Source organism: Stenotrophomonas sp. YJH_SMC_17 (assembly GCF_059371655.1).
In genome coordinates, this window is the sequence record NZ_JCAFUU010000001.1 from 1 (window position 1) to 115,343 (window position 115,343).

The 115,343-nt window shown below is 66.5% G+C and carries 94 protein-coding genes, 1 tRNA gene and 1 pseudogene (1 of these 96 running past the window's edge); 30 read left to right on the forward strand and 66 right to left on the reverse strand.

Annotated features, from left to right (window positions below; translation table 11 throughout):
• The 4 genes from AC5P8Z_RS00005 to mtnC form a co-directional block, all read left to right on the forward strand.
• Window positions 1–191: IS3 family transposase (locus AC5P8Z_RS00005; protein WP_495227652.1), on the forward strand; the 191-nt coding region annotated here is incomplete at its 5' end.
• Window positions 192–628: 437 nt separating this feature from the next.
• Entirely contained in the window at window positions 629–1,270 is a 642-nt protein-coding gene (locus tag AC5P8Z_RS00010; RefSeq protein WP_286071832.1) for a methylthioribulose 1-phosphate dehydratase, read from the forward strand.
• A 92-nt stretch (window positions 1,271–1,362) separates the two neighbouring features.
• On the forward strand, window positions 1,363–1,920 hold the full coding sequence (locus tag AC5P8Z_RS00015) for a 1,2-dihydroxy-3-keto-5-methylthiopentene dioxygenase (protein ID WP_286071831.1): 558 nt from the start codon (window positions 1,363–1,365) through the stop codon (window positions 1,918–1,920).
• 3 nt (window positions 1,921–1,923) lie between these two features.
• Window positions 1,924–2,619: an acireductone synthase gene (gene mtnC, locus AC5P8Z_RS00020; protein ID WP_286071830.1), complete on the forward strand. Its 696-nt coding sequence runs from the start codon at window positions 1,924–1,926 to the stop codon at window positions 2,617–2,619.
• 52 nt (window positions 2,620–2,671) lie between these two features.
• Here the strand turns inward: mtnC and AC5P8Z_RS00025 are convergent, their stop codons facing one another.
• The 6 genes from AC5P8Z_RS00025 to AC5P8Z_RS00050 all read right to left on the reverse strand — a co-directional run bounded on the left by AC5P8Z_RS00025 (window position 2,672) and on the right by AC5P8Z_RS00050 (window position 12,592).
• On the reverse strand, window positions 2,672–5,290 hold the full coding sequence (locus AC5P8Z_RS00025; protein ID WP_495227655.1) for a beta-mannosidase: 2,619 nt from the start codon (window positions 5,288–5,290) through the stop codon (window positions 2,672–2,674).
• 90 nt (window positions 5,291–5,380) lie between these two features.
• Window positions 5,381–6,607, reverse strand: a complete 1,227-nt coding sequence (locus tag AC5P8Z_RS00030) for an AGE family epimerase/isomerase (RefSeq protein ID WP_495227656.1) — start codon at window positions 6,605–6,607, stop codon at window positions 5,381–5,383.
• The gene (locus AC5P8Z_RS00035; RefSeq protein ID WP_295568081.1) at window positions 6,604–7,599 is read right to left on the reverse strand and encodes a carbohydrate kinase family protein; all 996 of its coding nucleotides are present in this window, start codon (window positions 7,597–7,599) and stop codon (window positions 6,604–6,606) included. The genes AC5P8Z_RS00030 and AC5P8Z_RS00035 overlap by 4 nt, the downstream gene beginning before the upstream one ends.
• A gap of 7 nt (window positions 7,600–7,606) precedes the next feature.
• Window positions 7,607–8,920 (reverse strand): L-fucose:H+ symporter permease, encoded by a 1,314-nt coding sequence (gene fucP / locus AC5P8Z_RS00040; protein WP_295568079.1) that lies wholly within the window; start codon window positions 8,918–8,920, stop codon window positions 7,607–7,609.
• A gap of 60 nt (window positions 8,921–8,980) precedes the next feature.
• Window positions 8,981–10,030: a LacI family DNA-binding transcriptional regulator gene (locus tag AC5P8Z_RS00045; RefSeq protein WP_106551310.1), complete on the reverse strand. Its 1,050-nt coding sequence runs from the start codon at window positions 10,028–10,030 to the stop codon at window positions 8,981–8,983.
• A gap of 96 nt (window positions 10,031–10,126) precedes the next feature.
• Complete coding sequence (locus AC5P8Z_RS00050) at window positions 10,127–12,592, reverse strand: GH92 family glycosyl hydrolase (RefSeq protein ID WP_495227658.1); 2,466 nt, start codon at window positions 12,590–12,592, stop codon at window positions 10,127–10,129.
• A 1,130-nt stretch (window positions 12,593–13,722) separates the two neighbouring features.
• Between AC5P8Z_RS00050 and AC5P8Z_RS00055 the strand changes: the two genes are divergently transcribed.
• Window positions 13,723–16,800, forward strand: a complete 3,078-nt coding sequence (locus AC5P8Z_RS00055) for a TonB-dependent receptor (protein ID WP_495227660.1) — start codon at window positions 13,723–13,725, stop codon at window positions 16,798–16,800.
• Window positions 16,801–17,023: 223 nt separating this feature from the next.
• Window positions 17,024–17,218 carry a heavy-metal-associated domain-containing protein gene (locus AC5P8Z_RS00060; RefSeq protein WP_049436233.1) on the forward strand — a complete coding sequence of 65 codons (195 nt, stop codon included), beginning with the start codon at window positions 17,024–17,026 and terminating at the stop codon, window positions 17,216–17,218.
• 78 nt (window positions 17,219–17,296) lie between these two features.
• Here the strand turns inward: AC5P8Z_RS00060 and cueR are convergent, their stop codons facing one another.
• The 19 genes from cueR to hisS all read right to left on the reverse strand — a co-directional run bounded on the left by cueR (window position 17,297) and on the right by hisS (window position 38,224).
• A complete protein-coding gene (cueR, locus tag AC5P8Z_RS00065; protein WP_286071824.1) occupies window positions 17,297–17,752 on the reverse strand; it encodes a Cu(I)-responsive transcriptional regulator in 456 nt (151 codons plus the stop codon).
• Window positions 17,753–17,763: 11 nt separating this feature from the next.
• Window positions 17,764–20,265: a heavy metal translocating P-type ATPase gene (locus AC5P8Z_RS00070; RefSeq protein ID WP_495227662.1), complete on the reverse strand. Its 2,502-nt coding sequence runs from the start codon at window positions 20,263–20,265 to the stop codon at window positions 17,764–17,766.
• A 130-nt stretch (window positions 20,266–20,395) separates the two neighbouring features.
• Window positions 20,396–23,353: a TonB-dependent receptor plug domain-containing protein gene (locus AC5P8Z_RS00075; protein ID WP_495227663.1), complete on the reverse strand. Its 2,958-nt coding sequence runs from the start codon at window positions 23,351–23,353 to the stop codon at window positions 20,396–20,398.
• Window positions 23,354–23,757: 404 nt separating this feature from the next.
• Window positions 23,758–24,495 (reverse strand): copper homeostasis protein CutC, encoded by a 738-nt coding sequence (locus tag AC5P8Z_RS00080; RefSeq protein WP_495227665.1) that lies wholly within the window; start codon window positions 24,493–24,495, stop codon window positions 23,758–23,760.
• Entirely contained in the window at window positions 24,492–25,490 is a 999-nt protein-coding gene (locus tag AC5P8Z_RS00085) for a glycosylasparaginase (protein ID WP_495227666.1), read from the reverse strand. Before AC5P8Z_RS00085 ends, AC5P8Z_RS00080 begins: the two co-directional genes overlap by 4 nt.
• A 51-nt stretch (window positions 25,491–25,541) precedes the next feature.
• Window positions 25,542–26,564: a glucokinase gene (locus tag AC5P8Z_RS00090; RefSeq protein WP_295568066.1), complete on the reverse strand. Its 1,023-nt coding sequence runs from the start codon at window positions 26,562–26,564 to the stop codon at window positions 25,542–25,544.
• Between the two features lie 84 nt (window positions 26,565–26,648).
• The gene (locus tag AC5P8Z_RS00095; protein WP_006436871.1) at window positions 26,649–26,933 is read right to left on the reverse strand and encodes a hypothetical protein; all 285 of its coding nucleotides are present in this window, start codon (window positions 26,931–26,933) and stop codon (window positions 26,649–26,651) included.
• Between the two features lie 35 nt (window positions 26,934–26,968).
• A complete protein-coding gene (locus AC5P8Z_RS00100; protein ID WP_286071818.1) occupies window positions 26,969–28,558 on the reverse strand; it encodes a calcineurin-like phosphoesterase C-terminal domain-containing protein in 1,590 nt (529 codons plus the stop codon).
• 150 nt (window positions 28,559–28,708) lie between these two features.
• Entirely contained in the window at window positions 28,709–29,329 is a 621-nt protein-coding gene (gene hisIE / locus AC5P8Z_RS00105) for a bifunctional phosphoribosyl-AMP cyclohydrolase/phosphoribosyl-ATP diphosphatase HisIE (RefSeq protein WP_495227668.1), read from the reverse strand.
• Window positions 29,319–30,095 carry an imidazole glycerol phosphate synthase subunit HisF gene (gene hisF, locus AC5P8Z_RS00110; protein ID WP_495227669.1) on the reverse strand — a complete coding sequence of 259 codons (777 nt, stop codon included), beginning with the start codon at window positions 30,093–30,095 and terminating at the stop codon, window positions 29,319–29,321. The genes hisIE and hisF overlap by 11 nt, the downstream gene beginning before the upstream one ends.
• Window positions 30,089–30,823 carry a 1-(5-phosphoribosyl)-5-[(5-phosphoribosylamino)methylideneamino]imidazole-4-carboxamide isomerase gene (gene hisA, locus AC5P8Z_RS00115; protein WP_495227671.1) on the reverse strand — a complete coding sequence of 245 codons (735 nt, stop codon included), beginning with the start codon at window positions 30,821–30,823 and terminating at the stop codon, window positions 30,089–30,091. Before hisA ends, hisF begins: the two co-directional genes overlap by 7 nt.
• Window positions 30,820–31,422, reverse strand: a complete 603-nt coding sequence (hisH, locus tag AC5P8Z_RS00120; protein ID WP_295573992.1) for an imidazole glycerol phosphate synthase subunit HisH — start codon at window positions 31,420–31,422, stop codon at window positions 30,820–30,822. Before hisH ends, hisA begins: the two co-directional genes overlap by 4 nt.
• A complete protein-coding gene (gene hisB / locus AC5P8Z_RS00125) occupies window positions 31,419–32,492 on the reverse strand; it encodes a bifunctional histidinol-phosphatase/imidazoleglycerol-phosphate dehydratase HisB (protein WP_286071813.1) in 1,074 nt (357 codons plus the stop codon). Before hisB ends, hisH begins: the two co-directional genes overlap by 4 nt.
• Window positions 32,489–33,583 carry a histidinol-phosphate transaminase gene (gene hisC, locus AC5P8Z_RS00130; protein WP_495227673.1) on the reverse strand — a complete coding sequence of 365 codons (1,095 nt, stop codon included), beginning with the start codon at window positions 33,581–33,583 and terminating at the stop codon, window positions 32,489–32,491. The genes hisB and hisC overlap by 4 nt, the downstream gene beginning before the upstream one ends.
• Window positions 33,580–34,875 carry a histidinol dehydrogenase gene (gene hisD / locus AC5P8Z_RS00135; protein ID WP_495227674.1) on the reverse strand — a complete coding sequence of 432 codons (1,296 nt, stop codon included), beginning with the start codon at window positions 34,873–34,875 and terminating at the stop codon, window positions 33,580–33,582. The genes hisC and hisD overlap by 4 nt, the downstream gene beginning before the upstream one ends.
• On the reverse strand, window positions 34,872–35,783 hold the full coding sequence (gene hisG, locus AC5P8Z_RS00140; protein WP_495227676.1) for an ATP phosphoribosyltransferase: 912 nt from the start codon (window positions 35,781–35,783) through the stop codon (window positions 34,872–34,874). Before hisG ends, hisD begins: the two co-directional genes overlap by 4 nt.
• Before the next feature lie 34 nt (window positions 35,784–35,817).
• Window positions 35,818–36,126: a YerC/YecD family TrpR-related protein gene (locus tag AC5P8Z_RS00145; protein WP_495227677.1), complete on the reverse strand. Its 309-nt coding sequence runs from the start codon at window positions 36,124–36,126 to the stop codon at window positions 35,818–35,820.
• Window positions 36,127–36,533: 407 nt separating this feature from the next.
• Window positions 36,534–36,800 (reverse strand): hypothetical protein, encoded by a 267-nt coding sequence (locus tag AC5P8Z_RS00150; protein WP_495228300.1) that lies wholly within the window; start codon window positions 36,798–36,800, stop codon window positions 36,534–36,536.
• Between the two features lie 26 nt (window positions 36,801–36,826).
• Window positions 36,827–38,224: a histidine--tRNA ligase gene (hisS, locus tag AC5P8Z_RS00155; RefSeq protein WP_495227678.1), complete on the reverse strand. Its 1,398-nt coding sequence runs from the start codon at window positions 38,222–38,224 to the stop codon at window positions 36,827–36,829.
• Window positions 38,225–38,350: 126 nt separating this feature from the next.
• On the opposite strand from hisS, the gene AC5P8Z_RS00160 reads away from it, so the two are divergent.
• A complete protein-coding gene (locus tag AC5P8Z_RS00160) occupies window positions 38,351–39,103 on the forward strand; it encodes a Crp/Fnr family transcriptional regulator (protein WP_106549679.1) in 753 nt (250 codons plus the stop codon).
• 86 nt (window positions 39,104–39,189) lie between these two features.
• Here the strand turns inward: AC5P8Z_RS00160 and thrC are convergent, their stop codons facing one another.
• The 5 genes from thrC to AC5P8Z_RS00185 all read right to left on the reverse strand — a co-directional run bounded on the left by thrC (window position 39,190) and on the right by AC5P8Z_RS00185 (window position 46,099).
• A complete protein-coding gene (thrC, locus tag AC5P8Z_RS00165; protein ID WP_495227679.1) occupies window positions 39,190–40,476 on the reverse strand; it encodes a threonine synthase in 1,287 nt (428 codons plus the stop codon).
• 29 nt (window positions 40,477–40,505) lie between these two features.
• The gene (locus AC5P8Z_RS00170; protein ID WP_286071805.1) at window positions 40,506–41,420 is read right to left on the reverse strand and encodes a homoserine kinase; all 915 of its coding nucleotides are present in this window, start codon (window positions 41,418–41,420) and stop codon (window positions 40,506–40,508) included.
• The gene (gene thrA / locus AC5P8Z_RS00175) at window positions 41,417–43,921 is read right to left on the reverse strand and encodes a bifunctional aspartate kinase/homoserine dehydrogenase I (RefSeq protein ID WP_495227680.1); all 2,505 of its coding nucleotides are present in this window, start codon (window positions 43,919–43,921) and stop codon (window positions 41,417–41,419) included. Before thrA ends, AC5P8Z_RS00170 begins: the two co-directional genes overlap by 4 nt.
• A 357-nt stretch (window positions 43,922–44,278) precedes the next feature.
• On the reverse strand, window positions 44,279–45,229 hold the full coding sequence (locus AC5P8Z_RS00180; protein ID WP_495227681.1) for a DMT family transporter: 951 nt from the start codon (window positions 45,227–45,229) through the stop codon (window positions 44,279–44,281).
• 174 nt (window positions 45,230–45,403) lie between these two features.
• A complete protein-coding gene (locus tag AC5P8Z_RS00185; protein WP_286071802.1) occupies window positions 45,404–46,099 on the reverse strand; it encodes a helix-turn-helix domain-containing protein in 696 nt (231 codons plus the stop codon).
• Window positions 46,100–46,180: 81 nt separating this feature from the next.
• On the opposite strand from AC5P8Z_RS00185, the gene AC5P8Z_RS00190 reads away from it, so the two are divergent.
• Complete coding sequence (locus AC5P8Z_RS00190; protein ID WP_495227682.1) at window positions 46,181–46,957, forward strand: DUF6491 family protein; 777 nt, start codon at window positions 46,181–46,183, stop codon at window positions 46,955–46,957.
• Here AC5P8Z_RS00190 and AC5P8Z_RS00195 read toward each other — a convergent pair.
• The 3 genes from AC5P8Z_RS00195 to AC5P8Z_RS00205 all read right to left on the reverse strand — a co-directional run bounded on the left by AC5P8Z_RS00195 (window position 46,954) and on the right by AC5P8Z_RS00205 (window position 48,921).
• The gene (locus AC5P8Z_RS00195) at window positions 46,954–48,006 is read right to left on the reverse strand and encodes a linear amide C-N hydrolase (RefSeq protein ID WP_495227683.1); all 1,053 of its coding nucleotides are present in this window, start codon (window positions 48,004–48,006) and stop codon (window positions 46,954–46,956) included. The genes AC5P8Z_RS00190 and AC5P8Z_RS00195 overlap by 4 nt on opposite strands.
• Window positions 48,007–48,073: 67 nt before the next feature.
• The gene (locus AC5P8Z_RS00200) at window positions 48,074–48,487 is read right to left on the reverse strand and encodes a DUF6691 family protein (protein WP_495227684.1); all 414 of its coding nucleotides are present in this window, start codon (window positions 48,485–48,487) and stop codon (window positions 48,074–48,076) included.
• On the reverse strand, window positions 48,484–48,921 hold the full coding sequence (locus AC5P8Z_RS00205) for a YeeE/YedE family protein (RefSeq protein WP_286071798.1): 438 nt from the start codon (window positions 48,919–48,921) through the stop codon (window positions 48,484–48,486). Before AC5P8Z_RS00205 ends, AC5P8Z_RS00200 begins: the two co-directional genes overlap by 4 nt.
• An 86-nt stretch (window positions 48,922–49,007) precedes the next feature.
• On the opposite strand from AC5P8Z_RS00205, the gene AC5P8Z_RS00210 reads away from it, so the two are divergent.
• On the forward strand, window positions 49,008–49,328 hold the full coding sequence (locus AC5P8Z_RS00210; protein WP_286071797.1) for an ArsR/SmtB family transcription factor: 321 nt from the start codon (window positions 49,008–49,010) through the stop codon (window positions 49,326–49,328).
• Window positions 49,329–49,343: 15 nt separating this feature from the next.
• On the opposite strand, the gene AC5P8Z_RS00215 is transcribed toward AC5P8Z_RS00210, so the two are convergent.
• The 5 genes from AC5P8Z_RS00215 to AC5P8Z_RS00235 form a co-directional block, all read right to left on the reverse strand.
• On the reverse strand, window positions 49,344–49,772 hold the full coding sequence (locus tag AC5P8Z_RS00215) for a BLUF domain-containing protein (RefSeq protein ID WP_495227685.1): 429 nt from the start codon (window positions 49,770–49,772) through the stop codon (window positions 49,344–49,346).
• 83 nt (window positions 49,773–49,855) lie between these two features.
• Window positions 49,856–50,989: a hybrid sensor histidine kinase/response regulator gene (locus AC5P8Z_RS00220; RefSeq protein WP_495227686.1), complete on the reverse strand. Its 1,134-nt coding sequence runs from the start codon at window positions 50,987–50,989 to the stop codon at window positions 49,856–49,858.
• A complete protein-coding gene (locus AC5P8Z_RS00225) occupies window positions 50,986–51,561 on the reverse strand; it encodes a chemotaxis protein CheB (protein ID WP_286071794.1) in 576 nt (191 codons plus the stop codon). The genes AC5P8Z_RS00220 and AC5P8Z_RS00225 overlap by 4 nt, the downstream gene beginning before the upstream one ends.
• Window positions 51,561–52,385 carry a CheR family methyltransferase gene (locus AC5P8Z_RS00230; RefSeq protein WP_286071793.1) on the reverse strand — a complete coding sequence of 275 codons (825 nt, stop codon included), beginning with the start codon at window positions 52,383–52,385 and terminating at the stop codon, window positions 51,561–51,563. Before AC5P8Z_RS00230 ends, AC5P8Z_RS00225 begins: the two co-directional genes overlap by 1 nt.
• The gene (locus tag AC5P8Z_RS00235) at window positions 52,382–55,495 is read right to left on the reverse strand and encodes a response regulator (protein WP_286071792.1); all 3,114 of its coding nucleotides are present in this window, start codon (window positions 55,493–55,495) and stop codon (window positions 52,382–52,384) included. The genes AC5P8Z_RS00230 and AC5P8Z_RS00235 overlap by 4 nt, the downstream gene beginning before the upstream one ends.
• Before the next feature lie 151 nt (window positions 55,496–55,646).
• On the opposite strand from AC5P8Z_RS00235, the gene AC5P8Z_RS00240 reads away from it, so the two are divergent.
• Together AC5P8Z_RS00240 and AC5P8Z_RS00245 are read left to right on the forward strand one after the other, a co-directional pair.
• The gene (locus AC5P8Z_RS00240) at window positions 55,647–56,810 is read left to right on the forward strand and encodes a two-component system sensor histidine kinase NtrB (protein ID WP_495227687.1); all 1,164 of its coding nucleotides are present in this window, start codon (window positions 55,647–55,649) and stop codon (window positions 56,808–56,810) included.
• Complete coding sequence (locus AC5P8Z_RS00245; RefSeq protein ID WP_495227689.1) at window positions 56,800–57,159, forward strand: response regulator; 360 nt, start codon at window positions 56,800–56,802, stop codon at window positions 57,157–57,159. Before AC5P8Z_RS00240 ends, AC5P8Z_RS00245 begins: the two co-directional genes overlap by 11 nt.
• A 65-nt stretch (window positions 57,160–57,224) precedes the next feature.
• Here the strand turns inward: AC5P8Z_RS00245 and AC5P8Z_RS00250 are convergent, their stop codons facing one another.
• From AC5P8Z_RS00250 to AC5P8Z_RS00265, 4 genes and pseudogenes are all read right to left on the reverse strand, one after another.
• Window positions 57,225–60,914 (reverse strand): TonB-dependent receptor, encoded by a 3,690-nt coding sequence (locus tag AC5P8Z_RS00250; protein ID WP_495227690.1) that lies wholly within the window; start codon window positions 60,912–60,914, stop codon window positions 57,225–57,227.
• Complete coding sequence (locus AC5P8Z_RS00255) at window positions 60,911–66,994, reverse strand: CshA/CshB family fibrillar adhesin-related protein (RefSeq protein WP_495227691.1); 6,084 nt, start codon at window positions 66,992–66,994, stop codon at window positions 60,911–60,913. The genes AC5P8Z_RS00250 and AC5P8Z_RS00255 overlap by 4 nt, the downstream gene beginning before the upstream one ends.
• A 466-nt stretch (window positions 66,995–67,460) precedes the next feature.
• Window positions 67,461–68,131 (reverse strand): annotated as a pseudogene (locus AC5P8Z_RS00260) (helix-turn-helix transcriptional regulator).
• Between the two features lie 8 nt (window positions 68,132–68,139).
• Window positions 68,140–68,604, reverse strand: coding sequence for a GNAT family N-acetyltransferase (locus AC5P8Z_RS00265; protein WP_495228302.1), 465 nt, complete (start codon window positions 68,602–68,604; stop codon window positions 68,140–68,142).
• Between the two features lie 139 nt (window positions 68,605–68,743).
• Between AC5P8Z_RS00265 and AC5P8Z_RS00270 the strand changes: the two genes are divergently transcribed.
• Window positions 68,744–69,646, forward strand: coding sequence for a dihydrodipicolinate synthase family protein (locus AC5P8Z_RS00270; RefSeq protein WP_495227695.1), 903 nt, complete (start codon window positions 68,744–68,746; stop codon window positions 69,644–69,646).
• 56 nt (window positions 69,647–69,702) lie between these two features.
• Here AC5P8Z_RS00270 and AC5P8Z_RS00275 read toward each other — a convergent pair whose 3' ends face one another.
• A complete protein-coding gene (locus AC5P8Z_RS00275) occupies window positions 69,703–70,173 on the reverse strand; it encodes a hypothetical protein (RefSeq protein WP_495227698.1) in 471 nt (156 codons plus the stop codon).
• A gap of 437 nt (window positions 70,174–70,610) precedes the next feature.
• Here AC5P8Z_RS00275 and AC5P8Z_RS00280 point away from each other — a divergent pair, with 437 nt between their 5' ends.
• Complete coding sequence (locus AC5P8Z_RS00280; protein WP_495227699.1) at window positions 70,611–70,832, forward strand: hypothetical protein; 222 nt, start codon at window positions 70,611–70,613, stop codon at window positions 70,830–70,832.
• Window positions 70,833–71,079: 247 nt separating this feature from the next.
• Here the strand turns inward: AC5P8Z_RS00280 and AC5P8Z_RS00285 are convergent, their stop codons facing one another.
• Both AC5P8Z_RS00285 and AC5P8Z_RS00290 read right to left on the reverse strand, forming a co-directional pair.
• Complete coding sequence (locus AC5P8Z_RS00285) at window positions 71,080–71,331, reverse strand: hypothetical protein (protein WP_495227700.1); 252 nt, start codon at window positions 71,329–71,331, stop codon at window positions 71,080–71,082.
• A gap of 431 nt (window positions 71,332–71,762) precedes the next feature.
• Window positions 71,763–71,839, reverse strand: a tRNA-Arg gene (locus tag AC5P8Z_RS00290).
• A 109-nt stretch (window positions 71,840–71,948) separates the two neighbouring features.
• Here AC5P8Z_RS00290 and AC5P8Z_RS00295 point away from each other — a divergent pair.
• From AC5P8Z_RS00295 to AC5P8Z_RS00320, 6 genes are all read left to right on the forward strand, one after another.
• A complete protein-coding gene (locus tag AC5P8Z_RS00295) occupies window positions 71,949–72,539 on the forward strand; it encodes a phosphatase PAP2 family protein (protein ID WP_495227701.1) in 591 nt (196 codons plus the stop codon).
• Window positions 72,540–72,649: 110 nt separating this feature from the next.
• Window positions 72,650–72,982, forward strand: a complete 333-nt coding sequence (locus AC5P8Z_RS00300; protein ID WP_495227702.1) for a hypothetical protein — start codon at window positions 72,650–72,652, stop codon at window positions 72,980–72,982.
• Window positions 72,983–73,059: 77 nt separating this feature from the next.
• The gene (locus AC5P8Z_RS00305) at window positions 73,060–74,166 is read left to right on the forward strand and encodes a polysaccharide biosynthesis/export family protein (protein ID WP_495227703.1); all 1,107 of its coding nucleotides are present in this window, start codon (window positions 73,060–73,062) and stop codon (window positions 74,164–74,166) included.
• Between the two features lies 1 nt (window position 74,167).
• Complete coding sequence (locus tag AC5P8Z_RS00310; protein ID WP_495227704.1) at window positions 74,168–74,866, forward strand: YjbF family lipoprotein; 699 nt, start codon at window positions 74,168–74,170, stop codon at window positions 74,864–74,866.
• Window positions 74,867–74,869: 3 nt separating this feature from the next.
• Window positions 74,870–75,631: a capsule biosynthesis GfcC family protein gene (locus tag AC5P8Z_RS00315; RefSeq protein WP_495227705.1), complete on the forward strand. Its 762-nt coding sequence runs from the start codon at window positions 74,870–74,872 to the stop codon at window positions 75,629–75,631.
• 32 nt (window positions 75,632–75,663) lie between these two features.
• Window positions 75,664–77,805 (forward strand): YjbH domain-containing protein, encoded by a 2,142-nt coding sequence (locus AC5P8Z_RS00320; protein WP_495227706.1) that lies wholly within the window; start codon window positions 75,664–75,666, stop codon window positions 77,803–77,805.
• A 46-nt stretch (window positions 77,806–77,851) separates the two neighbouring features.
• On the opposite strand, the gene AC5P8Z_RS00325 is transcribed toward AC5P8Z_RS00320, so the two are convergent.
• The 9 genes from AC5P8Z_RS00325 to AC5P8Z_RS00365 form a co-directional block, all read right to left on the reverse strand.
• The gene (locus tag AC5P8Z_RS00325; RefSeq protein ID WP_495227707.1) at window positions 77,852–78,538 is read right to left on the reverse strand and encodes an acyltransferase; all 687 of its coding nucleotides are present in this window, start codon (window positions 78,536–78,538) and stop codon (window positions 77,852–77,854) included.
• Window positions 78,539–78,564: 26 nt separating this feature from the next.
• The gene (locus AC5P8Z_RS00330) at window positions 78,565–79,398 is read right to left on the reverse strand and encodes a glycosyltransferase family protein (protein ID WP_495227708.1); all 834 of its coding nucleotides are present in this window, start codon (window positions 79,396–79,398) and stop codon (window positions 78,565–78,567) included.
• Window positions 79,395–80,543, reverse strand: a complete 1,149-nt coding sequence (locus tag AC5P8Z_RS00335) for a DUF1972 domain-containing protein (RefSeq protein ID WP_495227709.1) — start codon at window positions 80,541–80,543, stop codon at window positions 79,395–79,397. The genes AC5P8Z_RS00330 and AC5P8Z_RS00335 overlap by 4 nt, the downstream gene beginning before the upstream one ends.
• Window positions 80,540–81,949 carry an O-antigen ligase family protein gene (locus AC5P8Z_RS00340; RefSeq protein ID WP_495227710.1) on the reverse strand — a complete coding sequence of 470 codons (1,410 nt, stop codon included), beginning with the start codon at window positions 81,947–81,949 and terminating at the stop codon, window positions 80,540–80,542. The genes AC5P8Z_RS00335 and AC5P8Z_RS00340 overlap by 4 nt, the downstream gene beginning before the upstream one ends.
• 91 nt (window positions 81,950–82,040) lie before the next feature.
• Window positions 82,041–83,147: a glycosyltransferase family 4 protein gene (locus AC5P8Z_RS00345; protein WP_495227711.1), complete on the reverse strand. Its 1,107-nt coding sequence runs from the start codon at window positions 83,145–83,147 to the stop codon at window positions 82,041–82,043.
• Window positions 83,148–83,205: 58 nt separating this feature from the next.
• A complete protein-coding gene (locus AC5P8Z_RS00350; RefSeq protein ID WP_495227713.1) occupies window positions 83,206–84,645 on the reverse strand; it encodes a lipopolysaccharide biosynthesis protein in 1,440 nt (479 codons plus the stop codon).
• Window positions 84,646–84,737: 92 nt separating this feature from the next.
• Entirely contained in the window at window positions 84,738–86,948 is a 2,211-nt protein-coding gene (locus AC5P8Z_RS00355) for a polysaccharide biosynthesis tyrosine autokinase (protein WP_495227715.1), read from the reverse strand.
• 58 nt (window positions 86,949–87,006) lie between these two features.
• Window positions 87,007–87,441: a low molecular weight protein-tyrosine-phosphatase gene (locus AC5P8Z_RS00360; RefSeq protein WP_107232367.1), complete on the reverse strand. Its 435-nt coding sequence runs from the start codon at window positions 87,439–87,441 to the stop codon at window positions 87,007–87,009.
• Between the two features lie 152 nt (window positions 87,442–87,593).
• Window positions 87,594–89,051 (reverse strand): undecaprenyl-phosphate glucose phosphotransferase, encoded by a 1,458-nt coding sequence (locus AC5P8Z_RS00365; protein WP_495227717.1) that lies wholly within the window; start codon window positions 89,049–89,051, stop codon window positions 87,594–87,596.
• Window positions 89,052–89,481: 430 nt separating this feature from the next.
• Here AC5P8Z_RS00365 and amaB point away from each other — a divergent pair, with 430 nt between their 5' ends.
• The 7 genes from amaB (at window position 89,482) to AC5P8Z_RS00400 (ending at window position 96,091) form a co-directional block, all read left to right on the forward strand.
• The gene (gene amaB / locus AC5P8Z_RS00370) at window positions 89,482–91,014 is read left to right on the forward strand and encodes an L-piperidine-6-carboxylate dehydrogenase (RefSeq protein WP_495227719.1); all 1,533 of its coding nucleotides are present in this window, start codon (window positions 89,482–89,484) and stop codon (window positions 91,012–91,014) included.
• 17 nt (window positions 91,015–91,031) lie between these two features.
• Window positions 91,032–91,817: an SDR family NAD(P)-dependent oxidoreductase gene (locus AC5P8Z_RS00375; protein WP_495227721.1), complete on the forward strand. Its 786-nt coding sequence runs from the start codon at window positions 91,032–91,034 to the stop codon at window positions 91,815–91,817.
• 159 nt (window positions 91,818–91,976) lie between these two features.
• Window positions 91,977–92,261 (forward strand): DUF4190 domain-containing protein, encoded by a 285-nt coding sequence (locus tag AC5P8Z_RS00380; protein WP_164136699.1) that lies wholly within the window; start codon window positions 91,977–91,979, stop codon window positions 92,259–92,261.
• Between the two features lie 5 nt (window positions 92,262–92,266).
• A complete protein-coding gene (locus tag AC5P8Z_RS00385) occupies window positions 92,267–93,037 on the forward strand; it encodes a class I SAM-dependent methyltransferase (RefSeq protein WP_495227722.1) in 771 nt (256 codons plus the stop codon).
• Between the two features lie 8 nt (window positions 93,038–93,045).
• Window positions 93,046–94,101 (forward strand): quinone-dependent dihydroorotate dehydrogenase, encoded by a 1,056-nt coding sequence (locus AC5P8Z_RS00390; RefSeq protein ID WP_495227723.1) that lies wholly within the window; start codon window positions 93,046–93,048, stop codon window positions 94,099–94,101.
• 8 nt (window positions 94,102–94,109) lie between these two features.
• Window positions 94,110–95,171, forward strand: a complete 1,062-nt coding sequence (murB, locus tag AC5P8Z_RS00395) for a UDP-N-acetylmuramate dehydrogenase (RefSeq protein ID WP_495228304.1) — start codon at window positions 94,110–94,112, stop codon at window positions 95,169–95,171.
• A gap of 32 nt (window positions 95,172–95,203) precedes the next feature.
• Window positions 95,204–96,091, forward strand: a complete 888-nt coding sequence (locus AC5P8Z_RS00400; RefSeq protein ID WP_286072015.1) for a DMT family transporter — start codon at window positions 95,204–95,206, stop codon at window positions 96,089–96,091.
• A 182-nt stretch (window positions 96,092–96,273) separates the two neighbouring features.
• Here the strand turns inward: AC5P8Z_RS00400 and AC5P8Z_RS00405 are convergent, their stop codons facing one another.
• From AC5P8Z_RS00405 to AC5P8Z_RS00420, 4 genes are all read right to left on the reverse strand, one after another.
• Window positions 96,274–97,281: a phosphotransferase gene (locus AC5P8Z_RS00405; protein WP_495227725.1), complete on the reverse strand. Its 1,008-nt coding sequence runs from the start codon at window positions 97,279–97,281 to the stop codon at window positions 96,274–96,276.
• Window positions 97,282–97,380: 99 nt separating this feature from the next.
• On the reverse strand, window positions 97,381–98,415 hold the full coding sequence (locus AC5P8Z_RS00410) for a DUF418 domain-containing protein (protein ID WP_495227726.1): 1,035 nt from the start codon (window positions 98,413–98,415) through the stop codon (window positions 97,381–97,383).
• Complete coding sequence (locus tag AC5P8Z_RS00415; protein ID WP_495227728.1) at window positions 98,412–99,002, reverse strand: TetR/AcrR family transcriptional regulator; 591 nt, start codon at window positions 99,000–99,002, stop codon at window positions 98,412–98,414. The genes AC5P8Z_RS00410 and AC5P8Z_RS00415 overlap by 4 nt, the downstream gene beginning before the upstream one ends.
• An 83-nt stretch (window positions 99,003–99,085) precedes the next feature.
• Entirely contained in the window at window positions 99,086–99,889 is an 804-nt protein-coding gene (locus AC5P8Z_RS00420) for an APH(3')-II family aminoglycoside O-phosphotransferase (protein ID WP_495227730.1), read from the reverse strand.
• 220 nt (window positions 99,890–100,109) lie between these two features.
• Here AC5P8Z_RS00420 and AC5P8Z_RS00425 point away from each other — a divergent pair, with 220 nt between their 5' ends.
• Window positions 100,110–100,826, forward strand: coding sequence for an SDR family NAD(P)-dependent oxidoreductase (locus AC5P8Z_RS00425; RefSeq protein ID WP_495227732.1), 717 nt, complete (start codon window positions 100,110–100,112; stop codon window positions 100,824–100,826).
• A 95-nt stretch (window positions 100,827–100,921) separates the two neighbouring features.
• Entirely contained in the window at window positions 100,922–102,868 is a 1,947-nt protein-coding gene (locus AC5P8Z_RS00430; RefSeq protein ID WP_495227733.1) for an EAL domain-containing protein, read from the forward strand.
• Here the strand turns inward: AC5P8Z_RS00430 and AC5P8Z_RS00435 are convergent.
• Complete coding sequence (locus tag AC5P8Z_RS00435) at window positions 102,865–103,476, reverse strand: TetR/AcrR family transcriptional regulator (protein WP_286071758.1); 612 nt, start codon at window positions 103,474–103,476, stop codon at window positions 102,865–102,867. The two genes, AC5P8Z_RS00430 and AC5P8Z_RS00435, sit on opposite strands and share 4 nt — an antisense overlap.
• A 104-nt stretch (window positions 103,477–103,580) precedes the next feature.
• Between AC5P8Z_RS00435 and AC5P8Z_RS00440 the strand changes: the two genes are divergently transcribed.
• Together AC5P8Z_RS00440 and AC5P8Z_RS00445 are read left to right on the forward strand one after the other, a co-directional pair.
• Window positions 103,581–104,657 carry an MBL fold metallo-hydrolase gene (locus tag AC5P8Z_RS00440; protein WP_495227735.1) on the forward strand — a complete coding sequence of 359 codons (1,077 nt, stop codon included), beginning with the start codon at window positions 103,581–103,583 and terminating at the stop codon, window positions 104,655–104,657.
• 195 nt (window positions 104,658–104,852) lie between these two features.
• A complete protein-coding gene (locus AC5P8Z_RS00445; protein WP_495227737.1) occupies window positions 104,853–107,972 on the forward strand; it encodes a galactose-binding domain-containing protein in 3,120 nt (1,039 codons plus the stop codon).
• A 149-nt stretch (window positions 107,973–108,121) separates the two neighbouring features.
• Here AC5P8Z_RS00445 and AC5P8Z_RS00450 read toward each other — a convergent pair whose 3' ends face one another.
• The 7 genes in view from AC5P8Z_RS00450 to AC5P8Z_RS00480 are tightly spaced (at most 19 nt apart) and all read right to left on the reverse strand, a layout consistent with a single transcriptional unit that may run on beyond the window.
• Window positions 108,122–109,099 (reverse strand): ABC transporter substrate-binding protein, encoded by a 978-nt coding sequence (locus tag AC5P8Z_RS00450; protein WP_495227739.1) that lies wholly within the window; start codon window positions 109,097–109,099, stop codon window positions 108,122–108,124.
• A 16-nt stretch (window positions 109,100–109,115) separates the two neighbouring features.
• A complete protein-coding gene (locus AC5P8Z_RS00455) occupies window positions 109,116–110,861 on the reverse strand; it encodes an amino acid ABC transporter permease/ATP-binding protein (protein ID WP_495227741.1) in 1,746 nt (581 codons plus the stop codon).
• A complete protein-coding gene (locus tag AC5P8Z_RS00460; RefSeq protein ID WP_495227743.1) occupies window positions 110,858–111,409 on the reverse strand; it encodes a GNAT family N-acetyltransferase in 552 nt (183 codons plus the stop codon). The genes AC5P8Z_RS00455 and AC5P8Z_RS00460 overlap by 4 nt, the downstream gene beginning before the upstream one ends.
• A complete protein-coding gene (locus AC5P8Z_RS00465) occupies window positions 111,406–112,626 on the reverse strand; it encodes a M20 aminoacylase family protein (RefSeq protein ID WP_495227744.1) in 1,221 nt (406 codons plus the stop codon). The genes AC5P8Z_RS00460 and AC5P8Z_RS00465 overlap by 4 nt, the downstream gene beginning before the upstream one ends.
• A 4-nt stretch (window positions 112,627–112,630) precedes the next feature.
• A complete protein-coding gene (locus AC5P8Z_RS00470) occupies window positions 112,631–113,974 on the reverse strand; it encodes an LLM class flavin-dependent oxidoreductase (protein WP_495227745.1) in 1,344 nt (447 codons plus the stop codon).
• A 19-nt stretch (window positions 113,975–113,993) separates the two neighbouring features.
• Entirely contained in the window at window positions 113,994–114,971 is a 978-nt protein-coding gene (locus AC5P8Z_RS00475) for an MsnO8 family LLM class oxidoreductase (protein WP_495227746.1), read from the reverse strand.
• 14 nt (window positions 114,972–114,985) lie between these two features.
• A protein-coding gene (locus AC5P8Z_RS00480; protein WP_286071749.1) for a DUF3088 family protein crosses the window boundary here: on the reverse strand, window positions 114,986–115,343 show its 3' portion. The gene runs 5 nt beyond the window's last position; 358 of the gene's 363 nt are visible here — the last part of the coding sequence; its start codon lies beyond the right edge, outside the window; its stop codon occupies window positions 114,986–114,988.

A 115,343-nucleotide genomic window follows, 5' to 3' on the forward strand; every position in this document is an offset into this window, starting at 1 on the left:
ACGCGGTGGCCGAGAGCTTCTTTGCGACGCTCAAGACAGAAGAGGCTGCCGAGCCTTACGCCAGTAGGGAACAAGCCAGCCAATCCATCGCTGCTTACATCCACGGCTTCTATAATCCAGCCCGGCTACACTCGGCGCTGGACTATCGCTCGCCTAACAACTACGCCCGGCAGCTCCCGGCTGTCGCATGAAACGGCTTCATGGCGTCCGTTTTCAGGGGGCCAGATCAGACACCCCCGCGAACCCATGCCTCCCCACCCCTGACAGTCTCCCGGCGTATCCGGTAGATCCACGCCATGCGTGGATGAATTCATCCGGGAAATGAATTTTCTCTGGTCGATGAATCCTCTGTAGAGCGGAGCCATGCTCCGCTGCGAGCAAGCGCAGCGCCGCGACCCGCTTTTCGCTCTTCCTTCTTCACTCCGTGGCTGGCGCGCACGGAAACTGTCCATGGCCGGTCGGGTGGGCTGTGAAGGGGTGTCCGCGGCATGGATGCCGCGGCTAAGCCCCATGGACGGGTTCACGGCGTCCCCTGCGCAGCCCACCCGACCGGCCAACCTACGGAATCTGCTTCTGAGACCCGCCACGAGGGGCTCAGCCATTGGCCGAATCCAGTAAAATCACCCGCATGAACGCCCCCACCTTCCCGTACGACACCGCCCGCCTGGGCGAACTGGCCCAGCTGCTGATCGACAACGTCCGCGAGCTGGCCCAGGCCGGCTGGACCCCCGCCACCAGCAGCAACTTCTCGCACCGCCTGGACGACCGCCACGCCGCGATCACCGTCTCCGGCAAGGACAAGGGCCGCCTGATCGAGGACGACATCATGGTGGTGGACTTCGACGGCAAGGCCGTCGGCCGCCCGCTGCGTCCGTCCGCCGAAACCCTGCTGCACACCCAGCTGTACCGCCGCTTCCCGGAAATCGGCTGCGTGCTGCACACCCATTCGCCGGTGCAGACCATCGCCTCGCGCCTGTACGCGCCGCAGGGCCATGTGCACCTGGAGGGCTACGAGCTGCTGAAGGCCTTCGCCGGCAACAGCACCCATGAAATGGCCGTGGACGTACCGGTGTTCGCCAACACCCAGGACATGGACGTGCTGTCGGCCCAGGTCGACGACCTGCTCGACCGGCAGAACCTGTGGGGCTACCTGATCGATGGCCACGGGCTGTACGCCTGGGGCCGCGACATGGCCGAGGCCCGCCGTCACCTGGAGGCCTTCGAGTTCCTGTTCCACTGCGAGCTGGAACTGCGCAAGCTGCGCGGCTGAACCCACGCGCAGGTGCAGATGCCGATCCGGAATCTGCGCCCCGCCCCCGCCCTGCTACCCTGTCTTCCCCCCGAGACGTTCAAGCTGCCGCCATGAGCCGACTGCGCATCTACGACGACACCCGCCCCGAATCGCCGCTGCTGGACACCCAGGACGGCGCACGCATCGCTGCCGAGCTGAAGCAGATCGGCGTCACCTTCGAACGCTGGCAGGCCACTGCCCCGGTCGCGCCCGGCGCCAGCCAAGATGAAGTGTTCGCCGCCTACCGCGCCGACATCGACCGCCTGGTCGCCGAGCGCGGCTTCAAGAGCGTGGATGTGGCCTCGATCGCCCCGGATAACCCGAACCGCGCCGAGCTGCGCAAGAAGTTCCTCGACGAACACTTCCACAAGGAAGACGAAGTGCGCTTCTTTGTCGCCGGCTCCGGCCTGTTCACCCTGCACGTGGAAGACAAGGTCTACGAGATCGAGTGTGTGAAGGACGACCTGATCGCCGTGCCCGATGGCACCACGCATTGGTTCGACATGGGCGATGAACCCAGCTTCGTGGCGATCCGCTTCTTCACCGAGCCGGATGGCTGGGTCGGTCACTTCACCGGCACCGACATCGCACAGAAGTTCCCCCGTTACGTACCCACCCAGGCATCCTGATCCATGCAGCCCCGCGTCATCCTGACCGATATCGAAGGCACCACCAGCAGCATCTCGTTCGTCAAGAACGTGCTGTTCCCCTACGCGCGCCAGGCGCTGCCCGGCTTCGTCGCCGAACACGGCCAGGAGCCGGACGTGCGCCGCTGGCTGGATGCGGTGGCCACCGAGATCGGGGGTGCCTGCCAGGACAGCCTGGTGGTCGAAACGCTGCAGGGCTGGATCGACCAGGACCGCAAGCACACTGCGCTGAAGGCCCTGCAGGGCCGGATCTGGGATGCCGGTTACCGCCGTGGTGACTACACCGCGCACTTCTACCCGGAAGTGGCGGCAGTGCTGAAGGGCTGGCACGCCTCGGGCCTGCCGCTCTACGTGTACTCCTCCGGCTCGGTGCCGGCGCAGAAGCTGTTCTTCGGCTTCAGCGATGCCGGCGACCTCAGCCCGCTGGTGTCGGGCTGGTTCGATACCGAAGTCGGCGGCAAGCGTGAGGCCGACAGCTACCGCCGCATCGTGCAGGCGATCGGCGTACCGGCCGGCGAGATCCTGTTCCTGTCGGATGTGGTCGAAGAGCTGGACGCCGCCCGTGAAGCCGGCCTGCAGACCCGCCTGATCGACCGCCTGGACGACTACCCGCTGCCGCGCACCGGCCAGGCTGCCAACGGCCATGAGCGGGTCGAGAACTTCCAGCAGATCCAGCTGTGAAGCGACGGGTAGATGCCAACCTTGGTTGGCACCTACCAAAGCGGGATACCCCTCAACGATCGTTGAGGGTCTTCACCTTCAGCGCGTCGCGCAGGTTCGTCAGGTCCACCGGGCCACGCACCGCGATGTCGCGGATCTCGCCCGGCAGCAGGTCCAGCAGGTTGTCTTCCACCTGCACCTCCAGTGCGCCGAAGTCGATCCACGCCGCACGTACATAGGCCGCGCTCTGCAGCCGCAGACGATAGTGGTCGCCTTCGATGGCGAGGGTCGCCTTCAGCTTCTGCCGCGGCAGCACCTGGTCCTTGGCTTCGACGAATCCGACCACCTGCCGCGCACTCACCGTGCCGTGCTGCAGCAGCTCGAACACCGCCACCGTACGCCTCGGGTCGGCACCGGCCAGCAGCTCCGCGTCGCGGAAATCACCGATCGCGGTAACACCTTCCGCCGCCAATGCGACCGCTTCCTCACGGCGGCGCAGCACCTTGCCCTCCACGTCCATCACCCGCAGCCGCCAACGCGCATCCTGCGCGGCGCCATCATTGATCAGGCGCACCCGCGTGCGGCCCTCGTCACGCAGCGCCGCCACGGTCACCGGCGCGAAGAAGCGCCGCGCGGCGAAATGCAGTGCCTTCCAGCGGCCAAAATAGTCCACGCTGGACCAGGAAGCGCCCGGCCAGACGTCGTTGAGCTGCCAGTACAGCGAGCCCATCGTGTACGGCCGCGAGGCGCGGTGATGCAATGCTGCCAGGGCGATGCCATCGGCCTGCATCACCTGACTCAGGTAGACGAAGTCCTCGAAGTCCTTCGGTGTGCCATAGCCCAGCTCGATGTAGTGCAGCAGGCGACTGTTGCCCTCGCCGGCCATGAACTTCTGGTGCGCGCGGATCACCGGGCTGTCGATGCGCTGCTCGGCGCGGGTGGCGATCTGGTCCACCGTCGCCACCGACGGCCACGCCTGCAACCCGTACTCGGACATGAAACGCGGGGTCTCGCGCAGATAGGCCTGCACCGGCAACGCCGGATTGCCCCAGACCTGCCAGTAGTGTTTGTCGCCGCGGGTGGAATCGTTGGCCTTCTCGTCCAGATCGTTGCTGGGCGAGCTGGACCAGTACGGCACGCCCAGCCCCTCCTCGCCCACCACCTGGCGCAGGTCGTTGCCGAACAGGTCGACGTAACCCTGCCAGACCTTCGCCGCAAATGCCGGGTCGGCCGCCTTCAGGTCGCGGCCGTGGCCCCAGTCCTTCCAGGCGGTTTCTTCTTCGTTGTTGCCACACCACAGCACGATGCTGGGGTGATGGCGCAGCCGGCGCACGTTGTCGCGCGCCTCGGCGACCACGCTGGCGCGGAACGCCGGATCGTAACCCGGCTGCATGCCACCGCCGAACATGAAATCCTGCCAGACCAGCAGCCCCAGCTCGTCAGCGATGTCGAAGAACGCGTCGTCCTCGTAATAGCCGCCACCCCAGTTGCGCAGCATGTTCATGTTGGCATCACGCGCCGCCACCAGCACCTGGCGCAGGCGTGCGGCATCGACACGTGCGGGGAAGGCGTCGAACGGAATGACGTTGGCGCCCTTGGCGAAGATCGGCACGCCGTTGATGACGAAGGCAAAGCCCTGCCCGCCCTTGCCGTCTTCCTCACGGCGCAGTTCGACCGTGCGCAGGCCGATGCGCTGCTCACGGGCCAGCTCCGGCGTGCCACCATCGTCCAGGCGGGCCTGCACCGTGTAGCGGTCCTGCGCGCCGTGGCCGACTGGCCACCAGCGCTGCGGATCGGCCAGTTCAACCGGAACCTCGACGCTGTTCTGGCCGGGCGTCAGCAGCACCGTGCGCTGCACCTGGGCCACGCTGCGGCCCTGCGGATCCTGCACATCCACCTGCACCACGGCCGAGCCCGCCGCCGCGCCCTGCTCGACCTGCAGCAGCACCGCCAGCTTCGCCTGCTCGGCGCTCAATGCATCAGTGCGCACGGCCACATCGGTCAATCGATGCGTATCCCAGGCCTGCAGGTCGACACCGCGCCAGACGCCGGCGGTGACATAGCGCGGGCCCCAGTCCCAGCCGAAGTGGTAAGCCGGCTTGCGTGCGAAGTTGCCGACCATAGCGTCCTTCGGCTCGTCGCCATACGGCGACGGGTAGTTGCCGGCGATCTTGTGCGGCATTGCCTGCACGCCCGGCAACAGCGTGCGGATCGGCGAACGGAACACGATCTGCAGTTCATTGTCTTTCGCTCGCAGGCGGCCTTCGACCCGAGCGCGCCATGTGCGGTGTGCGTTGTCCGCGCGCAGCAGCGGCTTGCCGTTGAGCTCGACCTCGGCGTAGGTATCCAGGCCGTCGAAGCGCAGTTCGGCATTGGGCTTGGCCAGCGTCGCGGCATCCACGTCGAAGCGGGCGCGGTACTCCCAGTCCGCCAGGCCGATCCACTGCAGCTCGGCCTCCGGCGCGCCAACGTAGGGATCGCGGATCAGCGCGTGGGCCAGCAGGTCGGTGTGCACGCTGCCGGGCACCTGGGCCGCACGCCACTGCTGTAGACCGGGATGGGCCGCACCCTGCGCGTCGCCGGGCAGCATGCGGAATTCCCACTGCGCCTGCAGCGGGGCCGCCAGTGCAGGGAACGCGGAGACTGCGATCAGCAGCAGGAGCAGGCGGACAACGAGGGGAAGGCGATGCACGGGATGCTCCTGTTTTTCCGCCGGGCAGGGCCCGGCGCTACCTGCAATTCCAGTTCATGGCAGTGCCGGGCCATGCCCGGCGTACCAACCTCAACGCACCACGTTCAACACTTCGTAGCACGCGCCCATGGTGTGGTAATCCACCTTGCCAGCCGGGCTCTTCTCGTCGCTGTACTTGCGGTTGTCGGCATCGAGGATGCGGAACCAGGCGCCGTACTGGTGGTCGACGAAGTGCTCCCACGCGTACGCCCAGATGCGCTCGTACCACTGCCAGTAGCGGTCATCACCAGTGCGCTTGGCCATCAGCGCCGCGGTAGCCAGCGTTTCGGCCTGCACCCAGAAGTACTTGTCGTCGTCGCAGACGAAGCTGTCGCCACCGATCGGGGTGCCCTCCATGCCCGGCTGGCGGCGCGATTCCGGCGCGAAACCGTAGTAGAGGCCGCCACGCGACTCATCCCAGCTGCGGGCCACGGCCACATCGAACAGATGCTGCGCGGTCGGCACCAGCCAGTCGGCCTGCACATGGCGGTCCAGGATCAGCAGCAGCTTGGCCCACTCGGTCTGGTGGCCCGGCTGGAAGCCCCATGGGCGGAACAGGTGCTTGGGGTCGTCCAGGTTGTAGTCCCAGTCGATCTCCCAGTTGGAATCGTAGTGCTCCCAGACCAGGCCACCGGCCTTGGCGGCCTGGCGGCGGGTCATGTTCTCGGCCAGTTGCAGCGCGCGTTCCACGTAGCGCTGCTCGCCACTGGCCTCGAACGCCGCCAGCATCGCCTCGCACATGTGCATGTTGGCGTTCTGGCCGCGATAGCCGGTGAAGTTCCACTGGCCGTCCGCTTCATCCTTGTAGAGCCCGTACTGCGGCTCCCAGAAGCGCGCCTCCAGCAGCTGCCAGGTCTCGTCCATCCACGCGCGGGCCTGCTCGAGGCCGGCCTTCAGCGCACAACTGTAGGCCAGCAGCACGAACGCCACACCGTAGCAGTGGTTCATGTCGTCCTCGACCTTGCCGTCGCGCAGGGTCCAGGCGTAACCGCCAGTGGCCGGATTGCGATGCACCTCGCGCAGGTAGCGCACGCCGTGCTCGACGGCGTCGCGGTACTCGGCATTGCCGAACTCGCGGTAGGCCATCGCGTAGTTGAAGACGAAGCGCGTGCTGCTCACCAGGTGGCGGTGGCTGGCATCGTAGATGCTGCCGTCATCACGGAAGTAGTGGAAGAAGCCGCCGTTCGGATCGATGCAGCGCGGGTGGTAGAACGCCATCGTGTCGGCGATATGCGCACGCAGGAACGCGGGTGAACGAAAATCGGGCGAGGTGCTCATGCGGTAATGTCCTGGGCCTGCAGCAGCTGCTGCACTTCATCGAGCGAGGGCATCGCGGCGAACGCGCCCTTGCGGGTAACAGCCAGCGCACCCACGGCGGCGCCAAAGCGCAGCGTGGCGGTGATCGCCTCCGGGTCCTGGCAGAACGCGGCGAAACCTGCACCGGCCCCGCCCCGCTCCAGCAGGCCGACCAGCACGCCACCGACGAAGGCATCGCCGGCGGCCGTGGTATCGACGGTGGCCACGCGGAAGCTGGTGACCGTGCCGTGGTTGCCGCGGGTATACCAGTGCAGCGTGGCCGCGCCATCGGTAACGATGACCCAGCGTGCCTGCGCCGCCAGCAGACGCTTCAGCACCACGGCCTCCCCATCGGCACCCAGCGGTGCCGCCAGGTAGTCCAGCTCCTCGCGCGACAGCTTGACCAGGTCGGCACGCTCCAGCGCCTGCCACAGGCGCGGCGTCGGGTCCTCGTTGGCCGGCCAGAGGGCCGGACGAAGATTGAGGTCGAGGCTGACCACCGCACCGGCGGCACGCGCGCGCTCCATGCCGGCGAAGGTCGCCTCGGCGATGGAGGGCTCGGTCAGGCTGTTGGAACAGACGTGGAAGCACTGCGCGCTGTCGAAGCAGGCGGCCTGGAAGTCACTGTCACGGAACAGCAGATCGGCGGCCGGCGGGCGGTAGAAACTGAAGCTGCGCTCGCCGCTGGCATCCAGCGCAACGAAGGCCAGCGCGGTCTTGGCCGCATCGGTACGCGCGATGTAATCCGTGCCAACGCCGTGTTCGACCAGGCTGTCGGCCAGGAAGTCACCGAACATGTCGCGGCCCAGCATGCCGACGAACTGGGTCGTCGCACCGAGGCGCGCTGCCGCCACTGCAACATTGGCCGGCGCACCACCGGCGTACTGCAGGAACGCGCGCGGCGCGTCGGCCGAAGCCGGCGGCTGCGCTAGTAGATCGATCAAAATTTCGCCGAAGCAAACGATGGAACCCATTCCGGACTCAGCCTCCCTGCGTTGCGGAAGCCGGCGTACGTGCGCCGACCAGTCCATAGAAGATGATGTAGCCGTAGCACAGCAGCGGCAGGATGAAGCTGGCCTGCACACCAATGTGGTCGGCCAGCTCGCCCTGCAGGTACGGCACCACGGCACCGCCGACGATGGCCATGATCAGCAGGCTGGAGCCCTTGTTGGTCAGCGGGCCCAGGCACTCGATGCTCAGCGCGAAGATGGTCGGGAACATGATGGAATTGAACAGGCCGATCGCCACCACCGAGTACAGCGCGATGTTGCCGGAGCTCAGCATGGTGGTGACCAGCAGCGCCACGTTGACCAGCGCGAAGATCGCCAGCAGTCGGCTCGGTGAGAAGCGAGCCAGCAGCGCGGAGCCGGCGAAGCGGCCGATCATCGCCATCGTCCAGTAGGCCGACACGTAGTGCGTGGCTTCCTGTTCGCTGAAGCCACCGATGTTGGGCATCGACAGGTAGTTGACCAAGAAGCTGCCGATTGACACTTCGGCGCCGACGTAGAAGAAGATGCCCAGCACGCCCAGCAGCAGGTGGCGCTTGCGCAGCGCATCCAGGTAGCTGTGGTGGTGGCCCTGGTCGGCCTGCTCGGTGGCGTCGCTCAGCGCCGGCAGGCGGAACAGGAACACGAACAGCGCCAGCAGCACCAGCGCCACGGCCAGGCCCACGTACGGACCCTGCACGGCCTGCGCCTCGGCGGCACGGTAGGCCAGCTGCTCGGCGGCCGGCAGCGCCGCGATGTCGTCAGCGCTCTTGACCGTGTTGGACAGGATCAGCATGCCGCCGAAGATCGGGGCGATGGCCGTGCCCAGCGAGTTCAGCGCCTGCGCCAGGGTCAGGCGGCTGGAGCTGGTCTGCTCCGGGCCCAGCAACGCGACGTAAGGATTGGCAGCGACCTGCAGCACGGTGATGCCGGTAGCCAGCACGAACAGCGCACCAAGGAAGGCGCCGTACACGCGCAGCTCGGCTGCGGGCCAGAAGCCCAGTGCACCGATACCGGCGATCACCAGCCCGGCCACGATGCCCTTCTTGTAACCCAGCGCGGCCACCAACCGGCCCGCCGGCAGCGACATCAGGAAATAGGTGCCGAAGAAGGTGAACTGCACCAGCATCGCCTTGGCGTAGTTCAGCTCGAACACCGCCTTCAGGTGCGGAATCAGGATGTCATTGAGGCAGGTCAGGAAGCCCCACATGAAGAAGATCGTGGTGACCACGGCCAGCGCCTTGCCGTTGGTGACGGCGGGTGCGTTGCCCGAAGAACCCGATGGACGGGGCGTTGCGGAGATCGGCATGCGGTTCGCGCCTCGATGCGCGGAAGGTCGTTGTTGCGTGGAAGGGGTACGTGGAAGGAATCAGTTCGGCCGTGCGGCACTGCTTTCGCGGATGCGCAACTGCACCGGCGCGACCGTGCGCCTCGGAGGCGCATCCGGTTCGTCCAACCTTTGCAGCAGCAGCGCGGCGGCTTGGCGACCGCGCTCGCGCGGGTCGGCGGTCAGCGTGGTCAGCGGCGGCACGGCCACCGCGGCCTCGGAAATATCGTCGAAGCCGGTCACCGCGAAATCACCGCCGGGACGGATGCCGCGCGAGTTCAGGCCCAGCATCAGGCCCAGCGCGACGGTGTCGTTGTAGCAGACCGCCGCACTCGGTCGATGGCCGTCGGCAAACAACTCATCGGTACGCGCCGCGGCTTCCAGGCGGTTCGGCGCCGACTCGATCATCCAGCCCGGCGGCAACGACAACCCAGCCTCGGCCAGCGCCTGCTGGAAACCGGCGCGGCGCTGGTGGCACGAGCTCGATGCCGCATGGCCGCCGAAGAAGGCGATCTGGCGATGGCCGCGCTCGATCAGGTGGCGCGTAGCCAGGTAGGCACCGTGCTGGTTGTCCAGGGTCAGGAAGTCCCAGTCGGCGCCGTCCAGTTCACGGTTGAACAGCAGCACGTTGGCATTGGCACCCAACGCCTGGCGCAGCTGCGCGGTGTCGCTGCCTTCGGCCGGCGACAGGATCAAGCCGGCCGGGGTGTGTTCCATCAGCGTGGACAGCACCGCCTGCTGACGCTCCGGTGATTCGCCGGTGCTGCCCAGCAATGTTACGTAACCGCGCCCGCCCAACGCCTCGTCCACGCCGGACGCAAATTCGGCGAAGAACGGGTTGGACAGGTCGTTGATCACCAGCGCGATGCTCGACGAGGTACGACGACGCAGGTTGGCGGCCGCGCGGTTGTAGACATAGCGTTGGCGACGCAGTTCTGCCTCGACCTTGGCCCGGGTATCGACGTTGACCAGCGGACTGCCGCGCAGCACCAGCGACACGGTGGCCCGTGACACGCCGATGGCACGCGCGATGTCGGTCACCGTCACCGCCTTGCCGGCGCGCTTGCTGGGACTGCTGCCGTTGTCGTTCATCGTCTTCCCGGACTCCGCTGGAGGCTCAAGCCTAATGGATCAGGGCCGTGTCGTGCCGTGCCGTTCGCTGGGTCACCGCGAACGGCACAGTCCGGCTCAGCGCAGCTGGCTGCCCGGCGCCGCGCACCAGGACACCGGCAGATCCTTCACCGCCGTGCCCCAGCCCTGCTCCGGCGCCTTCCCGTCGAGCGCGAAGTGCAGGCGCGGGCCCTGCTGCAGGCGGTCCCAGTCCAGCCACACCGGTGCATGCGCCTGGCCGTCGACCTGCACGCCCTGCACGTACTGCAGGCGGCGGCCATCGGCGCCCGGCGCATCGATGCGCAGCGTGCGGCCGTTACCCATGTCCACTTCCACCTTGCTGAAACGCGGGGTGTGCAGCAGGAACTGGCCGCTGCCCGGCACCGCCGGGTACACGCCGATGGCGCTGAACAGGTACCAGGCCGACATCGTGCCGAGGTCATCGTTGCCGGTCACGCCGTTCGGCGCATTGGTGAACAGCTGCTGCGCAGCGCGCACCACGGCGGCGGTCTTCCACGGCTGGCCGATCAGCGTGTACAGCCACGGCGAGTGCAGGTCCGGTTCGTTGTTCGGGTTGTAGCGGAACTGGTTGTAATAGCTGTACGGCCCCACCACCCACTCCTTGCGGGCGGCATTGAGCGGATCGGCCTGCAGCGCGTCCATCGCGAAGAAGGCATCGAGGCGGCGGCCGGCCTGCTCACGGCCGTCCATCGCTTCGACCAGGCCCGGCACGTCCTGCTGCGCCAGCCACTGGTACTGCCAGGCGGTGCCTTCGTGGAAGCCATGGTGCGAACGCGGGCTGTAGTGGCCATCGGCCGGGGTGTACCACTGGCCGTCCTCGGTACGCGGTCGCGGGAAACCGGTGAAGCCGGTCTCGGCATCGCGCACCTGCGGGTCCCACACCTTGCGCCAGTTGCGGCCGCGCTCACGCAGCGTCGCCGCATCCTGCGCGTGGCCGAGGCCATCGGCCATCTGCGAGAGCGCGCAGTCGGCCAGCGCGTATTCCAGCGTGGCCGAGCCACCGTGGTGCGGATCGACGTCCATGCCCTTGGACGGGTATGCACGGTCGTAGACCACATAACCCTTGTCCAGGTAGGTGGGGTTGCCGGAGCGGCCAGCCATGCGCGAGTTCAACGGCGGCGTGCCGAAGGCGTTGCGGCGCAGCGCATCCCAGGCCTGCGATTCGCGGCCCTTGAGTGCACCGAAGCGCCACAGGTCGACCATGAACGGCGTGACCGGGTCGCCGGTCATGATGTTGGTCTCGAAGTTGGCATAGCCCCAGCGCGGCAGCCAGCCGCCCTGTTCGTCGATCGCCAGCAGGGTACGGCCGATGTCACGCGCCACGTCCGGGCGGGTCAGCGCAAGCCACTGGTTCTGCGCCCGGTAGGTATCCCACAGCGAGAAGTACTCGTAGTAGGTCCAGCCGTCGGCACGATGGATGCCATCGTCGTAGCCGCGGTAGCGGCCGTCGGCGTCGTTGCCGGTCATCGGCTGCAGCAGCGCATGGTAGACCGCGCTGTAGAACACCGCGCGGTCGTCGGCGTTGCCCCCCTGCACGCGCACCCGGCCCAGCTGCTCGCGCCAGGACTGCTGGGACAGCGCACGCATGCGGTCGAATCCGAGCAGGGCTCCACCCTGCATGCCCTCGGCGCGCAGGTTGGTGCGCGCGCCTTCGGCATCCACGTGCGAGATCGCGCTGACCGCCGTCACCGACTGGCCCTTGGCCAGATCGAAGCTGAGCCAGGCGCCGTTCGGCTTCTGCTCGCCTTCCATGCTGTGGCGTGCACCGGGAAGGCCACCGCCCTCACCCCAGGTGCCGTGCGCCTTGAACGGGCGGTCGAACTCGATGCGGAACCAGGTGGTGTACTGGTGGCCGCCACAGAAACTCTTGGTGACCAGCTTGCCTTCCACCACGCGGTCGCCGACCACGTCGACCACGCTGCCGATCACCGAATGGCGCTCGTTGGCCTGGCCGACATTGACCAGCACGTGGCCTTCGCCCTGGCGCTGGCTGAAGGTGTAGCGCTCGGCGGCGGCGCGGGTGCGCGCGGTCGCCTCGGCGTCGATGCCGCCATAGCTGGTCAGCCGCACCTTGTAGTAGCCGGCCTGGCCGATCTCGCCGTCATGGGTGTAGTTCGATGCGTACGCCTTGTGATCGAACTGCTTGGCGTTGCCGGTATCGAAATCACCGCCCGGACCGATGCTGCCGGTCACCGGCAGGATCGACACCTGCCCACCCTGCTCCCAGCAACCGGCGCCGGAAATGAACGAATGACCGAAGCCACGGATCTTCTCGTCGTCGTAGCGCCAGCCGGAATAGTGGCTGCCGATCGGACTGACCTGGATCAGGCCGAACGGCGCCGACGCGCCCGGGAAGGTATTGCCGTCGTCCTTGCTGCCGATGAAGGTGTTGACCTCACGCTCCAGTGCTGCCGGCGTGGCCTGCAGCAGCATCGGCATGGCCGAAAGCGCCAGCAGGCAGGCCAGGCGCGCCAGCGGGCGCGAGGTCGATGGGACGGCGGGAGCGGACGGCACTGGACGCATGTCGGGTTCCTGTAGTCGATGACACGGAGGCAGACGGCCGGGGCCGTCCGGCTCGCTTCCGCTGAGCCCTGCCATGATCGGCAGAGAGCTCCCCCTGGAATGACGCCCGACCCACCAGACCGTGGATTTAGATCGATTCAAGTAGAGCATGCAGGTTCAGCCGAATGCATTCTGCGGCGCAGCATGAGATGAGGATGTTCGGCAGGGCTGCGCCCTGCACCTGCTCCGAGCTGGAGCAGCAGCAACAGCAACAGCAGAAGCTGGTTTCCTGCGGGGAGTCGGGCTGGGTCCGGTTGCGGGGGACGCCGTAAACCCGTCCATGGGGGCTTGGCCGCGGCATCCATGCCGCGGACACCCCCGCAACCGGACCCACCCCGCCTTCGACAGATTTCCGCGATCTGTAGATCCACGCCATGCGTGGATGAATCTCTGTCAGATAGCGAAATCAATTGGGGTCAGATCCGTTTTCCAAAGGAAAACGGATCTGACCCCATGACCCCATGCCGCACCAGGATCAATCCAACCGTCACCGGGAAACTGTCGAAGGTGGGGCGGTGTCGGATTGTGGGGTGTCCGCGGCATGGATGCCGCGGCCAACCCCCCAAGGGTGAGGGCGCTTTGCTTGCGAAGCACTGCTTCGCAAGTGCCCGAACGCACAGCCGCCAGCGGCTGGGCCGGACCGCGGCGCGGGGTTTACGGCGTCCCCGCAATCCGACACCGCCCCGCCCAACCCACGGAAAACCAGAGCCGTTCTGGCTTTGGCTTTGGCTGTAGACGTCGCCCTGGCTTGAAGCAGGTGCAGGGCGCAGGCCTGCCGACGCACCCTCCTCTGCGCACGAAAACGATTTCACTGTTTTCAGCAAACCGTCATAACTTCGCCACGCCAGTACCATATTGCGCAGCAGCATGCGCCCATGCGCGACCCATGCTACAAAACGCCCGCCCATCGCTTAGATCGATCCAAGACGACGTTGCGATGGCCGGGAGTTGGGGAAGCAGGAACAGGACGTACCAGGCCACGCGCACGGTGCTACTGCCACTGCATGGCGAAAGCGACAATGTCACTTCAAATTAGATCGATTCAAGTTGTCCGTGCCACGTCACCGGATCAATCCAGGAGAGAGGGAGAGATGGGAATGAAGCATTCAACACGCACGCACGGCCAGGACGCATTGTCACTGGCCATCGCGCTGGCCTTGGTCGCCGCCGTCATTCCGGCAGGCGCCGCCGCGCAGCAGGCCGCTTCCACCGGCTCGCAGGACGCCACCAACCTGGACAGCGTCCAGGTCACCGGCTACCGCTACGCCATCGAAAAGAGCCTTGAGCAGAAGCGCGACGCCAACGCCGTGGTCGAGGTGATCACCGCCGAAGACGTCGGCAAGTTCCCCGACAAGAACGTCGCCGACGCGCTGCAGCGCGTGCCGGGCGTGGTCATCACCCGCAGCGGTGGCGAAGGCAAGAGTGTCAGCGTGCGCGGCCTTGCGCCGGACCTGACCCTGACCCAGCTGAACGGCAACTACGTCGCCACGTCGGAAACCAACGACGAGGCCACCCGTTCGTTCAACTACACCCTGCTGCCGTCGAACATGCTGTCCAGCGCCGAGCTGTTCAAGTCGCCGGAAGCACGCATCGACGAAGGCGGCATCGGCGGAACGGTGATCCTGCACACCCGTCGCCCGCTGGACATGGAATCCAACTCGGGCTTCGTCACGCTCGAGGGTACGTCCTCCGATACCCACCACGATATCGACCCGCAGGCGTCGGCGTTGTACTCGTGGCACAGCAAGGATGAGCGCTTCGGCGTGCTGGTCGGCGTGACCCAGCAGAAGCGCACCACCCGCACCATGGAAGCCAGCACCGAGGACTACCAGTGGTATGGCGCCGGCAAGGCGCGCGATGCCTATGGCAACGTGCAGGCGCAGGACGGCATCCACTACTGGTGGGGCAGGTCCGGCTTCAACAACCAGACCGGCGGCAACTACAGCGACTTCTTCATGCCGACGTCGGTCAACTTCGCCGTGAAGGAAGAAAAGCGCGAGCGCAAGGGCGGCCAGCTGACCTTCCAGTTCAAGCCGGTCGACAACGTCACGATGACGGCCAACTACTTCCGCTTCGAGCTGCAGGGTGACTACACCCAGAACATGCTGAAGATTCCGGAATGGAGCATGGCCCGCTTCAACGGAGACGGAAACTGGGCGGGCGGCCGCCTGCTCAACGGCCTGGACTTCGACCCCAGCGGCAACACTGTCACCGGGGCGCAGTTCGAGAAGCTGGCCGGAAAGACCTACTACTGCAGCGAAGACCAGGCCAAGGCGGCCGGCCTCCAGCCCGGCGGCTGGGGCCCGGACGACTGCACGGTTCCCACACCGCAGCTGACCGGTGGCTACAGCAAGGAAAAGGCGCTGTCGCAGACCGCTGACCTGACCATCGACTGGGATATCAGCCCGCTGTGGAAGGCCTCGTTCACCGGCGGCCGCACCTGGTCCGAAGGTGGTCCTTCGATGAACTTCCGCATGTCGGCCAAGCCGCGCCGCAAGGTCGGCAACGACTATCTGTCGGGCAATCTGTACAGCGCCTGGGATCTGACCGGCACGCCCTCGGCCACCTTCTCTCCCGACCTGCAGCAGCAGCTGATGAACGGCATCGCCGAAGTCGACACCGGCTCGACCGATTCGTCGTGGAAGCGCACCGAGGTCAAGCAGAACTACTTCCAGGCCGACGTCACCAAGTTGTTCGAATCCGGCTGGCTGGACTCGATCCAGTTCGGCGCCAAGTATCGCGACGGCAAGGTCCACCGCAATACCGGCAACACCTATTGGGTGTGCCCGGGCCGTGACCCGGCCGACTATGACAACAGCCGTTACCAGAGCGGTTGCGATCCGACCGCTGGCGACGCGCAGCCCGGCTTCTTCCTGTCCAATCCGATCAGCAACATCGCGGGCGGGTTCAATGCCAACGTGTTCCCGGGCATCAACTACCCGGCCTACATCGATTACCTGAACAAGACCTACGGCGGTTCGCACAACCGTACCGAGGAAGACTTCGTCTACAACGTCAACGAGAAGATCTACTCGGGCTACTTCCAGGCCAACTTCCGCACCGAGCGCGTGCGCGGCAATGTGGGCGTGCGCGTGGTGCGCACCAAGCAGTTCGCGCAGTCCTCCGATTCGATCGAGAAGTTCAACGACTACTTCCTGGACAACGCCTCCGGCGCGCCGATGGCGTGCACCGACCCGGCCGCTGCGGCCTACCCGACCTACAGCTGCGAGAGCGGCTTCGTGCGCCTGCCGCACGACCTGGCGCAGAGCAAGACCTACAGCCTGATCGGCGTGGACCGCACCTACACCGACGTGCTGCCGAGCTTCAACATTGCCTGGGACATCACCGATACCCTCGTGTTGCGTGGCGCCGCCTCCAAGGTCATCGCCCGTCCTGGCTACACCGACATCGCGGCACCGGGCGCACTGAGCTACTACAGCGACGAGTACGTCAATGACCGCCGCGTTGCCGGCGGCGCCTCGACCGCAGGCTGGGTCGGCCAAGGCAGCAACAAGCAGCTGGAACCGTTCAAGGCCACCCAGTTCGACCTCGGCCTGGAGTGGTACTTCCAGCCGGGTGCGGTGGCCGGTGTCGGCCTGTTCCGCAAGAACGTGGACAACTTCACCCTGCCGGTGGTGCGCGACACGCCGATGGTCATCGGCGGTGAAGCCGTGAACGTGCAGCGCTACGAAACCCAGGCCAATGGTCGCGATGGCGTGTCGCAGGGCGTGGAGCTGTACGGCCAGTACACCTTCGATTTCGGTGTTGGCGTGCAGGCCAACTACACCTACAACGACACCAACCTGGCATCCATCGTGCTTGATGGGCAGGAAATCGGCTCCTCGCCGCTGGTCGGCAGCGCCAAGAACCAGGCCAACGTGACGGTGTTCTACGAGAACGAGAAGTTCCTGGCGCGCGCTTCGTTCAACCGTCGCGGCCAGGTGGTCGGCGGGCTCAACAACGGCCTCACCGTCTACACCGAACCGTACGACCAGCTGGACCTGAATGTTGCCTACAACCTGACCCCGGACTGGACCCTGACCGCATCGGTGATCAATGCGACCAAGTCCGAGCAGCGCGTGCACCTGGGCAACGACACCAAGGCCCGCCTGATCTCCAACACCTACGCAGGCCGCCAGCTGTACTTCGGCGCCACCTGGAAGTTCTAAGGCACTACGGGTTGCCCAGGCCCTCCCCGGCGCAACCCTCGCCCCGCCCCGGTGGGGACGTTCCTCCACGGCAGCCGCGCTGGTACAGGTGGCTGCCGTCTTCATTGGTACGTGCCCGTTGGTGCGTGCTCACCGGTGCGTCGTCATTCAGCCCGGCGCTTGACCCTGCCATCGTTGGAAGGTGCACACTGATTCCACCTCACGAGCACCGAAGGAGCTACAGATGGAATTCCATGTCGACGGCATGACCTGCGGTGGTTGCGCGCGCAGCGTGACCCGCGCGATCCAGCAGATCGATCCGAACGCCAGCGTGGTTGCCGACCCGCCGACCGGCCTGGTCAAGGTGCAGACCACCGCGTCGCAGGAACAGGTGTTCGCCGCGGTGAACGATGCCGGTTTCCCGCCGCGTACCGTCTGATCCCCTGCCCTGCGTCCACAAGGAAGCCCGCCCCATCCGCTGTCACAGGGCGGGCTTTATAGTGCACGCGATATCGACTCACTGCTTCTGGCTGCGTCGCCGCACCGCACCGGTCTTTGCCGTATCGACCGTCACCGGCGTCTCATCGTCCTCACCCAGCCGCTGCAGGATTGGGCACTCCGGGCGCTCGTCTCCCGCGCAGCAGCTGATCAGCGATTTCAGCGTGTCCGCCATCTGCCGCATGTGCTCGATGCGCTGCTCCAGATCGGCGATGTGCTGCTCGGCCAGGCGCTTCACGTCGGCGCTGTGCCGCGAAGTGTCATTCCACAGGCCCAGCAAGTCGGTGATTTCGGCCACCTGGAAGCCGAGATCGCGTGCGCGGCGGATGAAACGCAGGCGGTGGATGTCCGCCTGCGAGTAAGCCCGGTAGCCCGACTCGGTTCTATCGGCCGCAGGAATCAGGCCGATCTGTTCGTAGTAGCGGATCATCTTCGCCGACACGCTGGAGGCCTTGGCAGCGTCACCGATATTCATGCGGATCTCCTTCAGTGGGTGGCAGCGGCGGCGTCCGCCATCGGTGGCTGAAAGCGGCGCAGGCGCAGCGCGTTGCCGAGCACGAACACGCTGGACAATGCCATCGCACCGGCCGCGAACACCGGCGACAGCAGCACGCCCCAGACCGGGTACAGCACACCGGCCGCCACCGGAATCAACGCGGTGTTGTAGGCGAACGCCCAGAACAGGTTCTGCCGGATGTTGCCCAGCGTCGCCTTCGAGAGCGCGATGGCATTCGGCACGCCCTGCAGATTGCCCGACATCAGCACCACATCGGCCGATTCCACTGCGATATCCGTGCCGGTCCCGATGGCCAGGCCGACATCGGCCTCGGCCAGCGCGGGTGCATCGTTGATGCCGTCTCCAACGAACGCTACATGACCGTAGGTGGCCTTCAAGCGGCGCACCGCCTCGACCTTGCCTTCCGGCAGCACCTCGGCCACGACCTCGTCGATGCCGAGCTGCCGCGCGATCGCCTGCGCGGTACCGGCGTTGTCACCGGTGATCATCGCCACCTTCAGACCGAGCTGATGCAGTGCAGCGATCGCGGCCGGCGTGCTCGGCTTGATTGGATCGGACACCGCGATGATCGCGGCCAGGCGACCGTCGACGGCGGCATACAGCGGCGACTTGCCCTGGCTGCCCAGCGCTGCCGCCAGCGTCGCAGACACAGTGATGTCGACGCCGAGGTCGCGCATGAAGCGATCGGCACCGACCTCCACCCGCGCACCATCGACGTTGGCACGCACGCCCATGCCGGTGACCGATTCGAAATCGGCCATCGCCGGCAACGCGATGCCCTGCTCGGTAGCCGCGTCAACGATGGCGCGGGCAATCGGATGCTCCGAGCGCGATTCCACCGCCGCCACCGCCGCCAGCACCGTGCTGCGATCGAAACCGCCGGTGATCTCGAAGTCGGTGAGGCGCGGGCGGCCCTCGGTCAGCGTACCGGTCTTGTCCACCGCCACCACCTGCGCGTCCTTCAGCAGCTGCAGCGCCTCGCCCTTGCGGAACAGCACGCCCAGTTCGGCGCCACGACCGGTGCCGACCATGATCGAAGTCGGCGTAGCCAGCCCCATCGCACACGGGCAGGCAATGATCAGCACCGCCACCGCATTGACCAGCGCGAAGCTCAGCGCCGGCGACGGGCCGAAGATCAACCAGACCGCGAACGTCGCCAGCGCCGCCAGCATTACCGCCGGCACGAACCACAACGTGACCTTGTCGACCACGGCCTGGATCGGCAGCTTCGAGCCCTGCGCCTGTTCGACCATGCGGATGATCTGCGCCAGCATGGTCTGCGCACCCACTGCGGTCGCACGTACCGTCAGTGCGCCCTTCTGGTTGACCGTGCCACCGACAACGCTGCTGCCCGGCAGCTTCTCGACCGGAGCCGGCTCGCCGCTGATCATCGACTCGTCGATGTAGCTGCGGCCTTCGATCACCTCGCCATCCACCGGCACGCGCTCGCCGGGGCGCACTTCCACCACGTCGCCGCTCAGCACTTCATCGACCGGGATGTCGGCCGCGCGACCGTCACGGATCACATGCGCGACCTTGGCCTGCAGGTTGACCAGGCGCTTGATCGCCTCGGAGGTGCGGCCCTTGGCACGCGCTTCAAGGAAGCGGCCGAGCAGGATCAGCGCGACGATCACTGCCGCTGCTTCGTAGTAGACGTTGACCGTGTCCTGCGGCAACAACCGTGGTGCAAAGGTCGCCACCACCGAATAGCCGAACGCCGCGGCGGTGCCCACCGCCACCAGCGAGTTCATGTCCGGCGCAAGCCGCAGCAGCGCCGGGAACCCCTTCTGGTAGAAACGGCGGCCCGGAATGGCCAGCACCAGCGCGGTCAGCACGAACTGCAGGTACCAGCTGGCCTGCATGCCGATCGTCGACATCACCCATTTGTGCATGCCGGGAATCAGATGCGACCCCATCTCCAGCACGAACACCGGCAGCGCCAGCGCGGTCGCCACGATCAGGTCGCGCTTCAGTTCAGCGCGCTCGGCATCCTTCTTTTCCGCAGCCTCGTCATCGGAGTGCACACCCGCCTCGATCACGTGTGCGTCATAGCCGGCCTTGTCGATGGCGGCGACCAGCGCTGCGATATCCGCCACGCCGCGCACGGTGGCGCGTTCGGTGGCCAGGTTGACCCTGGCCTGGCTGACCCCCGGCACCGCGAGCAGCGCACGTTCTACACGGCCCACGCAGGACGCGCAGGTCATGCCCTCTACCGACAACTCCGTAGTGCCGGCCGGCACGTCATAGCCCACCCGCTCCACCGCCTGGATCAGCGCGGCACGATCAACCGGACCGGAAGCGCGGATATCCGCGCGCTCGGTGGCGAGGTTCACAGAGACGCTGCCGACGCCCTCGACCCTGGACAGTGCTGCCTCGACCCGGCCCACACAGCTGGCGCAGGTCATGCCCTCGATGGGCAGGCTGATGGTGGCGGGGCTTGCGGGGGCCGCAATGGCTCGGGGCGTGCTCATGATCGGATTCCCGGGGTTCCTTCTGGATGCGGACAGGCTAAACCTTGCCATCGTGGGAAGGTCAAATCCAGCCGCCCCGGGATCGACCGGTAGCGCCGGGCCATGCCCGGCGTACCGCCTGAAACCCGCCTCAGAAGGTGAACACGTACTCCAGCGCGAACTCGCGGCCCACCGCACCCAGCAGGCGGGTCGGGGCGAAGTCGTAGTCCAGCTTGTACGGATCCTTGTGGTTCCAGCTGGCCGAGTTGAACGCGTTGTTGACGTACACGTTGACCTTCGCGTGTTCGGTCACCTGGTAGCCCACGTTGAAGTTCCAGGTGATGAACGGCCCGACCCTGCCGAAATAGCGGGCGGTCTGCTGGCCCGCATTCGGGTTCGGGTTGGGCGAGCCGTCGGGACGCGTCGCCGGCTCCAGGCAGTTCAGCGACGGGCTGTCACTGGGCACGTAGCCATCGGCGAACGGCAGGCAGCCGCCGGGGTTGTCCAGGCGGTCGGTGCCCCAGTGATAGCGCACGCCCGGCACCGAGCCGACGCGGTCGGCATAGACATTGGCGTTCCAGTTGCCCCGCTGCCAGGCCAGGCTCGCGCGCAGCTTGCTGCGCAGGTCACGGTCGCGGCGCTCCGGATTCGGGTCGTTGGCGTAGCGCTGTTCCTTGGTGGAGATCTGGTTGGTGTAGTTCAGGCCCAGCTGGAAGCTGCCCCACTGTGCGGTGTCCAGGCGATAGCGTGCGGTCAGGTCGATGCCACGCACCTCACGACTGGCCAGGTTGAACGGGCCGCGATCGATCGATACCAGGCGCCCGTTGCTGTCGCGGTTCACACGGGCCAGGATGCCGGCACAGTACTCGCCGCCGGCCGGATTGGCCCACGGCGTACCGTCCATGTTCTTGCCGGTCAGACAGCCCGCTTCGCTGGCCAGCACCTCGTCGGCGCCAACGTCGACGATCATGTCTTCCAGTTTGATCGCCCAGTAGTCGGCGCTGACCGACAGGTTCGGCAGCACGTCCCAGACGAAGCCGACGGTCCACGAATCACCGGTTTCCGAGCGCAGCAGCGGCGTGCCACGGCGGTTCACATCGAACGTGTACCAGACATCAGTGTTGCCCACGCCGCAGTTGTTGACCAGGTAGGCACCACTCTGGATGCAGCGCAGGCGGTCATAGGTCTGTACTTCCGAGCTGCTCGGCTGGCCCAGCAGGTAGTGCATGTCCGGCGCATGGAAACTGGTAGCGTAAGAGCCGCGCACCAGCAGCGATTCCACGGGGCGCCATTCCAGGCCGACGTTCCAGGTGGTTTCCTTCTGGCTGCCGATGTCCAGCGCTTCGCTGCTGTCGTCGGCCTTGTAGTTGCCATAGCGGTCATAGCGCGCGGCCGCGGTGGCGGTCACGCTCTCCAGCAGCGGGATCTTGAACTCGACGCCGGCCGAATAGCGGGTGCGCTCGCCGCCGCCGCGATCGACGTTCTGCAGGTCGAAGTCGATGCCGGCGCGCGGGTCCGGACGGAGGTGGTAGCCCTGCTGCGCGACTTCGGCCACGGCGGCGAACGAGATCGGGCCGGCCCAGCCCTGGAACAGCTCGCCGGTGATGTCCGCCGAGGCCTGGTTGACCCACGACGCCGCACGGTTCTTCGCCACCGTGCCCATCTGCCAGTACTGGTCCGGCGTCAGCGGATTCCACCAGCGCGATTCGTTCAACGCGTAGATCGCTTCGCCATCGGCAGTGGTGCCGAGGCGCGGGCCGAGGAAGTAGTCGTACGACTTCTGCTTGTCCACCACGTTCTGCCGCTCTTCCACGCGGTAATACGACCGCCCCACCGTGGCGCTCCAGTCGAAGCGGTCAGCGAGTCGGCCGCGCAGGCCGGCGCTCCAGTCCCAGGACAGTTCGCGATTGGTGTTGCGCAGCGTATCCAGTCCGCCCACCTCGTTCGGAGTGAACTGGCGCGCGCCCAGGATCGGGCGGTTGCGGTTGGCATCCCAGTAGTAGCCGTTGTCATCATCGACCAGCGACACGCCGGGCGGGTTGGTGCCCCAGATGGCCTCCGAGCGGTATACCGCCAGGTTGGTCCAGGCCTGCAGGTCGTTGCTGAAATCAAAGGTGGCATACAGGTTGCCGGACACGTTCTCGGCGCCGCCGGTGAGCAGCCAGTTGGCGTAGTCGGCGCTCATGCCGCACAGCCGGCCGGTGTTGGTGATGGTGTTGGCGGCGTAGTTGTAGACCAATCGATCGGCGGTGTAGTACTCGCCATCGAACTTCTCGCAGGTGCCGGCCGGTGGCGCCAGGCGCTGGCCGTTGCTCGGATCGATCAGCGCCAGGCCGGCGGTGGGACGGAAGCCAACCTTGCGCTGTTCCATGTTCCAGGACGGATACGGTGCATCATCGGCGTCGTCCATCTGCGGGCGGTCGCGGCCGAACAATGGATCGCGCTTGGTGTACTGCAGCGCGTAGGTCACGCTCCAGTTGTCACCGGTCCTGCCACCGGCCCAGGACAGGTCCCAGGTATCACGGCCGCCTTCGGTGGAGGTGCCGCCGCGTACGCGTACTTCATCACCGTCGTAGTTCGTTTTCAGGATGACGTTGACCACACCGGCGATCGCATCGGAACCGTAGATGGCCGAGGCGCCACCGGTCAGTACTTCGATGCGCTCCACCGCCGCGGCCGGAATGTTGCCGTAGTTGGAGAAGTTGGTCTCGCCGCCATAGGGCAGCGGATAGTCGGCCACGCGACGACCGTTGACCAGCAGCAGCGAGCGGTTCGGGCCCATGCCGCGCAGGTTCAGGCCGCTGGCGTTGGGCGTGTGCGAGCCCCATTGCGAGGCCGCCTCGACGGTGCCGGTGGCCTCGGTGAGGGTCTTCAGCGCGTCGTACACGCTGACGAAGCCTTCCTTCTGGATCTGCGCGGCGCTGATTACGTTGACCGGCGCCGGGCCCTCGACGCTGGCGCGCTTGATGCGCGAGCCGGTGACCGTGACCGCGTCGAGATCCTTGGTGGACGAACTGGCCGCCTCCTGCGCACTGGCAGCCAGGGGAAGCAGGGCCAGGACCAGGGCCTGGGACAGCAGGTGACGGCGCTTGCGGACGATCTGAGCCATGGGTGGTTGCTCTTCGAAAGTGTGGACGCATGGACGGGTGGTGGTGCGGCACTACGGGTGATCCGGGCGCCTGGATCGGTTCGGGACCGACGCAGCACCCTCCCCTGTGGATCGATCCAAACTAAAGCACAGCTGAATCACACCCGGCATGCGGCAACGCAGCAACATGCAGCGACATGCCGCTATTGGCTGCCAGTACCCATAGCAATCAAAGGGTTGCGAAACATCGCTGAGAGACCGGCGCACACGTCAATGACACGATCACGACCACCCCGCGCGGAACGGTTCTGTCCGTGATGGCGTGTACGCACGACAGCGCGTCGTTGTAGAGCCGAGCCCGCGCTCGGCTGCTGTTTGCCGCGAAGCGCAGCCTAGCGTGGGCTCGGCTCTACACAAGAAGCGGGCTACCTTGCGCCGTCCAGCGCCTGCCGCAGCGAGGCCACGGTGGCGGTAGCGGTCTGGCTCCAGTCCGGGTCCAGCCCGCGCAGGGCCGGGTTGTGGAACTGCATGGCCGAGCGCCGCAGTCCCTTGGCCGAGGCGTGCAGTTCGGTGCAGCCGGTCCGTCGCGCAACGGCCGCGATGTTGGCCGGACCCAGCCCGGCACCTGCCATCATCGCAATACGTCCGGCGGCCTGGGTAACCAGCCCCGCCAGAACATCGGCGCCGGCCTCGGCGCTGACCTGGCCGCCGGACGTCAGCACACGCTGGCAGCCGAGCCCGATCACCTGCTCCAGCGCCGCCGACAGATCGCGAGCCGCGTCGAACGCGCGATGGAAGGTCACCTGCAACGGCCCGGCGGCCTGGACCAGCTCGCGGCACAACGCCACGTCAACACCGCCCTGCACATCCATCGCGCCGATCACCACGCCATCGCACCCCAGCGCGCGGCACTGCGCGATGTCACGCAGCATCAGTTCGGTTTCCAGCGCGTCGTAGTGGAAGTCGCCCGGGCGCGGCCGCACCAGCACGAACAGCGGGATCGACAGGCGTTCGCGTGTGATCGCGATGCTGGCGAAGGACGGCGTGGTGCCGCCCTCGGCCAGGTTGTCGAACAGTTCGATACGGTCGGCGCCGCCGGCCTGCGCGGCCAGCGCCGAGGCCAGCGAGTTGCTGGCGATCTCCAGGGTCAGGCGCGTGCTCACGCCTGGGTGCTCGTGTAGATCGACGGCGAGTCGCGCAGGTCATCCTGGCGCTGCGCATCGCACACGGCGTAGACGAAACCGCGATGCAGCGCGTAGGCGCCCACCTCGCCCTGCTTGTTCATGGCCAGGAAGCACACCTGCAACGTTCTGCTCGCTTCCGGGCGCTTGCGCACCACGCGGACGATCGCTTCGCGGCAGGCCTGCGCCGGCGAGCGCCCCTGGCGCATCAGTTCGACCACCAGGAACGAGGCGGCGTTGCGGATCATCTCCTCGCCCACGCCCGAGGCAGTGGCTGCACCGACGTCGTTGTCGACGTAGAGGCCGGCACCGATGATCGGGCTGTCGCCAACGCGACCGTGCAGTTTCCACGCCATGCCACTGGTGGTGCAGGCACCGGCCAGATGGCCCTTGGCATCCAGTGCCAGCATGCCGATGGTGTCGTGGTTGTCGCTGTTGCCGGGAATACCACGGCGCTCGGCATTGATCTGCGGCTGGTACTTTTCGGTCTTCAGCCACTCGCGCCAGGCCGCCTCGGCCTGCGGCGTCAGCAGGTGCTGGCGTTCGAAGCCCTGCTGCACCGCGAACTGCTGCGCGCCCTCGCCAACCAGAAGTACATGCGGACTGTTCTCCATGACTTTGCGGGCCACCGACACCGGATGCAGGATGTCGACCAGTGCGGCCACCGCGCCACAGCGGCCATCGCCATCCATGATGCTGGCGTCCAGGCTCAGCACGCCGTCGCGATCCGGGTTGCCGCAATGGCCGACGGTGGGGTTGCACAGGTCGCTCTCGGCCCAGCGTGCGCCGGCCTCGACCGCGTCCAGCGCGCTGCCCCCCTGCGCCAGCACTTTCCATGCGGCCTGGTTGGCCGGCACGCCGAAATCCCAGGTTGAAACCACCTTGGCCCCACCCTGCGTGCGTGCCTGCACGCCCGGCAAAGCCGCCATGCCTGCGGCCAGTGCACCGGCCTGCAGGAACTGCCTGCGATCCACCATCTTCCCCTCCCAGTCTGCAATGCACGGCCGGCCCGATGCCGGCCATGCCGATCAGTCGTGCGTGGGCTGCCGTGCGGCGTGCCAGACCGCTGCGCCGAGCACGCCCAGCTGGCCGTGTTCCACGCGCCACACCGGCACCTGGCGCAGCACTTCGGTCAGCACGCCCTTGTTGAGGAAGCGCTCACGGAAGCGACCGTCGGCCAGGAAATCCTGCACGTGCGCGGAAATGCCGCCGGCCAGGTACACCGAACGTGCACCGACGGCGATCGCTGCGTCGCCCGCCAGGCTGCCCAGCCAGGCACAGAACACCTGTAGCGTCTCCACGGCCAGCGCATCCTCGCCGCTGCGGGCGGCGCCGATCAGCGCCTCGGTGCTGGTCCACGCCGGGGTGGACCCGCGCAGCTCGCACAGGCACGGATACAGGTTCATCAGGCCACTGCCGGACAGCACACGCTCGTTGTCCACATGCGGCCAGCGCTGCAGCAGCTTGCCCAGTACCTGCAGTTCAAGCGCGTTGCCGGCGCCAAGGGAAGCATGGCCGATCTCGCTGGCCAGCACCGGGCGCTCGCCATCAGCGAAACGCAGCGCGGCGCCCAGGCCGGTACCGGCACCCAGCACCAGTGCCGGGAACGCCTGCGCCGGATCGGCGTCGCCGTTCAGTGGCACCAGGGTGTCCGGCTGCAGGTACGGGATGGCCAGCGCCACCGCTTCGAAATCATTGATCAACTGCAGCTCATGCAGACCGGACTGCGCGCGGGTGGCCGACAGCGAGACCGTCCACGGCAGGTTGGAATTGATCAGCACATCGCCATCGAGCAGGCCGGCGATGGCCACCACCGCGGTCTGCACTGGCTGGCTGAGGCCTGCGGTGAAATCAGCAAGGATCGCCGCCAGGCCGGGATGCTCGGCGCACGCGTAGGTGCGATGGCTGCCCAGCCGCGGCGCCTGGCCGGGTTGCGTTTCCGCCAGGGCGAGGCGGGCGAAGGTGCCGCCGACATCGGCGACAACGAGACTGCGCGGAAGACCGCCGCGGGCGGAGTCGGAGGAAACCGGGGACGCTGCTGCGATGGTCACGCTGGCCTGCTTGGATCGATTGAATCGCCCCGATTCTCAGGCATCGGGGCGGCTTTGCCTAGCGTGACAGTGGTTCAGGTTGGCCTACATGCCTTCCTGTTCGGCCACCTGCACACCATCCACCAGCACCCGCAGCCGCTGCGGGCGGAAACCGGCGAACAGCAGCGGCCGGGTACGCTCGACAAGCACTTCATGCCCGGCGATGTGGCGCAGCCACGACTGTACCAGCGAGAACGAGAAATGCGTGCCCGGATGCCACGGATGCTGCACCCAGACCTTCTCGGTGGCGCTCTGCAGCAGCATCGCGCCAGTGAACCAGTGGCGGCTGAGGGTCACCGGCGTAGTGCCGGCCATGAAGCGGATATCCATGCGGGGTCCTTTCGCTGGAGAGGCCTTGCGGCGTATCAGGGCTGGGCAGTCTGCAGGCTGTAGCTGCTGGTGGCGGTGAACACCGCGCCATCGGGCTGGGTGGAGCGTACCTCGACCTTGTGGCTGCCCACCGCCAGATCCGTCGGCAGCGCGCCACGCCACAGGTGAGGCGATGCGGTGGCCTCCGGCGAACGATCGTAGCCGCGCAGGCTGCCAGCCAGATCGTCGGCCACGTTCTCCACCATCAGGCGTGGATCGGGCTGGCTGACCTGCTTCATCGGCTGCCAGGCGCCGCCGTCGACGCGGTACTCGACCACGCTGGCATCCTCGCCCATGTAGACGTTGGCATAGATGCCCCACGCCGGATAGGCGCCCTGGCGCAGCACTTTCGGCGCATGCAGGCCGATCTGCTCGCTGGCCGGCTTGCCTGCCACACGGTACTGCAGCCTGTAGCTGCCATTGCCGGCGACATCCAGCAGCGCATAGCCCTTCGGCGTGCCATCACTCATGGTGCTGTCCGGCACGCCGGCGGCATCCTTGACCCCCGACCAGAACGCGCCGCAGTTGGCGCCGACGTTGTACTCGTGCAGCGGCTTGTCACCGTTCCAGCCTTCGGTTCTGCCGTGGTAGACGTGCTGCTGGGTGTGGCTGTGGCCACTGAGCACCAGCACGTTGCGGAAGTCCTTGAGCAGGTCGAACAGGCGCTGGCGGTCGGCATGGCGGAAGGTCTCGCGCCCTGGCGCCGCGTCGAACAGCGGGATGTGCATGCCCAGCACCAGCAGGCGGTCCTTGTGCAGGCCCTTCAGGTAGCTGGCGAGGAAGGCGAACTGATCTTCGCGCAGGCCACCAACGTACTTCGGCCTGGCCTTCGGGTCATACACCACGTCATCGAGGAACACGAAACTGGCGCCGCCCTCTTCCACCGCGTAGGTATCGGGGCCATAGATGTTGCGCCAGCTGTCCAACGAATGCTCGTCGCTGGCTGCGTCGAAATCGAGGTCGTGGTTGCCTGGCACATGGAACCACGGCACGCCCAGCGACGTGGTGACCTTGTTGATCGCCGGGTACAAGGTCAGGTCGTCGTTGACGATGTCGCCCAGGGTGGTGCCCAGGCGCGCCCTGGTCTGGCCGGCCAGCGGCGCCACGATCGACTGCTGGTAGTAGCCGATGTCCTTCAGGCTGGCGGTCTGCGAATCGGTGAACACCAGCATCTGGAAACCACGGCGGCTGTCATGGCGGTCCGGCTGCAGCGCGAAATCCCAGTTGCGGGTGACGTCGCTGGTCGCGGCGATGCCGCCGTACTTCAGCGCAGGCGAGCCGTTCGGGCGGTAGTGGCGCCAGAACGACGGCAGGCCATCGGTCGCTTTCAGGAAGGCGTAGGCATCCGGCTTGATCACGAACACGGTCTGGCCGTCACGCACCGGAAGGCTGTAGCTGCCATCGGCGGCGGTCTTGACGATGGTCTCGCCGTTGGAGACCTGCACCCCGGCCAGCCCCGGATCGGTGGCACCGCGGCCCGGCTTGCCGTCGCGCTCCAGATAGACCTTGCCAGTGACCACGGTGTCCGCGGCCCAGGCCGGCGAGGTCAGCAACAGGCAGCACAGCCAAGCGGCAGGCAGTTTCATGGGACGGTCCGGTAAAGAAAGACCGCCTATTGTAGATTCCGTTGATGACATCGCGCACGCGGTGGCGCATGCGCCCTGTAGAGCCGAGCCCGTGCTCGGCTGGCTTGAAGCTCCAGAGCAGCCGAGCATGGACTAGGCTCTACAAACCCATCAAAGATGGCGCTTTTCCAGCACCGCCCGCGCATCCTCCAACGACAGCCCGCGCGCGCGCAGCAGCACCAGCAGGTGGTACAGCAGGTCCGAAGCCTCGCCGAGCAGCGCCTCGTCATCCTGCGCCACCGCCGCCAAGGCGGTTTCCACGCCCTCCTCGCCCACCTTCTGCGCGATGCGGCGGATGCCGCCCTCGAACAGGCTGGTGGTGTAGCTGCCCGGTGGCCGCTGCGCCTCGCGCATCGCCACCAGCTGGCCCAGCCCGCCAAGGAAGTCCTTCGGCGCGCCATCGAAGCAGCTCTCCGCACCGGTGTGACAGGTCGGCCCGGCCGGGCGCGCCATCACCAGCAGCGTGTCGGCATCGCAGTCCACGCTGATCGACTGCACCACCAGCACGTTGCCGGACTGCTCGCCCTTGGTCCACAGCCGCTGCTTGCTGCGGCTGAAGAAGGTCATGTGGCCGATGGCCAGGGTCGCCGCCAGCGATTCGGCGCTCACATAGCCCAGCATCAGCACCTGCAGGGTATCGGCATCCTGCACCACCGCAGGCAGCAGGCCTTCGCCCTTGCTCCAGTCCAGCGCCTGCAGCGCATCCAGTGACGGCTTCACTTCAATAGACATCCCGCACCTCGATCTGCTGCCCGCGCAGGTAGCGCTTCAATTCCGGAATGGCGATGGCGCCGCTGTGGAACACGCTGGCGGCCAGCGCGCCATCCACATCGGCCTGGTCGAAGGCTTCGGCGAAGTGCTCCATCGCACCGGCGCCGCCGGAGGCGATCAGCGGCACCTGGCACAATGCCCGCGCCTGCTGCAGCTGCACGACATCGTAGCCACGGCGCACGCCGTCGCTGTCCATGCAGTTCAATACGATCTCGCCGGCACCACGGCGCTGCGCTTCGACGATCCAGTCCAGGGTACGCAACGCCACTGCCTGGGTCTTGTCCGGGTCACCGCTGAAGCGGCGCACCCGCCATTGCCCATCGGGCTCGCGCACCGAATCGACGCCCACCACCACGCACTGTACGCCGAACTCGTCGGCCAGCTCGGTGATCAGTTCCGGGCGCCCCAGCGCGGGCGAGTTGATCGACACCTTGTCGGCACCGGCAAACAGCACGCGCCGGGCGGTCTCCACGCTGTCGATGCCACCGGCCACGCAGAACGGGATATCAATCAGCCGTGCGATGCGCTCGATCCAGGCCACCTCCACCGAACGTGCCTCGGGGCTGGCGCCGATGTCATAGAACACCAGCTCGTCGGCGCCCTGGTCGCGGTAGCGCTGCGCCAGCTCGGCGATGTCGCCCATGTCGACATGGTCACGGAAACGCACGCCCTTGACCACGCGGCCAGCGCGCACGTCCAGGCAGGGAATGATGCGGCGGCTCAACATGCCAGCGCCTCCGCCAGGTCCATGCGCTGTTCCAGCAGCGCCTTGCCGAGGATCGCACCGCCGCAGCCCGCACTTCGCGCTTCGGCAACATCGGCCACGTCACGAATGCCGCCAGAAGCCTGCACCGCCACGCCCGGCAGCAGTGCCGACAGGTGCTGGTAAAGGCTGATGTTGGGCCCGGCCAGCATGCCGTCACGGGCGATGTCGGTGCACAGCAGGTGGCGCATGCCGGCGCGCGCGTAGCGGAGGGCGAGGTCGTCCAGCGTCACCCCGGCGCTCTCGGTCCAGCCGTGCACAGGCAGCTGCCATTGGCCCTGCGCATCCTGGCGGGCATCCAGCGCAATGGTGATGCGCTCGGCACCGAACTCCTCCAGCCAGCCGACCACTTCGTCGGGGCGACGTACTGCCAGCGAACCGACCACCACGCGGGCGGCGCCGGCATCGAGGATGCGCGCCACATCGTCGCGGCCGCGCACGCCACCGCCGGTCTGCACCTGCAACGGGGTCTGTGCACGAATGGATGCCAACAGCGGCGCCAGCGTGTAGCCACCGGCACGTGCGGCATCCAGATCGACCAGGTGCATCCACTTCGCGCCCTGCGCAGCGAAGCCCTGCGCGCGCGGCAGGGGGTCGTCGCCATACGAGGTTTCCTGCGCGTAGTCGCCCTGGCGCAGCCGCACCACGCGGCCATCGCGGATATCCAGCGCGGGGTAGACGATGAAACTCATGCAGCGGTGCCCTCGAGGAAATTGCGCAACATCAGCGAGCCGGTCTCGCCGGAACGCTCGGGATGGAACTGTGCGCCGTAGTAGCGCCCCTGCTCCACCACGGCAGTGAACAGGCCGCCGTGGTCGCAGGCAGCGACGGTGTGGGTATTGAGCGGCGCCGCATAGCTGTGCACGAAATAGGCGCTGGCGCGCTCCGGGACGCCGCGCAGCAGCAGCGATTCGCGCAGCGGCAACAGGCGGTTCCAGCCCATGTGCGGCACGCGGATGCCGCAGGCCGGCACCAGCTTGCGCACCACGCCGGGAATCAGCCCCAGCGTCTCCACGCCCGCTTCCTCGGAGCGTTCGAACAGCAGCTGCATGCCGAGGCAGATCCCCATCAGCGGCACTTCCAGCCGTTGCAACGGCTCGACCAGGCCCTGCGCGTGCAGACGCTGCATACCGGGACCCGCCGCGCCGACGCCGGGCAGGATCACCCGCTGCGCGCCAACCAGCCCATCGGCATCGCGCACCAGCCGAACGCTGGCGCCGAGGCGTTCAAGCGCATAGCGCACCGAACCAAGATTGGCACCGCCCGCGTCGATCAGCGCAACGTCACTCACAGCGCCCCCTTGGTGGTCGGCAACGCCGTGCCCTGCCGGGCCAACGCCGGCCGCAGCGCGCGCGCCAACGCCTTGAAGCAGGCCTCCACCTTGTGATGGTCGTTGTCACCGCGTACCTGCAGGTTGAGGTTCAACCCGCTGGCATCGCACAGCGAACGGAAGAAGTGCGGCACCAGCTCGGTCGGCATGTCGCCCACCCGCTCGCGCTTGAACTCGCCTTCGAACACGAAATACGGCCGGCCGCTGAAATCCAGCGCAGCGCTGGCCAGGGACTCGTCCATCGGCAGGGTGAAGCCATAGCGGCCGATGCCGCGCTTGTCACCCAGCGCTTCGCGCAGGGCCTGGCCCAGGGCCAGCCCGGTGTCCTCGATGGTGTGGTGCTCGTCGATATGCAGGTCGCCCTCGGCCCGGATGTCCAGGGCGAAGCCGCCGTGCTTGCCGATCTGCTCCAGCATATGGTCGAAGAACGGCAGGCCGGTGTGGATGTTGGCATCGCCGGCACGGTCCAGGTCCAGTTCGACGTGGATCTTCGTCTCCTTGGTGTTGCGCTGGACCACGGCAGTACGCGGTGCATCGGCCAGGGCATGTGCGATACCGGCCCAATCCCACTCGCCGCCGAACTGTTCGGTGCGCAGCTGGAAACCCCGGATGTTGAGGTTATCGGCGAACTGCAGGTCGGTGAGGCGATCGCCGACCATGCCGGAGCGCGCCCAGTCGATGCTGCGGTCCTGCAGGTAGGCTGTCATCAGCCCGATGCCCGGCTTGCGCGTGGGTGCATTGTCCTGCGGCCAACTGCAGTCGATCAGCACGTCACGGAAGCGGATGCCCTGGCTTTCGAAGATCTGCAGCATCAGGTCGTTGGGGCCATCGAAGCTGGCGCGCGGGTAGCTTTCGCTGCCCAGGCCATCCTGGTTGGTGACGATCACGAACTGGTAGCCGGCATCGCGCAGCTTCAGCAGGGCCGGGATCACCTGCGGCACGAAGCGCAGCTTTTCGTAGGCGTCGATCTGGAAATCGGCCGGCTCCTCGATGAGGGTGCCGTCGCGATCGATGAACAGGATCGGGGTCATGCTGCGGCCCTCCCCGCCGACAGGGCCGCAAGCACGCGGTCGTTTTCTTCGGGGCTGCCGATGCTGATGCGCAGGGCATCGCCCAGCTGCGGCGCGGCGCGCTGGTCACGCACCACCACGCCAGCCGCCAGCAGTGCATCGAATGCGGCCTGCGCATCGCTGAAGCGAACCAGCAGGTAGTTGCCGGACGAGGCATACACGCGGCGCACGCCGGGCAGGCTGGGCAACGCTACGCGCAGCCGCTCGCGCTCGGCGATGACCGTCGCCACGCGCTCAGCGGTGCGTGCCAGTGTGGCCGGTTGCAGCGCCTGCACCGCCAGTTCCGCACAGGGCGTCGGCACCGGGTACGGCGCCTGGCAGCGGCGCAGCACGGCAATCAGTTCCGGAGCTGCGATCAGGGTACCGATGCGCGAGGCGGCAAGCGCGTGCGCCTTCGACAGCGTGCGCAGTACCGCAAGGTTGGCGTGCGCAGCCAGCAGCGTGGTTGCCGACGGACGCTGCGCGTACTCGACGTAGGCCTCGTCCACCACCACCAGTGCCTGCCCGCGCAACGCCACCACCACGCGCTCTACCTCGTCCAGGCTGATATCGCTGCCGGCCGGGTTCGACGGTGCACACAGGAACACCAGCTTGGCATTGCGCGCGGTGGCGGTGTCGATCACCGCATCCAGATCAGCACGCAGGCCATCCTCGCTGTCCACGAGCGGCACTTCAATCAGTGTGGCGCCTTGCAGGCGTGCGCAGACGGCGTACATGCCGAACACCGGCGGCGTGACCAGCACGCCATCGCGGCCCGGCACGCACAGCGCGCGCACCAGCAGATCGATGGCCTCGTCACTACCGCGCCCGATCAGCAGCTGCTGCGGCTGCACGCCATACAGTGCGGCCAGGCCTTCGCGCAGCGCCAAGGGCTGTGGTTCGGGATAGCGCCGGCTGCTGCCTGCACCATCAGCGGGATTGGCCCAGGCCGACTCATTGGCGTTCAACCAGACCTCGCCCTGCACCGCCGCACTGCGCGCCGAGGTGTAGCCGGCAAAGGCCTGCAGGTCCGGGCGCACCAGTGCCAGCACGTCATCAATGGCGGTGCTCATGCGGCAGCCTCCATGCGCAGGGCGACCGCACGTTCGTGCGCGTCGAGGCCCTCGGCACTGGCGATGACGCGCGCGCAGGCGCCGATCGCGGCCAGGCCGGCGGCGCTGGCGCTCTGCACGCTGATCAGGTTCTGGAAGCTGGCAACGCTGACGCCGCTGTAGGCACGCGCGGCACCGGCGGTCGGCAGCACATGGTTGGTGCCGCTGCAGTAGTCGCCCAGTGCTTCGGGGGTGTAATCCCCCAGGAACACCGAGCCGGCCGCCTGCACCTTGTCCAGCCATGCGCGCGGGTCGCGCAGGGCCAGGATCAGGTGCTCGGGCGCATAGCGGTTGCTGATCGCGAAGGCTTCGTCCAGCGAATCGACCTGGATCAGGCGCGAGGCCGACAGCGCCTGGCGTGCGATCTGCTGGCGCGGCAGCACGGCCACCTGGCGCTCCACTTCGGCCTCGACCGCCGCCAGCATCGCCGCATCGTCGGTCAGCAGCAGCACCTGCGAATCCGGGCCGTGCTCGGCCTGCGACAGAAGATCGGCCGCCACGAACGCCGGATTGGCACCGGCATCGGCGATCACCAGCACTTCCGACGGACCTGCCGGCATGTCGATGGCGGCGGCGCCATCCTGTGCGACCTGCTGCTTGGCTTCGGTGACGAAGCTGTTGCCGGGCCCGAACAGCTTGTCGCAGGCGGGAATGCTGTCGGTGCCATAGGCCATCGCGGCAATCGCCTGCGCGCCGCCGAGCTTGAACACGCGCTGCACGCCGGTCAGCCGCGCGGCCACCAGCACCGCAGGATCGGCCGTGCCGTCGGCGCGTGGCGGCGTGCACAGGACCACCTGCGGGCAACCCGCCAGCTGTGCCGGCACGCCCAGCATCAACGCAGTGGACGGCAGCGGTGCGCTGCCCGCTGGCACGTACAGGCCGACCCGGCCGATCGGCCGCAGCATGCGCTCGCAGACCACGCCCGGTGCGGTTTCCACGGCATAGCCCTTGCCCATGCCGGCCTCATGGAAGCGCGTGATGCGCTCGGCAGCTTCGACCATCGCCTGGCGCAGTTCGGCCGGCACGGTGGCTTCGGCTGCGGCGAACTCCGCGTCGCTCACTTCAAACGACGTCAGTTCGACGCGATCGAAACGTGCGGTGATGGCGCGCAACGCCTCGTCGCCCTCTGACCGTACCTGCGCGATCAGCGCGGCCACGGCATCACGGGTCTGCTGCGCCACGGTCTGCACCGGGCGGGTCAGCGCCGCGCTGCGGGCGGCTTCATCAAGTCGGGACCAGATCAGACGATTCATGCCAGCGACCGCTCCACGCTCAACACCATCAGGCCCTGCGCGCCAGCGCGCTCCAGTTCTTCCATGCGCTGCCAGCTCAACGGGCCGGGGCACATGGTCTGCAGGCGCAGCGCACCGCCATCGGCCGGCAGCCGCACCAGCGGTTCGGCATCGGCCAGCAGCTGCGCCAGCGCGTCCACCCGGTCCTCGCTGGCGCGGAACATCAGCAGCTTGCGGTCCTGGCGCTGCACCACGCCGTCGAGACGGCGCAACAGCATCGCGCGCAGCGACGCGCGTGCGTCATCCGGCACCCGAACCGCACCGGCCAGCACTGCCTCGCTGTCGAGCAGGTTGTGCACCGGGGTCAACTGGTTGGCGCGCAGCGTGGCGCCGCTGGAGACCAGGTCGCAGATCAGGTCGGCGGTACCCAGGCGCGGGGCGATTTCCACCGAACCGGACAGCTCGACCACCTGCGCATCCACGCCCTGCTCACCCAGCCACTGCTTGAGGATCGCCGGGTAACTGGTGGCGATGCGGGTGCCGGCCAGCTGCGCCGGGCCCTGCCACTGCCATTCCTCGGGCACCGCCAGCATCAGCCGGCACTGGCCGAAGCCCAGCCCGCGCAGCGCCTGGTAGGCATCGGGCAGGCCGATCTGACGGCGGGCCGCGGCCTGCTCATCCAGCTCGTTGCGGCCGACGATGCCGAGGTCGCAGACGCCATCGGCGATCAGGCCGGGGATGTCATCGTCGCGCACCAGCAGCAGGTCCACCGGCAGCGATTCGCCGTAGCAGAACAGCTTGTCGCGGCTCTCGCGCCAGCTCAGGCCACAGGCACTGAGCAGGTTGCGGGCGGGCTCGGCCAGCCGGCCACTCTTCTGGATGGCGATACGCAGCCGGTCGCGTGCCGGCGCTGCCTGGGTTGCACTCATGGGGGAGGTCTCGAAGTTCAGAACGGGGCGCGGATCAGCGCGAAGCAAGGTGGTCGATGGCGGCGGCATAGCCTCGATGGCCATGCTCGAGCGTTCGCGCCACCCGTCCGGTGGTGGTCACGCTGACGCCGGTGCGCTCGTGGATCTCGCGGTAAGGCACGCCCTGCTGCAGCAGCGGCACCACTTTCCAACGGTCGGCCATGGCCTCCAGCTCGGCCGGGGTGCACAAGTCGCGCAGGAAGGCCTCCACCTGCTCCGGCTCGCGCAGGGCAGCAAAGGCCCGGGCCAGGGCTTCCAGGTCGGCCTTCGGGTCTTTGGCGGCAATCTCGGGGCGGGCTTTCACGGGGTCGTTTCCATGCATCAATGTAATAGCGCATTAGTACATTAGCGCATTCTTGCGCAGTGCGTCAAATCGAGGGTTGAGGGGGCGGCAGGGCTGCTGCCCTGCACCCGCAGAAGCTGGAGCAAAGGCCAAAGCTGGTTGCTGAGGGTTGGCGGGATGGATCCGGTTGAGGGGGCGCTGCAAGTACGTCCATGTAAGCTCGGTCGCCGCATCCATGCGGCTCACGCCCCCTCAACCGGACCCACCCCGCCTTCGACAGTTTTCCGCGATCTGCTGGATCTCGCTGGGAAAGTGATCGAGAACAGCTTTTGTAGAGTCGAGCCATGCTCGACTGGGCTTCGTCCGGAAACGCAGAACGCCCACCAAAGGGCGGGCGTTCTGCTTTCAAATCAACAACCTGGGCCGACTCAAGGCAGGCAGCGCACCTCGCCCTGCAGCGCCCCACGCCGCAGGCATTCGCCGAACAGGCTGCCCTGCCGGCTCGGCAGCGGCTGGATGTTCTCCAACACACCCTCGCCCGCCGCGCACGTCCGAGCGGCCAGGGCTCGCAGGTCATCCTCCAGCTGCGCGCGGTCGATCACGTGGCAGCGATCGACCTGCAGCCGGTAGTGTGCCGGCCCCATCCGTGCACTGTGCAGCGCCGGGTCGCTCTGGCAGCCCGCCAGCAGAAGCACGCTCAACGCCCCTGCGGCGGCCCGCATCACGCCATCGCCTTGGACTGCTCCAGCTCCACCTGCAGGGTGCTGGCCAGCTCGTCGCGGGAGACTTCGAACTGCTGCTCGCGCAGCAGGTCCTTCACCGCCACCACGCCACGCGCCAGCTCATCCTCACCCGCCAGCACCACGAAGCGGATACCCGCCTTTGCCGCGTACTGGAACTGCTTGCCGATCTTCTTCGGCTCCATCTGCACTTCGGTGTTGATGCCACCGGCGCGCAGGCGGCGGGCAATGTCCAGCGACTGCGCCATGCCCTGCTCGTCCATCAGCGCCACCAGCGCCTGCACGCTGCTGGCTTCGATCCCGTCGATGAGGCCGGCCTCGCGCAGCTGCCAGAACAGGCGCGACAGGCCGATGGAGATGCCCACGCCCGGCAACTTGGACTTGCTGTAGTGGCTGGCCAGGTCTTCATAGCGGCCACCCGAGCAGATCGAGCCGATCTGCGGATGGTCGGTCAGCGTGGTCTCGTACACGGTACCGGTGTAGTAATCCAGGCCGCGGGCGATGGAGAAGTTCAGGCAGTACGCGCTTTCCGGCACGCCCAGCGCCTGTACCAACTGCAGCACTTCGCGCAGTTCGGCCACGCCGGCGCGCAGGGTGTCCGACGATGCAGCATTGGCTTCCAGCGCCGCCAGCTGGGCCAGCGCATCGGCATGGCCCTGCGAACGCACGGCCACGAACGCCAGGATCTTCTCGACCTGTTCGGCCGGAATCCCGAAGCCGTCGCCCACCAGCGTGTCGCGCACGTAATCGGCGCCGCGCTTGTCCAGCTTGTCCACTTCACGCAGCACGGCCAGCTGGCGCTCGCCCTCGGCCACGCCCAGGCTTTCGAAGAAGCCGCGCATCAGCTTGCGGTTGTTCAACTGGATGCTGAAATCGCCGATGCGCAGTTCCGAGAACACCGCATGGATGACCGCCAGCACTTCGGCGTCGTAGCGCACGCTCAGGCTGTCCTTGCCGATCACATCGATGTCGCACTGGTAGAACTCGCGGAAACGACCGCGCTGGGCACGTTCGCCACGGTACACGCGCTGCATCTGGTAGCGGCGGAACGGGAAGGTCAGCTCGTGTTCGTGCTCGGCCACGTAGCGGGCCAGCGGCACGGTCAGGTCGAAACGCAGCGCCATTTCCGGCAGCGAACGATCACCCGATTCGGCGGCGTTGGCCAGCGCACCGGTGGACTGAACGAAATACACCTGGCGCTCGGTCTCGCCACCGGACTTGGTCAGCAGCACGTCGGACAGCTCGAACACCGGCGTCTCCACCGGCAGGAACCCGAAGCGCTCGTAGTTGCGGCGGATGACGTCCAGCATGCGCTGGAACGCAATCTGCTCGCGCGGCAGCAGTTCAAGGGTGCCGGGCGGGGTACGGGGCTTGATCACGGGCGGAACTCCTGCTGGAACGGGACGTGGGAGGGGGCGACATTCTAGCGCCCCCGCCTCCGGCAAGGTCGAACGGCCGCTTGAAGTATCATAAGGCCCTCCCCGCCCGCGATACGCCCCCGCAACATGTCACGGCCTTCCGGCGCCCCGCCCGCCACCAACGATCCCGCCTCGCCGTCCTGCACCACGCTGGACTGCCTGCACTGCTCGGTTCGCCACCTTGCGGTGTGCTCGGCGCTGTCGCCCGATGAAGTGCAGGCGCTGGAGCAGGTCACTGTTTCGCAGCAGGTGTCGATGGGCAGCACGCTGGCCCGTACCGGCGAAGAGCGCCAGCATGTCTATACATTGACCGGCGGCGCACTGCGCCTGGTGCGCACCCTGGCCGACGGCCGCCGCCAGATCAACGGCTTCGTGCTGCCCGGCGACTACCTGGGGCTGAGCGGCAGTGACCACCACCGCTACGACATCGAGGCCATCGCCGACAGCCGCGTGTGCCGCGTCGCGCTGCCACAGATGAAGGCGCTGCGCAGCCGCTTCCCGCATCTGGAGCGCAAGCTGCTGCAGCGTGCCTGCCAGGAGCTGGACGCTGCACAGGACGCCGCGCTGGCACTGGCGCGCCTGCAGCCGGCCGAGAAACTGGCCGACTTCCTGCTGCGCCTGGCTGCGCGCGAGGCCAAGCTGGGCGGCGATGGCCTGCGCGTCTCGCTGCCGATGGGCCGTGGCGATATCGCCGACCACCTGGGCCTGACCATGGAAACGGTCAGCCGCACCTTCACCAAGCTTCGCCAGCAGGGGCTGATCGCCCTGCCCCACCTTAATGTGGTGGAGATCCTCGACGAGGACGGACTGCGCGGACTGGCGGGCGAAGGCCTGGCCTGACCTCCGCCTGCGCTCGCCGGGCATGGCCCGGCGCTGCCCCGCTCGCTGACCTTCGGCAGCGCCGGGCCATGCCCGGTGGCTCCTGCTCAACCCAACAACACCTCGCGCAACGCCGCATACTCCGCGGCCAACGGTTCCGCGTGCGCAGGCCGCTGCAACAGTGCATCCAGCGCCGGCGGCACCGCCACCGCTTCGCCGATCAACGGCTCGACCACTGCTTCGAACTTGGCCGGATGCGCAGTGGCCACCACGGCCCAGTCACCCTTGGCGCCGCGCGCACGCAGGTCCTGCAGCACCTTCACCGCCGTCGCCGTGTGCGGGCAGAACAGCTCACCACGGCTCGCATGCGCACTGGCGATGGTGGCACGAATGGTCACGTCGTCCACCGCGAACGCACGGAACGCCGCACGCAGCTCGGCGTCATCGCCGTGGTAAAGCCAGCGCAGGCGCTCGAAGTTGCTCGGCGCGCCCACGTCCATGGCATTGGCCACGGTGGCCACGCTGGCCTGCGGCTGGTAGTCACCGCCATTGAAGTACGCCGGCAGCACCGCGTTGGCATTGGTCGCAAGCACGATCTGCCCGATCGGCACGCCCAACGCGCGCGCCAGCACCGCGGCCATGGCATTGCCAAGGTTGCCGGTCGGCACCACCAGGTTGAGCCGGCGACGGGTTTCAGCATGATGGGTCAGTGCCGCATGCGCGTAGTAGCTCATCTGCGGCAGCAAGCGACCCAGGCTGATGCTGTTGGCCGAGCTCAGCGGCACCTGCGCCTGCAGTTCGCGGTCAGCCAGCGCCTGCTTGACCATCGCTTGGCAGTCGTCGAACGCACCGGCCACGCGCAGCGCCTGGATGTTGTCTCCGAAGCAGCCGAGCTGGTGTGCCTGGCGCGGTGACACGCGGCCATCCGGATACAGCACCACCACCCGCACGCCGGGCTGGCGATGGAACGCCGCCGCCACCGCGGCACCGGTATCGCCGGAGGTGGCGACGACGATCGTCAGGTCGCGATCCTGGCCAGCCTGCAGCCGCGACAACGTACCGGCCAGGAAACGCGCGCCGATATCCTTGAACGCCGCCGTCGGCCCATGGAACAGCTCCAGTACGTGGTCGCCATCGCCGAGCGGGCGCAGCGGCACCGGGAAGTCGAAGGCTTCATGGCAGATTGACGACAGCGCGGACGCCAGCGCATCGCCGGCAAAGAACGGTGCCAGCAGATCGGTGGCGGTATCGGCCAGCGTCGCACCCGCCTGCAGCTCACGCGGCATCGGCAGCACCTGGGGCACATAAAGCCCACCATCAGGCGCCAGTCCTGCGGCGATGGCCGCACTGAGGCCAACGGCCGGAGACTGGCCGCGGGTCGAAACAAATTGCATGGGTTGGGTATCCAGTAAGGGAGAAGGATTCAGCACAGCCGGGCTCCCGACGCGTCCAGCGGCGACACCCAGGCATCGCTGCCGAAACCGGCGGCAGCGAAGGCGGCCTGCACCGGTACCGCAGCGGCGCGGGCCTGGTCGGCGTCCTCGAACCAGGCAAACACGCTGGGGCCCGCGCCCGAAATGCCCGCGCCCATCGCATGGGCAGACAGCGCCGCATCGCGTGCGGCCTCGAAGCCCGCAATCAGGCCGGCGCGTCGCGGCTCCACCAGCACATCGCGCAGGCCGGCACGGACCAGCGCGGCGTCGCTGCGATGGCAACCGCTGAGTACCAGCGCGAGGTTCGCACTCTGTGCCACGAACTCACCCAGCGCGTAGCTACCCTGCAACGCCTGGCGCGCGCGCCGTGTTTCCAGCACCGCGTGCGGATGCACCAGCAGGCTGTGCCAGTTGGCCGGCACCGGAATCGGCAGCAGGCGGTCGGCGGTGCACAGCGCGAGACCACCCAGCAGCAACGGACCCACGTTGTCACCGTGGCGGCCCCCGCTGGCCACCGCCTCGCCATCCAGCGCGAACGGGTACAGCGCCTCGCGCGACAGTGGCGCATCCAGCAGCGCGTTGGCGGCCACCAGCGCCGCCACGCATGACGCCGCCGATCCGCCCATGCCCGAGCCAAATGGGATGCCCTTGTCGATCTCGATCGCAAAGCCGAACGCCAGCCCCAGCTGCTCGCGCAGTGAGATCAACGCAGCTCCAGCCGTATTGCCGGCCGCTTCCAACGGCAGCTCGACCGCGCTGCCACGGATCGCCTCGATGCGCACCACCGGTTCATCGATGCGGCGAACGCTCACCGTATCGCCAACACCGGCGATGGCATGACCAAGAATGTCGAAGCCCACTGCAACATTGGCCACCGACGCAGGCGCGAACGCACGTGCGATCACAGGCGTGCTCCTTCACCGGCGGCCACCCGCAGCAGGTCGGCGAACACACCGGCGGCGGTCACTTCCGGGCCAGCGCCCGGCCCCTGCACCACCAACGGGTTGTCGCAGTATCGGCGGGTACGGAACTGCACCACGTTGTCGGTCAGGCGCAGGTTGGCGAAGGCGTGATCGGCGGGCAGTTCCTGCAGGCCGACCGAAGCACCATCGGCGCCCAGCCGTGCCACATAGCGCAGCACGGCACCGCGCGCCCGCGCATCGTGCAACCGCTGCAGCAGGCTGGCATCGGACTCGCCCAGCCGCGCCATGAAGTCATCCACACCGCCCGCGCGCAGCAGTGCCGGCACCAGGCTTTCTACCTGCACCTGCTCCAGACTGAGCGCGTGGCCGGCCTCGCGCGCCAGGATCACCAGCTTGCGTGCCACGTCCACGCCGGACAGGTCATCGCGCGGGTCCGGCTCGGTGTAGCCCATCGAACGCGCCTGCGCGACCAGCGAAGAAAACGGCTGGCTGCCGTCGAAGCGGTTGAACAGCCAAGCCAGCGTACCGGAGAAAATACCCTCGATCGCCAGCACCTCGTCGCCCGTATCCACCAGATCACGCAGCGTGGTGATTACCGGCAGGCCCGCACCCACCGTGGCCTCGTAGCGGAAGCGTGCGCCACTGGCCGCCGCGGCGGCGCGGATGCGCTGGTAGCGCGGCAGCGGCCCGGCACCGGCCTGTTTGTTCGGGGTGACCACATGGATGCCGGCCGCCAGCCAGCCCTCGTAGCGCTCGGCCACGTCAGCGCTGCCACTGCAATCGATCACCACCGCGTGCGGCAGGTGCGCGGCCAGCAGGTGTTCGGTGAAACGATCCAGGTCGCTGCACTCGCCCGCTTCCTGCAGTGCCTCCCGCCAATCGGCATGCAGGCCGTCCACTTCCAGCCGCATGCGCGAGCGCGAGGCCAGCGCACGCAGGCGCAGGTCGACATTGGCCTTGGCCAGCAGCTGCGGGCGTGCCGCCAGCAGCTGGTCCAGCAGTGCCGCGCCGACATTGCCCGGCCCGATCACGCCCACCGCAAACGTCTGCGGCGACAGCCAGAAGCCGGCATGTGCAGCACGCAATGCCCGGGTGGCGTCGGCACTGTCCACCGCCACCGAAATGTTGCGCTCCGACGAGCCCTGCGCGATCGCCAGGATGTTCACCCGCGCACGCCCCAGTGCCTCGAACAGCCGCGCCGCCACACCGGGCTGGCCGGCCATGCCGTCGCCGACCGCGGCCAGTACGCTGACGCCCTCGCTGACCTGCACGCGCTGCACCTGGCCCACCGACAGCTCGTGCGCGAATGCGTGCAGCAGCGCCTCGCGACCGCGTGCGGCCTCGGCGACCCGCACCACGCAGCAGATCGAATGCTCCGAAGACCCCTGCGAGATCATCACCACCGACACCTGTGCCTGGCGCAGGGCCGCGAACACGCGCTCGGCCGTACCGGGTACACCGATCAAGCCGGTGCCTTCCAGGTTCAGCAGCGCCAGCCCGGGGCTCAGGGTCAGCCCCTTCACCGGCCCACGCGGCGAGCGCTCGGCAGAGATGCGCGTACCCGGATGCGCCGGCTGGAACGTGTTGCGGATGAAGATCGGCAGGCCCAGGCGGATCGCTGGCGACATCGTCTGCGGATGCACCACCTTGGCGCCGAAGTAGGCCAGTTCGCAGGCTTCGTCGTAACTCAGCGATTCCAGCTGCACCGCCTCGGGCACCAGCCGCGGGTCGGCCGACAGCACGCCGTCGACATCGGTCCAGATGTGCAGCTCATCGGCATTGAACAGCGCGGCGAAGATCGCACCGGAGTAGTCGCTGCCGTTGCGGCCGAGCGTGGTGATGCGGTCATGGCGGTCACGGGCCACGAAGCCGGTGGCGACCAGGCGCGACTGGGGATGCTGCAGGCGCCATCTGGCCAAGCGGTCAGCGCTGGCTTCCCAGTCGACATCCACGCCGAGTTCGCCGTGCCCGACCACCAACACGTCACGCGCGTCGAGTACTGCGCAGTCTTCGCCCAGCGCGCGCAGATGCGTGCCGAGCAGCTGAGCGGAAAACACTTCGCCCAGGCCCTGCACACGGTCGAGCACCTCGCCGGGCAGCTCGCCGATCACCGCCAGCGCTGCCAGCACTTCGGCGAGCTGGTCGAAGCGGGCATCGATCCAGTCCACGGTGTCGCCCACCTGCTCGCCGAGCAGCGCCACGGCAGCGCCGCGATGACGGGCGCGCAACGCGTGCCAGGCCTCGCGCCAGCCCTCATCGCCCTTGGCCGCCAGCTGCGCCAGCTCGATCAAGGCGTCGGTGACGCCCTTCATCGCCGAGACGACAGTGACCTGCAGCGATTCGGGACGGGCCAGCAGCAGGCCGGCAACATGGCGATAGCGTTCGGCATCGGCCACCGAGGTGCCGCCGAACTTGTGCACGACAGTGGACGGCGCAGCCAAATCGGCCAGGGCAACGGGATGGGCGGGGGCGTGGGAAGACATGCAGACCTCGGCAGGAGGCCCCGTCGCATGCAGGTGTCGAGTCTCCCCGCCACCTGGATGGTGCGGGGCCGTGGTTTTCGGGAGTTACACGAAGACGACGGGCCGCACCAGGCGAGTGGTGACGGTGGTGGTGGTAATGGTGGTGGTGGCGACCGGCGCAGTCGAACGGCCCGCAGTGGCGGGGGCGATCAGGCTGGCGTGGGCGGCATCAAGGACCATGGCGTACAGAAAACACTGCGCGCCGGGCGGCTGTCAAGTGCTGCGGTGCAAAAATCCGCTGCGGCGATCATCGGTCAACGTGCCGGCATTTGGTTGCAACTGAGACAAAGTCGACATCAGCACGCTTGCTGACCCTATTCAGCCGGCATGTTCGGCGATTGCCCGCGGCGTGCGATGTGCATGCGCGCACAGCATCACGCCCGCCACCAGGAACACGATTGCCAGCGCCTCCAGCAGCGTCGGCCAACGCCGCTGCCAGGCGAAGGCGTACAGCAGCGCGAACAGGGTTTCGAACACGATCATCTGCCCGGTGAGCGTCAGTGGCAGCAGGCGACTGGCCCGGTTCCAGAATGCGTTGCCGAGGATCGAGGCCACCACTGCCACACCGGCACTGATCGCCCAGAACCCGCTCCATTGCGCCGCCGAATGGCTGCCGGTGTCGCCGATGAGGGCCATCGGCACCAGCAGCAGGGCCAGGCCGCCGGTGGTGACGCCGGTCAGCAGTGACCAGTCGTGGCTGGACAGGTCCGGCCGTCGCGCCAGCCAGCGGCTGTTGCCGATCGAGTACAGCGCCCACGAGAACAGCGCACCGAACGCGCATAACAGGCCGATCAGGCGCTGCCGCCACGGGGTTGCCAGGTGCTCGGACATCAGGGCTTCCCAGCCGACCAGGGCCACGCCGAGCACGCACAGGCCCAGCGCCGGCAGCAGCTGCTTCAGCGGCACCGCGCCCTGCTCACGCACGCCGACCAGGGTGACCACCACCGGAATCAGGCCGACGATCAGCGACGCCGCCGCACCACCGGCCCATTGCACGGCGGTGGCCAGCAGCAGGAAGTACACCAGGTTGCCGGCCAGGCTCAGCCATAGCAGGCCGATCCATTCGGCGCGGCCAAGCTTCGTCGCCAGCCGTTTCCAGCGCGGCAACAGCAGCACCACCGCGATCAGGCCATAGACCAGATAGCGGCCGGCCGATAGTTGCAGGGCATTGAAGGACTGCAGCACGGCGGGCGCGAGAAAGACCACGCCCCACAGCGCGCCGGCAGCAACGCCATTGGCGATGCCCAGGGCCATCGGGTTGTTGCGCATTCGGGTTCTTCGGGGGGAGAGAACAGGCCGCGCAGTGTAAGCGCTGGCCAGCGGGCGCTCTTGACCCAGGCTACTGCCCTGCGCTGCCGCTGATCTGTAGAGCCGAGCCCATGCCCGGCTGCGATTGCCCGCTGTGTAGATAACGGCAGCCGAGCGTGGGCTCGGCGCTACAGATCAGATGGCACCCCGGCGCCATGCGGCAGGGGTCTGGCCGCACTCGCGGCGCAGCGCGCGGGTCAGTGCGCTCTGCTCGGAATAGCCTGCAGCGAGCGCGATGTCGCTGATCGACGCGGTGCTGGCGCGCAGCTGGTGCTTGGCCCAGCGCAACCGGCACGCACTGAGCCAGGCCTGCGGACTGAGCCCGAACTCCCGCTGGAACAACGCGTGCAACCGGCTCTCGCTGACACCCACGAACACGGCCATGCGCGCCACCGGCCACGCCTGCCCCGGCTCGGCCCGCACCGCCGCACACAGCCCCTGCATGCGAGCGCCACTGCCGGCAGGTGCAAAGGCCTGCAGCAACTGCGGCAGCAGCGCCGGCATGGGCCGCCCGGCCTGTACATCGGCCAGGCTTCGGCGCAGCGCCAGCGGCAGGTGCAGCCAGCGCTGGCGGCACAGGTGTTCCTGGGTGGCGTCATCGAGCACGCCCGGCGCACAATCCACGATCACGAAACCATTCGGGCCATCGGCCATCTGGTCATGCGCTTCACCGGCCGCGACGAAAGCGCCCTGCAGCAGGTCCAGGCGGCCACCGCGCCCTTCCATCTCGAACTGCAGCTCTCCCTGCAGCGGCAGCACCCACTGCGCATAGTCATGGCGGTCCAGGCCGGTGGCCTGGCCGTAGTGCCGCAGGTGGAAGATGGCGCCCATCCGGGCAGTGTGCGCGTGTAACAACGGCCGCGCAAACCGCTGCTATAGTCGATGCGTCATCCAACGCAGGGAGTGCAGGTCATGACCCATCCGCATCTGTATCAGGTGTTCGCCAGTCTTGGCCTGGCGCTGGCCGCGACGGCCTCCGCGCAGGAACGTACGCCACCGGCCCCGCATTGCATGGACGCTGTCGGTGTCCAGGAAGTGGAGCAGGCATCACCGCGTTCGATCGCCCTGCGCGCCGCCTCCGGCCAGGCCTATCGCATCGATTTCAGCGAGGATTGCCCCGGCGTCCGCGCGGCCACCACCTTGAAGCTGGAAGCGCCTGCGGGCTGGGCTTGCGGTCGCCCCAGCGAGCGCGTCGTGGTCGATGGCCGCAGCTGCGCCGTCAGCGCGGTCACGCCGGTAGAGAACCGGGACTTTGCCAGCGTGGCCCGCGACAGCGATCGCCTGCGCACCGCCACCCTGCCCGCCATGACCATCCGTGAGCGCAAGGAGGTCCGCCGCGGCTTTGGCGGCTCGGCGTCCTACTGCTTCGCGGCCCGCAACGTGCGTGCTTGGGCGTCCGACCCGCAGGGCATGCTGGTGGAAACCAACCCGCGTCGCAATGGCGGCCATCGCTACTACCGCGTAGAACTGGGCAGCCATTGCCGCCAGCTCGACCGGGCGCCACAGTTGAGCTTCCGTTCCGGCATGCAGAACGGCATGATCTGCGGCAATCCTGGCGATCGCATCCTCACTGCCGATTTCGAAGACGGCGACCTGCGCAATCCCTCACTGGCACCGCTGCCGCAGTACACCCGCGGCAGCTGCACGATCCAGGCGGTGTATCCGGCTGCCAGCCAGGCGTCGAACTAACCTTCGACGCCGAGGAAGGTGAATGGTGCGCTGGGCACGAACTGGCCCAGTGCATCACCTGAGAAGGTATTGCGCTGGTCCGGGCCAAGGTCCAGCTTGAGCACCTTGCCGCCGAAATCGACCTTGTTCAGATCGACCCAGAACGTGTTCGGGGTCAGTGCGGATTCGAAGAAGTACAACCTCCGCTTGTGGTCGGCCACGGTGCGCCAGCGCGTGGATGAAATGTTCGGCTCGCCCGGCGTGGTGATGCCGTAGGGCACCGAAGTATTGCGGATCACGCTGAACACGCTGGCCAGCGCCACGACCGGGTCTTCGGCCTTGGGAATGGCGTTGATGTAGAAGGACGCGCGCGCGAAGCGGTCGGCGGAACGGTTGGTGCCCGGCAGCATCACCGTGCCACCGATCTGCTGCCAGTAGGTGTTGAGCGCCAGCTGCTGCTCGAAGATCGGCGAGTTGGTCATCACCTGGTAGCGCCGGTCATGGTGGATCACCTGGCGACCGCCTATGTACTCGACGATGGCACTGTCGCCACTGGCATCGGACAGCGACAGGTGCAGCGTCGCCTGGCGATCCTCGCCGGGCACCTTGTCGGTGACGATTGAATACGGTTCGCGCTTCAGCGCCGCCACTGCCTCGTCCACCGTGGCGAAGTTGTCCAGCACATACTGCGCCCACAGCGAAATCGCCAGGCCCGGCTTGTTGCCGCGCTGCTGCGGATATTCCGATTCGACCAGCCACAGCAGGTTGGCCACCAGGCCCTTTTCGTTCATGCCATCGGTGGTCGACACATCGTAGCCGGTGGCCACCACCGAACCGTAGCGCGCGGTCCAGGTCAACGACTTCGGGCCAGCCTGGCCGGTACGCGCGATGCCACGCGGCAGTACGTAGAGGTTGGTCGCCACATCGACCTTCCAGTCCATCGAGCGCGCGGTGATCACATCACCGTTGTCGCCCAGATACACCGCGCGGGTGCATGCCATTGCCGGCGCAACCACCGCAGCCAGCGCGACGGCCAGCGCCGTCCGTCCCATCCACGTCATCCGTGCCATCTCGTTGCGCTCCTTTCCCCGTGGTCCGTGCATAGGACCGCAAGGGCGGTGACACAGGAGTGAAGCCTCAGCGGAGGAAGCGGTCGTGCAGCCAGAATCCTGCAAGCATCGCGGGTACGAACCACAACGCTTCACGGGATGCCACCGCCAACCCGGCGATGGCAGGACCGGGGCAATAGCCTGCCCAGCCCCAGCCGATGCCGAACAGCGCGGCACCCAGCAACAGGCGCGCATCGACGGCCCGGGCGGCAGGCAACTGGAAGCGGTCCGCGTACAGCGGCTGCCGTCGTCGCAGTACCCAGCGCTGGCCGACTGCACTGACCAGCAGCGCCGAGCCCAGTACCCACATCAACGTGGCATCGAAATCGCCCGTGATGTCGAGGAAGCCAAGCACACGGCGCGCGTCAGTCATTCCCGAAAGCGCCAGCCCCGCGCCGAACAGTGCACCCGCCAGCGCAGCGGCCGTTACCGCGCGACTCACGCCAGACCTCCGCCGTGGCGGATCAGGAAGGTGGTCAGCATCGCGCAGGCCATGAATACCAGCACGGCCACCAGCGATCGCTTCGAACCACGGGCCATGCCGCAGACGCCGTGACCACTCGTGCAGCCATTGCCCAGCCGCGTACCGAAGCCGACCAGCAGGCCGGCGCCGACCAGCTGCCAGGCGGGCATGGCATCGCGCAGCAACATGCGTGGCGCGGTACCGGGCAGGTGCTGCCACCACAGCGTGAGACCTGCAGCGCCAAGCAGGCCAAGCAGAAACGACCAGCGCCAGGCACGTTCGCCCGGCCCTGCGCGCAGCGTGCCCGCGGCGATCCCACTGATTCCGGCCACGCGCCCGGTGGCAGCGAGCAGCACGACCGCTGCCGCCCCGATCAGCGCGCCGCCCGCCACTGCCGTCCACGGCAGACTCATGCCGCACCTCCATCGGTCGCATTCATTGGCTTGCCCTTTTATTTAGATTTTTCTAAATTAGCTTTTTCTAAACACAAAGGTCAACCATGCCCGGCGCCGAACTCGACAGCACTGCGATGGCCGAACATGCCACGCAGGCGGCCGCCCTGCTCAAGCGCCTGGCCCACCCGGCACGCCTGCGCGTGCTGTGCCGCCTGGTGGAAGGGGAGGCCCCCGTACCGGAGCTGCAGGCCCTGACCGGGCTGAGTGCATCGGCGCTGTCACAGCATCTGGCAGTGCTGCGCGAGCTGGACATCGTGGCGACCCGGCGCGAAGCGCAGGCGATCCACTACCGGGTGGTTGAAGGGCCCGCGCTGGGCGTGCTGCACGCACTGCACGCGGCCTACTGCGGGGCCCCGGCCGGCTGACCCGCCGGCACACGCTCAGCTGGCGTGCACCACCGGCTGCACGACGTCGTCGAGCAGGTCCACCGGCGTCGGCGCGGCACGATCTCCCTCCAGCGTGCGGGCGAAACCCGACCAGTCGCTGGACGACAACTGGCGCAACAGCGCGGCATTCACCGGCAACGAACGCATCGACCAGTACGGAAACTGACGCTGGCCGAGTCGGCCGCGCGCCAGTTCGATGATGTCGATATGGCTGCCGGCCTGCAGGATGCGCTCGTAGACCGAATCGATGCCGTCCGGCGGCCCCTCGATGTACTGCAGGAAACGCTCTCCGTCATGCAGCAGCACCCCGGTCACCCCGGCCAGCCTGTTGAAACGTGCCGCGTCCTCGACCACCTCCTGCAGGCGCTCGGCGGAAAGATCCGGCAACGCCCGGCTGACGTAGGCGATGGCGCGCAAGGGCATGGCGCTTCCCTGGCAGGAGGTGCGCCCACAGTAGCAGTTGCGGGCGCGCTCGTCTCACTACCGGGCCACCCTGCCTGAAGGATTCAGGCTGCGGTCGCCGCCGCGCCGTCAAAGCGCCGTGGCAGCACCGCTTCGAACACCACCTGCCCCGCTTCGTTGCGTGCGGCGATACGGCCGCCATGCGCGCGCACGAACTGGTCGACGATGTACAGGCCCAGGCCCAGGCCCTTGCTCTGGTGGAAGCTGGCCTTGAACGGCTCGAACAACCGCGGCAGCAACGCCTCGTCGATCTGGCCCGCATTGCTGACCCTCAGCAGCACGGCGCGCGGATCGCGCCCATCCACGTCCACCCTCGCCTCGCTGCCGTGGGTCAGCGCATTGCCGACCAGATTGGCAGCGACCTGGCCGAGGCGATCCAGATCGCCCTGCAGGCGCGTATCTCCCTGCATGTCCAGGTGGATCCGGTCCGGTCCATGCGCACTGCCCGCCTCGGCCACCACTGCGCGGGTCACGTCGGCCAGATCGCAGGCACTGGCCTGCAGGCGCAGGCCGCCGCTGCGGATCCGCGAGAAGTCCAGCAGCTGCTCGACCATGCGTGCCATGCGCAGGGTGCTGGCCTCCAGGTACTGCAGCGTCTGCTGCGCGCCGGTGTTGTCTCCGGGAAGGTCCAGCGCCAGCTTGTCGGCACACAACAGGATGGCCGACAGCGGCGTACGCAGGTCGTGGGTCAGCACCGCTGCCATCGTCTCGTTGAGCTTGAGCGCACGCTCCAGCGCCTCGTTGCGCGCCTTCAGCAGTTGCCGCTGCTGGTACAGCTCGATGAACACATTGACCTTGCTGAGGATGACCTGCGGCGCCACCGGCTTGTGCAGGAAATCGACCGCACCGGTTTCATAGCCCTTGAATACGCGCAGCGGATCATCCGGCGAGGCGGTCAGGAAGATGATCGGCACATCGCGACTGCGATGCGAACCCCGCATCAGCTCGGCCAGGGTGAAGCCATCGATCTCCGGCATGTGCACGTCGAGCAGAGCCAGGGCCACTTCGTGCTCCAGCAACAATTCCAGCGCCTGCGCGCCCGAACCGGCCAGCAGCAGGTTGACCCCTTCGCGCTGCAGCAGGGCCTGCATGGCTACCAGGTTCTGCGGTACGTCATCGACGATCAGCAGGTTGACCGGGGTCTGCGACTGCGCAGGGTCCGGTGGCAGCAGGTTCATGCAAACAACTCCTTCAGGCGGCGACACATCAATTCAAGGGGCAGCACGGCGTCGGCGCCGGCGTATTGCAGGGCGGACGCCGGCATCATCGATGCCTCGGCCTCCTCGGGACACTGCAGCCAGGCATGGCCACCGGCCGCACGCACCGCAGCAACGCCTTCGCTGCCATCGCTGCTGGCGCCGGTCAGCAGCAGGGCCAGCACGCGCGCGCCGAACACAGCTGCGGCCGATTCGAACAGCGGATCGATGGCCGGGCGCGAAAACAGCACCGGCGCGTCCACCGACAACGCCAGCGAACCGGCGTCCTCCACCAGCAGGTGGTAGTCCGGTGGCGCGAAGGTCACCGAACCGGGCTGCAGCGGCTGCTTGTCCTCGGCTTCGCGCACCGGCAGCGCGCAGTACGGCGCCAGCACTTCGGCGATGCGGCTGGTGCGGTCACGCGGCAGGTGCAGCACGGCCAGTACCGGCGCCGACAGCCCGGCCGGCAATGCACCGAGGACGGTCTGCAGCGCGGCAACACCGCCGGCCGACGCGCCGATCACCAGCAGCGCGGGACATGCCGGCGCAGCCATCAGGCCACCTTCCGATACAGGCGGTGCTCGCGCGAACAGACCTCGAAGGCATCGTGGTGGCGACCGAACTGCAGCGATTCCTTGCTGCCCAGGCCGAGGAAGCCCCGATGCACCAGCGCATCGCGGAACAGGCCCACGGCGCGGTCCTGCAGATCGCGGTTGAAATAGATCAGCACGTTGCGGCACGACACCAGATGCACTTCAGAGAACACGGTATCGGTGGCCAGGCTGTGATCGGCGAACACCACGTTGCGGCGCAGCTGGCGGTCGAACACCGCGCCATCGTAGGCGGTGGCGTAGTAGTCGGACAGCGACGCGGTGCCACCGGCGGCCAGGTAGTTGCGGCTGAACTGGGCCATCCGGTCGATGCCGTAAGCCCCGGCTTCGGCCGTGGCCAGCGCCGCCGGGTTGATGTCGGTCGCATAGACGATGCTGCGCTCGAGCAGTCCCTCCTCGTGCAGCAGGATCGCCAGCGACCAGACTTCCTCGCCGGTGCTGCAGCCGGCCACCCACAGCTTCACCGAGGGATAGGTGCGCAGCACCGGCACTACCTGTTCGCGCAGCTCACGGAAATAGGCCGGGTCGCGGAACATCTCAGAGACCTGCACGGTGAAGAACTGCATCGCCTGGGCGAACAGGTCCGGCTCGTGCAGCAGGCGGTGCTGCAGATCGGCCAGCCGCTCGCACTCGTAGCGCTGCATGGCCTGGCGCATGCGCCGGCGCAGCGACGACACTGCATAGCTGCGGAAATCGTAGTGGTAGCGCTGGTACAGCGCTTCCAGCAGGACCTTCAGTTCCAGGTCGAACAGTGCCTGCTCGTTCATTGCCGCGAGCACCAGACGCGGCACAGCGAGACCAGCTTGTCGACGTCGATGGGCTTGGCGATGTAGTCATTGGCGCCGGCCTGAAGGCAGCGCTCGCGATCGTCGGGCATGGCCTTGGCGGTCAGGGCGATGATCGGCAGATCCTGCAGGTGGCGCTGCGCGCGGATCTCGCGCATGGCGGCCAGCCCATCCTTCTCCGGCATCATGATGTCCATCAGCACCAGGTCGACCTCGCGTTCGGCCAGGCGATCCACCGCCTCCTGGCCATTGCGGGCGATTTCCAGGGTGACGCCGAGCGGCTCAAGCACGCTGGACAGCGCGAAAATGTTGCGCACATCGTCCTCGGCCAGCAGCACGGTGCGCCCGTCGAGCACGGTGTCGCGGCGACGTGCTTCGCGCAGCAGACGCTGCTGGTCGGTGGGCAGGCTGGCTTCCACGCTGTGCAGGAACAGGGTCACTTCATCCAGCAGGCGCTCTGGAGAGCGCGCGCCCTTGATGATGATGCTCTTCGAATAGCGGCGCAGGCGCTGTTCTTCCTCACGGCTGAGCGCGCGGCCGGTGTAGACGATCACCGGCGGGAAGCCAACGTCGTCATTGCCGGCCATGTGCTCGAGCAGGTCGTAGCCGCTGCCGTCAGGCAGCGACAGGTCCATCACCATGCAGTCGAAGGTGACGTTGCTGAGCTGCTCCAGCGCGGCGGCCAGCGTACCGACCGCCACGATCTGCAGCTGGTCGCGACCCAGCAGCAGCTCCAGGTTGTGGCGCAGCTCGTTGTCGTCCTCGACGATCAGCAGGCGCCGCACGTCGCGCTGGCTGGTCTGCTCCAGCTGTTCGATGGCCGATACCAGGCGTTCGCGCGTGGTCGGCTTGATCGCAAAGCCGATCGCGCCCAGTTCGCGCGCAACCTGGCTGCGATCCATCGCCGAAACCACATGCACCGGGATGTGGCGGGTCTCCGGATTGCGCTTCAAACGTTCCAGCACACTCAGGCCGGACACATCCGGCAGGCCGATGTCGAGCAGGATGCCATTCGGACGCAGTTCGCTGGCCAGGGCCAGCGCTTCCTCCGCCGTACCCGCCACCACACAGTCGAAGTCGAGCTCATGGGCGAGCGACACCAGGGCCTCGGCAAAGGTGGCGTCGTCCTCCACAGCCAGGATGAGCCGGCCTGCACGCTGACGGCGGCCACGATCGTCGGCCACACCGGACGTAAACGCGTTCGCCGCAGGCACAGCGGTTGCCGGCATCGGCGCTGCCTGCGCCACGGCCGGGGCCGGGGCCAGGGCTGCCGATGCCGCGGGGACCGCGGCGATGTCGGTCGAGCCCGCTGCAGGTGCGCCCTGCAAGGGCAGCTCCAGAATGAAGCAGCTACCACGCCCCGGTTCACTGTCGACCTGGATGCTGCCACCCATGCGTTCGGCCAGGTCGCGCGAGATCGACAGCCCCAGGCCGGTGCCGCCGTAGCGGCGGCGGGTGCTGCCATCGGCCTGGCGGAATGCCTCGAAGATGACCTGCAGCTGTTCGCGTGCGATGCCGATGCCACTGTCACTGACCTCGAAGCGGATGCGACCGTTGCCACCGGCGCGCACCTGCAGGCTGACCCTGCCGTGCTCGGTGAACTTCAGTGCATTGGCCAGAAGATTCTTCAGGATCTGCTGCAGGCGCTGGCTGTCGGCCATCAGCTGGCTCGGTGCCAGCGCGTCCGCCTCGATCTGCAGGGCCAGGCCCTTCTGCCGCGCCATCGGCTCGAACGTCTCGCGCAGGCGCTGCAGCACGCTGTCCACTACCACCACCTCATCGGCCAGCTCGACATGGCCGGCCTCGATGCGGGACAGGTCGAGGATGTCGTTGATCAGGGCCAGCAGGTCGTTGTTGGACGACAGGATCGCGCGGGCGTACTTCACCTGCTCCTCGGTGAGCGTGCCGTCCTTGTTGTCGGCCAGCAGCTTGGCCAGGATCAGCGAGCTGTTCAGCGGCGTGCGCAGCTCGTGCGACATGTTGGCCAGGAATTCGGACTTGTAGCGCGACGTCGCCGCCAGCTCGTTGCTGTTGCGCACCAGCTGCGACTGCGCGACCAGCAGCGCCTGCTTCTGCGCTTCCAGCTCGTGGGTGCGCTCTTCCAGCTGCACGTTGCTCTGCTCCAGCTCGGCCTGCTGCTCTTCCAGATGGCTCTGCGACTGCTGCAGGCTGCGGCTCTGCTCTTCCAGCTCTTCGTTGGCCACGCGCAGCTCTTCCTGCTGCGCCTGCAGTTCCTCGCCCTGGCGCTGGGATTCTTCCAGCAGCACGACCAGCTGTGCGCGCAGCAGCGAAGCGCGCAGGGCCATGCCGATCGTCTCGCCACAGCGCTTCAGCAGCTCGCGATCCAGATCCTGCTGCTCGCCCATCCGCGCGCGTCCCAGCTCAATGATGCCGACCACGCTGCCGTCACTGCTGATCGGCGCGAGGATGCGCTCGCGCACCGACAGGCGCCCGAGGCTGGTCTGCAGTTCAAGTTCCGCGTCGTCGCCCCCCTGGAGGTGACGGATGCGCTCGTCCCTCGCCACCTGCCCGGCTACGCCCTCCTGCAATGCCAGCGACGCCGGCATGCCGGACGGCAACGCCAGGCCACCGGTCAGCTGCAACCGCCCCCCGTCCAGCCGGTATACGGCACCGACGTCGGCCTCCAGTTGCGCGCCCAGGCTGGTGGCTGCCGCCTCGGCGATCTGCTCCGGGCCGAGGTCGCCGCGCAGGCTCATCGCCACCGCGTTCTCGGCCTCCTGCAGCCACAGTGCCCGCATTGCCTCCCGCCGCGCCTGGATGGCCCGCGAGACAATCAGCGCGATCATCAGGAACGCGCAGCCGCCGATGCTGCGGTTGACGAACGAGAACGCCGAATTGGAACTGGCGGGCGCGATGTTGAATCCGATGACCAGCAGCACGCAGGCGACCGCCGCCACGATGAACGGAGCGCGCGCACTGCGCTGGAACACCGTGACGCCCACGGCCAGGAAATAGGCCAGCCACACGGCGTAGCCCAGCGGGACCACGAGTTCCAACGCGATGGTCGCGGCCAGCAGCACAGCGGAGGCCATCCAGATCCAGCGGTCACGCGGAGTCGCACCAGGACGCATGCAGGTCGGTTCCAGAAGACGAAGGGTGGGTGATGGTACTCCGTGTCGCATTCAGCCGCACAGGACCATTGGCACGTGCCATACCTGCACACACCCTTCACACTGCAGTGCCTAGCTTCACGTCCCTCCCTGAGGTAATACTCATTTCCACGTGGACGCAGCCGCTTCTACGACGTCCGTGCTGACGGACCCTTCCCGCCAATTGCGACTGCTGATCGACAGCGTGCGCGACCATGCGCTGTACCTGCTTGATCCCGAAGGCATCGTGTGCAGCTGGAATCCGGGCGCAGAACGCATAAAGGGCTATTCAGCCGCTGAAGTAGTGGGAACGCACTTCGGACGCTTCTATCTGGCCACCGACCGCGAGGCCGGCGAGCCGCAACGCCTGCTTCGCGTCGCGGCGCAGCAGGGCCATGTCGCCAGCGAAGGCTGGCGGGTACGCCGTGATGGGTCATCGTTCCGCGCCAGCGTGGTCATCGAGCCGGTGGTCGAAGCCGGCGAACTGCTCGGCTTCGTCAAGATCACCCGCGACATCACCGAGCAGTGGCAGGCACAACGGCTGCTGCGCGATGCCCAGCGTGCGCTGCGCAACACCCAGCAGTTCGAGACTGTCGGCCGCCTCAGCCGTGGCCTCTCGCATGAGTTCAACAACCTGCTGACCACTATCGGCAACGCGCTGGACCTGCTGTCGCTGCGCGTAAGTGGTGACGATGCGCGCGCGGCCGAGCTGCTGGATGTTGCCCAGGCCGCCACCGACCGCGGCGCGCTGCTGACCCGCCAGCTGCTGGCATTCAGCACCGGGCAGACCCTGATCCGCGAGCCCGTGGACATCAATACGCTGGTACGGCAATGGCTGCCGGACCTGCAGCGCGCCTGCCCACCCACGGTGGTGCTGGATGTACGGCTGACGCCCAGCCTGCCCGCAGTGAACACCGATGCGATGCAGCTGCAGGCCGCACTGGCCAACCTGGTCGCCAATGCAGTGGACGCCACCTCCGAAGGCGGGCGCATCCTGGTCGGCACCGCACTGGAACGGCGCCTCGACCCGGATGCAGACTCCACCCTGCAACGTGGCTATGTCACGCTCAGCGTCTGCGACGAGGGCCACGGCATGGCGGCCGAGATCGCCGAACGGGCCACCGAGCCCTTCTTCACCACCAAGGACATCGGCAAAGGCAGCGGCCTGGGCCTGAGTCAGGTGTTCGGATTCACTACCCAGAGCGGCGGCTTCGTCGACGTGTCCACCACGCCCGGTGTCGGCACCACGGTCAGCCTGCTGCTACCCGCAATGGAGGACCCTGCCGATGACCGATGACCCGATCCGCGTACTGATGGTGGAAGACCAGCCCGATCTGCGTGAAATGATCGGGCTGGCGCTGCGCGATCTCGGCATCGACGTGTCCACGACCGCGGATGCGCACGAAGCGGCCGCACTGCTGAAGAGCGAAGCGCGCTTCGATGTGGTGTTCAGCGACGTCAGCATGCCCAACGGCATGTCCGGCATCGAGCTGAGCGAGCACGTCGCCCGCGAACAGCCGCAGGCACGGATGATCCTGTCATCCGGCTACGCGCGTTCGCAGCTGCCGCCGCTGCCCGAGCAGGTGGAGTTCCTGCCCAAGCCCTATCGCCTGCGCCAGCTGGTGCAGCTGCTCAGGCAGGAATGACCCGACGCCGGGCGTGGCCCGGCATTTCATACCTGTAGTGCCGAGCCCACGCTCGGCTGCCTTCATCAATAGCGCCCCACCAGGTTCAGGTACCACCCCCGATGGGTGTAGTCGAACCTGGTCAGGTCGTCACTGAAGTCGGTGAAGTTGTAGCCGACGCCCACGCGGAAGTTGCGGCCGATATCGCGATCGACACCGGCCAGCCAACCCTGCCTGCGGCCGCCGTCACGCACGTCCAGCAGGCGATACTCCAGCAGGCCGTGCCACTGGTAGTACAGGTCGTAGCGCAGCTGGCCCGAAGCAAAGTTGGTGGCCGAATCGAACCACGGCCCCGTGCCACGCCCGTAGCGCACTTCGCCTTCGCGGCGCGCCGCCTTGGCCGCCACTTCCCAACGCTGGTCGATGCGGTAGACACCTTCCAGCGACAGCACCTGGGTGCGCTGGTCGTAGTCCACGCCGTTCACCTGGCCCATCGTCGACAGGTCGTACAGGTAGCTGTAACGACCGAACAGCGCCCAGCGATCGTTGTCCCACGGCCGGTAGGCGAAGCCCAGGTTGCCCTCGATGAAGCGCGCTCCCGCCACCGGGTTGATCGCATCGTCGGTGTCGGCGTAGTTGAAGCGCGCGGCGATCCGCCAGCTGTCGTTGAGACGATGGCTCAGGCGGTTGGTGCTGACCCATTGCGTGCGCCGCTCGGCACCCGTATCGCGACGCCATTCCAGCTTGCTCTGCCACTCGGTGCCCGGCGAGGTGCGACCACCGGACAGGCTGACTGCCTTGCGATCGACCTGGCCACTACTGGCGTCCAGCTTGCCGTTGCTCAGGGTGAAGCCCGCATTCCAGCCCACCACCGGATAGAAGTCCATGCCGAAAGTGTGCGCCAGGCCGGACTCCTGCCCGGATTTCAGGAACTGGCTTTCGTTGAACACATTGACCTGGTCAGACAGGCGCCAGCGCTGGCCCAGCGTCCAGCCATCCTGCGCGTTCGGGCTGAACAGCGGGTCGTACTCGCTACGGTCGGTGGACTGGGTGAACGCACCATAGAAGCTGTGCTGCGGGGTCAGCCGGTACTCGGCGTTGACCTGCGCGGCGGTGCCACGGTCGCCGTCGGAGACTTCTGCACCGACGGTGGACAGGTTGGCGAAGGTCCAGGTACCACCGGCCACCACCGCATCGTTGTCGGCGTAGCGGCCATGGTCATCGTCGACGGTCAGCTGGCCACCACCGTACACATCCAGCGACGTGCCGATGCGGTGCGAGTAGCGCGCCGCAGCCAGCACGCTGGCCACGTTGCCGCCAAGGCCACGGTCTTCCTGCACACGGCGCAGTTCGGCCGACAGGCGGTCGTTCTCGCCGATCCGCCATTCGGCCGTCGCCTGGGCCTGGATCAACGACTCATTGCCGCGCCGCGCCTCGCTGTAGCGCGCATACAGGCTGAAGTCGTCGGTCACGTAGCCCAGCAGCTCGGCGCCCTGCTCGCGCACGCGCTGGCCGGTATCGAAGCGGCCCACCGAGTAGCCGCCGTCCACCTGGCGCCACCAGGCACCGGCGTTCCAGTCGCGCTGGGTCCAGCCCAGTTCGCGAAGGTTGATGCGCGCTTCCACTGCGGTCGCCTCGCCTTCGCGCGGCCCCTCCGGATTGAGCCGGCTGAAGCTCAGACCACCGTTGTCGGAGAAGAACACCGGCGCACTGGTCGCTTCGCTGCGGCTGTGCTCGACCTTCAGATACGTGCCACGGCCGGCCTGCAGGGTCAGGTCGGCACCCTTCAGCGAATAGTCCTGACCGGAGCGCTGCTCGTCCACGTAGGTGGCGCCCACGGCCACGTGATCACCGAACCAGTGCTTGCCGCGCACGCCGGCAGTGATGTCGTCGCTGTCGAAGCCGGTCGGCACCCATTCGTAGTCGACGATCAGGCGTTGCTCATAGCCGTCCAGCGGCACGTCGCGGCTGATCCGGCGCAGGTTCTCGCGGCTGACCTGGGCCAGCGGCCGGGTCAGCAGGATGCGGCCCTGCAGGGCATCGATCTCGTAGTCGGCACCCCTCACCATCGGCACGCGCTGCTCCACGCGGCCGGTGGTGCGGTCACGGATTTCCAGCACCACCTGGTCCGAGCCACTGAGGATGCTGGCATGGCGCAGGTAGTACAGACTGCCGCCGGTACCGATGAACTCACTGTGGCCCGGCGCCGTTTCGGCCTGTGAACCGAACAGGCGCAGCTCGCTGCGCGCATCACCCCAGGCGTTGGCACCGCGCGAACGCCACGACAGCGCCGCACCGTACAGCGAGCGCACGTACTGCGCGTACTCGGTCCCGGTCAGGCCGGTGGTGTAGTTGCCCCACAGCGCCTGGTTCTTGTCCCAGTCCATGCGCAGGTAGAACCGGCCCATGCTGTCGACATCACGCTGGGTCAGCGAGTCATCGCCGTAGGTCGGGTAGTACAGGTCCGGGTCCAGGCTGCGGAACAGATCGCGCGGATCGGCCGTGGTGAACCCCGTGAACAGCTCGTCCAGCGGACGGTTCTGGGTATCGGCCTGTGCGGTCAGCAGGTAGCGGCCACGGGTCTTGGCCTTCAGGTAGAACGCCAGGCGGCCGTCACTGAGCACGTCATCATTGCGCTCGCCGCGGGCCAGGTCCTGCCCTGCCCCACTGGCCTTGTTCTGGTACACGGTGATGTCGGCCAGGCCGACGCCGAACAGGTACTGGCCGCTGACATCGACGTCCAGCGTGCGCACGATGGCCGGCGCATCCGGTCGCTCCACGCGCACGTCGAACGCATGATGGCCGATCGGCATCAGGTACTCGGCGGCGAACTTGCGATCCTGGTCCAGCGGATAGCTGTCGCCATTGATCTTCAGCGACGCCCACAGCGGCAGGTCGCGGCCACGCAGGCGCACCCGCGAGCCGTACACCGGGATGTTCTGCTGGCGCAGGCCATTGCCATCGAACACCTGCTGCAACAGCGACAACGAAGCTGCCTGGCTGGCGTCCACCGAGGTACCGCGGCGGTCTTCCAGCGCGTCACGCAACTGCTGGTTGCCGCGCTCGAATTCCGCAGGCGTCACCAGCTGCATCGACTGCGCGGTGGTTTCATCCACGTTGCCCTCGGCATCGAAGGCGCGCAGCACGTAGACCAGCCGGTCGCCGCGACGCAGCGGCGTCGAGGCAGGCAACGTGCCATCCCACACGCCCTGGGCAACAGCGGCCACCGGGAGTTCGAACGTCGCCAGTGCTGCCACACGGTCCGTGTCGCTGCCGCGGTAGACGCTGACCTCCAGCCGCTGGATGAAGGCGGTGTAGTTGCCGCGCACGTAGAACTCGACCGGCCGCACGATGCGGCCTTCGTCGAAAGCGACCATGCCCGGTGCGGAGACCGACAGTTCCGGCTGGCCCATCGCCGGGTCTTCGGTGGCCCAGATCGCGCCGCCTTCCGGCAGGCGGATCATGAACTCGCCACGCACGGTGGCCTTGCCCGGCTCATCGATCGCCAGGCTGACCCGGCGGTCCGGCTGCAGGGCCTGCGAGCTGGAACGCGTCGAGGTGCCCTCGGTCACCGGCTCGTCGTAGCTGCGCGAGCGCAGGCTGAACAACAGTTCGCCCTCGGCGTTGCACTGGTTGCCGTCACAACGGATCGGCGCCGGCTCAGTGGGCGGCGGCGCGGCCTGGGCGGCACCGGCCAGGCCGAGCAGCAGGGCCTGATACAGCGCAGCGCGCGGCAGGCGGGCCGCGCGGCGGGCGGCAGAGTGATGCGCGCTCATCGGCGTGCCTCCTGTTGGCGGGCAGCCGCACGGGTGGCGGCGCTCTCCTCGTTGCGGACGCGCAGGCGCTGCTGCACGGCGGGGCTGAGCTGGCTGCGCAGCGCCTCGAACACGGCGTTGGCACGGCGCAGGCCCAGCGCCTGGTTGTAGGCATGGCTGCCGCGCACATCGGTGTGGCCGACCAGGCTGACCTGGCCGCCGCCCATAGCCTCAAGGCGCGCGGCGATGGCGGCCAGCAACGGCTTGAACCCGTCGCGTACGTTGGCCTTGTCGGTATCGAACAGCACGTTGCCCAGCAGCGCACCACCGGCATCCACTCCGGCGAGCAGCGAGTGCGGATCACGCACCTCGGTGCGCAGCTGCACGGTCAGGCCCGCACGCGCACTTTCCGCGACCTCGGCCTGCAGCGCATCGCGCACCACCGCAGCGCGGGCGAAGGCCAGCGCCTGGCTTTCGCCATTGGCGGCGATCACCACGTCGCCGCCCTGGTAGCGGTCGACCACCTCGGCCATCTTCTTCAGCACCGGGCGATAGTTGGCTTGCAGCTCGCTGCTGCCCGGTGCGAACAGCACCTCGCCCAACGCGATCTCCATGCGCTCGGCGGCGGCCTGCGGCGACGGCGGCAAGCGCACGCCGAAGCTGAAGCGGGTCGGCACGCCCTGCGTCACCCGCCGCAGCAGCGGATTCTCGGTGGTCAGTTCAGCACCGGCCGGCAGCGTGGCCGGGTCCAGCTTGATGATGAAGTTGCGGCCCAGGCGCGCGTCACCTCCGTGCACGTCAGCCAGGTGGTAGCGCCCGAACGGATCAGTCTCCACCAGCAGGCCTTCCACCGTGGCCAGACGCACACCGGGGATGCCCTGCTCCTGGATGCCTTCGTTGCCGATCACATAAGCCACTTCGTAACCCTCGGCGACACGGGCGATCTCGCGGCGCACGGTCGGCTCGGCCGCGGTCAGGCCCTTGCCGGCGTCACCGCTGCGTTCCACGCGCGTGGCGCCCTGTGCGTCCATCCGCAGGCGATGGCCCTGAGCGCTTTCCAGCACGAAGTCATCGCTGAAGGACAGTTCGCGCAGGCGCTGGCGCAGCACTACCTGATGGGCCTCGGCGGTGTCGGACGTCGACGCGCGACCCTGCACCACGCCAATCTGCACCCCGTGCAGCAGCGGCGCGCTGGCATCGGCCAGCGGCTGCGGACCTTCGCCGCTATCCAGCGTGGTCGAACCCGGCACGTAGGCCGCAGCAGCGAATCCGCCCTGCACGCGCACGCCGCTCAGCTCGGCACTGTCCTGCCAGCCATCACCGTCGCGGTCATCGAACACGGTACCGAACACCAGGCTGTCTTCCAGCAACGGATCGGCATCCATGGCCACCTCGGCGGTGGCGATGTTCGACAGCGGCGTGCCATCGTCAGCCGTGGCCACGGCCTGGTTCACGTGGTTGCCCGCGCGCACGCCGGCGCCCACCCGCAACAGGTAGGTGATGGTCGCGCTGCGGCCCACGGCAATGTCCACCGCACCGATGCGCAGCGGTACCTGGCTGCTGGCCAGCGAGAACGCACCGTCATCATCGGCCACGCGCATCGAGCCATCGACATAGCTGAAGCCCGGCGGCGGGGTGTCGACCACCACGCCATCACGCCAATGGCTGCCGCCCACGTTCTCGACCACCAGCTGGTAGCGCACCAGGTCGCCCACCTTCACCCGGCGCGGGCTGGCGGTCTTGGTGATGCGCAGGGCGAAGTCGGACACCACCTTGTGGCGCGTCTCGCAGGTCGTGCAGTCCGGCGGCGGCGAGCCATCCGGATATTGTCCGCGCAAGCGGTTCAGCACCTCGGTGCGGGCCTCCTGGTTGACCACGGCCTGGTAGACAAATTCGTGGCGACCGATCGAGGTACCCGTCGGCACCGTGCAGACGATGTCGGGCCCCTGCTGGACGCATCCGGCCGGCAGGCTTTCGATGCTCAAGCCGGTGTCCGGCGTATCAACCAGCTGCAGCGGCTGGCGCAGCGCCGCCCGCTCGACCGTGGCCACCAGCGTATAGCGCAGGCGGTCGCCCGGTCGCACTTCGGTGCCGCTGGCAGGTCCGGACTGCTTCTCCAGCACCACGCGCGGTTCGGCCAGCGCGTGCTCGGTGCTGCAGTCACCGCTGCACGTGGGCGTGTCACCGCCGGTGCCGAGTACGGCATTGCGCACGCTGCCGCTGGCCTGGGCATTGACCAGCGCGCGGTAGCCCAGCGTATAGGTGCCCGGCGCAGTACCAGCCGGCAGCGTGCAGACCAGCGGATTGCTGGCATTGCAGGTGAACGACCCCGGTTGGGTGACCGACTGCAGGTCCAGGCCGGTGCCCAGGGTATCGGTCAGGGTCAGCGTATCGAGGGTCTGCGAGTTGGCGACCGTCACTTCGACGCTGTAGTCCACGGCATCGCCCACGCCCACCGGAGCGACGGTGGTCGACTGCTTGCGGTATGTCACCACCGCCGACAGCACCGGCGTGGTGGTGCCGCAGTTGCTGGAGCAGGTATTGATGCCGGTGCCACTGCCGAGCACGGCATTGCTGACGCTGCCCTTGGCCTGCGCGTTCACCCGCGCGGTGTACTCCACCGTGTAGGTGCCCGGTACCGTGCCGACCGGCAGCGTGCACACCAGCGGATTGGCGGCATTGCAGGCAAAGCCCTGGCTGGCGGTCACCGCACCGAAGTCCAGGCCGGGGCCCATCGTATCGGTGAGGGTGAACACCGTCGTGGTGCGCGAGTTGCTGACCACCGCGGTCAGTGTGTAGGCGATGCTGTCACCCACCTTCACCGAACCGGCTGCGGCCGAGGTCTTGCGGTAGTCGATCGCGCTGCCGGTCACCGGCGTGGTGGTACCGCAGTTGGCGGTACACGACGGGTTGTCACCACCGCTGCCGAGCACGGCGTTGGTGACCTGCCCAGTGGCCTGTGCATTCACCACGGCGGTGTAGGTCACGCTGTAGCTGCCCGGCACGGTTCCCGCCGGCAGGGTGCACACCAGCGGATTGGCCGCATTGCAGGTGTAGGCACCCGCACTGGTCACCGCGCCGAAGTCGAGGCCGGTACCCAGGGTATCGGTCAGGGTGACCACATCGGTGGTGCGCGAGTTGGTCACCACCGTGGTCAGGGTGTAGGTCAGGCGATCACCCACCGCAACCGGGCCGGTGCTGTTCACCGACTTGGCGTAGCTTACGCCCGGCGTCGCCACCGGGGTGGTGGTGTCACAGTTCACGCTGCACGACGGATTGTCGGTGCCGCTGCCGAGCACGGCGTTGCGCACGCTGCCGCTGGCCTGCGCGTTGACGGTGGCGCCATAGGTCAGGCTGTAGGTACCCGGCAAGGTGCCGGCCGGCAGCGTGCACACCAGAGGATTGGCGGCGTTGCAGGTAAAGACGCCCGCGCTGCTGACACCCGCGAAGTCGAGACCGCTGCCCAGCGTATCGGTCAGGGTGACCACGGCACTGGTGCGCGCACGCGTCACGGTTGCAGTCAGGGTGTAGTCGATGCGGTCACCCACCCGTACCGGTCCACCGGTGGACGCCTGCTTGGCATAGACCACCTGCGCGGCGGCCATCGGCGTGGTGGTATCGCACGCACCCACGCAGGACGGGTTGTCGGTGCCGCTGGGCACCACCGCGTTGCGCACCTGGCCACTGGCCTGCGCGTTGACCACGCCGGTGTACGAGAACGCATAGCTGCCCGGCACCGTGCCGGCCGGCAGCGTGCAGACCAGCGGATTGCCCGGCACGCAGCTGAAGCTGCCGGCGCTGGTGACGCTGCCGAAGTCCAGGCCGGTGCCCAGCGTATCGGTGAGGGTGGTGACCGCCGTGGTGCGCGAGTCGGCCACCAGCACGGTGACGGTGTAGGCGACGCTGTCACCGATGGCAACCGGGCCGGCGGTGCTGCTGGCCTTGGACACCGAGATGCGCGGTACCGCCACCGGCGTGGTGGTGGTGCAGTTGCTGCTGCAGGTGGGCGTATCGGTACCGGTGCCGACCACGGTGTTGACCACCTGGCCACTGGCCTGGGCATTCACGGTGGCCGTGTAGCTCAGGCTGTAGGTGCCGGGCACGGTGCCTGCCGGCAGCGTGCACACCAACGGATTGGCCGCATTGCAGGTGAACGCACCCGGGCTGTTGACGCTGGCGAAATCCAGGCCGGTGCCCAGGGTGTCGGTCAGGGTCAGCACATCGCGGGTATTGCCGTCGGCCACGGTGACATCCACCGTGTAGCTGACGGTCGCGCCCACAGCGACCGGGCCGGTGGTGTTCGAGCGCTTGGCATAGCTCACCCGTGTCACCGGCACGGTCACATCGCTGCGCGTGCAGTGGTCAACGTCGGTGCAGCTGCTGCCGGGTACCGGCGGATTGCCGTTGTTGAAGGGATCGTAGCCGCCGCCCACGCCGGCATGGTTGGTCAGCACGCCGGTAGCAGCAGCGGTGACCGTCACCGGCAATGTGAAGGCCGAGCTGGAGCCGGCGCTGCCGGCTGCGGCCAGCACCTGGCTGCTGGTGCAGGTCACGTCCTGGCCACTGGCCGTACAGCTCCAGCTGCCGCTCACATGGACACCCGTCCAGTTCGGCACGATCCCGGCCGGCAGCTGGTCACGAACCGTGATCACACCCGCCGGCACGTTCGGCGGATTGCCCGTCGGCACATCGGTGGTGTTGCTGACGGTCAGGGTATAGTTGGTGCCTGCCTGGCCATAGTTCCAGACGCCACCCGTCGCGTTGTTGCCCTTCACCACCTTCAGCGACGGCGCGGTGATGATGACCCGGTGGTCTTCCACTTCGCCATCATCGGCCACGCCGGTCGGGTTCTGGATCTGCGTGGCGTTGGTGGCGTAACGCAGGCGCACGTAGCTGGTGCCGGCGCTGACCGCGGCCGGCACGGTCCAGCTCAGGTTGGCCTGGCTACCGCTGCACAGCGCGGTGTTGCTGCGCTCGTTGGCATCGAACTGGCCATTGCGGTTGAAGTCGATCCAGCCGGCCACGCTGCCATTGCCAACGCAGGCCACCGGCTGGTTGATCACGGTACCGGCCTGCATCACGGTCAACCGGTAGTTGCTCGGCCACCCGTCTTCCTCGCGGCTGCCCGCTACCGGCGAGTTGTCGTCGCCCAGTGCATCGGCGCTGTAGGTGCTGCGCTGTTCGGTGTCCGGGCCCAGGCTGCCGAGGAAGTCGGTCAGCGGCGGCGCCAGGCCACCGGGCGTGTAGCCGGCGGTGTTGATGTTGAAGTTGCTGGCGTTCTGCGGAATGCCGTCGGAGCGGAACTGCAGGTCGTCCACCACGTGCATCGCATCGCCGTAGCTCTGCGGGGCGTCACCGAAGTCGGCATACGGCACCAGCAGGCCAATGGCGATGGCCGTGGTGCCGCCGCCGCGCATCGAGAAGCCCATGTTCACCGCCAGGTTGCCCGGCGCGTGTGCGGCGTTGTCGAAACTGAGGAACGTGACCGCCGCCGTGTTGTCGTCGTTGCCCGGACCGAAGCGGATCACCTGGTTGGCACCACTGGTCGACTTGTTCACCAGATAGGGCGTGGCATTGGCCAGGTTCTTGCGGACCTCGACCACGTTCCAGGTGCCCTGCGCACTGGCCTCGACGAATTCGCCGCTGTTGTTGATCGATTCGGCGTCGGCCATCACCACGCCGCGCAGGCGGTACGGCGCACCGCCCAAGGTCGACGTGCAGGTAATGCTGAAGCTGGAGGTGCCACTGGCACGCGCGATGCCGGCGATCAGCTGGTTGCTGGTGCCGGTGCCGCCGATGTTGTACAGGTCGTCAAGGCTGTCGCCGCCGAAGCTGCCGGGGCGATAGCTGCGCAGCACATTGGTCTCGGCCGTGTTCAGACGGCAATCGACGCGCAGGTTCACCCCGGCGGCGACCGGCATGTCGATGGACGACGTCGCGCCATCGTTGAGCACGACGTTGTTCACGCCATTGGCGCCGCCACCCCAGGTCAACCACAGCACCGTGTTGCGATACGGGCTACTACCACCAGTGGCATAGGCCGCAGCCCAGGCCATCGAAGGCACCAGCATCGCCAACAGCAGCAACAGACTGCTCGCCATCCAGCGGCGCAGCTGCAGGTACTGAAGGTTTTTTCCGGAATGAACGCATCCACCGCCCGCGCGGATGCGCGACGTCGTCGACTGCCACATGTTGATTCCCCCGCTCAGCCCGCAAAGGGGCCGAAGTTCATTTGGGTGTCCTGGGACGAAATCCCGGCACCGGCGGCGCACGCAACTACGTGTTCTGCCGGCTCCGTAGCACCTGCCTTGGTCCCTGCACCCGGTTGGTTGGGCACACACATCTGTGATCAAGTTAACACATTTTAGACAAATGTGTGACCTGCATCACATTAATGTTTGCCAACTCTGGCGCCTGTTGCTTGACCACAGTTGTAGCAACCGGGCACGGGCGGCCCGTGCACGGTTCCGGCAGTCGCATCGCCCTTTCCGGCAAGTCGCCATGCAAATTCGGCGCGCCCATTGCCTGGCGGAAGCGGAAGCGTGGTCAAGCGCGCGCTCGGTGGCGTCAGCGAGGAACTGCTCGCTTAAGCTCCAGCGCCGTTGTCTGTGCGGCATTGATGCCGCCCTGCCCCGCACAGCGGTACCCGGTCAGTGACTGCCCGGTATGCCGCCGGAAGTAGCGGCACAGGTAGGACGCATCCTCGAAGCACAGGCGCTCGGCAATACGACCGATCGGCAGCTCGCTATAGCTCAGCAGTGCCTTGAGCTCCAGCACCACCTGACGGTCGATCAACGCGTTCGGCGTCTCACCGAAGCACTCGCGCGTGAGCTGTGAAAGGTAAAACGGGGAGATGCACAGAGCCTCGGCAACAACGGCACATCCAACGGCGACGGCACGCAATGCGGATGCGCGTGCAGGAATTTGAACAGTGCATTCGGCAGTACGAAGGCCACCTCCGACGCCAGCGCCTTCGGCATCAGGCAGATCAGTGCCAGGAACCCACGGGAGCGCTGCCGCAGCAGCGCCAAGGTGTCCTCTGCCAGGACCAGCACATCGTGCCGCCGCACCGCGACCTCACGGAAATTCAATGCCAGGCGCGCACGCCCGGACACGCACACCAGCACCGCCAGCTACGCGTGTCCGAACGACAGCGGAACACCCAACCCTTCAGCCAGCGTGCTGACCTCCAGGCGCATGGATTCGTCCTGATCCAGAAGCTGGGGAATGCGGTCCATGGGCCGATTCAGCCGTCAGCGCGCTGCATGAACAGCAGGTCCGGCGTGGAGGTGGCCTCCACCGGCTGGAAACCGAGATCGCGATAGAGGGCGAGCGCGGGGGCGTTGTCACAATAGACGCGCAGGGTCAGCCGCCGCACGCCCGGCGATCGCAGGGCCTCGGCGCTCAGCGCCTGCATGAGCGAGCGCCCCAGGCCACGCCCGCGCATCAACGGTGAAACAAGGATGCGGCCCAGGTGCGCGGTGCTGGCGTCGGTCAGCCAGTACTGGCCAAAGCCCAGGCAATCATCGCGCTCGCCCAGCAGCACCCAGCCGGGGCGCGCCTCAAGTTCAAGCGCCTGCGCGAACCGCGGCGGTGGCAAGGGAAAGGGCACGCCGGGGCCCGCCCAACGCTGGGTGGCCGCTGCCGAATCGAGCCAACCGGCGATGGTGGCGTAATGCAAAGGCTGGACAGGACGAAAATTCGGTTCCATGACACGCATGTTGCGCGATTCCTGCCGGACCTGCACGCTGCCCGGTGGCACCTGATATTTGTCATAGGACAATAAACAATTCCGGACATCCAGCTGCCGCCGCCTGGCAGCGCCCTCTCATCCCCGCCGGGGAGATCCCATGTTCAAAGGCCTCAGCGCATTTCCCCTCACTCCCCTCTCTGAATCCGGCATCGATCTCCGGGCCTTTGCGGGACTGGTCGAGCGCCTGGCGGGTTCGGGCGTTGATTCGATGGGCATCCTGGGCTCCACCGGCAGCTATGCCTATCTTGAGAAGCACGAACGCAAGCGCGTACTGCGCGAAGCGCTCGCCCACGCCGGGGACGTGCCGGTCATCGCCGGCATCGGCGCACTACGCACCCGGGATGTGCTGGAGCTGGCACGCGATGCCGAAGATGCCGGTGCGCATGGCCTGCTGCTCGCGCCCGTGTCCTACCAGCTGCTGAAGGAGCATGAGGTCTACACGCTCTTCGAATCAGTCTGCGCAGCGGTGCGCACGCCGATCTGCGTCTACGACAACCCCGTTGCCACCCGCTTCCGGTTCACCAATGAACTGCATGGGCGCATCGCCGCCCTGCCCAACATCGCCTCGATCAAGATCCCGCGCCTCTCCGATGACCCGGCGGAGGCCGCAGCTCGCGTATCGGCGCTGCGCGCCTGCATTCCGGCGCACGTCACCCTCGGCATCAGCGGCGATGCCGCTGCCGTTCACGGGCTGGCCGCAGGCTGCGACGGCTGGTACTCGGTGATGGGCGGACTGTTCCCCGAGGTGGCACTGCAGATCACCCGTGCAGCGCTTGGCGGCAAGATGGCCGCTGCGCAGGCGTTGTCCCAGCGGCTTGCGCCGCTCTGGGCGCTGTATGACCGGTTTGGTGGAATCCGCGTCATGGCATGTGCCGCGGCGCTGTTGGGGCTGTGTGGTGAAGACAGTCTGCCGTTGCCGTTGCAGGGGCTGCGTGGAAATGATCGGGCGCTTGTGGCCGACGCGCTGGAGACGCTTGGATTGCGGCAGCGACGCGCGTAGCGGAACTGCCTCACGCAGGACGCCGCCGCAGTCAACGGCGGCGTCCCGTCACTGCCTTACTGGCAGACGTACTCGCGCGCCGACTCGATGGTGTCCACGTCGAGCTCTTCGTACTGGATCTCGACGGTTTCCATGCTGGTGGAAGTGACTACCGCGCGCGCACCAAGATTGCACGCCGCCGGCAGTCCGCCGGCCTGGACCTGGCCGTTGATCGCATACGCCAGTCCATAGCAGACAGAACCAAGCTGGAATGGGTTGACGCCGCAGGCCATGACCTGCTCATTGGACAGCCCGCTGGAGGCGGTGTAATTAGCCGTCCAGCCGCTGGAGGCATCGTTGGCGCAGCTGCCCGGATAGCCCTGGATCGGCGCAGTGCCATTGGTACAGGTGTGCTGGGTGAAGCTGCCGAAGAAGCTGAATTTGAGGTATGCGGTGCGGCCGGTCTCGACCCATTGCGCAGCAGCGGCGTTCTGGGCGAATGCGGACAGGCCGAGCAGGCACAGCGCTGCGGCGGCGAGAGGTTTCAATCCTTTCAACATGACTATCGTCCTCGGAATTGGCGTAGTGCACGCCTCATGCGTGCCAACCGAGTCTACCCAGCATGTCCGCCGGTAAATATGACAGGCCACGCAGTCTGGGCCTGTCGGAAGGAGCGATGGCGTCAGCAGCATCAATGGCTCTGACAGCACCTGCACCCATCGCGTGCCGGACAGTCTTCTGCGGCCGGCGCGGCTCCACTACTTTTCTGATCCGCGCCACTTTAATTGCCACGCCTGTGCGGCCCATTGCGATTCGCTCAATCATCAGCGCTGACTGCTAAGACAGACCTGCCGCACCCCGGTCAGGAAGCCCTCTAGGCATTTCCCTACGATCCGGCAAGTAGTTATCCGATTGCAGGCATCCGCGCCCGCTGAGACCTTCCAGCTGCCCTCTGGGCATTCATCAACTTGACAATGGAGTGATCATGAAGATCCAAAGTGTCTTGTTTGGTTTGATCGTTGCGGCCGCTGGAGCGGCCGGAACCCTAGGCGTTGCACCTGCTGCCAATGCCGCTTCCTTCCACACTTCGTGCGTCCCCAGCGGCGGTGGAATGGCCCGATGCACCCAGACCTTCTGTCACGAGGGGAACTGCTGGGTCACCGACACCTGGTCGCAGCCGATGCGTGAAGTCATCGAGTTCCAGTAACTTCCCGGCGCAGCGGTAGTTGCCGCTGCGCTTCTCAACGAAGTACGGAAACTCCTGCAAGCCTGATCTCTGGGCAGGTTGTTCAGACACCGGTCGATCCGAATCGACGTGGAAATGTCGAGGGCGGGGGCTGGGAGTCTGGTCATGTGGCCCTTGAGGACCGCTGCGAAGCCACTGTGATGCTCAAAAGAAAGCCCGCCAGAAGCGGGCTGCTTATTGAAAGCGATTCTTCGAGGTGAGGATCGCGCTACCGCGCGAAGAATATCGCCATGACGATGATCCCAACGACAAGAACGAAGAACCCTCCGATCGCTGCGGCGTGGCTTTCTTGGACATGTGCCTCCTGGAGCAGAACCCGCGTCCGCTGTTCGATCTCACAGGCCATTGCATTTGTCTCTTCGGTGTACAGCTCCCAGAAGCGGATAGCGTCGTCCTCCGACATACCTCCAGCCAGCACCTTTGCACGATCCATCTGATCAAGGGCTGTGCGCTTGCCCACGGGATGTGGAGCCTCTCTCGCCGGCAGGAAGTCCTTCGGACTAGTCCTGTTGCGGTGAACCCGGGCCAGGGCGCCGGTCCCCTCGCAGACATGTCCTGCAGCCGCTGGTCCAGTCGTTCCATGCCAGCGAAGACGTCACCTCAAGTCACAGGGAGGCAACTGCGCAGTAGCGAAGCTCAAGTTCCTGGCCACTGGAACAAAGCCTCTCAGGAGCGTTATTCCTGAAAGAGAACGACTCCTTCAGCGTCGACTGCACCGCGCACGGGTCATTCTTTCGACTCAGATCACCACAGCGCAGCGTATTGTGCTGAGGGACAGCTGGAAACGCGGCTGGAAAGCAGGAGTGCTACACCACGGCACCATCAGGCGGAATGCAGTCGGCGTGGCCGATCAGGACGCATGGCGCAACGCAACCCTACGTCATTGATTCATGGTGACCCCGGCCCGATTCGAACGGGCGACCTTCCCCTTAGGAGGGGGACGCTCTATCCAGCTGAGCTACGGGGCCATTGGCAGCGGCACAGGATACCGCGTCCGGCTGAATGGACCAAGCGGGCGTCGTTCTGCACAGCCCATGAAGTGGATATGCTGGCCCGCCGCGACCCGTTGTGAACTGGATGTCCGACGTCTGGCGAATCCTCTCCGCCCTTGGCGACAGCCGCTGGCTGCTGCCCATGGCCTTGGTGCTGCTGATCACGCTGCCGCGCCCCGATGCGCGCCTGAAATGGCGATGGCTGCTTGCCATCGCCGTCACCGCCGGTGTCACGCTTGCCTCAAAGCTGGCCTTCATGGGCTGGGGGATTGGCATCAAGAGCATGCACTTCACCGGCTTCTCCGGGCACGCCGCCATGTCCAGCGTGGCCTACCCCGTGGTGGGTGCCCTGTTGGCCGGTGCGGATCGGCGCGCACGCGCGGTCGGCGTCACCTCAGGCTGCCTGCTGGCTGCAGCCATCGCATGGTCGCGCATTCCGTTGCAGGCCCACAGCCTGTCCGAGGTCATTGCAGGGCTGGTACTGGGCCTGGGAAGCGCCACTTGGGCGTTGCGCGCGTGCCATACAACGCGACGGCCGGCGGCCACCATCCTGCTCCTTGCGGCACTGGCCGGAATGGCCTTGCCGCTCAGCCTGCCAGACCTGCATACGCACAAGGCCGTGATCGCGCTGGCGAAAACACTGTCGGGACGCGCGGAAATCTTCCCGCACTACTGAGAACTGTCGACTGGACTCCACAATTTCTTCACTTTCCTTGACAGGGGAAATGCGGATTGGCCACCATAGCGGTGGAAAAAATTTACCTCACGGAGTAGGAGACCCCGTAGATGAAGAAGATGATTGCCGCTCTGGCCCTGCTGGGTCTGTCCTCGCCTGTGTTCGCCCAGGAAGTTCCGGCTGTGGAAGCCTCGTCCGAAACCACCGTGGCGACCAGCGCCGCCGGTGCAGAGGCGGCGGGCATTTCCACCGCCGCCATTGTCGGCACCAGCGTCATTGCCGTCGCAGCGGGCGCAGTGCTGTACAGCGTGGCCGGTGACAGCTCCAGCGGTGAGCGCGACAACGGTGGCAACGACGGCACCGGCGGCACCGGCGGTACCGGTGGCACCGGCGGTACCGGTGGCACTGGCGGTACGGGCGGCACCGGCGGCACCGGCGGCTGATCCAGCCCGAGCCTGCCCCAAGCCCTCGCCGGACCCCGGCGAGGGTTTTTTATGCCCGATTTTCTCTCGATATGGCCATGACCAAGACGCACTTTCGAATCGCTGCCGCGCTGCTGGCGGCCTCTGTCCTGCCCGGCTGCATGTGGGCCCCCGGGCAACATCTGCGCAGCTCTGAACTGATCCGCTCCCAGACCAGCGACGACGGTCAGCTGCAGCTGGTGCCGATCACTGCCAAGCTCATCGCGATGGATGCCGCGTCCGAAAGTGAGCAGTCACTGCCCGAAGCCCTTCTGAATTACGCCCCCGGCCAGTACCGCATCGGCATCGGCGACTCGCTGTACATCACCGTCTGGGATCACCCGGAACTGACCGTGCCAGCGGGCCCCCAGCAGACGCCGAATCTGGCTGGCCGCACCGTGCAGAGCGACGGCTCGTTCTTCTACCCCTACATCGGCGTGGTCGAGGCCGATGGCAAGACCCCCAGCCAGGTCCGCGAAGAAGTGGCACGCCGCTTGGCCAAGTACATCGAATCGCCGCAGGTCGACGTTTCCGTGCTGACCTACGCCAGCAAGCGCGTGTGGGTAACCGGTGCGGCGCAGCAGTCGACACCGGTCACGCTCGGTACCGCACCCCTTACGCTGTCCGATGCGATCAGCCAGGCCGGCCTCAGTTCGGCCGGAGCCGACCTGTCCGGCGTGCAGCTCAGCCGTGACGGCGCCAGTTACACGATCGATCTTGAAGCACTGGCCTCCCGCTACGGTGGTCGTCAGATCTACCTGAAGGACGGCGACTCGATCTACGTGCCCTTCCTGGATCGCAAGGAAATCTTTGTTGTCGGCGAAGTCGGGCAGCCCGGCGCCTTCAGCTTCCGCACGGGCGACGTGACGCTGAACCAGGCCATCGGCCGTGCGCGCGGACTCAGCCAGACCACCGCCAACGGCAAGGCCGTCTACGTCATCCGCGGATCGAGCAATCTGCTGGAACAACCCTCGGTGGTCTACCAGCTTGACGCGCAGTCACCGGCCGCATTCGCTGTCGGCAGCCAGTTCCACCTGGTGCCTGGCGACGTGGTGTTTGTCGGTGCAGCCGGCGTGACGCGCTGGAGCCGCTTCGTGAACCAGCTGCTGCCGTTCACCTCGATCCTGAGCAATGCTGCAAGCGCACGCAACGATCTGAGCAACTGATATGCGATGGAAGACGTCGGCGGCCGCTGCTGGCCGCCTGCCAAGGAACGGCACCTGGGCACGCGCCTTCTGGCTCGCGCCCCCGGCACTGGCGGTGCTGCTGTCCGGTTGCACGACCGCGAGCCGGGCGACGGCTGACAGCATCAGGCAGCTGGTGCATCGCCAACCGTCCTATACGACGCAACAGGTGCTGCGCACGCCGTATCCGCAGGCGGATGTGCAGGCCCCGGACATCCGTGGCCTGGTCGTGCTGGGCTACGTGGACGACGGCCAGCAGGTCTGGATGGCGGGCAAGCACGCCGTGCTGCGCCTGTCGGCGACCGGCGTGCTTCTGTCCCTCAGCAAACAGGACGCGCAGTACGCCACCACCGTCGAGGACGAAGCACTGTTCGCCGACCTTCGCAGCGCCGCCGACGGCGCCCGCGTCGTCCGGCACTACGACCGCACACCCGGCTATGCGATGGGCGTCGAGGTTGTCGGCACGATCCGCGCGAAGGGCGAAGACACGGTCACCCTCCTCGACAAGCGCCGCACGCTGCTGCGCTTCGACGAACAGCTCAGCGGGGTCGACATGCGCGCGACCAACAGCTATTGGGTCGACCCTGCCGACGGCTTCATCTGGAAGAGCCGGCAGTTTCTCGCCCCAGGCTATCCGGTCGACCTGGTCCATCTAAAGCCCTATCGGCCGGCAGGACGCTGATCCATGTACAGATTCACCCTGCAGATTGCCGCATTGCTGGCGGCCATCGCGATCCCCTCGGCGAAAAGTTTCGGCGCAGACGCTGCGCTGTTCAGCGGCGCCGTGCAGCAGCCTGGAATGCACCGTGGCGACGACGGCGGACGCCTCGCAGCCGCGCTTCTTGCTGCTCGACCCGCGCCCGATGCGTTCCTGCCGGCAACACTGTTTGCCCGGCAGAACGCTCGGCTGGCGCAGGTTCGATTGAAGGCAGGCGTGCTGCATGATCTGCAGACACTGAGCGAGGGCGGCGACGACGCGCTCCGCCAGCTCTCTGAACGCCTGGCGCGCTGGATCGAGGACATGCCGGTCACCGGACGTGTCCCGCTGTTGGCCGACCCCCGCCTCATGCAGTTGCAACCCCGATGGAACCCGCCGATCCAGGCAGGTGATTCGGTGCGCCTGTTCCAGCGGCCCGCCACCATCCAGGTGGTCGGAGCGGTTGCCGAGCACTGCACCCTCCCCCATCAGCCACTGCGCAACGCATTGGAGTACGTGAAGGACTGCGCCGCCACGGCCTTTGCTGATGCCGACACCGTACTGGTCATCCAGGTCGACGGCACCGTACAGACGCTGGGCGCCGCTGCCTGGAACCGCGCTGACCCGCAACCGGTTTCGCCGGGCGGGGTGGTGCTGGTGCCGTTCGCAACGAAGTACATCCGATCGGTGGACGCCGAATTCAACGCAGACCTTGCTGCTCTCATTGCGACCCAGGCCGCCACACCGTGATCCATAGTCTCCGCAACACTACGGGCCGCAAGGTGCGTGCCACGCTGGCCCTGTCCCTGCTATCGATGTCCGTCTGTGCCGCCCTGCATGCGCAGGAAGCACCACCACCGACCTCCAGCGAATGGGGTGGCATCGGCCTGCTGCAGACACCGACCGCGCGCATGGCCGACGACGGCGACATCGCGATCACCGCTTCGCACAACTCGCCGTACAGCCGCTACAACGTGACGATGCAGCCGCTGCCCTGGCTGGAGGGTTCGTTCCGGTACATCAATGTCGCCAACCTCCGCTACGGCATTCCTTCTGTCAGCGGTGACCAGAATTACAAGGACAAGTCGATCGACTTCAAGGTTCGCCTGCTCGAGGAATCCCATTGGATTCCCGAGGTAGCCTTTGGTGTTCGTGACCTTGGCGGAACCGGCCTGTTCTCGAGCGAATATCTGGTGGCCAGCAAGCGCTACGGAAGCTTCGATGCATCACTGGGTGTAGCAACCGGTTACATCGGCAATCGCGGCGACTTTTCCAACCCGCTGGGCGCCATTGACGACCGCTTCAAGGAGCGACCAATGCCGACCAGCGCCATTGTCAATGCAGGCAAATTTGGCGCCAGCGCGATGTTCCGTGGTCCGGTCGGGATCTTCGGCGGCGTCTCCTACCAGACACCGCTTGAACAGCTCATCGTGAAAGTCGAATACGACGGCAACGACTACCGCCGGGAGCCGCGCGGCGCCAACCTCAACCAGTCCACCCCCATCAACGTCGGCCTCGTTTATCGCCCCAGCAAGGTGGTTGAGCTGACGGCCGCCTGGGAGCGCGGCGACGCCGCCATGTTCTCACTGACGTTGCGTGGCAACCCTGGCGGCTCACGTAGCGCGCCGAAACCGTTGGACCCCCTGCCCCTCGCCCTTGAAGGTGACCACCACCAGGCGGGAGAACTGAGCGCGGCCCCAACCGGAGCAGCGCCGACACCGCACGACTGGGAGGCTATCACGGCGGATCTGAGATCCAATGCAGGATTCAACCTGCAGCGGGCCTCCGTGCAAGGGAAGGAACTCATCCTGACCGGATCGCAATCGCGCTATTTCAACCCGGCCAAAGGCCTGGGCCGCTCGTCGCGTGTCCTCTCCCATCATCTGGGCGATCAGTACGACTGGTACACGCTGCGCACCGAACGCCTGGGCATGCCCATCGCCGACATGTCCGTCAAGCGCGATGCATTTGAGGGCTATGTGAACGGCAGCGTCGACGAAGCAACCCTCAAGCGGAGCACCGAGCTCAGCGCGCCAGGGACCATCGAGGGGCACGAGCTGTTCAAACCGAAGCGTTCGCCCTTTGGCAGCGGCTTCAGCTTCGGGTACCGACAGAACCTTGGCGGCCCGGATGGCTTCATCCTGTACCAGGTGTCGGCCAATTACAGCGCCAGCTACTTCTTTGGCAAGAACGTCTGGTTGACTGGCAGTGCAAGCCAGAACCTGCTCAACAACTACGACAAGTTCAAGTACGACGCACCGAGCAACCTGCCGCGCGTCCGAACCGACGTGCGCAAGTACACGCGCACCTCGGACTTCACGATTCCCAATCTGCAGTTGAACCTGTCGCGACGGCTGTCCCGCGACGTCTACGCCATCGCCTATGCAGGCTACCTGGAGTGGATGTACGCCGGCGCCGGCAGCGAAGTGCTGTACCGCCCGATGGATCAGCCTTGGGCGATCAGCGCCAACATCAACTGGGTCAAGCAGCGTGACTTCAACCAGCGCTTTGGCTTGCGCGACTACTCGACCACCACCGGACACGCGACGCTTTACTATGCTTTCGGAGATCAGCAGCGGGTTATTGCTTCGCTGAGCGCTGGCCGGTACCTGGCAGGCGACTACGGTGCCACCGCCAACGTGGCGCGGGTCTTCCGCAACGGCGTCACCATGGGTGCCTACGCGACCAAGACCAACGTCAGCTCCGCCGAGTTCGGCGAAGGCAGCTTCGACAAGGGCATCTACTTCAGCATTCCGTTTGACACCCTGCTACCTCGATCGACCCCGGCCAGGGCTACGCTCACCTGGAACCCGCTGATCCGCGACGGTGGTGCCATGCTGGCAAGGAAGTACCCGCTCTACAACCTCACGGGCGAGCGCGACGAGCGCTTCTTCTACGAGAACATCCAGGGTATTGCTGACTGATGCTGCAAGCAGACGCGGCCACTCGACCCCTCGAGTGGCCGGCGGGTCAGTAGCTTTTGATCAGGCGGGCCGGCACGCCACCGATGACCGAGTACGGCGGGAAGCGGGAATTGACCACGCTGCCAGCCGCCACCACGCTGGAGTGCCCCACTTCGCTTCCGGCAAGCAGGGTGACCTTTGCACCGATCCAGCAGTTGGCGCCGACCACCACCGGCGCCCGGGCAGTACCCTGCTCACGGATCAGGCGCTGCTTATCGGAGAACTCATGATTCTCCGGATGCACACTGAAGTACTGCCCGACGATCGTGTCCTCGCCAATGGACACGCCTCCAGAGCCACCAATCCGGCAGAACTCGCCAATACCCACGCGATGGCCGATGGATATGCCCTCCCCCAGGTGGGTCAGGCTGCCGGAGCAGATCAGCCGACCAAAGTCACCGATCTTCACGCTATCACCGAAGGTGATGCCGGAAGCGCCAAGGCCATCAAGCACGACGAAATCACCCAGCCGCACACCCTTCCCCAGGCGGATGCGCGAGGCACAGCGCACCACGACGCCGCGCCCGCGGAACAACGGCGACAGCCACGACTCACGCACACCCCACGTGAGCGCGCCCCGGAACAGACAGACGCCGTACTCCATCGAGAGTCGTAGCTTGTAGGAAAGGGGAACGCGCTCATCCAGTTGTACGCGCAGCGAAAGGAGCGAGCCAAGGCGGCTGAGGAGTGTCATGGGAGGGTTCCGGGGCCTTTCAGCCATCATGCAAACAGGAATCTGGGATCGCGGTACTTGATCGCGAGCTTCAACAACATGAGACGCGCATGGCATCGCGCGAGCAGCCGTGCGAACGGCCTCTTCTCGAAGACGATCGGCCAGGAGCGCACCAGTGTCTGCACGCGGCCAAGCATGCGATCGGCACTGATGTCGGACCACAGTGCGGTGTCGTGCCCCAGAACGATCGGCATCACGACCACACTTCGACCACTGTCTGCGTAGTCCAGCATGAAGCGCGTATCAATACCGTACAGGCTCAACCGCTCATCGAAGCGAGGCTCTTGAAGATAGGCGGATCGAATGACCATGCCACTGGTAATGGCCAGCATTCTGCGGGAACGTTGCTGACCGTGTCGCGGTGAAGCCAGATGCTTTCCCTTGAAGTACCAGAGTTCCCCCGGGCTTACGCACCGGCCACTGGACAGCACCACCGGCAGGAACAGGTCCTGCGCAGGATGGGCGTCAAACTGCGACCGCAGCACGGAGAAATAGTCTGCCGGAAGCTGCGAATCCTGATCGAGAATCAGAAAATGGCCCGTCGCAATGCCTGCAGCGACGTTGTTGTAGACCTTCGACAGGGCCAGGTTCTGCGGACACGCCGTGTACTTCACCGAAAAGCCGGGGAAGCTCAAGCCATTGAGCGAGGCAGCGCCGAACGACTGCGGGCTGTTGTCCCAGACGACGATCTCACCGGCAAAATCCTCGTTCGACCTGCTGGCCGACTGAAGGGTATCCAGCGTAAGCGACTGATCGGGTGCAGTACCGTAGAGCACCACCACAATCCGAAGCACGTGACGCTGCGCTGATGGCTGACTCATTCCCGCTCCGCTTCCGCTACTGCCGTCGCGCGCGCCTTGGATCCTGCTGCAAAGCGCGAGAGCAGCTGCTCATACTGACCAAGAATCTGCTCCCAGGTAAATGCCTCCTGGTGGCGCGATGCCGACGCCGCGGACATCGCCTGCAGCCGGGGCGCGTCACCTTCAAGCTCGTCAAGCAGCGATGCAAACGAAGCCGCACCATTGAAGTAGCACGCGCCTGGCCCGGCCACCCAGCGATTGAAGGGATTGTCGTGGGCAATGACAGGATTGGAGGCACCGAGCGCCTCGACCAGCGAGGGATTGGTGCCGCCTACCTGATGCCCATGAACGTAGGCACTGCTGAAGTAACGCAGCGCCTGGACGACCTTCTTGTCGTAGATCGGCCCCAGGAACACCACATCTTCTCCGGCCGCCTCGAGCACCTTCCGGTGATAGTCGTTGTCGCGGTCATACTTGCCGAGAACCGCAAGCTTTCTGCGCCGCGGCTGCCGTGAGAAACCCTGGACGATCTCCAGCAGCGAGTTCTCCGGCTCCGCACGCGCAATCACCGTGTAGTAGCCGTTCGGAGTGAGCCCAAGCCCCTCAACAATTGATGCATCCGCCGAATGGATCGCTTCACCGCCGTAGGCGATGGTGGTGATCTTGTTGCGCCTGACGCGGGTGGAAAGGTGATCCTTGATGCGCGGATGATCTGCGACTAGGTGATCTCCAATCCAGCAACCGAAACGTTCGTTGAGCCAGAACCAGGTCTTTGCGATTCGCCCCCACTTTGCGCGGGCCCACTCGATGCCATCCATATTGATGACGTTGACAACTCTGCACAGACGAAGCATCGCAGAGAAAACCGCCGTATTGTAGCCAAGCGTCAAGCACAGGCCGCCGCGCCTGGCCGCATCAACATTCGCCTTCCAGTCAAAGATGATGGTACCTGCAGGCCCAGCGGTGGAGACAGGAATATGGACTCGCTGCACGCCGTTCCATTCGTCACGCCAGACACCCCCGGTGCCGTCGACCTGGCAGTACACCACCACATCCCAGCCGCTCGACACCAGATACAGGGCGAGATGCTCGGCGAACGTCTCAAACCCACCATGGGCCGCCGGAACGCCGCGAATACCCAGAATCCTCAACACGCGCTTGCTCACACACCACCTCGTTCCAGTTGACCTGCATCCTGCATCGCCGAACTCGGCATCGCTGCTGCTTGAACCATCTGTCCATCCGGCCTGCGGTGATCGGTGGCATCAGAAGCAGCGAATGCCCTTCCATAGGCACCCACAAACAGCGACAGGAGCAGGAACAACTGCAACGTATCCATCACTCCGGTGGCCATGGTGAACAAGGCGTAGCCCAGCACGAGCCCGGTGAACATTCGACGAGAACCTACCGTCGGCAGAAGTCGTCCCACGCCTCGAAGCACGGCAAGCAACAAGCCGATGTAGCCGATGAAGCCCAGCAATCCCTGGTTGATCAGCAGGGTGAACACAACGCTTTCGGCATCGTACAGATCGGCCGCCGCGCCGCCGGCCACCAGTTCGCGAGTCGCGTCCAGACCCAAGCCCCAGAGGGGGGACTGCCAGAAGTAGGAGAGCGAGACGGCGAACTGCCCTGCCCGCATGGCGAGGTCAGAACCGTTCTGCTCGGCACCTACAGAGGCATCGAAGATATTGACCACGGAAAGGACTTTCTCGAGGAACACATTCGACGTTGCCAATGCGATCACGAACGCCATGCCGCCCAGCAGCGAGTACTTCAGCGACCTGACGATGCCTACCGATACACCGAACACCAGCAGGGCAAAGAAATAGAGCATCAGTGGGCTGCGTGAGTTGGTGAAAAGCATCGAAATGATGATGCACCCTGAGACAGCAGCCATTGCCATCATGTCGCGCATCCGCACCTGGCCACACAGGCGGGCGACGTAGTACGTCAGCAGCATGATCGCGACCAGCGCGCCATAGGTGATCGGATGCGATGTGGTTCCCTGCGCGCGCATGCCCCGCAGCGTGTCGGCATACGTTCTTGCCATCACGCGGCCGGTCTGGGTCGTCGAATTGATGAAGTCGATATAGGGGTTCCAGTTCACCAGGTAGGCCGCGATGGCATACACCGCCAGCAGACTGAAGAACACCACGTAGACCCTGAGCAGGCGCTTGGCTTCTGCCAGCCCCAATCCGCCGGCAAAGTGACTGAAGGCCAGGACCGGAACACCCACTTCCAGGCACAGCGCAATCCAGGTAAGCAGCCCGGCAGAGGCGCTGCCTATGTTCATCAACACCGAAACGGCCGCCACGCCCAGGAACAGCATCAAACCGTTGAAGAATGGCCCCTTCCTGACCGAGCCCTTGCGTGCAAGCGCCAGCGTCATCAGATACATGACCAGCACCATCGCCATCAGGAAGCGATAGAGACTGAGCACCGGAATGCCGGGCACATCGACCATCAGCAGCGCCTTGGGCGTGAGCATCATCCAGGCCGGCATCAGGAGCACGGCCTTTCGGAAGTAGAGGATGATCAGCAGCGCGCCGATGCATGCCAACAGAAAGATCATGCGAATGCCGCCATGCCAGGTGCGCAATGACGGACGGCTGTCCGAACGGTAGCTGCGGCGGTTCGGTCGCAATGCCCTGGTTGGGAGTCAATCATGTCGTAGGTCCAGATGAAGCAAACACCAATTGTGAAATCTGCTCTGCGTAGTTCTGCACCGAGAAGCGCGAGGAGAACACGTCGAAGGCACGCCTGCCCAGTGCCAGGTGGCCAGGTGAAAGGGCACGGGGAAGGCCCTCGATCGTTTGTGCAAGCGCGACCTGACTGGCAGGTTCAAACAGGAATCCATCCTGTCCATGCTCCACAATTTCAGTCAGGCCGCCATGCGCGGCGGCAATCACCGGCTTTCCATACGAGAACCCCTCGATTGCTACCCGCCCGAACGGCTCGGGACTGGTGGAGGGAACGACCACGTAATGGCACCAGCGATAGTGCTCCGAGGGGTCCTCGCAGAAGCCGAAGAACTCGCAGGACACGCCTTCCGGCAGTGAACGGGCGATGTGATGGAGCTCTTCCACCAGGTGCACCTGCGCATCGATCGCCGATCCAACGATTCTCAGCTGGATGCGCCTATGGCTACGCAGCAAGGCCTGGAGAAGGAACTTCTGCCCCTTCCAGGTATTGATGCGGCCGATCATCAGCAACCGTATCCCGTCATCTCCGCCAAGCTCCGGCGTGCATTCGGCAGGACCGGACACGCCGTTGTAGACGACAGTGCCGGGCAGGCCAATGGCGAGACGGGTTGCCTGCGAGTTGTAAACGACCTCCACGCCTGACAGCCTGATCAGCACGCGAAAGAAGGCAAGCTCCTTGCGCCCGGGGATCTCCCGGACATGCAGAATGCGGCGTACGCGGCGCGTGGACAGCGCGCAAGCCAGCAGGGCCGACGCACAGACCAAGGTATTCACATAGACCACATCGGCGCCACGGAAACGATGCAGAAGGCGCCGGGTGGCAGCCAGCAGCCCCGCAGCGAACGAGAGGGGCCTGCGCAGCAGGCTTCTTCTCAGGTAGCCCTCGGATTCGAAGTGCACCGAGCCGCCGGCCTCCGAAATGCGAGCCGCCAACGGCCCATGCTCGGGAAGAATGACTTCAACCTCCGCAGGCGTCGGCGCGTGTTGGACAATCGCCTCCACGGCGGCCAGGAAGCTCCGGTCAGAGCCGTACAGCTCGGCACTCTGGTGTACGCAGACTATCTTCATGAGTGTGGTCCAGGAACGTCCATGTAGTGAGATCGCATCGGCAGGGACATGCTGCCCGCTAGGCCGCGTTCGTGGCGCGCCTGAAGACACTCAACGCGGAGAACACCCGTCGCCGCCACTCCCGGGAGAATGCGAGCACCAGAACTACGTACCATGCTGCCGACGCCATGATGGCGAGCGTGAGCGAGACCGCGCCCTGCGCGGAATCACCGAAACGCATGTACAGTTCCAGCGTGCCTCCCATGATCAGCGCCGCAATGAGCGGTGCAATCATCGGCTGGATCACCTCCGACGGGCGGGCCCCCAGCACCCGCGCGCAGACCAGCATGACGGGAATGAAGTTGAGCACATTGGCCAGCAGATACAGTGCGGCCATCACCACGACGCCGTGCCTGATGCCCAACGCAAAGGCGCCTACCTGCAGCATTGCGCCGATCACTCCAAGGTGAAGCAGGGTCCTGGTGCGACGCGCGGCCATCAGAACCACGCCAGTGACGCTCATGACCGACTGCAGCAGGGCGGTGGGAGCGAACCAGGCAAGCAACTGCACCGCCAGATCCCAGCCGTCGCCAAAAGCCAGCCTGATGAACGGCTCGCGCAGCACGTACAACCCGACCATCATGGGTGCGACCACAAGAGTGATTCCGCCTACCGCAACCTGATAGACCTCAACCCTGCCCTTGCGATCCGACTGCAGCCGCGAAAGGACCGGAAGAAGCGATCGCGAGACCACCAGCGTGATGCTCTGCAACGGGAAAAGCATGAGCCTGTAGGCCAGCGAATAGTTTCCCAGCACGGTCGAAGAATAGAAGCGCCCGACAAGGATGCTATCCAGGTTGCGCGACAGGTAGTTGACCAGATTGAAGCCGAGCACGCCCGAGCCGAACTCGGCCAACCCGCGGTACCCAAGCCCTCGCGTGGCACTCGGCCGCCACTCCGAGGCAAGCCAAAGCTGGACACTGGTTGCGATCGAAACGAACGCGAGCTGGACAACAAGGCTCCAGGCACCTGCGCCCGCCAGAGCGGACATCAATCCGAGCGCCCCACCCACCAGGTTGCTGCTTCCTTCGATGCGGGCAATCGAACGGAACTGCCCTTCCCGCTCGAGCAAGGCCTGATGGACGATTCCACAGCCTGCGATGGGAAAACTCAGTGACAGCACCGCCAGCAATGGCGCCAGCCCCGGGGTGGAGAAGTAGCTGGCGAGGGGAACGGCTGCGAGCAGCACCAGCAGGCACACCAGACTCCCGGCAACGAGCGAGACGCGGAAGGCCGCGTCAATGTCGCCATTGCCAAGATCCTGCTTCTGGATGATCGCCGCGCCCAGACCCATGTCACGGAACATCAGCGAAAAATTGACCACCACCGTTGCCATCGCCACAACGCCGTACTCGCTCGGCTCAAGCAGCCGCGCGAGCATGAAGACGACAACGAACTGTGCGCAGAGCTTGGAGATCTGCGCCAGTGATGTCCACTTCAGATTGTGACCAAGCTTCATGGATAGATCGTTCGGGGCGTGTTCGGTAACGCCCTCCTGCCAGTTGCAGATCGCGGGCTCAGGGCGCTTCCAGGCACCTGCCGTTGCGGCAGTTACTCGGTCGACTTGTACTCGTAGTAACCGTAGCTGTAGTAACCGGTTGCGCGCTTCTGCACCGCATTGAAGATCGCACCACGGATGACCGCGCCGTTCTGCTCGAACCGCTTCCGGGCCAGCGCGATTTCCTTCTGCTGGTTCAGACCGAATCGCGCCACCAGAAGCGACGTACCCGCCTGGGCGGCAAGGATGGCGGCGTCGGTGACTGCCAGGATCGGCGGCGTATCCACGATGACCAGGTCATAGCGGGAAGAGACTTCCTCCAGCAGTCGCGTCATGTTCGGATGCATCAGCAGCTCGGACGGATTGGGCGGCACCTCGCCACGGGCGATGAAGTCCAGCCCGTTGACCGGTGCGAAGGAGCGGATGACATCGTTGACCTTGGCCGCGCCAGCAATCGCCTCGGACAGGCCCGGCGTCTGGCTGACACCGAAGGCCCGATGCATGGTGCCCTTGCGCATGTCGGCATCGATGATCAGCACGCGCTGACCGGACTGGGCAACGACCGTGGCCAGGTTCGTCGAAACGAACGTCTTGCCGGCGTTCGGGCTTGCGCCTGAGATCAGTACAATGTTGTTCTTGGCCTCAAGCCGCGCGAAGTGGAGACTCGTTCGCAGGCTGCGCAATGCTTCGATGGCCAGATCCGCAGGATCCTTGACCGCCAACAGGTGGAGATTGCCATCCTGGCGGAACTTGCCACGGACGGAGTCCTTTGCCTGATTCTCGCTCGCGGGGATGGAGGCGTACACCGGAATGCCCAGTTCCTCGATCAGGCCGGGATCCTCGATGCCACGGTTGATCATCTGGCGGAACAGGATCGCCAGCACGGCCAGCAGGAAGCCCGCGCATGCGCCGACCAATGCGATCACCTGCTTCTTCGGCTTCACCGGCGTGCTGTCGTCAACGCGGGCAGCATCCACCACGCGCACATTGCCGACCGTTCCCGCTCGTGCAACGTCCAGCTGCTGGGCCTGGCTCAGCATGACGGTATACATCTCGTTTGCAACCGCAAGGTCACGGGTCAGGCGCAGCAGCTCCTGCTGAGCCTTGGGCAGCTGCTTTACCTCTCCCTGGAAGCCGTTCTTCCTGGCCTCCAGTTCACCAATCTGCTTCATCAACGCCTGATAGGCCGGATGGTCACGGGTGAACTTGCGATCCATCTCAGCCTGCTGCAGGCGCAGCTGCTGGATGCTGGTCTCAACGGCCACACCCTGATCAAGTAGACCCTTCGTCTGCAGCGACAGGTCCACCGAGTTCTCGCGCATCTGGAACTCGCTCAATGCCTTCTGCGAGGCCTCCACCTGCATGCGGATGCCCGGCAGCTGCTCCTTCACGAAGCTCAGCTGGGCCGATGCCTCGGCGGAGTTCCGCTCCACGTTCTGGCGGACGTAGGCCAGTGCGACTTGGTGCAGGAAATTCTCGGCTGCAACAGGGTCGCGATTCTCGTAGAACAGCCCCAGGATGCCCGAATCCTTGCCGATCTCGGCAACACCGATCCGCTCCTGCAACTCGTTGATGACGGCCAGCTGACGACGCTTGATCACCGTGAAGCGCATGCCCGGATTGGCGCGCAGCGCGGCGACCTCCAGGATCACACCTCGTGCTTTGCCAAGCTGCCCGACATGACCGTCCAGGATCGTCTCACCGTCGGGGCCGCGCAGCTCGAACGCGCCTTTTTCGCCGGCAACCAGGGTCAGGGTTTCTTCAACCAGCCCACGTGGCACGTCCAGACGGTGAATCTGCAGCGTCTCCCCACCCCAGCCGTAGCGGCTCAATCCGAGAATCGGCGACGCCAGGACGGCAGGATCGCGCGCCTCCGCACGACGGGCGAGGAATCCTCCCACCACCGGGAAGCGCTTCGGGGCAATCTCGATATCCAGCTTCAACGCATCGACGGCACTGCCTACGACCGCTCGCGACTTGATCAGGGCGATTTCCGTCGTGGCCTCGCCGGATCCGGACCCCAGACCCAGCGACTTGCTTAGATCGGTCAGACCGGGAATCGAGGGCATCTTCGATTCCACCTGGACCACCGCGTCGGCCCGATAGATCGGCGCAGCCAGCAGCGCGTAGGCCGCAGCCACTGCAAAGAACACCAAGGTGCTTGCCAGAATCCACCAGCGATGATCGAGGAGCGTGCCCAGAAGCTGCCGCAGATCGAGTTCGTCGCTTCCGTCTTCCTGAGTGATGCGGGAGTTGGTTTTCATTGTTCTTGTTCAGTTATGCGATTTGCCGGACGGCGATACATCCAGGAACAGGCAGCAATCAAAGATGACGCGCCCAACTCTCCACGCCCTCAGCCATCAGCTTGTAGACATGCTCGAACGCGGGACGCTGCTGGCGATACGGATCGGGAATCTCCCGATCCTGCTGCCATTTGCCCAGCAGGAAGGTCTTGCCGGACGCCTGCGGCGCGATCTCGGCGATGCGGCGCACGTGCTTGCGCTCCATGGTCAGCACGAGGTCAGCGGCTCCCAGGATGGCGTCATCAATCTGGCGCGCGCGGTGGGCCAACCCATCCATGCCCTGCTCCACGAGCAACTCCTGTGCGGTAGCATCGATGCCGTGCCCCACCAGCGCGCCCAGGCCCGCCGAAGACACCTGGATGCCCTTGCCGGCCACGGCCTGCCTGAGCATGACTTCAGCCGAAGGGCTGCGGCAGATATTGCCGACACATACAAAAAGAACGTTCTTGAACACTGACCTGGATCCTATGGCATTCCTTGCGGCGCGCCCGACCAGAGCAACAAGGGCCGGCGGCAGCCGCACAGGATACCTTACAAGCGCATTACAGGCGATGAAATCGCCAACAGATTCATGGAATTACGTCGCAGTTCCGGACATCAACCACCTCAATACGCCGACTTCTGGCCTAGAACCTTCAGCACGGTCAGCGCAATGATCCGCACGTCCAGCGTCGGGCTCCAGCGTCGGATGTAGTCGATGTCGTACTGCACGCGCTTCTTCATCGAGCGCAGCTCCGGGGTCTCGCCACGCAATCCATGCACCTGCGCCCAACCGGTAATACCCGGCTTGACGTAGTGACGGTGCATATAGCGCTCGATCACCCGCTCGTAGTGGTCGTTGTGCTGGATCGCATGCGGCCGCGGCCCAACCACCGACATGTTTCCACCCAGCACATTGAAGAACTGTGGCAGCTCATCCAGGCTGGTGCGGCGCAGGAACGCGCCGAACCGGGTCACTCGCGGATCACCGCGCGTCGCCTGGGTAATCTGGCCAGCCCCCTCTGCATGCACGCGCATGGAGCGGAACTTGAGCATCCAGAATTCCTTGCCACCCAGACCATGACGCTTCTGGCGGAACAGCACCGGCCCCGGCGAGCTCAGCTTCACACCGATCGCCAGCAGGGCAAACAGCGGCGCCAGCAGGACCACCGCAATGCCAGCCACAATGATGTCCTCGACCCGTTTGAACAGGCGGAACCGATGATCCACCAGACCCTGGCGCACGCCGATCATCGGCACGTCGCCCACCTGGTGCACACCCGGATTCAACGCCCCCAGGCCAGTGGTATCGGGAATCAGGCGCACAGGCACAGGGAAGCGCTCGATCTGCTTGAGCATGTCCTTGATCGGCGCGGTATCACCCATCGGCATCGACACCCAGACCTGGTCGAACTCGCCACGATGCAGATCCATGTATTGCGGAACGTCGCCCAGCACGCCCAGACGGCGCGGCGCATCGCCGCCACGGCGGGTGGCGATGTCGCCGGCACTGCTGAAATAGCCGACCACTTCCTTGCCCAGTTCCGGCTTGCCGCGCAGCAGGCGGTGCAACCTGAGCGCCGGCGCCCGCAGGCCCACCAGCAACACGCGCTGCCGGTCCAGGCCACGCGAACGCAGCCGGTGCAGCTGCACGCGCAACAGCACGCGTACCGTCGCCATCGAGGCCAGGCCGGTGAAATACCAAGCGACCAGCCATTGAGCCGGCACCGCATCACCCAGCCCGACCAGCACGGCGTACAGCGAGAACAGGGCGAACGTACTGGACCAGGCCAGCAGCAGCAGCCAGAGGTCGGCGAGCAGGCCACGCGTGCGCCAGTTGCGATAGACCGGAGCAACTGAGAAGCAGACGATGGCACTGAGAATCACCGCACCGAACACGATGCGCTGGGAGGAACTGGGCGCCTCAGTGGCGTAGCACAGCACATGCGAAAGCACTGCCATGCCAGGCAGCAGCAACAGATCACCCAGGCGCAGCCCCAGTTCCAGGGCAGCCCGGGCCTCGACCCGGCGGCGGCCGGCCCGGGCCCGCTCGGCGGGAAGGTCTTCTACTGATCCATGTAGCAAAGCACTTCTCCATGTCTACCCGACCCGACAGCGAGCGGCTCGCTGTCGCGCGCGAGACTCCCCAGCCCGCGCGGAAATGTCGTGGTTGCGTCAATTAAATGTGCAGGGATTGTGGATGAAGCAGGACGCAAAAGATAGGAACCCGATCGTCGGATGGCGCCGAGATCGCACTCGAACAAGAGCTAAGCCGTTAGAATTGTTACCATTTTCGTCCGTTTCGAATGATGTCGTTTTACGTCACCTTAGGTCACAAACGGTCAACAAGCCTCCATAGAACGCCAACCGCTTGACACTCCCGGGGTTGCCGGCCCCACCCCGCACCGCACCAAAGCCCTACCACCACCCTCTGCTACCATCGGCGGTTCTGTTCATCGCGTCCCCCACCTGCCCGCGATGGCGCCAAACAACGTAACGAAACACAGGAGTCTGCATGTCTTTCGAGCTGCTCAAGTCCCTTGGCCTGGACGCGATCAACGCTGGCACGTACCTGGGCAACGGGGAGTGGTCGAGCGCGACCAGCGGTGAGCTGATCACCCCGGTCAACCCGACCACCGGCGAGCCGATCGCGCAGGTCCGCGCGACCACCGAGGCCGAGTACGAGACCGTCGTCGCCCGCGCCCAGGAAGCCTTCAAGGTCTGGCGTACCACGCCGGCCCCGCGCCGCGGTGAAGCCGTGCGCCTGTGCGGCGAAGCGCTGCGCAAGCACAAGGATGCGCTGGGTTCGCTGGTCGCCCTGGAAATGGGCAAGAGCAAGCCGGAAGGCGATGGCGAAGTGCAGGAGATGATCGACATCGCCGATTTCGCCGTGGGCCAGAGCCGCATGCTGTACGGCTACACCATGCATTCCGAGCGCCCCGGCCACCGCATGTACGAGCAGTACCACCCTCTGGGCCTGGTCGGCATCATCTCGGCCTTCAATTTCCCGGTCGCGGTGTGGAGCTGGAACTCGTTCCTGGCCGCCATCTGTGGCGACGTGTGCATCTGGAAGCCGTCCAACAAGACGCCGCTAACCGCCATCGCCTCGCTGAAGATCTGCAACGACGCCCTGCGCGAAGCCGGCTTCCCGGACATCTTCTTCCTGATCAACGATGCCGGCACCGCGCTGTCGGAAAAGATGGTCGATGACCGCCGCGTGCCGCTGATCAGCTTCACCGGCTCGACCCAGGTCGGCCGCACCGTCAACGAGAAGGTCGCGCGCCGCCTCGGCCGCTGCCTGCTGGAACTGGGCGGCAACAACGCCATCATCCTGGACGAAACCGCCGACCTGAAGCTGGCCGTGCCGGGCATCGTCTTCGGCGCCGTCGGCACCGCTGGCCAGCGCTGCACCACCACCCGCCGCCTGATCGTGCACCGCTCGATCTACGCCGACGTGCTGGCCACCCTGGTCAAGGCCTACAAGCAGGTCGAGGGCAAGATCGGCGACCCGACCGATCCCGCCAACCTGATGGGCCCGCTGAACAGCGACGCCGCCGTGCAGCAGTTCCTCGATGCCATCGCCCAGGCCAAGGCCGCTGGCGGCACCATCGAAACCGGCGGCACCCGCATCGACCGCGCCGGCAACTTCGTACTGCCGGCGATCGTCTCGGGCCTGAAGAACAGCGATGCCGTGGTCCAGCACGAGACCTTTGCGCCGATCCTGTACGTGATGCCGTACGACAGCCTCGACGAAGCCATCGACATGCAGAACGGCGTGCCGCAGGGCCTGTCCTCGTCGATCTTCACCCAGAACCTGAAGACCGCCGAGAAGTTCCTGTCGGCCGCCGGCAGCGACTGCGGCATCGCCAACATCAACATCGGCACGTCCGGTGCGGAGATCGGCGGCGCCTTCGGTGGCGAGAAGGACACCGGCGGTGGCCGCGAGTCGGGTTCGGATGCGTGGAAGGTCTATATGCGCCGCCAGACCAACACCATCAACTATTCGGATTCGCTGCCGCTGGCCCAGGGCATCAAGTTCGACCTGTAATGGCGAACGATTTGGCCATGCCTGCGGGTCGGATCCCCAACGGGGCTCCAACCCTCGACTTCACCGGCGGCCGCGTGCTCATCGCCGGCGGCAGCAAGGGCATCGGCCGTGAAATGGCGCTGGCGTTTGCTGGCGCCGGTGCGCAGGTCTCGGCCTGCGCGCGAGGCCAGGCCGGACTGGATGCCCTGCGTGCCGACGCGCAGGCCCAGGGCACTCCGCTGCATACCGTCTCCGCCGATCTGGCCGACGTCGGCCAGATCCAGGCTTGGCTGCAGGCCGCTGCCGATGTACTCGGCGGCATCGATGTGCTGGTCAACAACGCCACTGGCTACGGCATGGCCGATGACGAGGATGGCTGGGCCGCCAGCCTGCAGATCGACCTGATGGCGGCGGTACGGGCCTCGCGCCTGGCACTGCCGTGGCTGCGGGCATCCCGCGATGCCTGCATCCTCAACCTGTCCTCGATCGCCGCACAGCAGCCACGCCCAGGTGGCGCACCCTACGCTGCCGCCAAGGCCGCGCTGTCGCACTACACCACCTCGCAGGCACTGGCGCTGGCCAAGGACCGGATCCGGGTCAACGCCATCGCACCCGGCTCCATCGAATTCGACGACGGCCTGTGGGACCGCCGCCGCACCGAAGACCCCGCGCTCTACCACGGCACCTTGGCGAAGATCCCGTTCGGCCGCTTCGGCCACCCGCGCGAAATTGCCGACGCCGCCCTGTTCCTGTGCTCGCCGCTGGCACGCTGGATCACCGGCCATGTGCTCAACGTGGATGGCGGCCAGGTATTGATGGGCTGACTCTGTAGAGCCGAGCCCACGCTCGGCTAGCGCGCGAGGCGCGGTCGACACCGCATTGTCCAGGGTGCAGCCGAGCATGGGCTCGGCTCTACGGGGCACTGCCCATGGGATTGCCCGGGCAGAGGCACTATCATGTGCACACTGCCAAGGAGGACCCCGATGAGCGTGGCACCCCGACAGACAAGCGCCCTGGCCGTGGTCAGCCTGGTCATGGGCATCGCCAGCTGGACCGTCCTGCCCTTCGTGGCCAGCATCGTGGCCATCGTCACCGGCCACATGGCCCGCGCCGAGATCCGCCGTCGCCCGCAGGAACTGGAAGGCGATGGCCTTGCCGTCACCGGCCTGGTGCTGGGCTGGGTGATGGTCGGTGCCGTGATCGCCGCCATCCTGGTCTTCATCCTGTTCTTCGGCGGCCTGGCCTGGCTCGCCGCGATGTCGAACTGATCGCCATGACCGCCTCCGACAGCACTGAACGCTTCAGCAGCCGCGTCGCCGATTACGTCCGCTACCGGCCCGATTACCCGCACGCTCTGTTGGAGTGGCTGCATGGCCCGATGGGCGTCAGCCACGAGGCCGTGGTCGCCGACATCGGCGCCGGCACCGGCATCTCCAGCCGCCTGTTCCTGGCCAGCGGCCATCCGGTGGTTGCCGTTGAACCGAATGCGGCCATGCGCGGCGCCGCCGAGGAATGGCTTGCGCCGAAGTATCCACGTTTCAGCGCAGTCGATGGCCGCGCCGAGGCCACCGGGCTGGACGATGCCAGCGTTGACCTGGTCAGCGTGGCGCAGGCGTTCCACTGGTTCGATACCGTGGCGGTGCGCGCCGAGTGGCGGCACATCCTGCGCCCGGGCGGCATGGCACTGATCTACTGGAACTCGCGCCTGCTCGACGCCAGCCCGTTCCTGGTCGGCTACGAGCAGCTGCTGCTGGACTACGGCACCGACTACACCGCCGTGGCCGAGCGCTACCAGGACGACGCCACCATGCAGGCCTGGTTCGGCTCCGGCCTGCGCGGCAGGGTGGAGCTGCCGAATGTGCAGCATCTGGATTTCGACGCCCTGCGCGGGCGCCTGCTGTCCTCCTCCTATGCCCCGCAACCCGGTCACCCGCGCCATGCGCCGATGATCGCCGCCCTGCAGGACCTGTTCGCCGCCCACGCGGTCGACGGCCAGGTCGCCTTTGAATATCGAACCCGAGCCTTCCTCGGCACGCTGGACTGAACCGACGCATGTATTCGCTTGCCCGCCCCTTCCTGTTCTCGCTCGACGCCGAGCGCGCCCACGGCCTCGGCCTGTCCGCACTGGACCTGGCCTACCGCACCGGCACCACGCCGCTGCTGGCCGCCCGCATCGCGCCGATGCCGAGCACTGTGTTCGGGCTGACGTTCCCCAATCCGGTCGGCCTGGCTGCCGGCCTGGACAAGAACGGCGAGCACATCGATGCCCTGTTCGCGCTGGGCTTCGGCTTCGTCGAGATTGGCACCATCACCCCGCGCCCGCAGGCCGGCAATCCGCAGCCGCGCCTGTTCCGGCTGCCGGAACACAACGCGATCATCAACCGCATGGGCTTCAACAACGCGGGTGTGGATGCGCTGGTGCGCAATGTCGAACGCGCGCGCAACCGTCGCGGCCTGCTTGGCATCAACATCGGCAAGAACAAGGACACCCCCAACGAACAGGCCGTGGACGACTACATCGCCTGCCTGGACAAGGTGTATCCGCTGGCCGACTACATCACCGTCAACATCTCTTCGCCCAATACCGCCGGCCTGCGTGAGCTGCAGGAAGAGACCGCACTGCGCCAGCTGGTCAGCCAGCTGCGTGACCGCCAGGAAACCCTGGCGGCGCAGCACGGTCGCCGTGTGCCGATGCTGGTGAAGGTGGCGCCGGACCTGAGCGAGCGCGACATCGATGCCGCCGCACGCGTGCTGGGCGAACTGCAGGTGGACGGCGTGATCGCCACCAACACCACCATCGACCACAGCAAGGTGGCCGGCGATCCGCTGGCCAACGAGGCTGGCGGCCTGTCCGGTGCGCCGGTGCTGGAGCAGTCGACGCTGGTGCTGCGCCGACTGCGCGCGCGCCTGCCCGAATCGGTGCCGCTGGTCGGCGTCGGCGGCATCCTCTCCGGTGCAGACGCCGTGGCCAAGATGGCCGCAGGTGCAGCACTGGTGCAGTGCTACAGCGGCCTGATCTTCCGTGGCCCTGCCCTGGTCTCCGAATGCGTGGAGGCGATCCGTCGCCGCCGGGAAGCACCGAGCCGCGGTGCGGTGGCCCCGCTGTGAGCGCGCCCATCGATACCACCGACAACGCCGCGCCGCTGCGCTGGACGCTCACCCGCAATGCACCGCTGCAGGCACTGAACACCTTCCACGTGCAGGCCAGTGCAGCCCAGCTGCTGGAACTGCACGACGCGGCCCTGCTGCCGGAAGTGCTGGCGTTGCCGGAAGTGGCCAACGGCCCACTGCTGGTGCTGGGCAGCGGCAGCAACGTACTGATCGCCGAGGACCTGCCCGGCACCGTGCTGGTGTTCGGCAACCGTGACATCAGCTTCCTTAAACACCGCGCCGACCATGCGGTGATCCGTGCCGGTGCTGGCGTGCCCTGGCACGGGCTGGTGATGTGGTCGCTGCAGGAAGGCCTGTCCGGCCTGGAAAACCTGGCGCTGATTCCCGGTACGGCCGGTGCCGCGCCGATCCAGAACATCGGTGCGTATGGCGCGCAGGTCGGCGAGTTCATCCAGGCTGTTGAAGCCTGGGACTGCCAGGAACAGGCCTGGGTACGGCTGGACAATGAACAGTGTGGCTTCGCCTACCGCGACAGCGTGTTCAAGCAGCAACCCGATCGCTACCTGATCACCGCCATCGAACTGAAGCTGCCACTGCTGCACGATCTGCGCATGGACTACGCCGGCATCCGCGAGGAACTGCAGGCACAGGGCGTGGAGCTGCCGAGCGCAGTCGACGTGGCCAATGCCGTGATCGCGATCCGCCGCCGCAAGCTGCCCGACCCGGATGTACTGGGCAACGCCGGCAGCTTCTTCAAGAACCCGGTGCTGCCGCTGGAACAGGTCGACGTGCTGCTGCAGCACTTCCCCGACCTGCCGGTGTTCCCGGCCGAGCAGGATGACAAGCGCAAGGTCTCGGCGGCGTGGATGATCGAATCCTGTGGCTGGAAGGGCTTCCGCGAAGGCGATGCCGGCGTGGCCGCCAGCCACGCGCTGGTGCTGGTCAACCATGGCAATGCCAGCGGTGCGGAGTTGTTGGCACTGGCACGCCGCATCTCGGCCTCGGTGCTGGAGAAGTTTGGCGTACCGATCGAACCGGAGCCCCGCCTGCTCGGCGCCCAGTGGTGAACACCCCTGCCCTTTCCACAGGCGCCACCCCGATGCGGGCGGCGCTGCTGATGCTCGGCAGCACGATGGCCTTCGGCCTGATGGCGGTGGCGATCCGCTATGCCACGCGCTACGTTCCGACCCAGGAAGTGGCGTTCTTCCGCAACGCCTTTGGCCTGCTGGCCCTGCTGCCGATGCTGTTGCGCCCGGGCCACGCGCCGCTCAAGACCCAGCAGGCGCCACGCTATTTCGTGCGCAGTGCGATTGGCCTGGGCTCGATGCTGTGCGCGTTCTGGGCGCTGGGCCACCTGCCTTTGGCGCAGGCGGTTTCGCTGTCCTATTCCACGCCGCTGTTCGTCACGATTGCCGCCGTGCTGTGGCTGGGCGAGACCGTGCGCGTGCGGCGCTGGGCCGCAGTGGTGGTCGGCTTCATCGGCGTGCTGGTGATCGTGCGACCCGGTACCGCCGGCTTCACCGCGGGCAGCCTGGTGGCGGTGGCGGCCGCCGTGCTCAGTTCACTGGTGGCGATCCAGATCAAGCAGCTGACCCGCGTCGACAGCGCCGACACCGTGGTGCTGTACACCTACGTGTTCTGGGTGCCGCTGTCGCTGGTGCCAGCGCTGTTCGTCTGGGTCTGGCCGACCGGCATCGCCTGGCTGTGGCTGCTGGCCACGGGTGTGCTCGGTACTGTAGGCCAGCTGCTGTGGACGCGGGCGCTGCGCCTCGGCGAAGTCTCGGCGCTGACCCCGATCAGCTTCCTGCAGCTGCCGCTGGTAACGCTGCTCGGCTGGCTGCTGTTCAACGAAAGCGTGGATCGCTGGACGCTCATCGGCGCCGGCATCATCCTCGCCGCGAACGCCTACATCGCCCACCGCGAAGCCGTACTGTCGCGGCGTGCCGCCAGCGCCGCAGCCTCGGCAGCGGTCAAGCCCGCAGAATGAAAACCACCTGCATGGACAACCCATGGGTCGTGCACGGACAGGCTGCGGGTAGAGTCGACTGTTAGTCGACTATCGCGCGCAGCGCGGGCATTGCTGGTTCATTCGAAGAGCAGTCGACCAACAGTCGACTCTACCCGGGCGATCCTGGCAACCCGGGGCGATCCTGGCAACGGCCCGGAACCTTACCCCAGCGTGCGATACGCACGCTCCGCAGCATCGAACACATTGCCCGGTGCGAACTGCTCGCCCAGGTAGTGCAGCGACTGCCTGCGCAGTTGCGGCGAACGCTCCTCACCGTCGCTGCCCAGCAGCACCTGCTGGAACTCGATCAGGTCCTGCAGAATGCGCCAGTGCCGGTACCACGCGATCCAGCGCGGGTCGCCGCGGTCGCTGCCATAGCCCTCCTCGAAGCCCAGCGGATTCTCACGTCCCCAGCGCCCGCCAACCGCGGCACCGATGAACATCAGGTCACGCTCACGCGGGGCCAGCGACAGGCCATCCCAATCGATCAGGTGCAGGCCGCCGTCATTGCCCATCAGCAGATTGCCGGCATGCAGGTCGGTATGGCACAGGTGCAGCTCAACCGGAACCTCCTGCAATGCCGCGTGCAGCTGCAGTGCCTGCGCGTGCAGCGCGGTGATACGCGCATGCTGCCGGTCCCATACGGAAACGAATGCACGGCCCAGCCCATCCTTTGCAGCCGCAAGGCCCTCGCCAGCCAGCCACTGCCCAACGGTCTCAAGTGCAGCAGTTTCCAGCAGCGCGGTCGGTAGCGCTCGCTGCAGTTCGGTCGGCAGCTGCGCCGCGTGCAGGCGCCGCAGCACCTCGCCCAGGCGTCGCCACTGCCTATGGCTCAACGCCGCCTCGAACCCGGACTGGCCTTCGATGTAAGGAAACAGCGTGAACTGCAGTCCCCAACGCTGCACCGAGGCGCCGCCGGTCAGTGCCGGCCAGGGTGCAACGATTTCTTCGATGTCCAGCGTACCGCGCAGCCAGTGCAGGCTGTCCCATACCGCCGGAGCAACCTGGTACGTGCGGCATTTCAGCCACCACTGCCCGTGGCGCGCGTCGACGCGATACACGCTGGCATTGGCGTCGGCGCCCACCGGGCGCGGCACCACAGCGGTGGCGGTAATGCCATAGGATTGTTGCAGGACTTCGCCGAGATGCTGCGCCGAAGCGAATGACATGGATGCCAGCGGAAAGTATTACCTGCCGCCACTATCGCAGATGCGTTCGCCGCGACACAGACATGTCCGTCACAACATCACCTCGGCGCGACCAAAGGACTAGCCCGCGATGCGCCGCATCACCGCCTCCAGCGGGCCGCGCGCGAACTGCCACGACCACAGCCATGCCGCACCCGTCGCCAGCATCAGGAACAGCAGTGCCCACAGCAGCACCGACGCCAGCGATGCACTGCCATCGAGCAGGCCCAGGCTTTCCAGCGTGCCCATGCCCAGCAGGATGTGGCCGACGTACAGGGTCAGGGTCATGCGCCCGGCCGCGGTGAACGGCTCCAGCCAGTCCCCCGGTCGCACGCGCGTCAGCCACATGCAGGCGGCAATGACACTGCACGCCGCGCCGGCACCCGTGAGTACGTAGGCCGGCCCCGGTGGCATCGGCTGCGTTCCCAGCCACGCCTGCCAGGGCGTTCCCTGCGCAAGCTGCTGAACGCCATGTCCAGCCGCGATCAGCAGCAGGCCCAGCACCAGCAGCGCGCGCTGGACCCGCGGCTGTGACAGCTGCAGGCGTGCCAGCAGCATCCCCAGCAGGAAGAAGCACAGCCACGGCAGCAGCGGATGGAAACCGTTGAACAGCAGGTTGCGGGCCGCGCCCGGCCATTGCCACAGGCCGGCATACTCCAGCGTCTGCCAGTTCCATCCCTGGCTGTAGTCCCAGTGCAGCAACGCCCAGAACGAACAGGCCGCCAGACCCACGATGCTGGCCAGCAACACCCGCGGCGACGCACGCAGCCACACCACGGCCAACGCGAAATACACCGCGTAGTAGTGCAGGATATCGGCCGGGAACAGAGTCAGGTTGAGCAGGCCCAGCACCAGCAGGAACAGCGCGCGCCGCCAGGTCTGCACGCTGGCCGGCCACCAACCCTGCCGCTGCGTGGCCAGCACCAGGCCAAGACCGGCCAGGGTGACGAAGGTCGCCGAGGCTTTGCCTTCCAGCAGATGGAAGAACCCTGCCAACCAGCCCTCACCCTCTGCCGGCACGGCCATCGCCAGGCGGAAGTTGACCAGCACCATGCCGGCCAGCGCCAGATAGCGCGCCAGGTCCAGCCCGTGCAACCGCCGATCAACAGCGCTCATGCGCGTGCCCCGAGCAGCAGCGCGAGCAGGCCAAGATCCAGCGATGCCTCATCGGTGCCACCGGCTTCGCCCAGCCCCCGACGCATCGCGTCGCTCTCGATGGCATCCAGCAGCACCTGCGACTGCACTGCCGGTGCCAACGCCGGGCGCCGACGTTCGCGTTGCGCCACGCGCTGCAGCGCCTCAGCCAGCGCCTGCTGCAGTTGCCTGCGATTGGCCGCGAAGGCCTCGGCCACAGCGGGATTGCGCGCACTTTCGGCCAGCACTTCAACGGCAAGCATCGCCCATTGCGGCTGCCGGCACAGTGTGTGGAACTCCTGCAGGAGCGCCAGCACCTGTGCGCGGTCGCCGTCAGACACGGCCAGGCGCTGCAGCAACGGTGCCAATTCTGCGCGCTCGGCCACCGCCACCGCGAGGATGATCGCTTCCTTGCCCGGGAAGTGGTTGTAGAGATTGCCCAGGCTGACCCCGGCCGCCTGTGCGATGTCACGCATGCTGGTCTGGTGGAATCCCTTGACGAGGAAGCACTGCAGGGCGGCCTGCAGGATCTGCGCGATGCGTCGCTCGTTGCGGTCGGTTCGGCTCATGGCGTAAATAGTGAACGAACGTTCGTGCATTTTGAAGGGCGCATCCACACACCGGCAGGCAAGCGTTCAGCCCGTCTGCAGCCTCAGAAGAACTCATCGAGCAATCGATAGAACGCCAAGCGCCGCTCGTCAGGAATCGAGCCATAGCGCTGGAACAGCGGCACTACCCAGCGGGTATCTCCGAAATTGTGGACCAGGCTGCGCGCGGCCAGGGCCAGGTCCTGACAGCGGTCGGCCACGCCCAACCGGCCACAATCGATGAAGCCGGTGAACCGCCCATCGGCCACTATCAGGTTGGGCAGGCAGGCGTCACCATGACTGACCACCAGATTTTCATGAGCGGGCTGGGTAGCGCGCAGCTCGGCGAAAACCTGCTGCGGGCTCTGGCCCAGCCGCTCTTCATCAAAGTCATCGGCATCGACCAGCCCCGCCTCGACGCGTGCCTGTGCGGCCTGCAGCCGCGATGCCAACCGCTGGTCGAACGGGCAGTTGGCTACAGGCACGGCATGCAGGCCGCGCAGTGCGTCAGCCAGCAGATCTGCCACCTGCCTCGGCGCCAGCTCCGGTGACGAGGCCAGGTCGCGGCCGGGCAGCGCGCTCATCATCAACCAGCGCCGTCCGCCCTCCTCGATCGTGGCGATCACGGTCGGCGCCGGTAGTCCCTGCGCCTGCAGCCAGCGCAGGCGGTCGATCTCATCGCCCAGTTCACTGAAGGCATCGATCACTTCCGATTTGAGGAACGCATCCGCCTGGCCCGGTCGATGCACGCGGGCGACATCCGCGCGCGACACACCGATCGACTGCCGTTCGATGCAGGCGTCGGTCAGCATTTCCTGCCATGCCTGCGGCAGCTGCATCCCGCAGGGGACCGCTTCGTTTTCGTCCATGTGCATTCAACGCCCCAAGCAGGTGGATAGCACTGCCGATTGTCGCGCACCCTGCCGGTCCGCGTCCCTCCCTGCAAAGGTGCGGCTGGCGTGGCACCGCGCTGAACGGAATGAGTACGCCGACGCGCACGCAATGGACGAATCGCCGCGCGCCGTCCACAGTAGCCGGCCCCGTACAGGCAGCAGCAGCCGCTGCAAGTCCCAACGACAAGGAAGCAACATGAAGTTGATGGTCATCGGCGCCAGCAGGGGCCTGGGTCGGGCATTCATTGAAGGCCTGTGCCAACCCGGCGATACCGTTGTCGGCGTCTCCCGCAGTCGCCCGCGCGACATCCAATGCCCCGCGGGCGTCACCCTGCAGTGGATCGAAGCCGACCTGGCCCAACCAACCCTGGCCGCCGACCATATCGCGGCGCAGGCACCGGTCGATATCGACGTGCTGATCCACAACCTGGGCATCTGGGAAGCGAACGCCTTCAGCGACGATTACGCCTTCCTCGATGAATCCGATAGTGCCCTCGCACAGCTGATCGACGTCAACATCACCGCGACCCTGATGCTGCTGCGCCGCCTGCTGCCGCGCGTCCTGGGCGCACCGCGCCCGCAACTGGTGTTGACCGGTTCGACCTCGGCGTTGCCACGCAGCGGTCGCCCGGAAGTCGCCTTTGGTGCCTCGAAGTTCGCACTCAGCGGCATTGCCGATGCATTGCGCGAGGGCTTCCGTGACCGCCGCCTGGCCGTGACCAGCCTGCAGCTGGGTTACCTCAACACCGACGACGTACTGTCGGTTCCCGTAGCGGAGGCCGCAGCACGCGGCGATGGCGAACTTGTGCCGGTACACGACGTGGTGACCATGGTGCGTGCGCTGCTGCAGCTGTCGCCGTCCGGCTTCGTACGTGAACTGGTACTGCCCGCCATCGCCGACCCGCGCTACTGACCCCATGGGCAGCACAGGGTACCCGCGGTGGCCGCACAGGCGGCCGTGGTTTACCCTGCTCCTCACTTGCCGTCGGTCACAGGCGGGAACCTGCTATGGATGCGCTTTCACGGGTTGCGGCCCAGGTCCTGGACAGCGCCCTGCCCAGCCTGCCGCTGTACCTGCTGCAGGCCACAGCGGTGATCGGCATGATCGGCGTGCTGCTGATCGCCACCCGTCGCGCCGGCCACGCCATTGACGGCCGCCGGCTGTACGTAGGCGTAGCGCTGGGCCTGATCTACCTGTTCAATTCCTGGTTCGTGGCCCGCTATACCGAGGGGGTGGTCAAGCTCCATCTGGGCTTCGACATCCTGCTGGTCAGTGGCCTGCTTGGCGGCTGGCGCGGCGGCCTGACCTGCCTCGGCGCCAGCCTGCTGGCCCGCTATCAGTTCGCCGGCACGCTGTACTTCCTGCCTGCTGGCCTGGAGGCCGCACTGCAGATGATGGCAGGCGTCTGGCTGCGCAGGCGCCTGCACCCGCGCATGCTCAATGAACTCTCGCTGCGCATGATCCTGCAGGCCTGGGGCGTGCGTATCGTCGTCACTGCGTTGGGCCTGGCACTGGGCGTCGCAATCATCGGCGCCAATCAGCTACCCGTGGAGGAGTTGGCAATCCAGCGCCTGCTGGCACTGCCACTATCGCTGCTGATGCTGGGCGCGGTGTTCGCACTGGTCTACAACGATGCGCAGATCGATGCACAGCGTCAGCGCGAACACGCCTGGCTGCGCATCGATCCGATCAGTGGCCTGCCCAACATGCGCGCGCTCGGCGAACGCCTGCAGCACTTCTGGCGCGACAACGACGGCATCGGCAAGGCCTGCCTGATCGTGGCCGAGATGGGCAACCTGCGCGATCTGCGCCTGCGCTACGGTCCTCTGCAGGACAACGGCCTGTGGCAGCGCGACACCACCGACGAGGTGCACCGGTTGCTGCCCGCGCTGCCGACCGGACAGCTGGAGATCCATCAGTTCGGCGACGCCGCGCTGGCGATCCTGGTACGCGATCTGAGCTTGTCCGAACTGCGCATGCAGCCGCAGATCACCGCGCTGGCCAGCAACCTGGCCGATCGGGTCGGCCGTGACTGGCCCGGTTTCCGCCCGGTGTTCCGCTGCGCGGTGGTGGAACTCAAGCCCCCCACCGCTGCAGACGACGGCCACTTGCCGTTCCGCGCGATCACCCTGGCGCTCAGCGCGGTCGAATCGGGCGTGGTGTTCTTCGATGACCCGATCCAGCGCGACAGCGAGATCGACGCGCTGATCGAGCACTCACTCGAACGCTGGTTGCGGCAGGGGGATGCGCCGCTGTGCTACCAGCCCAAGCATCGCCTGCAGGATCGCAGGCTGGTCGGCGCCGAGGCCCTGCTGCGCATGCGCGACGGCGAGGGCCGGCTGATCGCGCCGATGCGGGTGATCTCGCTGTTGCGCCGTCATGGGCGGCTGGCCGAGCTGGAATGGGCAACGCTGCAGTCGGCCATCCATTTCATGCAGGAGTGCCGGCCTGATGCCACAGCATTGACCATTGCCGTCAACGTTTCCGCCGAGTCCCTGCGCCAGCCTGGCTTTGGCCAGCGCCTGCAGGAACTGCTGCAGCTGCACGATGTGCCTGGCGCGATGCTGCGCCTGGAGATTGTCGAATGGACCGAGATCGTCGAGCGCGACGTGGTCGATGCCAACATCGCACAGTTGCTGGCGGCCGAGGTCAGCCTGTCGCTGGATGATTTCGGTGCCGGCTATTCAACCCTGATCCTGCTTTCGCAGCTGGCCATTGCCGAGGTCAAGATCGAGCAGGCGCTGATCGCCACGCTGTCCGACGCCAAGTCGCAGTCGATCGTGCGCTTCATCGTCGAAGTCGCGCACCGCTGCGGTGCGGTTGTCGTGGCCGAGGGCACCGAGACCCTGGCGCAGGAACAACAACTGCGTGCACTGGGCGTGGATGTCGGCCAGGGCTATCTGTACTCGGCAGCGCTGCCGGCCGACGAGTTCCGTCGTTTCGCCGCCAACTAGACTGCGTAGAAGCCCAGGAACATCGCAACCGCCGACTCGGCCACGCGTGCACGTTCCTGCACAGTCAACGGCGCCTGCCCCATCGTTACCTGCGGCCAGAACGCGAAGCTCTTCACCAGGCCGTGCAGCTGGTGGCCGGCAAATTCCGGGTCGACCTCGCGCAGCCGGCCATCGGCGATGGCCGCGCGGATCCAGGCACTCTCGCCGCTTTCCTTCTCGCCCATGCGGCAGACGATGGCCTGCGCGCGTTCCGGCGAATGGATGATCTCGGCCATCGCCACCCGCGCCAGATCAATGAAATTGGCATCGCTGAGCAGTTCAAGCTTCTGCCCTACCAGCTGCAGCAACTGCGCCTGCAGGGTCTGGTCAGGCCGGTACGGCAACGTATCGCTGGCCACGCTGCGCTCCCACAGCTCCTCCAGGATCATCGAGAACAACGCTTCCTTGCTCGGGAAGTGGTTGTAGACGGTGCGCTTGGAGACCCCGGCAACCTCAGCGATGCGGTCCATGCTGGTCGCCTCGTAGCCCGAGGCGCGGAACTCCTCCACCGCCGCGCGCACGATGGCTTCGCGTTTGCGGTCGGTCAGGCGTTGCGGGACACGGGACATGGCGGAAACCGGATAGCTGAACGGATGCGCCCATTTTACACTTGCCAGTGTACTTTTCAAAAAACGGAAACTACACTGTGCAGTGTACCCAGCGGACGTCACCCATGAAGCGCCTGCTCCTTGTCCTCCTGCTCGGAATCCTCGCCGTGACCGCCTACACCTTCTGCAAATCCTGGTCCCTCCCCGACTTCCCCGACTCGCCGCAGTACCGCGACGGCAGGTTCCGCAACGCCCTGCCGAAGCCGGCCATGGGCCTGCGCGACGGCCTGGAGATCTGGTGGAGCTTCCTGTTCAACAAGCCCAAGGGCACCGTACCCAATCGCCCGATTCCCGTGCAGCCTCTGGACCGCGCCACGCTGGATGCCGCGCCTGACCGCAGCCTGTTCCGCATCGGCCACTCCACGATCCTGCTGAAGCTGCGCGGCCAGTACTGGCTGACCGACCCGGTGTTTTCCGAGCGCGCCTCGCCGGTGCAGTGGATGGGCCCGGCCCGCTTCCATGCGCCGCCGATCAGCATCGACGAGCTGCCACCGATTGCCGGCGTGATCCTCTCGCACAACCACTACGACCACCTCGACCACGCCGCAGTGATGCAGTTGGCCGGCAAGACCGCGCGCTTCATTGCTCCGCTCGGCGTGGGCGACCAGTTGATCGCCTGGGGCGTGGATGCCAGCAAGGTCGAGCAGCTGGACTGGTGGCAATCGACCGAGGCCAGCGGCCTGCACCTGACCGCCACCCCGGGCCAGCATTTTTCCGGTCGCGGGCTGGGTGACAGCGACCGCAGCCTGTGGGCGTCATGGGTGATCCAGGATGGCGACTTCCGCATCTACTTCAGCGGCGACACCGGCTACTTCGATGGTTTCAAGGCCATCGGCGAGAAGTACGGTCCTTTCGACATGACCATGATCGAAACCGGCGCCTACGACCCGCGCTGGGCGTTCGTGCACATGCAGCCGGAGCAGACCCTGCAGGCGCACCTGGACCTGCGTGGCAAGTGGCTGCTGCCGATCCACAACGGCACCTTCGACCTGGCGCTGCACGCGTGGCAGCAGCCGTTCGAACGCATCACCGCCTTGGCCGCGGCGAAGAACGTGCCGGTGGCCACGCCGATGATGGGTGAAGCGCTGGACATGCAGGCGCCGGAGGCGGGTACGCGCTGGTGGGAGCAGGTGGAGTTGTAACGGGGTACCCCTTGACCTGCCGCGAACCCTGTAGAGCCGAGCCATGCTCGGCTGCGTCTACCCGAACGGCAGCCGAGCGCAGGCTCGGCTCTACACAAAAATGCCCGCGGCGCTGCAGCGCGTCATGTAACCGATTACATCCCTTGCTAGCGTAGCGCTCGCCCGATCCCGGTCGAACCTGCGAGGCTGTCCGTAATGACGTTGCGCGCCGAACGCTCCAAGGTCTCCCGTTCAGCCATTCCGTGGCGATCTGCCGCCACCCTGCTGCTCGCCGCTCTGGCGTCCTCGGCACAGGCACAGACCCTTCCCCCGCGCAGCCAATGGCAGGCCAGCAGTTCCTCTCAGCAGGTGCCGGCGATGGCGATCAGCCACCTGATCGACGGCGACCCGAAGACCGTCACCGGCGGTGCCTTCAGTCCTGGCCACTGGTTCCAGATCGATCTGGGGGCCCCCGCGATGATGGCCGGCGTCCGCCTCACCTGGGATGTCTCCAACCCGGAAGGCTATTCGCTGCAGACCTCGCTCGACGGCCAGCAGTGGCAGACCGCGTACACCATGGCCGATTCGCTGGGCGACGTGGAAACGCTGTATTTCGCGCCGCGCCAGGCGCGCTACCTGCGGCTGGCCAGCCCGCAGCGCACCTCCGACTGGGGCGTGTCGATCTTCGAGATGGAGCCGCTGGACAGCACACTCAGCGCACGCGTCGCCGGTATTGATGCAACGCAGGCAGCCGCACTCTGGCAAGGCGGCCGTGCGGTCGCCCTGCCGACCGGGAAAGGCGGCAGCCACATGCTCGAAGTCACCCTGCCACGTGCGCTGTCCACCGCCGGCCTGTTGGTGGAATGGGCCGATGGCGCACGCGGTGCGGCCCGCCTGCAGGCGCAGGGCGCCCAAGGCCGCTGGCAGGAACTGGCCCACGATGCGCAGGCGGCCGATCACAGGCAGAGCTGGCTCGCGGCCAATACCGCACAGTCCGTGCGTGCATTCCGCCTGAGCGTGGATGGTTCTGCACCCACGGTGGCACGCCTGCGCCTGCTTGGCCCGAAAGCCGTGATGACACCGATGAAGCAGTACCAGATTGCCGCCAGCGGCGCGCAGCGCGCGTTGTTCCCGGCCTCGCTGCAGATGCAGCAGACCTACTGGACTGCGGTCGGCGTGCATGGCGGACGACAGAAGTCGATCTTCGACGAGTACGGCAATCTGGAAGCCTTCAAGGGCGCGCCGTTGGTGCAGCCGATCTGGCGCAGCGCCAATGGGAGCACTGCAGGTGCCGCCGGGCAGAACGTGCAGCATGCATTGCGTGATGGCTGGAAGCCGATGCCATCCGCTACGTGGTCACCGCAGCCTGGGCTGGAACTGCGCAGCGAAGTGTTCGCCATCGAACGTGATGGCCAGCCGGTGACCTTCCTGCGCCATCGCCTGCACAACACCGGCAGCACCAGGATCGAAGGCACGCTCAGCCTCGTCGTGCGCCCGATGCAGATGAATCCGCCATGGCAGAACGGTGGCCTGTCGCCGATCCGCGACGTTGCTGTAGACCGTCAGGCCGTGCGCATCAATGGCCGCACGTTGTTGTATTCGCTCACGCCGGTAGCGGCGTCTGGTGCGGCGCCCTTCGGAAAGGACGGTGCTACGGAAATCACCTCAGCTCTCGCCGCGGGGAAGCTGCCTTCCACCCAGCAGACACGCGATGAGCAGGGTCTGGCCGCCGCCGCTCTGGACTACCGTATCTCGCTGGATCCGGGTGCCAGCGATGCCGTCGTGGTCGCCTTCCCGCTGGGTAATGCCGCCGCAGACGCCAACGGTGCGCTGCCGGAAGCACCCGCGCTTGATCTGGCCACGCTCCCCCGCGATGCCAGCGCCGCGTTCGATGCGCTGGCCACACAGGCCTCTGCGGACTGGCAGGCACGGCTGGGCCAGGTCGGGCTGCGCCTGCCCGATCCCTCACTGGTGGACATGCTGCGCGCGCAGGCCGCGTACATGCTGATCAACCAGACCGGCCCGGCCATGCAGCCCGGCCCGCGCAACTACAACCGTTCCTTCATCCGCGACGGCATGGCCACCTCGGCGGTGCTGCTGCGCATGGGCGAAGCCAAGGTCGCGCGTGACTATCTGGCCTGGTACAGCGAACACGGGGTACATGCCAACGGCCTGGTCTCGCCGATCCTCAACGACGATGGCAGCGTCAACACCGGTTTCGGCTCGGACATCGAGTACGACAGCCAGGGCCAGTACGTCGCGCTGGTGGCCGATGTCGCGCGCCTTGATGGCGGACCGGAATCGGTGCGTACCTATCTGCCGAAAGTGAAGGCGGCGCTGCGTTTCCTGCAGGAACTGCGCGAGCGCACGCTGGTGCCCGGCTACAAGGCCGACCAGCCAGCGCCGGAGCGCTTCGCAGGCATTCTTGCGCCGTCGATCAGCCATGAGGGCTACCCCTCGCCCACCCACAGCTACTGGGATGACTACTGGGGACTGAAGGGCTGGCACGATGGCGCATGGCTGGCCGAATCGCTGGGCGACCACGAGACCGCAGTGTGGGCACGCGAACAGTACAAACTGCTTTACGACGCGCTGCACGCCTCGATCCGGGCAACGATGGCGTGGAAGGGCATCGACTTCATTCCCTCCTCGGCCGACCTTGGCGATGGCGATCCCACTGGCGTGTCGATCGCGCTGGACCCCACCGGCGCGCAGAGCGTACTGCCCGCAGAAGCCTTGCGTACCACCTTCGACCGCTATCTGGACGATGTGCGGAAGCGCGGCCAGCCCGGTGCGCTGTACGCCTACACGCCGTACGAGATCCGCAACGTGCTGAGTTACGTGCACCTTGGCCAGCCACAGGTAGCCGATGAACTGCTGCAGGGCCTGCTGCATGATCGGCGCCCACTTCAATGGCAGGTGCTGGCCGAAGTGGTGCATTCACGGCTGCGCTTCCCGCGCTATCTGGGTGACATGCCGCATACGTGGATCGGTGCGGAATACGGCCGTACGCTGTTCGGCATGCTGATGCGCGAAGACGATGATTCGCTGTCGCTGCTGCCAGGCACGCCGCCGTCGTGGGTGGCGGGAGATGGCTTGGCGGTGGAACGCCTGCCGACTGCGTATGGCACGTTGCAGATGCAGGCGCGGCAACGCGACGGCGTGCTGACGGTGGCGCTTGGCGAGGGGCTGCGCAGCGGGACCGTGGTGAAGGTCTGGTGGCCGGCGCGGACGATGCCGAAAACGGTGCGTGTGGATGGACGTGCGGTTACCGCGTTCGATGCCGAGAGTGTGCGCCTGGCAAAGCCCTTCAAGACGCTGGAGGCGCGTTGGTAGAGCAGCCGAGCATGGCTCGGCTCTACAGAAGGCAGATTCCGCGAGTAGATCCACGCCATGCGTGGATGCTTCTGCCGCGAACCGCGCGAACCGCAGCCGAGCATGGCTCGGCTCTACAAAGACGGAGGTAGCGCCGGCCACGCCCGGCCTCATTGCAGCGTCGGCAATCCCGGCGGATTGGTCTGCGACTGCGGCACCGCTTCCTCGGCCACGTTCCAGCGTTTCAGCGCCTGCGCATAGGTACCACTGCCAATCTGCGTGTTCAGCGCCTGCGTCACCGCGTCGGCCAGGCCACTGCCCTTCCGTGTGGTCACCGAGATCGCCGCGGCGTTCGGCCAGCCGCCAGGGAACAGGCCCACGCGCCGCACCTTGCCATCGCGTGCTGAGTACGCGCCGGTGGCATTGGGCTCGAACGAGACATCGGCGCGGCCGGTGATCACCGCCAAACGGCCGACCACCGCGTCGTCGAAGTACTGGTACTCCACCGGCTTCAGGCCAGCGGCGATGTTCTGCTGGTCCCACTGGCGCAGGATCTGATCCTGATTGGTACTGGCGCCCACCACCACCTTCAGGCCCGCCACATCCGCCGGCCTCTCGATCTTCTGGATCGGTCCATCCGTGCGCGTGTAGATGCCCAGCAGGTCGTAACGATAGCTGGAGAAATCGAACTTCTTCTTGCGCTCTTCAGTGACCGTCACGTTTGACAGCACCGCATCGTACTTGCCCGATTCCAGCCCCAGCGGCCAGTCGGCCCAGGCCACCGGCACGATCACCAGCTTCAGGCCCAGCGCATCGGCGATCAGGCGCGCGATGTCGGGCTCGATGCCGACCACGTCCTTGCTGTCGGCGCCGTAGTCGGCCAATGGCAACTGTCCCGGATGGGTCGCCACCGTGAACGCCCCCGGCGTGACGAAGCGGTAGCCCGCGGGAATCAAGGCCTGCGCCTTGGGATCGAGCGTTCCCTTCAGCACTGGGCTGTTCGCTCCCGCCAGGCTGGTCGCGACCACCGCCGCAGCCTCCGGGGCCTGGCGCACGCGCGAGTAGACGATGCCGGCGATGCCGATGACCAGCACGCCCACGATCAACAGGGTGCTGCGCGAGGGGCGACGCGGTGCTGCAGGGCTCATGGTGTTCCTTTCAGGGCTATAGGGTCTTGGCCAGGAAATCGGCCGTGCGCTGCTGGCGCGGGCGCTCGAACAGGACCTCCGGCGTACCCTGCTCGATCACCCGCCCCTGGTCCATCATCACCACGTGGTCGGCCACGCGGCGGGCGAAGCCCAGCTCATGGGTGACGATCACCAGCGTGGTGCCGGAACGGGCCAGTTCCTCGATCACGCTCAGCACCTCGGCCACCAGTTCCGGGTCCAGCGCCGAGGTCGGCTCATCGAACAGCAGTACCTTCGGCTGCAGCGCCAGCGCGCGCGCGATCGCGATGCGCTGTTGCTGGCCACCGGACAACTGGCGCGGGAACGCATCCGCCCTGTCGGCCAGGCCGACCCGCTCCAGCAGCGTGCGTGCCTGCTCCTCGGCCTGCGCACGTGGTACGCCACGCACGGCGATCGGCGCCTCGATGATGTTCTCCAGTGCGGTCAGGTGCGGAAACAGATTGAAGCCCTGGAACACCATGCCCACCTCGGCACGACGGCGACGGATTTCTCGCTCCGGCAGTTCGTACAGGGTGTCACCGTCGCGGCGGTAGCCGATCAGCTGCCCGCCGACGGTCACGTAGCCGCTGTCGGCACGTTCCAGGTGGTTGATCAGCCGCAGCAGCGTGGACTTCCCTGCACCGGATGGACCGATCAGCACGGTCACGCTGCCGGCGCGCAGGTCCAGGTTCACGTCTTCCAGTACCGCCTGCTCGCCGAACGCCTTGCCCACGCCCTGCAGTGATACCGCAGCACCCTCGCCCGCTTCGACCTGGGTGGCGATGCGCGGGCGGTTGGCCATCCGCGGCGGAGCATCGCTGGATGTGCGCACCGGCGATGCCACCCGCGACACCGAGCGCTCACGCTGCAGCTGGCCGCGCGCGAAGCGCTGCTCCACGCGCCGCTGCAACAGCGACAGCACGGTCAGGATCACCAGGTACCAGACCGTGGCCACCATCAGCAGCGGCACCACCTCCAGATTGCGGCGGTAGATCACCTGCACGGTGTAGAACAGCTCCGGCAGCGCCAGCACGTAGACCACCGACGTGCTCTTGGCCAGGCCGATCACATCGTTGAACGCGGCCGGCAGGATCGAGCGCATCGCCTGCGGCAGGATGATGCGTCGCACCTGGCGGCCACGCGGCAGGCCCAGCGCGGCGGCCGCCTCATACTGTCCGTGGTCGACCGAGAGAATGCCGCCACGAATCACCTCGGCCGAGAACGCCGCCTGGTTCAGAGTCAGACCCAATACAGCTGCCGTGAACACGCCGATCAGCTGCGTGGTCGGGTACGAGAACAGGCTGATGCCGGTGAACGGAACGCCCATCTCGATGGTGCTGTACAGGTAGCCCAGGTTGTTCAGCAGCAGCAACAGCACCAGCAGCGGAATCGAACGGAACAACCACACATAGCCCCACGACACCGCCGACAGCAGCGGCGAACCGGACACCCGGGCCAGCGCCAGCAAGGTACCCAATGCGAAACCGAGGCCGGTACCAAGCGCGGTCAGCAGCAACGTGCGGCCCAGGCCCTCGAGCACCGGGCGTGCGAAGAACCATTCGGCAAAGGTGCCCCAGCCCCAACGCGGATTGCCCAATACCGATTGAAGGCCGATCAGGATCAGCGCGAGCGCCAGGACCGTTCCGACCACCTGCAACGGATGGCGCGCCGGCACGATCTTCAGCGCCGGCGTCGGTGAAGGACGCGCAGTGATTCCCTCAAGCGCGGACGAAGGCGTACTCATGCGTGGGCTCCGTGCAGCACGACCTGCGACGGCGAAAGTACCGCCGCCGGTTGTCCAAGATGCTTCTCGAAGGGCAGATGCGCGATGGTCTCCGGATCCGCGTCCAGATCGAACAGCGCGGTGTAGCCATGGCTGAGGTACAGGCCGACCGCCTCGGGCTGGCGGAAGCCGGTGGTCAGGAACACCCGCCGATAGCCCTGGCGTGCCGCCTGGTCTTCCAGCTCCTGCAACACGCGCCGCGCGATGCCCTGCCGGCGCAGGCCCGGCAGCGTCCAGATGCGCTTGAATTCGGCGGTATCCGGATCGCGGTGCGGCATGAAGGCGCCACCCGAGACGGCACGGCCATCACGCAGCAGCAGCACGAACGCCCCTACCGGCGCGGCGAAGGCCTGCGCCGGGTAGCGCTGCAGCTCCTCGCGGGCGCTACCGCCGATGCGGCGGCGCACGTCCGCGTAGCGGCTGTCGTACTCCTGCTCCAGGCCATCGAACAAAGGCCGCGCCAGCGGGTCATCCACCGAGGTATAGAGGAAGCGTTCGTTGCTGCTCATGCTGCGTCCTTCACCAGATAGTCCTCGGCCAGCCGCGCCCACAGGCTGGCAGCGGGTGCGATGGCGGCATCGTTGAACACATAGCGCGGGCTGTGCAGCGGTGCACTGTCGCCGTTGCCGACGAACACGAAGCTGCCGGGCCGCGCCTGCAGCAGGAAGGCGAAATCCTCGCTGGCGGTGCGCGGCGCAAATTCGGGAACGACCTGTTCGGCACCGAAGCCCTGCACCGCCACCTCGCGGATGTAGGCGGTCTGCTGCGGGTGGTTGATCACGCTGGGGAAGCCACGTGGGAACTCGATCTCGGCGCGCGCCCCGAACGCCGCAGCGGTCTGCTCGGCAAGCTCGGTGACCCGGCGCCGCAGGGTGTCGCGCACTTCCGGCAGGTAGGCGCGCACGGTCAGCTTCAGCTCGACCACGTCCGGAATCACATTGGCCGCCTGCCCGCCATGGATCGAGCCCACGGTAACCACGCCCATCTGCCGCGGGTCGACATTGCGCGACACCACGCTCTGCAGCGCAGTGATGATGTGCGCGGCGACCAGGATTGGATCGACGCTGCCCTGTGGCTCGGCGCCGTGGCCGCCCTTGCCGATCACCTTCAAACGCGCCCAGTCCACCGAGGCCATTGCTGGGCCATCGACGAAGCCGAAATGGCCCACCGGCACGCCCGGCCAGTTGTGCAGGCCATAGATCGCATCCACCGGGAAGCGCTCGAACAGGCCGTCGGCCATCATCTTCGACGCCCCCGAGCCGGTTTCTTCGGCCGGCTGGAACACCAGCTGCAAGGTGCCATCGATATCGCCGTGATGGGCCAGATAGTGCGCCGCGGACAGCAGGATGGCGGTATGGCCATCGTGGCCGCAGGCATGCATCAGGCCCTCGGTCTGGCTGGCATAGGCCAGGCCGGAGTCCTCATGGATCGGCAGTGCGTCGATGTCGGCACGAAGGCCGAGGCGACGGCTGCCCCGCCCGCGCTGCAGCGTGCCGACCACGCCGGTGCCGCCGAGCCCGGTGGTCACCTCATAACCCCAGTGCTGCAGCAGCTCGGCCACGCGGGCACTGGTGCGATGCTCCTCGAAGGCCAGCTCCGGGTGCCGGTGCAGGTCATGGCGGATCGCGATGGCGGCCTCGGCGCGTGCTGCAATTTCCGGCAGCACGCCGATGGACGCGGGATCCCGCCGGGCATGGCCCGGCGCGACCGAGTTCTCTCCGCTCATCGCCTTATCCCGCCTTTCGCGCCGGTTCGGCGTCGGTCGCATGGCGGCTGGCCTTGTACGGCAGGCCGAGGTGCTCGCGCAGGGTCTGCCCTTCCAGTTCACGCTGGTGGTAGCCACGCGCCTGCAGGATCGGCAACACTTGGGTCACGAAATCGTCCAGGCCCTCGCGCTGCGCGGCGAAGCCGAGGATGAAGCCATCGCTGGCACCGGCATCGAACCAGCGGATCAGCTCATCGGCCACATGCTCCGGTGTGCCGATGAAGTTCGGCCGCGGGCTCACCGCTTCCAGTGCCACCCGGCGCAGGCTCAGGCCCTTCTCACGCGCGTCCTGCTTGATGCGGTCGGTGGTGGAACGGAACGAATTGCTGCCGATGTCACCCAGCTCCGGGAACGGCGCGTCCGGGTCGTACTGGCTGAAATCGTGGTGATCGAAGAAGCGCCCGAGGTAGGCCAGCGCATCTTCCAGCGTGGCCAGCGCGGCAATCGCCTGGTATTTGGCTTCGGCCTCCTCGACGGTGCGGCCGACGATGGGGCCGATGCCCGGGAAGATCTTCACGTCGTTGCCGCTGCGGCCATGCGCGATCGCCGAATTCTTCACCTTCTGGGTGAACGCGCGGGTCTCCTCCAGCGACGGCGAATGGGTGAACACCGCATCGGCGTACTTTCCGGCCAGCGCGATGCCATCGTCGGAAGAACCGGCCTGGAAGATCACCGGCTGTCCCTGCGGCGAGCGCTGGATGTTGAGTGGCCCTTCCACCTGGAAGAAGCGGCCCTTGTGATCAAGGCGGCGGAACTTCTCCGGTGGGAAAAAGGTGCCACTGTTACGCTCGCGCACGAAGGCATCGTCATCCCACGAATCCCACAGCCCCTGCACGACATCCAGATACTCATCGGCGATCTGGTAGCGCAGCGCGTGCTCCGGGTGCGGCCGGCCGTAGTTGCGGCCCGAACCTTCCAGTGGCGAGGTCACCACGTTCCAGCCGGCGCGGCCGCCGCTGAGTAGATCCAGCGAAGCGAACTGCCGTGCCACGGTGAACGGATCGCTGTAGGACGTCGACAGCGTGCCCGCCAGGCCGATCTTCTTCGTTGCCGTGGCCAGCGCCGACAGCAGCGAGATCGGCTCGAAGCGGTTGAGGAAGTGCGGGATCGACTTCTCGTTGATGTACAGGCCATCGGCCACGAAGCCGAAGGCGATGCCGTTGTCCTCGGCGGTGCGCGCGATGTCGATGTAGAACTGCAGGTTGACGCTGGCGTCAGCCGGATTGGACGGATGTTTCCAGGCATGCATGTGGCTGCCGGGACCCTGCAGCATGATGCCGAACGGAATGTGGCGCGGGGTGGTGCTCATTGGGAATCGCTCCTGCTGGTCAGGCCACCGCCGCGCGCGGCGCGGGCGACAGCAGCTCAAGGGAAGTCAGGCGTGCGTCGAGGTCGGCCACCGGCGCGTCGAGGATGAATTCGCCCACGCCGAAGCGCCGGTGCAGCACATCCAGTTCGTCACGCACATGCTGCGCATCACCCGACAGCACGCTCGGGCGCGTTTCCTCGATGCGGAAGTCGGCCACGCCCACCTGGCGCGCATATTCGGCGGCCGCCTCGGGGCTGGGCAGGTTCACCGCCTGGCCGGGGCCGAGGTGCAGCTTGTAGACCCGCAATGCGCCGATATGGCGGGCAGCCGCTTCGGCGGTCGGAGCTGCGAAGGCTACCGTCGCCAACAGCGGTAGCTGCGTGGAGACATCGCGGTAGGCGTCGAACGCCGCCTCGATGTGTTTCGGGTCGCCATCAAAGTGCGCGGCGTAGACGAAGCGCCAGCCCAGTTCGGCTGCCTGCCGCGCGCTCTGCGGGCTGGCACCGAGCAGGAAACGCTCCGGTGCCTGCCGCGGGATCGGGCGTGCCACCGCCTCGGTGTCGGTGCTGGAAAGATAGTCCTCCAGGTCGCGCAGTTGCTGGTCGAAATCGGCAAACACCGGTCGCCCCGCTGCCAATGCCGCCGTAGAGGCCGGCAGGCCACCGGGCGCCTTGCCCACGCCCAGATCCACGCGCCCCGGCGCCAGCGCGGCCAGCAGGTTGAAGTTCTCCGCCACCTTGTACGGCGCGTAGTGGCGCAGCATCACTCCGCCGCTTCCGATGCGGATGCGGCGGGTCTGTGCCAGCACCCAGGCCGCCAGCACTTCCGGCGCCGGGCTGGCCAGCGTCGGCGCGGCATGGTGCTCGGCAAACCAGTAGCGGTGATAGCCCAGCTGTTCGGCGCGCTGCGCCAGCTGCAGGCTGTTGCGCAGCGCCTGTTCCGGCGAGGCGCCCTCGGCTACCGGGCTCTTGTCCAATACGCTGATCTGATAGCTCATCCTCGCGTCCTCGCTCAGGGGTGGGCCACGGGGATGCCGAGCAACCCGTTCAGCGCGGCCAGGATCGGTTCGGCACCGGAAACGTACTGGCGGTCCCGGTGCGCGCCGCTGGCCAGTTCGCTGCGCACGCCCTGCGGCAGCACCAGCTTCGGCAACGACTGGTCCTGCTCGCCGATCTCGGCGATCACCTCGCGGCGCGGCCGCGCGAAGCCGATGCGGCGCACGTCCAGCTGCGCATCCAGGCCGTCGATGCTCGACAGCGCCCCTTCCAGCAGCAGGCTGTGCCGGCAGAAGAAGCGCTGGCCGGGAATCTGTCCATCCTCGAACTCACGATCGAGCAGGAACAGGATGGGCTTATCGGTTGCGTCCAGA

Excerpts from the sequence above, each read along its gene's own strand:
- AC5P8Z_RS00010 (WP_286071832.1), top strand. The coding sequence starts at position 629 with ATGAACGCCCCCACCTTCCCGTACGACACCGCCCGCCTGGGCGAACTG.
- AC5P8Z_RS00015 (WP_286071831.1), top strand. The coding sequence starts at position 1,363 with ATGAGCCGACTGCGCATCTACGACGACACCCGCCCCGAATCGCCGCTG.
- mtnC (WP_286071830.1), top strand. The coding sequence starts at position 1,924 with ATGCAGCCCCGCGTCATCCTGACCGATATCGAAGGCACCACCAGCAGC.
- AC5P8Z_RS00030 (WP_495227656.1), bottom strand. The coding sequence starts at position 6,607 with ATGAGCACCTCGCCCGATTTTCGTTCACCCGCGTTCCTGCGTGCGCAT.
- AC5P8Z_RS00035 (WP_295568081.1), bottom strand. The coding sequence starts at position 7,599 with ATGGGTTCCATCGTTTGCTTCGGCGAAATTTTGATCGATCTACTAGCG.
- fucP (WP_295568079.1), bottom strand. The coding sequence starts at position 8,920 with ATGCCGATCTCCGCAACGCCCCGTCCATCGGGTTCTTCGGGCAACGCA.
- AC5P8Z_RS00045 (WP_106551310.1), bottom strand. The coding sequence starts at position 10,030 with ATGAACGACAACGGCAGCAGTCCCAGCAAGCGCGCCGGCAAGGCGGTG.
- AC5P8Z_RS00050 (WP_495227658.1), bottom strand. The coding sequence starts at position 12,592 with ATGCGTCCAGTGCCGTCCGCTCCCGCCGTCCCATCGACCTCGCGCCCG.
- AC5P8Z_RS00055 (WP_495227660.1), top strand. The coding sequence starts at position 13,723 with ATGGGAATGAAGCATTCAACACGCACGCACGGCCAGGACGCATTGTCA.
- AC5P8Z_RS00060 (WP_049436233.1), top strand. The coding sequence starts at position 17,024 with ATGGAATTCCATGTCGACGGCATGACCTGCGGTGGTTGCGCGCGCAGC.
- cueR (WP_286071824.1), bottom strand. The coding sequence starts at position 17,752 with ATGAATATCGGTGACGCTGCCAAGGCCTCCAGCGTGTCGGCGAAGATG.
- AC5P8Z_RS00070 (WP_495227662.1), bottom strand. The coding sequence starts at position 20,265 with ATGAGCACGCCCCGAGCCATTGCGGCCCCCGCAAGCCCCGCCACCATC.
- AC5P8Z_RS00075 (WP_495227663.1), bottom strand. The coding sequence starts at position 23,353 with ATGGCTCAGATCGTCCGCAAGCGCCGTCACCTGCTGTCCCAGGCCCTG.
- AC5P8Z_RS00085 (WP_495227666.1), bottom strand. The coding sequence starts at position 25,490 with ATGGTGGATCGCAGGCAGTTCCTGCAGGCCGGTGCACTGGCCGCAGGC.
- AC5P8Z_RS00095 (WP_006436871.1), bottom strand. The coding sequence starts at position 26,933 with ATGGATATCCGCTTCATGGCCGGCACTACGCCGGTGACCCTCAGCCGC.
- AC5P8Z_RS00100 (WP_286071818.1), bottom strand. The coding sequence starts at position 28,558 with ATGAAACTGCCTGCCGCTTGGCTGTGCTGCCTGTTGCTGACCTCGCCG.
- hisIE (WP_495227668.1), bottom strand. The coding sequence starts at position 29,329 with ATGTCTATTGAAGTGAAGCCGTCACTGGATGCGCTGCAGGCGCTGGAC.
- hisF (WP_495227669.1), bottom strand. The coding sequence starts at position 30,095 with ATGTTGAGCCGCCGCATCATTCCCTGCCTGGACGTGCGCGCTGGCCGC.
- hisA (WP_495227671.1), bottom strand. The coding sequence starts at position 30,823 with ATGAGTTTCATCGTCTACCCCGCGCTGGATATCCGCGATGGCCGCGTG.
- hisB (WP_286071813.1), bottom strand. The coding sequence starts at position 32,492 with ATGACCCCGATCCTGTTCATCGATCGCGACGGCACCCTCATCGAGGAG.
- hisC (WP_495227673.1), bottom strand. The coding sequence starts at position 33,583 with ATGAGCACCGCCATTGATGACGTGCTGGCACTGGTGCGCCCGGACCTG.
- hisD (WP_495227674.1), bottom strand. The coding sequence starts at position 34,875 with ATGAATCGTCTGATCTGGTCCCGACTTGATGAAGCCGCCCGCAGCGCG.
- hisG (WP_495227676.1), bottom strand. The coding sequence starts at position 35,783 with ATGAGTGCAACCCAGGCAGCGCCGGCACGCGACCGGCTGCGTATCGCC.
- AC5P8Z_RS00160 (WP_106549679.1), top strand. The coding sequence starts at position 38,351 with ATGTCACGGCCTTCCGGCGCCCCGCCCGCCACCAACGATCCCGCCTCG.
- thrC (WP_495227679.1), bottom strand. The coding sequence starts at position 40,476 with ATGCAATTTGTTTCGACCCGCGGCCAGTCTCCGGCCGTTGGCCTCAGT.
- thrA (WP_495227680.1), bottom strand. The coding sequence starts at position 43,921 with ATGTCTTCCCACGCCCCCGCCCATCCCGTTGCCCTGGCCGATTTGGCT.
- AC5P8Z_RS00180 (WP_495227681.1), bottom strand. The coding sequence starts at position 45,229 with ATGCGCAACAACCCGATGGCCCTGGGCATCGCCAATGGCGTTGCTGCC.
- AC5P8Z_RS00185 (WP_286071802.1), bottom strand. The coding sequence starts at position 46,099 with ATGGGCGCCATCTTCCACCTGCGGCACTACGGCCAGGCCACCGGCCTG.
- AC5P8Z_RS00190 (WP_495227682.1), top strand. The coding sequence starts at position 46,181 with ATGACCCATCCGCATCTGTATCAGGTGTTCGCCAGTCTTGGCCTGGCG.
- AC5P8Z_RS00195 (WP_495227683.1), bottom strand. The coding sequence starts at position 48,006 with ATGGCACGGATGACGTGGATGGGACGGACGGCGCTGGCCGTCGCGCTG.
- AC5P8Z_RS00205 (WP_286071798.1), bottom strand. The coding sequence starts at position 48,921 with ATGAGTCTGCCGTGGACGGCAGTGGCGGGCGGCGCGCTGATCGGGGCG.
- AC5P8Z_RS00210 (WP_286071797.1), top strand. The coding sequence starts at position 49,008 with ATGCCCGGCGCCGAACTCGACAGCACTGCGATGGCCGAACATGCCACG.
- AC5P8Z_RS00215 (WP_495227685.1), bottom strand. The coding sequence starts at position 49,772 with ATGCCCTTGCGCGCCATCGCCTACGTCAGCCGGGCGTTGCCGGATCTT.
- AC5P8Z_RS00220 (WP_495227686.1), bottom strand. The coding sequence starts at position 50,989 with ATGAACCTGCTGCCACCGGACCCTGCGCAGTCGCAGACCCCGGTCAAC.
- AC5P8Z_RS00225 (WP_286071794.1), bottom strand. The coding sequence starts at position 51,561 with ATGGCTGCGCCGGCATGTCCCGCGCTGCTGGTGATCGGCGCGTCGGCC.
- AC5P8Z_RS00230 (WP_286071793.1), bottom strand. The coding sequence starts at position 52,385 with ATGAACGAGCAGGCACTGTTCGACCTGGAACTGAAGGTCCTGCTGGAA.
- AC5P8Z_RS00235 (WP_286071792.1), bottom strand. The coding sequence starts at position 55,495 with ATGCGTCCTGGTGCGACTCCGCGTGACCGCTGGATCTGGATGGCCTCC.
- AC5P8Z_RS00245 (WP_495227689.1), top strand. The coding sequence starts at position 56,800 with ATGACCGATGACCCGATCCGCGTACTGATGGTGGAAGACCAGCCCGAT.
- AC5P8Z_RS00250 (WP_495227690.1), bottom strand. The coding sequence starts at position 60,914 with ATGAGCGCGCATCACTCTGCCGCCCGCCGCGCGGCCCGCCTGCCGCGC.
- AC5P8Z_RS00255 (WP_495227691.1), bottom strand. The coding sequence starts at position 66,994 with ATGGCGAGCAGTCTGTTGCTGCTGTTGGCGATGCTGGTGCCTTCGATG.
- AC5P8Z_RS00265 (WP_495228302.1), bottom strand. The coding sequence starts at position 68,604 with ATGGAACCGAATTTTCGTCCTGTCCAGCCTTTGCATTACGCCACCATC.
- AC5P8Z_RS00270 (WP_495227695.1), top strand. The coding sequence starts at position 68,744 with ATGTTCAAAGGCCTCAGCGCATTTCCCCTCACTCCCCTCTCTGAATCC.
- AC5P8Z_RS00280 (WP_495227699.1), top strand. The coding sequence starts at position 70,611 with ATGAAGATCCAAAGTGTCTTGTTTGGTTTGATCGTTGCGGCCGCTGGA.
- AC5P8Z_RS00295 (WP_495227701.1), top strand. The coding sequence starts at position 71,949 with ATGTCCGACGTCTGGCGAATCCTCTCCGCCCTTGGCGACAGCCGCTGG.
- AC5P8Z_RS00300 (WP_495227702.1), top strand. The coding sequence starts at position 72,650 with ATGAAGAAGATGATTGCCGCTCTGGCCCTGCTGGGTCTGTCCTCGCCT.
- AC5P8Z_RS00305 (WP_495227703.1), top strand. The coding sequence starts at position 73,060 with ATGACCAAGACGCACTTTCGAATCGCTGCCGCGCTGCTGGCGGCCTCT.
- AC5P8Z_RS00310 (WP_495227704.1), top strand. The coding sequence starts at position 74,168 with ATGCGATGGAAGACGTCGGCGGCCGCTGCTGGCCGCCTGCCAAGGAAC.
- AC5P8Z_RS00315 (WP_495227705.1), top strand. The coding sequence starts at position 74,870 with ATGTACAGATTCACCCTGCAGATTGCCGCATTGCTGGCGGCCATCGCG.
- AC5P8Z_RS00325 (WP_495227707.1), bottom strand. The coding sequence starts at position 78,538 with ATGACACTCCTCAGCCGCCTTGGCTCGCTCCTTTCGCTGCGCGTACAA.
- AC5P8Z_RS00330 (WP_495227708.1), bottom strand. The coding sequence starts at position 79,398 with ATGAGTCAGCCATCAGCGCAGCGTCACGTGCTTCGGATTGTGGTGGTG.
- AC5P8Z_RS00340 (WP_495227710.1), bottom strand. The coding sequence starts at position 81,949 with ATGATCTTTCTGTTGGCATGCATCGGCGCGCTGCTGATCATCCTCTAC.
- AC5P8Z_RS00345 (WP_495227711.1), bottom strand. The coding sequence starts at position 83,147 with ATGAAGATAGTCTGCGTACACCAGAGTGCCGAGCTGTACGGCTCTGAC.
- AC5P8Z_RS00350 (WP_495227713.1), bottom strand. The coding sequence starts at position 84,645 with ATGAAGCTTGGTCACAATCTGAAGTGGACATCACTGGCGCAGATCTCC.
- AC5P8Z_RS00355 (WP_495227715.1), bottom strand. The coding sequence starts at position 86,948 with ATGAAAACCAACTCCCGCATCACTCAGGAAGACGGAAGCGACGAACTC.
- amaB (WP_495227719.1), top strand. The coding sequence starts at position 89,482 with ATGTCTTTCGAGCTGCTCAAGTCCCTTGGCCTGGACGCGATCAACGCT.
- AC5P8Z_RS00375 (WP_495227721.1), top strand. The coding sequence starts at position 91,032 with ATGCCTGCGGGTCGGATCCCCAACGGGGCTCCAACCCTCGACTTCACC.
- AC5P8Z_RS00380 (WP_164136699.1), top strand. The coding sequence starts at position 91,977 with ATGAGCGTGGCACCCCGACAGACAAGCGCCCTGGCCGTGGTCAGCCTG.
- AC5P8Z_RS00385 (WP_495227722.1), top strand. The coding sequence starts at position 92,267 with ATGACCGCCTCCGACAGCACTGAACGCTTCAGCAGCCGCGTCGCCGAT.
- AC5P8Z_RS00390 (WP_495227723.1), top strand. The coding sequence starts at position 93,046 with ATGTATTCGCTTGCCCGCCCCTTCCTGTTCTCGCTCGACGCCGAGCGC.
- AC5P8Z_RS00400 (WP_286072015.1), top strand. The coding sequence starts at position 95,204 with ATGCGGGCGGCGCTGCTGATGCTCGGCAGCACGATGGCCTTCGGCCTG.
- AC5P8Z_RS00405 (WP_495227725.1), bottom strand. The coding sequence starts at position 97,281 with ATGTCATTCGCTTCGGCGCAGCATCTCGGCGAAGTCCTGCAACAATCC.
- AC5P8Z_RS00410 (WP_495227726.1), bottom strand. The coding sequence starts at position 98,415 with ATGAGCGCTGTTGATCGGCGGTTGCACGGGCTGGACCTGGCGCGCTAT.
- AC5P8Z_RS00415 (WP_495227728.1), bottom strand. The coding sequence starts at position 99,002 with ATGAGCCGAACCGACCGCAACGAGCGACGCATCGCGCAGATCCTGCAG.
- AC5P8Z_RS00420 (WP_495227730.1), bottom strand. The coding sequence starts at position 99,889 with ATGGACGAAAACGAAGCGGTCCCCTGCGGGATGCAGCTGCCGCAGGCA.
- AC5P8Z_RS00425 (WP_495227732.1), top strand. The coding sequence starts at position 100,110 with ATGAAGTTGATGGTCATCGGCGCCAGCAGGGGCCTGGGTCGGGCATTC.
- AC5P8Z_RS00430 (WP_495227733.1), top strand. The coding sequence starts at position 100,922 with ATGGATGCGCTTTCACGGGTTGCGGCCCAGGTCCTGGACAGCGCCCTG.
- AC5P8Z_RS00435 (WP_286071758.1), bottom strand. The coding sequence starts at position 103,476 with ATGTCCCGTGTCCCGCAACGCCTGACCGACCGCAAACGCGAAGCCATC.
- AC5P8Z_RS00440 (WP_495227735.1), top strand. The coding sequence starts at position 103,581 with ATGAAGCGCCTGCTCCTTGTCCTCCTGCTCGGAATCCTCGCCGTGACC.
- AC5P8Z_RS00445 (WP_495227737.1), top strand. The coding sequence starts at position 104,853 with ATGACGTTGCGCGCCGAACGCTCCAAGGTCTCCCGTTCAGCCATTCCG.
- AC5P8Z_RS00450 (WP_495227739.1), bottom strand. The coding sequence starts at position 109,099 with ATGAGCCCTGCAGCACCGCGTCGCCCCTCGCGCAGCACCCTGTTGATC.
- AC5P8Z_RS00455 (WP_495227741.1), bottom strand. The coding sequence starts at position 110,861 with ATGAGTACGCCTTCGTCCGCGCTTGAGGGAATCACTGCGCGTCCTTCA.
- AC5P8Z_RS00460 (WP_495227743.1), bottom strand. The coding sequence starts at position 111,409 with ATGAGCAGCAACGAACGCTTCCTCTATACCTCGGTGGATGACCCGCTG.
- AC5P8Z_RS00465 (WP_495227744.1), bottom strand. The coding sequence starts at position 112,626 with ATGAGCGGAGAGAACTCGGTCGCGCCGGGCCATGCCCGGCGGGATCCC.
- AC5P8Z_RS00470 (WP_495227745.1), bottom strand. The coding sequence starts at position 113,974 with ATGAGCACCACCCCGCGCCACATTCCGTTCGGCATCATGCTGCAGGGT.
- AC5P8Z_RS00475 (WP_495227746.1), bottom strand. The coding sequence starts at position 114,971 with ATGAGCTATCAGATCAGCGTATTGGACAAGAGCCCGGTAGCCGAGGGC.